General features: G+C 51.4%; 84 protein-coding genes and 3 tRNA genes. 28 read left to right on the forward strand and 59 right to left on the reverse strand.

The annotated features are described in order from the left end of the window. Positions 1 to 310: 310 nt before the first annotated feature. Positions 311 to 877 (reverse strand): D-glycero-beta-D-manno-heptose 1,7-bisphosphate 7-phosphatase, encoded by a 567-nt coding sequence (gene gmhB, locus ACM615_RS22535; RefSeq protein ID WP_129638942.1) that lies wholly within the window; start codon positions 875 to 877, stop codon positions 311 to 313. Between the two features lie 179 nt (positions 878 to 1,056). Between gmhB and metN the strand changes: the two genes are divergently transcribed. The 6 genes from metN (at position 1,057) to proS (ending at position 6,728) form a co-directional block, all read left to right on the forward strand. Continuing rightward, positions 1,057 to 2,088 (forward strand): methionine ABC transporter ATP-binding protein MetN, encoded by a 1,032-nt coding sequence (gene metN, locus ACM615_RS22540; protein WP_112288351.1) that lies wholly within the window; start codon positions 1,057 to 1,059, stop codon positions 2,086 to 2,088. Then, positions 2,081 to 2,734, forward strand: coding sequence for a methionine ABC transporter permease MetI (locus tag ACM615_RS22545; protein WP_015696115.1), 654 nt, complete (start codon positions 2,081 to 2,083; stop codon positions 2,732 to 2,734). The genes metN and ACM615_RS22545 overlap by 8 nt, the downstream gene beginning before the upstream one ends. A 61-nt stretch (positions 2,735 to 2,795) precedes the next feature. Further along, complete coding sequence (locus ACM615_RS22550) at positions 2,796 to 3,611, forward strand: MetQ/NlpA family lipoprotein (RefSeq protein WP_112288350.1); 816 nt, start codon at positions 2,796 to 2,798, stop codon at positions 3,609 to 3,611. Between the two features lie 168 nt (positions 3,612 to 3,779). Beyond that, complete coding sequence (gene rcsF, locus ACM615_RS22555) at positions 3,780 to 4,187, forward strand: Rcs stress response system protein RcsF (protein ID WP_112288349.1); 408 nt, start codon at positions 3,780 to 3,782, stop codon at positions 4,185 to 4,187. Continuing rightward, positions 4,184 to 4,891: a tRNA (N6-threonylcarbamoyladenosine(37)-N6)-methyltransferase TrmO gene (tsaA, locus tag ACM615_RS22560; RefSeq protein ID WP_431012565.1), complete on the forward strand. Its 708-nt coding sequence runs from the start codon at positions 4,184 to 4,186 to the stop codon at positions 4,889 to 4,891. Before rcsF ends, tsaA begins: the two co-directional genes overlap by 4 nt. A gap of 118 nt (positions 4,892 to 5,009) precedes the next feature. Then, the gene (gene proS, locus ACM615_RS22565; protein ID WP_129638940.1) at positions 5,010 to 6,728 is read left to right on the forward strand and encodes a proline--tRNA ligase; all 1,719 of its coding nucleotides are present in this window, start codon (positions 5,010 to 5,012) and stop codon (positions 6,726 to 6,728) included. A gap of 108 nt (positions 6,729 to 6,836) precedes the next feature. Here the strand turns inward: proS and nlpE are convergent, their stop codons facing one another. The 3 genes from nlpE to ACM615_RS22580 all read right to left on the reverse strand — a co-directional run bounded on the left by nlpE (position 6,837) and on the right by ACM615_RS22580 (position 8,556). Further along, positions 6,837 to 7,514, reverse strand: a complete 678-nt coding sequence (nlpE, locus tag ACM615_RS22570) for an envelope stress response activation lipoprotein NlpE (protein WP_431012566.1) — start codon at positions 7,512 to 7,514, stop codon at positions 6,837 to 6,839. Positions 7,515 to 7,579: 65 nt separating this feature from the next. Further along, positions 7,580 to 8,029: an alternative ribosome rescue aminoacyl-tRNA hydrolase ArfB gene (gene arfB / locus ACM615_RS22575; RefSeq protein ID WP_369921133.1), complete on the reverse strand. Its 450-nt coding sequence runs from the start codon at positions 8,027 to 8,029 to the stop codon at positions 7,580 to 7,582. Then, positions 7,996 to 8,556: a YaeQ family protein gene (locus tag ACM615_RS22580; RefSeq protein WP_431012567.1), complete on the reverse strand. Its 561-nt coding sequence runs from the start codon at positions 8,554 to 8,556 to the stop codon at positions 7,996 to 7,998. Before ACM615_RS22580 ends, arfB begins: the two co-directional genes overlap by 34 nt. Before the next feature lie 215 nt (positions 8,557 to 8,771). On the opposite strand from ACM615_RS22580, the gene ACM615_RS22585 reads away from it, so the two are divergent. Both ACM615_RS22585 and rof read left to right on the forward strand, forming a co-directional pair. Beyond that, complete coding sequence (locus tag ACM615_RS22585; protein WP_015696108.1) at positions 8,772 to 8,972, forward strand: YaeP family protein; 201 nt, start codon at positions 8,772 to 8,774, stop codon at positions 8,970 to 8,972. Beyond that, positions 8,959 to 9,219 (forward strand): Rho-binding antiterminator, encoded by a 261-nt coding sequence (gene rof, locus ACM615_RS22590; RefSeq protein WP_112288342.1) that lies wholly within the window; start codon positions 8,959 to 8,961, stop codon positions 9,217 to 9,219. The genes ACM615_RS22585 and rof overlap by 14 nt, the downstream gene beginning before the upstream one ends. Positions 9,220 to 9,287: 68 nt before the next feature. Here the strand turns inward: rof and ACM615_RS22595 are convergent, their stop codons facing one another. The 21 genes from ACM615_RS22595 to rpsB all read right to left on the reverse strand — a co-directional run bounded on the left by ACM615_RS22595 (position 9,288) and on the right by rpsB (position 33,622). After that, complete coding sequence (locus ACM615_RS22595) at positions 9,288 to 9,575, reverse strand: c-type cytochrome (RefSeq protein WP_431012568.1); 288 nt, start codon at positions 9,573 to 9,575, stop codon at positions 9,288 to 9,290. Between the two features lie 110 nt (positions 9,576 to 9,685). Then, entirely contained in the window at positions 9,686 to 11,032 is a 1,347-nt protein-coding gene (tilS, locus tag ACM615_RS22600; protein WP_431012569.1) for a tRNA lysidine(34) synthetase TilS, read from the reverse strand. A gap of 7 nt (positions 11,033 to 11,039) precedes the next feature. Then, positions 11,040 to 11,429, reverse strand: coding sequence for a VOC family protein (locus ACM615_RS22605; RefSeq protein WP_113878215.1), 390 nt, complete (start codon positions 11,427 to 11,429; stop codon positions 11,040 to 11,042). 86 nt (positions 11,430 to 11,515) lie between these two features. Further along, positions 11,516 to 13,663, reverse strand: a complete 2,148-nt coding sequence (locus ACM615_RS22610) for a lysine decarboxylase LdcC (RefSeq protein WP_129638938.1) — start codon at positions 13,661 to 13,663, stop codon at positions 11,516 to 11,518. Between the two features lie 211 nt (positions 13,664 to 13,874). Next, positions 13,875 to 14,834 carry an acetyl-CoA carboxylase carboxyl transferase subunit alpha gene (gene accA / locus ACM615_RS22615; RefSeq protein WP_101079205.1) on the reverse strand — a complete coding sequence of 320 codons (960 nt, stop codon included), beginning with the start codon at positions 14,832 to 14,834 and terminating at the stop codon, positions 13,875 to 13,877. Positions 14,835 to 14,846: 12 nt separating this feature from the next. Further along, positions 14,847 to 18,329, reverse strand: coding sequence for a DNA polymerase III subunit alpha (dnaE, locus tag ACM615_RS22620; protein ID WP_129638937.1), 3,483 nt, complete (start codon positions 18,327 to 18,329; stop codon positions 14,847 to 14,849). A 70-nt stretch (positions 18,330 to 18,399) separates the two neighbouring features. Next, the gene (gene rnhB, locus ACM615_RS22625) at positions 18,400 to 18,996 is read right to left on the reverse strand and encodes a ribonuclease HII (protein ID WP_113878217.1); all 597 of its coding nucleotides are present in this window, start codon (positions 18,994 to 18,996) and stop codon (positions 18,400 to 18,402) included. Then, a complete protein-coding gene (gene lpxB, locus ACM615_RS22630) occupies positions 18,993 to 20,141 on the reverse strand; it encodes a lipid-A-disaccharide synthase (protein WP_431012570.1) in 1,149 nt (382 codons plus the stop codon). The genes rnhB and lpxB overlap by 4 nt, the downstream gene beginning before the upstream one ends. Positions 20,142 to 20,159: 18 nt before the next feature. Further along, positions 20,160 to 20,948, reverse strand: a complete 789-nt coding sequence (lpxA, locus tag ACM615_RS22635; protein ID WP_113878219.1) for an acyl-ACP--UDP-N-acetylglucosamine O-acyltransferase — start codon at positions 20,946 to 20,948, stop codon at positions 20,160 to 20,162. A 3-nt stretch (positions 20,949 to 20,951) separates the two neighbouring features. After that, positions 20,952 to 21,407: a 3-hydroxyacyl-ACP dehydratase FabZ gene (fabZ, locus tag ACM615_RS22640; RefSeq protein ID WP_095923207.1), complete on the reverse strand. Its 456-nt coding sequence runs from the start codon at positions 21,405 to 21,407 to the stop codon at positions 20,952 to 20,954. Positions 21,408 to 21,554: 147 nt separating this feature from the next. Beyond that, entirely contained in the window at positions 21,555 to 22,577 is a 1,023-nt protein-coding gene (gene lpxD, locus ACM615_RS22645; protein ID WP_431012571.1) for a UDP-3-O-(3-hydroxymyristoyl)glucosamine N-acyltransferase, read from the reverse strand. Between the two features lie 2 nt (positions 22,578 to 22,579). Beyond that, complete coding sequence (skp, locus tag ACM615_RS22650; protein WP_112288332.1) at positions 22,580 to 23,077, reverse strand: molecular chaperone Skp; 498 nt, start codon at positions 23,075 to 23,077, stop codon at positions 22,580 to 22,582. 152 nt (positions 23,078 to 23,229) lie between these two features. Then, complete coding sequence (bamA, locus tag ACM615_RS22655) at positions 23,230 to 25,650, reverse strand: outer membrane protein assembly factor BamA (protein ID WP_112288331.1); 2,421 nt, start codon at positions 25,648 to 25,650, stop codon at positions 23,230 to 23,232. A gap of 36 nt (positions 25,651 to 25,686) precedes the next feature. After that, on the reverse strand, positions 25,687 to 27,042 hold the full coding sequence (rseP, locus tag ACM615_RS22660; protein ID WP_113878220.1) for a sigma E protease regulator RseP: 1,356 nt from the start codon (positions 27,040 to 27,042) through the stop codon (positions 25,687 to 25,689). 41 nt (positions 27,043 to 27,083) lie between these two features. Beyond that, complete coding sequence (cdsA, locus tag ACM615_RS22665; protein ID WP_112288329.1) at positions 27,084 to 27,932, reverse strand: phosphatidate cytidylyltransferase; 849 nt, start codon at positions 27,930 to 27,932, stop codon at positions 27,084 to 27,086. Between the two features lie 9 nt (positions 27,933 to 27,941). Further along, positions 27,942 to 28,700: a (2E,6E)-farnesyl-diphosphate-specific ditrans,polycis-undecaprenyl-diphosphate synthase gene (gene ispU, locus ACM615_RS22670; RefSeq protein WP_095923213.1), complete on the reverse strand. Its 759-nt coding sequence runs from the start codon at positions 28,698 to 28,700 to the stop codon at positions 27,942 to 27,944. A gap of 285 nt (positions 28,701 to 28,985) precedes the next feature. Next, positions 28,986 to 30,182, reverse strand: a complete 1,197-nt coding sequence (gene ispC / locus ACM615_RS22675; protein WP_129638934.1) for a 1-deoxy-D-xylulose-5-phosphate reductoisomerase — start codon at positions 30,180 to 30,182, stop codon at positions 28,986 to 28,988. A 158-nt stretch (positions 30,183 to 30,340) separates the two neighbouring features. Then, positions 30,341 to 30,898 (reverse strand): ribosome recycling factor, encoded by a 558-nt coding sequence (frr, locus tag ACM615_RS22680; protein WP_112288326.1) that lies wholly within the window; start codon positions 30,896 to 30,898, stop codon positions 30,341 to 30,343. 108 nt (positions 30,899 to 31,006) lie between these two features. After that, a complete protein-coding gene (pyrH, locus tag ACM615_RS22685; RefSeq protein ID WP_095923215.1) occupies positions 31,007 to 31,738 on the reverse strand; it encodes a UMP kinase in 732 nt (243 codons plus the stop codon). A gap of 159 nt (positions 31,739 to 31,897) precedes the next feature. Then, complete coding sequence (gene tsf, locus ACM615_RS22690) at positions 31,898 to 32,749, reverse strand: translation elongation factor Ts (protein WP_112288325.1); 852 nt, start codon at positions 32,747 to 32,749, stop codon at positions 31,898 to 31,900. Between the two features lie 147 nt (positions 32,750 to 32,896). After that, a complete protein-coding gene (gene rpsB, locus ACM615_RS22695; protein WP_095923217.1) occupies positions 32,897 to 33,622 on the reverse strand; it encodes a 30S ribosomal protein S2 in 726 nt (241 codons plus the stop codon). Positions 33,623 to 33,989: 367 nt separating this feature from the next. Between rpsB and map the strand changes: the two genes are divergently transcribed. From map to ACM615_RS22715, 4 genes are all read left to right on the forward strand, one after another. After that, on the forward strand, positions 33,990 to 34,781 hold the full coding sequence (gene map, locus ACM615_RS22700; protein WP_113878223.1) for a type I methionyl aminopeptidase: 792 nt from the start codon (positions 33,990 to 33,992) through the stop codon (positions 34,779 to 34,781). A gap of 108 nt (positions 34,782 to 34,889) precedes the next feature. After that, entirely contained in the window at positions 34,890 to 37,580 is a 2,691-nt protein-coding gene (glnD, locus tag ACM615_RS22705; protein WP_165353147.1) for a bifunctional uridylyltransferase/uridylyl-removing protein GlnD, read from the forward strand. Between the two features lie 46 nt (positions 37,581 to 37,626). After that, positions 37,627 to 38,451 carry a 2,3,4,5-tetrahydropyridine-2,6-dicarboxylate N-succinyltransferase gene (gene dapD / locus ACM615_RS22710; protein WP_101079222.1) on the forward strand — a complete coding sequence of 275 codons (825 nt, stop codon included), beginning with the start codon at positions 37,627 to 37,629 and terminating at the stop codon, positions 38,449 to 38,451. Between the two features lie 136 nt (positions 38,452 to 38,587). Continuing rightward, positions 38,588 to 38,977 (forward strand): DUF3461 family protein, encoded by a 390-nt coding sequence (locus tag ACM615_RS22715; protein ID WP_056781756.1) that lies wholly within the window; start codon positions 38,588 to 38,590, stop codon positions 38,975 to 38,977. An 87-nt stretch (positions 38,978 to 39,064) separates the two neighbouring features. Here the strand turns inward: ACM615_RS22715 and ACM615_RS22720 are convergent, their stop codons facing one another. Genes ACM615_RS22720 through ACM615_RS22730 form a run of 3 tightly spaced genes read right to left on the reverse strand, consistent with a single transcriptional unit; the run spans position 39,065 to position 40,652 of the window. Beyond that, positions 39,065 to 39,514: a flavodoxin gene (locus ACM615_RS22720; RefSeq protein ID WP_112288322.1), complete on the reverse strand. Its 450-nt coding sequence runs from the start codon at positions 39,512 to 39,514 to the stop codon at positions 39,065 to 39,067. Positions 39,515 to 39,556: 42 nt separating this feature from the next. Continuing rightward, a complete protein-coding gene (truC, locus tag ACM615_RS22725) occupies positions 39,557 to 40,336 on the reverse strand; it encodes a tRNA pseudouridine(65) synthase TruC (protein WP_112288321.1) in 780 nt (259 codons plus the stop codon). A 1-nt stretch (position 40,337) separates the two neighbouring features. Continuing rightward, positions 40,338 to 40,652, reverse strand: coding sequence for a YqcC family protein (locus tag ACM615_RS22730; protein WP_112288320.1), 315 nt, complete (start codon positions 40,650 to 40,652; stop codon positions 40,338 to 40,340). A 189-nt stretch (positions 40,653 to 40,841) separates the two neighbouring features. On the opposite strand from ACM615_RS22730, the gene ACM615_RS22735 reads away from it, so the two are divergent. Beyond that, positions 40,842 to 42,080 carry an MFS transporter gene (locus ACM615_RS22735; RefSeq protein ID WP_112288319.1) on the forward strand — a complete coding sequence of 413 codons (1,239 nt, stop codon included), beginning with the start codon at positions 40,842 to 40,844 and terminating at the stop codon, positions 42,078 to 42,080. A 675-nt stretch (positions 42,081 to 42,755) separates the two neighbouring features. Here the strand turns inward: ACM615_RS22735 and syd are convergent. Next, a complete protein-coding gene (syd, locus tag ACM615_RS22740) occupies positions 42,756 to 43,307 on the reverse strand; it encodes a SecY-interacting protein (RefSeq protein WP_113878226.1) in 552 nt (183 codons plus the stop codon). 79 nt (positions 43,308 to 43,386) lie between these two features. Here syd and queF point away from each other — a divergent pair, with 79 nt between their 5' ends. The 3 genes from queF to xni all read left to right on the forward strand — a co-directional run bounded on the left by queF (position 43,387) and on the right by xni (position 46,597). Beyond that, positions 43,387 to 44,232 (forward strand): NADPH-dependent 7-cyano-7-deazaguanine reductase QueF, encoded by an 846-nt coding sequence (queF, locus tag ACM615_RS22745; RefSeq protein WP_431012572.1) that lies wholly within the window; start codon positions 43,387 to 43,389, stop codon positions 44,230 to 44,232. Positions 44,233 to 44,402: 170 nt separating this feature from the next. After that, complete coding sequence (ppnN, locus tag ACM615_RS22750) at positions 44,403 to 45,767, forward strand: nucleotide 5'-monophosphate nucleosidase PpnN (RefSeq protein WP_132967277.1); 1,365 nt, start codon at positions 44,403 to 44,405, stop codon at positions 45,765 to 45,767. Positions 45,768 to 45,844: 77 nt separating this feature from the next. Beyond that, a complete protein-coding gene (gene xni / locus ACM615_RS22755; RefSeq protein ID WP_112288315.1) occupies positions 45,845 to 46,597 on the forward strand; it encodes a flap endonuclease Xni in 753 nt (250 codons plus the stop codon). Between the two features lie 158 nt (positions 46,598 to 46,755). Here xni and rlmM read toward each other — a convergent pair whose 3' ends face one another. The 4 genes from rlmM to ACM615_RS22775 form a co-directional block, all read right to left on the reverse strand. Further along, the gene (gene rlmM, locus ACM615_RS22760; RefSeq protein ID WP_113878228.1) at positions 46,756 to 47,862 is read right to left on the reverse strand and encodes a 23S rRNA (cytidine(2498)-2'-O)-methyltransferase RlmM; all 1,107 of its coding nucleotides are present in this window, start codon (positions 47,860 to 47,862) and stop codon (positions 46,756 to 46,758) included. Next, complete coding sequence (locus ACM615_RS22765; RefSeq protein ID WP_112288313.1) at positions 47,855 to 48,250, reverse strand: DUF423 domain-containing protein; 396 nt, start codon at positions 48,248 to 48,250, stop codon at positions 47,855 to 47,857. The genes rlmM and ACM615_RS22765 overlap by 8 nt, the downstream gene beginning before the upstream one ends. A gap of 94 nt (positions 48,251 to 48,344) precedes the next feature. Further along, entirely contained in the window at positions 48,345 to 49,265 is a 921-nt protein-coding gene (locus tag ACM615_RS22770; protein WP_112288312.1) for a transcriptional regulator GcvA, read from the reverse strand. Between the two features lie 493 nt (positions 49,266 to 49,758). Next, entirely contained in the window at positions 49,759 to 49,980 is a 222-nt protein-coding gene (locus ACM615_RS22775; RefSeq protein WP_112288311.1) for a YgdI/YgdR family lipoprotein, read from the reverse strand. A 188-nt stretch (positions 49,981 to 50,168) separates the two neighbouring features. Between ACM615_RS22775 and csdA the strand changes: the two genes are divergently transcribed. Further along, positions 50,169 to 51,374: a cysteine desulfurase CsdA gene (csdA, locus tag ACM615_RS22780; RefSeq protein WP_431012573.1), complete on the forward strand. Its 1,206-nt coding sequence runs from the start codon at positions 50,169 to 50,171 to the stop codon at positions 51,372 to 51,374. A 20-nt stretch (positions 51,375 to 51,394) separates the two neighbouring features. Continuing rightward, positions 51,395 to 51,829, forward strand: a complete 435-nt coding sequence (csdE, locus tag ACM615_RS22785; RefSeq protein ID WP_112288309.1) for a cysteine desulfurase sulfur acceptor subunit CsdE — start codon at positions 51,395 to 51,397, stop codon at positions 51,827 to 51,829. On the opposite strand, the gene tcdA is transcribed toward csdE, so the two are convergent. Together tcdA and mltA are read right to left on the reverse strand one after the other, a co-directional pair. Next, complete coding sequence (tcdA, locus tag ACM615_RS22790) at positions 51,817 to 52,632, reverse strand: tRNA cyclic N6-threonylcarbamoyladenosine(37) synthase TcdA (protein ID WP_431012574.1); 816 nt, start codon at positions 52,630 to 52,632, stop codon at positions 51,817 to 51,819. The two genes, csdE and tcdA, sit on opposite strands and share 13 nt — an antisense overlap. Before the next feature lie 33 nt (positions 52,633 to 52,665). After that, entirely contained in the window at positions 52,666 to 53,778 is a 1,113-nt protein-coding gene (gene mltA, locus ACM615_RS22795; RefSeq protein WP_112288307.1) for a murein transglycosylase A, read from the reverse strand. 220 nt (positions 53,779 to 53,998) lie between these two features. On the opposite strand from mltA, the gene ACM615_RS22800 reads away from it, so the two are divergent. The 3 genes from ACM615_RS22800 to ACM615_RS22810 all read left to right on the forward strand — a co-directional run bounded on the left by ACM615_RS22800 (position 53,999) and on the right by ACM615_RS22810 (position 54,364). Then, positions 53,999 to 54,075 (forward strand) — tRNA-Met (locus ACM615_RS22800). A 62-nt stretch (positions 54,076 to 54,137) separates the two neighbouring features. Then, positions 54,138 to 54,214 (forward strand) — tRNA-Met (locus ACM615_RS22805). Between the two features lie 73 nt (positions 54,215 to 54,287). Next, positions 54,288 to 54,364: transfer RNA gene (locus tag ACM615_RS22810), tRNA-Met, on the forward strand. 114 nt (positions 54,365 to 54,478) lie between these two features. Here ACM615_RS22810 and amiC read toward each other — a convergent pair. Further along, on the reverse strand, positions 54,479 to 55,729 hold the full coding sequence (amiC, locus tag ACM615_RS22815) for an N-acetylmuramoyl-L-alanine amidase AmiC (RefSeq protein ID WP_431012575.1): 1,251 nt from the start codon (positions 55,727 to 55,729) through the stop codon (positions 54,479 to 54,481). A gap of 228 nt (positions 55,730 to 55,957) precedes the next feature. On the opposite strand from amiC, the gene argA reads away from it, so the two are divergent. After that, positions 55,958 to 57,283, forward strand: coding sequence for an amino-acid N-acetyltransferase (gene argA / locus ACM615_RS22820; RefSeq protein ID WP_112288305.1), 1,326 nt, complete (start codon positions 55,958 to 55,960; stop codon positions 57,281 to 57,283). Between the two features lie 83 nt (positions 57,284 to 57,366). Here the strand turns inward: argA and ptrA are convergent, their stop codons facing one another. The 9 genes from ptrA to rppH all read right to left on the reverse strand — a co-directional run bounded on the left by ptrA (position 57,367) and on the right by rppH (position 67,334). Continuing rightward, positions 57,367 to 60,252 (reverse strand): pitrilysin, encoded by a 2,886-nt coding sequence (gene ptrA, locus ACM615_RS22825; protein ID WP_431012576.1) that lies wholly within the window; start codon positions 60,250 to 60,252, stop codon positions 57,367 to 57,369. Positions 60,253 to 60,553: 301 nt separating this feature from the next. Next, a complete protein-coding gene (locus tag ACM615_RS22830; RefSeq protein ID WP_112288304.1) occupies positions 60,554 to 60,898 on the reverse strand; it encodes a prepilin-type N-terminal cleavage/methylation domain-containing protein in 345 nt (114 codons plus the stop codon). Beyond that, complete coding sequence (locus tag ACM615_RS22835; RefSeq protein ID WP_259275056.1) at positions 60,891 to 61,376, reverse strand: YgdB family protein; 486 nt, start codon at positions 61,374 to 61,376, stop codon at positions 60,891 to 60,893. The genes ACM615_RS22830 and ACM615_RS22835 overlap by 8 nt, the downstream gene beginning before the upstream one ends. Continuing rightward, positions 61,373 to 61,960, reverse strand: a complete 588-nt coding sequence (locus tag ACM615_RS22840) for a prepilin peptidase-dependent protein (protein WP_431012577.1) — start codon at positions 61,958 to 61,960, stop codon at positions 61,373 to 61,375. Before ACM615_RS22840 ends, ACM615_RS22835 begins: the two co-directional genes overlap by 4 nt. Beyond that, positions 61,951 to 62,412, reverse strand: a complete 462-nt coding sequence (locus ACM615_RS22845) for a prepilin peptidase-dependent protein (protein ID WP_159282564.1) — start codon at positions 62,410 to 62,412, stop codon at positions 61,951 to 61,953. The genes ACM615_RS22840 and ACM615_RS22845 overlap by 10 nt, the downstream gene beginning before the upstream one ends. A gap of 283 nt (positions 62,413 to 62,695) precedes the next feature. Then, positions 62,696 to 63,490 (reverse strand): thymidylate synthase, encoded by a 795-nt coding sequence (gene thyA, locus ACM615_RS22850; RefSeq protein ID WP_113877596.1) that lies wholly within the window; start codon positions 63,488 to 63,490, stop codon positions 62,696 to 62,698. Positions 63,491 to 63,496: 6 nt separating this feature from the next. Then, positions 63,497 to 64,366, reverse strand: coding sequence for a prolipoprotein diacylglyceryl transferase (lgt, locus tag ACM615_RS22855; protein WP_112288300.1), 870 nt, complete (start codon positions 64,364 to 64,366; stop codon positions 63,497 to 63,499). Between the two features lie 182 nt (positions 64,367 to 64,548). Further along, positions 64,549 to 66,795: a phosphoenolpyruvate--protein phosphotransferase gene (gene ptsP, locus ACM615_RS22860; protein ID WP_112288299.1), complete on the reverse strand. Its 2,247-nt coding sequence runs from the start codon at positions 66,793 to 66,795 to the stop codon at positions 64,549 to 64,551. An 11-nt stretch (positions 66,796 to 66,806) separates the two neighbouring features. Further along, entirely contained in the window at positions 66,807 to 67,334 is a 528-nt protein-coding gene (gene rppH, locus ACM615_RS22865; RefSeq protein WP_013574162.1) for an RNA pyrophosphohydrolase, read from the reverse strand. Positions 67,335 to 68,029: 695 nt separating this feature from the next. Between rppH and mutH the strand changes: the two genes are divergently transcribed. The 3 genes from mutH (at position 68,030) to ACM615_RS22880 (ending at position 70,258) form a co-directional block, all read left to right on the forward strand. Continuing rightward, positions 68,030 to 68,716 carry a DNA mismatch repair endonuclease MutH gene (gene mutH / locus ACM615_RS22870; protein WP_129638924.1) on the forward strand — a complete coding sequence of 229 codons (687 nt, stop codon included), beginning with the start codon at positions 68,030 to 68,032 and terminating at the stop codon, positions 68,714 to 68,716. Between the two features lie 105 nt (positions 68,717 to 68,821). Beyond that, positions 68,822 to 69,040, forward strand: coding sequence for a YgdI/YgdR family lipoprotein (locus tag ACM615_RS22875; RefSeq protein ID WP_162940790.1), 219 nt, complete (start codon positions 68,822 to 68,824; stop codon positions 69,038 to 69,040). Positions 69,041 to 69,217: 177 nt separating this feature from the next. Beyond that, positions 69,218 to 70,258, forward strand: a complete 1,041-nt coding sequence (locus tag ACM615_RS22880) for an NADP(H)-dependent aldo-keto reductase (RefSeq protein WP_112288296.1) — start codon at positions 69,218 to 69,220, stop codon at positions 70,256 to 70,258. Between the two features lie 76 nt (positions 70,259 to 70,334). Here ACM615_RS22880 and lplT read toward each other — a convergent pair whose 3' ends face one another. The 9 genes from lplT to ACM615_RS22925 all read right to left on the reverse strand — a co-directional run bounded on the left by lplT (position 70,335) and on the right by ACM615_RS22925 (position 82,522). Then, the gene (lplT, locus tag ACM615_RS22885) at positions 70,335 to 71,543 is read right to left on the reverse strand and encodes a lysophospholipid transporter LplT (RefSeq protein WP_112288295.1); all 1,209 of its coding nucleotides are present in this window, start codon (positions 71,541 to 71,543) and stop codon (positions 70,335 to 70,337) included. Continuing rightward, a complete protein-coding gene (gene aas / locus ACM615_RS22890; protein WP_113877593.1) occupies positions 71,540 to 73,705 on the reverse strand; it encodes a bifunctional acyl-ACP--phospholipid O-acyltransferase/long-chain-fatty-acid--ACP ligase in 2,166 nt (721 codons plus the stop codon). Before aas ends, lplT begins: the two co-directional genes overlap by 4 nt. 356 nt (positions 73,706 to 74,061) lie before the next feature. Continuing rightward, positions 74,062 to 76,320 carry a molybdopterin guanine dinucleotide-containing S/N-oxide reductase gene (locus ACM615_RS22895; RefSeq protein WP_112288294.1) on the reverse strand — a complete coding sequence of 753 codons (2,259 nt, stop codon included), beginning with the start codon at positions 76,318 to 76,320 and terminating at the stop codon, positions 74,062 to 74,064. A gap of 136 nt (positions 76,321 to 76,456) precedes the next feature. Beyond that, entirely contained in the window at positions 76,457 to 77,695 is a 1,239-nt protein-coding gene (locus ACM615_RS22900; protein WP_129638920.1) for an MFS transporter, read from the reverse strand. Positions 77,696 to 77,754: 59 nt separating this feature from the next. Beyond that, positions 77,755 to 79,011, reverse strand: a complete 1,257-nt coding sequence (locus ACM615_RS22905) for an ATP-grasp domain-containing protein (protein ID WP_129638919.1) — start codon at positions 79,009 to 79,011, stop codon at positions 77,755 to 77,757. Between the two features lie 47 nt (positions 79,012 to 79,058). After that, positions 79,059 to 79,790 carry an SDR family NAD(P)-dependent oxidoreductase gene (locus tag ACM615_RS22910; protein ID WP_113877590.1) on the reverse strand — a complete coding sequence of 244 codons (732 nt, stop codon included), beginning with the start codon at positions 79,788 to 79,790 and terminating at the stop codon, positions 79,059 to 79,061. After that, positions 79,787 to 80,518, reverse strand: a complete 732-nt coding sequence (gene hilB, locus ACM615_RS22915; RefSeq protein ID WP_120163088.1) for a 3(1)-hydroxy-L-isoleucine 4-dioxygenase HilB — start codon at positions 80,516 to 80,518, stop codon at positions 79,787 to 79,789. The genes ACM615_RS22910 and hilB overlap by 4 nt, the downstream gene beginning before the upstream one ends. A 62-nt stretch (positions 80,519 to 80,580) precedes the next feature. Beyond that, a complete protein-coding gene (hilA, locus tag ACM615_RS22920; RefSeq protein ID WP_112288289.1) occupies positions 80,581 to 81,474 on the reverse strand; it encodes an L-isoleucine 3(1)-dioxygenase in 894 nt (297 codons plus the stop codon). Between the two features lie 76 nt (positions 81,475 to 81,550). Beyond that, positions 81,551 to 82,522 carry a transporter substrate-binding domain-containing protein gene (locus ACM615_RS22925; protein ID WP_113877588.1) on the reverse strand — a complete coding sequence of 324 codons (972 nt, stop codon included), beginning with the start codon at positions 82,520 to 82,522 and terminating at the stop codon, positions 81,551 to 81,553. A gap of 119 nt (positions 82,523 to 82,641) precedes the next feature. Here ACM615_RS22925 and ACM615_RS22930 point away from each other — a divergent pair, with 119 nt between their 5' ends. Then, positions 82,642 to 83,562, forward strand: a complete 921-nt coding sequence (locus tag ACM615_RS22930; protein ID WP_129638916.1) for a LysR family transcriptional regulator — start codon at positions 82,642 to 82,644, stop codon at positions 83,560 to 83,562. Positions 83,563 to 83,785: 223 nt separating this feature from the next. Next, positions 83,786 to 84,793, forward strand: a complete 1,008-nt coding sequence (gene galR / locus ACM615_RS22935) for an HTH-type transcriptional regulator GalR (RefSeq protein ID WP_112288286.1) — start codon at positions 83,786 to 83,788, stop codon at positions 84,791 to 84,793. On the opposite strand, the gene ACM615_RS22940 is transcribed toward galR, so the two are convergent. The 5 genes from ACM615_RS22940 to ACM615_RS22960 are packed head-to-tail and all read right to left on the reverse strand — an operon-like array spanning position 84,790 to position 89,193. Next, positions 84,790 to 85,239: a GNAT family N-acetyltransferase gene (locus ACM615_RS22940; RefSeq protein ID WP_129638915.1), complete on the reverse strand. Its 450-nt coding sequence runs from the start codon at positions 85,237 to 85,239 to the stop codon at positions 84,790 to 84,792. The genes galR and ACM615_RS22940 overlap by 4 nt on opposite strands. 5 nt (positions 85,240 to 85,244) lie before the next feature. Further along, on the reverse strand, positions 85,245 to 86,018 hold the full coding sequence (locus tag ACM615_RS22945) for an FCD domain-containing protein (RefSeq protein WP_095923259.1): 774 nt from the start codon (positions 86,016 to 86,018) through the stop codon (positions 85,245 to 85,247). A gap of 37 nt (positions 86,019 to 86,055) precedes the next feature. After that, entirely contained in the window at positions 86,056 to 86,373 is a 318-nt protein-coding gene (locus ACM615_RS22950; RefSeq protein WP_112288284.1) for a PTS sugar transporter subunit IIB, read from the reverse strand. Positions 86,374 to 86,388: 15 nt separating this feature from the next. Continuing rightward, positions 86,389 to 87,825, reverse strand: coding sequence for a glycoside hydrolase family 1 protein (locus ACM615_RS22955; RefSeq protein WP_129638914.1), 1,437 nt, complete (start codon positions 87,823 to 87,825; stop codon positions 86,389 to 86,391). Positions 87,826 to 87,849: 24 nt separating this feature from the next. Continuing rightward, positions 87,850 to 89,193, reverse strand: coding sequence for a PTS sugar transporter subunit IIC (locus ACM615_RS22960; RefSeq protein ID WP_113877584.1), 1,344 nt, complete (start codon positions 89,191 to 89,193; stop codon positions 87,850 to 87,852). A gap of 278 nt (positions 89,194 to 89,471) precedes the next feature. Here ACM615_RS22960 and ACM615_RS22965 point away from each other — a divergent pair, with 278 nt between their 5' ends. Continuing rightward, a complete protein-coding gene (locus ACM615_RS22965; RefSeq protein ID WP_013574149.1) occupies positions 89,472 to 89,789 on the forward strand; it encodes a PTS lactose/cellobiose transporter subunit IIA in 318 nt (105 codons plus the stop codon). Positions 89,790 to 89,915: the final 126 nt, after the last annotated feature.

The raw sequence follows: 89,915 nt of genomic DNA on the forward strand, positions 1-89,915 counted from the left end.
TTTTTGCCACCGAAGTGGCTGATATCGTCTTGTGAGTGCCCACACAGATTGTCTGATAAATTGTTAAAGAGCAGTGAGTTACGCGCTTTCGCTTGCTAACTCGAGGTGGCGTATATTACGCTTTCCTCATTCAGTGTCAACCGTTTATTTCATCCGGTTGCCGCTGTTTTTAATCTTTCCGACCCGGTTACTTCGTGATGTTGTTCACGTTGTTCCCTGTCGATGGAGCGGCATTATAGGGAGTTCGATTTTAATGGCAAGCGAATAAATACAGTTTTATTTCGTTTGCCGTTTTTTTATCCAAAGACGGTTATTTTTGCGCTTTTGCTATAAAGGAAGGCAAAGCAGCAAGGCTTTCCAGCACAGCGTCAGCTGCACTTTCACTTTGTTCTGTCACCGGCTTGCCGGTACGCACTAAAATCTTATGCCCGACGCCTGCGGCGGCAGCTGCCTGCATATCTTCCAGTTTATCGCCCACCATATAAGAAGAAGACATATCAATGTTCAGCTCTTCTTTAGCCGTTAAAAACATACCCGGCAGTGGCTTACGACAATCACAAACCTGGGTAAACTCTTTAACTGTGCCTTCAGGATGATGAGGACAGAAGTAGATGCCGTCGAGATCGACACCGCGATCAGCCAGTGACCAGTCCATCCACTCGGTCAGCGTCATAAACTGATCTTCAGTAAATTTACCGCGGGCAATGCCGGACTGATTGGTCACCAGCACCAGAAGAAAGCCCATTTCCTTTAATTTAAGACAGGCGTCAATGACGCCATCAATGAACTGGAATTCATCGATTTCATGTACATAGCCGTGATCGACATTCAAAGTACCATCACGGTCGAGAAAGATTGCTGAAACAGGTTGTGCCACGAATTTGCTCCTGATACCTGATTAATGGCGTGAGTATCGCATGTTTTCACTGCCTGTGAGAATGCTAACCTGGTTGACTTAGACGTCTAGACGCCTTAGCATCCACGACATGCTACGGGGGCGATCCCCGAAGAGTTAATTTCACCACGTCACGGCAAAAAGACAGAATAAAAAATAATATGATTAAACTTTCAAACATCACCAAGGTTTTCCAGCAGGGTGCGCGCCAGATAGTCGCGCTCTCTGACGTGAGTCTTCACGTCCCTGCCGGACAAATTTACGGCGTCATCGGTTCATCCGGCGCAGGTAAAAGTACTCTGATACGCTGCGTCAATTTGCTGGAACGCCCGACCGAAGGCCAGGTATTGGTTGATGGTCAGGATCTGATGTCCTTTTCTGAAAAAGCGCTGACCCGCGCACGTCGCCAGATTGGGATGATCTTCCAGCACTTTAATCTGCTTTCGTCGCGTACCGTATTCGGCAATGTTGCGTTGCCACTGGAGCTGGACAATCTGTCTTCAGCTGACATCAAAAAACGCGTTTCTGAACTGCTGAGTCTGGTCGGCCTGGAAGATAAGCATGATGCTTACCCGGCGAATCTTTCCGGCGGACAAAAACAACGTGTGGCGATCGCTCGTGCGCTGGCCAGTAATCCGAAGGTATTGCTTTGTGATGAAGCCACCAGCGCCCTGGACCCGGCCACTACACGCGCCATTCTGGAATTGCTGAAAGATATCAACCGTCGTCTGGGATTAACCATCCTGCTCATTACCCATGAGATGGACGTCGTAAAACGCATTTGCGATCAGGTTGCGGTCATCAGCGACGGTAAACTGATTGAGCAGGATAAAGTGAGCGAGATGTTTTCTCATCCGAAAACTCCGCTGGCTCAGCAGTTCATTCAGTCCACATTGCATCTGGATATCCCGGAAGATTACGCCGTACGCATGGTGCCGGAACCAGAAACAGGTCGAGTTCCCTTACTGCGTCTTGAATTTACGGGACAGTCGGTGGATGCTCCGCTGCTTTCAGAAGCTGTACGACGCTTTGACATTAACAACAATATTATCAGTGCGCAGATGGATTATGCCGGCGGCGTCAAGTTCGGGATTATGCTGACAGAATTGCACGGTTCAGAAGAAAACACTCAGGCGGCAATTCACTTCCTGCAAGAGAATCAGGTTAAAGTAGAGGTACTCGGGTATGTCTGAGGCAATGATGTGGTTAATGGGCCGGGGTATCTGGGAAACTGTCATTATGACACTGACCTCTGGCTTTTTTGGTTTTGTGCTGGGCTTGCCTTTTGGCGTTCTGTTGTATGTAACGCGTCCGGGTCAGATTGCAGAGAATAAAAACGTTTACCGCGTGATGTCCGCGCTGGTAAATATTTTCCGTTCTATTCCTTTTATTATCCTGCTGGTGTGGATGATCCCGTTCACCCGCATGATTGTCGGTACTTCTATCGGTTTGCAGGCCGCGATTGTTCCGCTCACCGTCGGTGCGGCACCGTTTATTGCCCGTATGGTTGAGAATGCGCTGCTGGAAATTCCCAGCGGTCTGGTGGAAGCCTCCCGCGCGATGGGCGCAACACCGATGCAAATCATCCGTAAAATCTTATTGCCGGAGGCTCTGCCGGGTCTGGTCAACGCAGCCACCATCACGCTGATCACTCTCGTAGGCTATTCTGCTATGGGTGGCGCGGTCGGCGCCGGTGGTTTGGGACAAATCGGTTATCAGTACGGTTATATCGGTTACGACGCAACTGTGATGAATACGGTATTAGTCCTGTTAGTGGTTTTGGTGTATTTAATTCAATTTTGTGGCGACCGCATCGTAAAAGCAGTCACACATAAATAAGAAATGGCCGTTGTAATAGCTACCCTGTGAATGATTTATATCCGCTTATTGAGGAAAGGACATGTCTAACAAATTCAAATCCATTGCCGTTGTTGGCGCGCTTCTGGGATCGCTGGCATTAGTCGGTTGCGGACCAAAAGAACAAGATCCAAACCACATCAAAGTGGGTGTGATTGTGGGTTCAGAACAACAAGTTGCTGAAGTTGCTCAGAAAGTAGCGAAAGAAAAATATGGCCTCGACGTTGAGCTGGTGACGTTCAACGATTACGTGTTACCTAACGAAGCGCTGAGCAAAGGCGATATTGACGTTAACGCCTTCCAGCACAAGCCTTACCTGGATCAGCAGATTAAAGATCGTGGTTACAAACTGGTTCCGGTCGGTAACACCTTCGTATACCCGATCGCAGGTTACTCTAAGAAAATCAAATCTGTTGATGAACTGAAAGAAGGCGATCAGGTTGCTCTGCCAAACGACCCGACTAATCTCGGCCGTTCACTGCTGCTGCTGCAAAAAGTCGGTCTGATTAAACTGAAAGATGGCGTTGGTCTGCTGCCAACCGTTCTGGATGTGACTGAGAATCCTAAAAATCTGAAACTGGTTGAGCTGGAAGCACCACAACTGCCACGTTCACTGGATGATGCGAAAATCGCTCTGGCTGTGATCAACACCACTTACGCGAGCCAGATCAACCTGACTCCGGAGAAAGATGGCATCTTCGTAGAAGATAAAGAATCTCCGTACGTTAACCTGATCGTTGCGCGTGAAGATAACAAAGACGCTGAAAACGTGAAGAAATTCGTTCAGGCTTACCAGTCTGATGAAGTTAACGCTGCAGCGAACAAAATCTTCAACGGCGGCGCAGTTAAAGGCTGGTAATCCGTTGCTGTCAGGGAAGCAGGTTTTGCTCTGCCCCTTACGCTGTAAATATTGCTTTCATAAATAAATTCAAGGCGGGCATATGCCCGCCTTGTTATTTCCTCAATACCTTGGTTCAATAACGCCACATTCTTTCCTGTAAACATATTAAAAAGCAGAGGATATACCATGCGTGCTTTACCTCTCTGTTTGTCGGCGCTTTTGCTGGCGGGTTGTTCTTTGACTCAACATCCACAGCCAACCCCTCCTGCACCCGTTGTAAAAGAAGAGCCAAAACCAGTCAAACCTAAACCGGCTCCGGTCCGCCCTGCCCCGGTAAAACTCTATAAAGATGCTGAAGGCCTGGTTGGTAGCCCTTTCCGTGATTTAGGCGAAGTCTCCGGTGAATCCTGCCAGGGTGATCAAAATGACGCGCCGCCGAGCCTTGCTACTGCGCGTAAAAGAATGCTAACCCGTGCCTCTTATATGAAGGCCAATGCGGTATTACTGCACCAGTGCCAGATCATCAGTGGTGTGCCGGGTTGCTTCCAGCAAGCGATTTGTCAGGGTTCAGCCCTGAACGTCACGTTTAAATGACCTCATTTTCATTTGAACAAATAGGGACGATTCACTCGCCCTATAAAGAGAAGTTTGCTGTTCCGCGCCAGCCGGGTTTGATAGAGGATGGTGGCGGCGAATTACATCTGCACGCGCCTTATAACCAGCCCGAAGCCGTTCGCGGGCTGGAAGATTTCAGCCATTTATGGGTGATGTTTATTTTTCATCAGACGATGGAGGGTGGCTGGCGTCCGACCGTTCGCCCGCCGCGTTTAGGCGGGAATACGCGCACCGGCGTGTTTGCCACCCGTTCGACCTTCCGCCCCAACCCGCTCGGAATGTCTCTGGTCGAGCTGAAAGGGATCCGCTGTCAGGGGCAGAATGTTATTTTGCAACTTGGCAGTCTGGATTTGGTAGATGGCACACCTGTTGTGGATATTAAGCCTTATCTTCCCTTTGCAGAAAGCCATCCTGACGCGCGCGCCGGATTTGCCCAGCACGCACCGGATGCCGATATGCCGGTCGAATTTTTACCACAGGCTGAACGGCAGCTGGCTGAACATGCGAGGCAATATCCGCATCTGCGCCGTTTTATCACGCAGGTTCTGGGACAAGACCCCCGCCCGGCTTACCGCAAAGGCGAAGCCACCGACCGGGATTACGCTGTTCGCCTGCTGGACTTTAATGTCCGCTGGCGGGTAACGGGCTCCCTGAATCAGGTATTGTCCCTGGACAAAAACTAATTTCCTCTGCGTCTCTTTTGACAACAGCAACTCGCTGGTAAACTAAGCCACTTTTCACGTTTTGGCTGCCACTGGCAGCCTGATTGCAATTTGCAGTGCTAACGGAACAAACAACATCATGCGTACTACTCAATATCTGCTCTCTACACTAAAAGAGACGCCAGCCGACGCGGAAGTGATCAGCCATCAGCTGATGCTGCGTGCGGGGATGATCCGTAAACTGGCCTCCGGCCTGTATGTCTGGCTGCCTACCGGCTTACGCGTTCTCAAGAAAGTTGAAAACATCGTACGCGAAGAAATGAACAACGCGAACGCCATTGAAGTGTCGATGCCGGTGGTTCAGCCCGCTGATTTATGGCAGGAGAGCGGACGTTGGGAACAATATGGTCCCGAGTTGCTGCGTTTCGTTGACCGTGGCGATCGTCCATTCGTTTTGGGTCCGACCCACGAAGAAGTCATTACCGATTTGATCCGTAATGAAGTCAGCTCGTACAAACAATTGCCGCTGAATTTCTTCCAGATCCAGACCAAGTTCCGTGACGAAGTTCGTCCACGCTTTGGCGTGATGCGTTCCCGTGAATTCCTGATGAAAGACGCCTACTCGTTCCACACGACGCAGGAATCTTTGCAGGAAACGTATGATGCAATGTATGCAGCCTATAGCCAGATCTTCAACCGCATGGGGCTGGATTTCCGTGCTGTTCTCGCAGATACCGGTTCTATTGGCGGCAGCGCATCGCATGAGTTCCAGGTTCTGGCACAAAGCGGCGAAGATGATGTGGTGTTCTCTGACTCCTCTGATTTCGCGGCTAATATTGAGTTTGCTGAAGCGTTAGCACCAACGACACCACGCGCTGCACCTGCTGAAGAGATGCGTGTTGTTGAAACCCCTGATGCCAAAACCATCGCTGAACTGACAGAACAGTTCCAGGTTCCGGTTGAGAAAACCGTTAAGACCCTGATGGTCCACGCTACCGCAGAAAGCGGCCATAAGCTGGTTGCGCTGTTGGTTCGTGGTGATCACGAACTGAATGAAATCAAAGCCGAGAAATTGCCACAAGTTGCAGCACCACTGACTTTCGCAACGGAAGCTGAGATTCGTGAAATCGTGGCTGCTGGTCCGGGTTCACTCGGTCCGGTCAATCTGCCAATGCCAGTTGTCGCTGACCGCACGGTTGCCGCCATGAGCGATTTCAGTGCAGGCGCCAACATCGACGGTAAACACTATTTCGGTATTAACTGGGATCGCGATGCTGCGCTGCCAGAAGTGGCGGATATCCGTAACGTCGTTGCCGGTGATCCAAGCCCGGATGGTCAGGGTACTCTGGTTATCAAACGCGGTATCGAAGTCGGTCATATCTTCCAGCTGGGTACCAAATACTCAGAAGCAATGAATGCCACTGTTCAGGGCGAAGATGGCAAAAACCAGGTGATGACCATGGGTTGTTACGGTATCGGCGTGACCCGTGTGGTTGCTGCAGCGATTGAACAGAATCACGATGATCGCGGCATTATCTGGCCGGATGCTATCGCACCATTCCAGGTCGCTATTCTGCCAATGAACATGCATAAATCTTTCCGCGTGAAAGATGCGGCAGAAGCGTTGTACAAAGAACTGCGCTCACACGGTATTGATGTGATCCTCGACGATCGTAAAGAACGCCCGGGCGTCATGTTTGCAGATATGGAACTGATCGGCGTTCCACATCACGTAGTGATTGGTGATCGTAATCTGGATGCTGAAGAGCTGGAATACAAAAACCGTCGCACCGGCGAAAAACAGATGATCAAACAAGGCGATATCGTTGAATATCTGCTGAGTCAGATCCCGCGTTAAGAGCGGACAACGATTTTTTGACGTAAAAAATGCCCGCTTTATGCGGGCATTTCTCTTTTTGTGCAATTCAGTTTGTACTGCACAGGCTGCTTTTGTTTTAAGGGTGTATTATGGGCAGGATTTCGTTGCGTCAAACTTAACATTTTTATCCGCCACGACAGCTTTCTGCATCCGTCCTTCTTCCATTGACGGTTCGGTCATAAAATGCCCCTCCATCGAAAGGAAAACTAGCTGGTTAGGTGCTTTGCGCGCCGCAAGATAGCCTTCTTCCAGTGATTTATTTGCCGATATAGGGAACACTTTACCGGTCGCACAATCTTTAAATGACGCAGCGTCCGCGCTGTATTGCATCATTCCGCTCAGTGTCATCGGCGTCTTAGGCAAACTTTGCTGCACCGGCTTCAGGGTATAGTTGAACTGAGAAGTGATAGGCTCGCCGCTCATATCCAGCATTTCCAGATTTTCATCTTTCGGATGGAAGTAGCGTTTCTCACCATCGTTTCCAGTCAGTACCAGTTTGTCGGCCGTCCGCGCCCAGCTTCCGTAACTGGCGAATGCCTGATCGCCGTCTTTACTTCCCTGATAAATTTCCTGCAGGATATAGGTTCCGTCCTGTTGCAGGAAAAGTGACGTCTTCAGGCCACTGCAATCGGCACAAGGCAACACACCGCTGTAACTTTGCTGCATCGCCTGCAAAGGTTTCTCATGGTTAAATGCGGCGGTATGACAGCCGAACAATGATAACGCCCCGAGCGCCAGCACAGCTCCTGTAATGATTTTTTTCACAGTTTCTCCCCTACTGCTATTCCACAGTGCTGCGATAAAAATTGTCCTGCAGCACGAATTTAGGGCTAACGTATTTTGCCCCGCAATGCTTTCGTCGCACCCTTGCGAACTTTACTTTCTACCCGACGAATTTTAGACCCCCGGGTGGGTTTTGTTGCACGGCGCGGTTTCTCTACCACCATCGCTTGTGAAATCAATGCCCCAAGCCGTGCCAGAGCGGCTTCACGGTTCATCTCCTGACTCCGGTATTCCTGGGCCTTGATAATTACCCAGCCGTCAGCGGTAACAGAATGATGATTGAACGCCAGTAACCGCTCTTTGTAATATTCTGGCAAACTCGACGCTTTAATATCAAAGCGTAAATGAATAGCCGTTGATGTTTTATTGACGTTCTGACCGCCGTTACCCTGAGCGCGTATCGCGGTCAATTCAACTTCGCTGTCGGGTATTTCCACTTTTCCGGAAAGTATTAGCACGCTGATTACCTGATTTCTTTTACAACAGACTCTTTCCATTCAGAAAAATGAATTTCTAAATTACTCTGAGCATCAGAAAGCCAGATAGTTCCGTCCTGCAACGTTGCCTGTAAATTCATAGTACGGCTGCCAAAAGCAGTCAGCTGAGTCAGTAACTCATCTTCTATATAACGGATGCGCAGGTTCTCAAAACCTCTGACTTTCCCTTCGATTTGCGACCACCAGACTTTCGCCGCACGCTCACCATACGCGTAAAGTACGACTTCGCGCGATTGGTTACAGGCCTTTTTCAGACGCTTCTCATCAGGCAATCCTAATTCAACCCACAATTCGATACCGTTGTGGTCATTCTTACGCCAGATTTCCGGTTCATCTTCCGCGCTTAATCCGCGGGTAAACGCCAGTCTTTCGTCGGCATGATAAATCCATGCCAGCAAACGCAGCATCATGCGTTGTTCTGTTTCGGAAGGATGCTGCGCCAGTGTCAGGCTGGCATCATGAAAGAAATTGCGATCCATATCGGCGATATTGACTGCTGCTTTATAAATAGTTGCTTTTAACGCCATGGTAAACCCCTTGATAATAGACGCACAGTGTACTTGAAAGCGTCCTGCCGCGACCAGTTTTCCCCCGATGGTCATCCTCAATAATGGCTTTACGCAAACGATTTACCTTTACAGGCCGGCTAATAACTCACACTCTCCTGTGCTATAGTCGTTAAATACTGAGAGTTTATCTTTCTGCGCTTTCCTCAGAGGGATACGCTTTTTAGGGAGAACTTATGCAACAATACTGTGAGTTGGTACGCCGTAAATATTCTGAAATCGCCAGTGGCGATCTCGGATATGTGCCCGATGCGTTGGGCTGTGTATTGAAAGCATTGGACGAAGTGGCAGCAAATGCTGAACTTCCGTCTTCCGTTAGGGACCAGGCGGCCTATGCCGCCGCTAACTTATTGGTGAGCGATTATGTCGATGAATGATGAGTACCAACCCATCAATTGCGATGACTACGATAATCTCGAGCTCGCCTGCCAGCATCACCTGGTTTTGACGCTGAAGATGCGTAGCGGAGAAATTGTTGAGGCAAAAGCCAACGATCTGTTAATGCGTAAAAAGGTGGAATATCTGGTGGTTGATGCGAACGGCGAGCAACGGGATCTTCGTTTAGATCACATTGAAAGCTTTAGCCATCCGGAAATTGGCACCGTTGTGGTCAGCGCTGAATAGCCTCAACTGTCGTCAGTTTACCTAACGGGCAATCTCAGGATTGCCTGTTTGCATTTCTGTGGGCAGACTTATTTCAGCGGCGTCAGACTGGCGTAATACGCCGACAAATCACTGATATCCTGATCGGATAATGACGAACTAAAAGCCTGCATCACGCCTGCCTGCCCGCCACTTCTCTCACCTTTCTTATAAGCATGCAGTGAAAGCGCCATATAATAGGCATTTTGGCCTGCCAGATTAGGGTAAATTGAATTAACGGCTTTACCCGTTGCGCCATGGCACGCCGCGCAACTAACGGATTTTGACTGCCCGTCAGCAATGTTACCGCCTGCCAATGCCGGTAAAGAGATTAGCATTAACGCCACGCTCCCTATTACTGCCCTTATCACTGTTTTTTCAACGACTGTCACCTGCATCAGCACTCCCCGGGCGAATATGGTTCACCCAAATAAACTGTTCTATTCTTTTATGGAAGAGCCGACCAGACGATCTGCCACTGCGCTTCATTATTTTCGGGCTGAGACTGGCGGGTGGTGAACAATCCCGGTGCAGCCATCAGTTGTTCATTGTAATAAATCAATGGAATACGATCCCGCTGCCACGGCGGAACGCCCAGTTCAGACCAAAGTTTTTTGGCCTGACGCGCCCGATCCCGTCCGACTTTTTCGATAACACCGTGCGCCTTAAAACGCACAGTGACCTTTTCATCAGTGCGGGGCTGGCGGATCACATATTCAGCCGCCTGCAACCCAGGATCTGGATCGACCTTCAGATATCCCAGACCGTCGGGTAACGTTAATTTCTCATCCGGCTCCCAGCGGATAACTACATCTTTCAGTGGCTGGAATTCTGGTAATAAATATAAACGCTGGCGAAAACGCCTGATGACCAAAGAGCCGAGCACTAACTGTGCCTGCGCATCTTCGCGGCTGAGTGCCACCTCGTCCCATATTCTTTGCAGTTGTTCCCGCGAAGGCATCTTTGCACCACACGATGCCAGCCAGCGACGCAATAACGCAGAGCGCCTTACTGCCGAAAACGCCTTCAAACCCTCGACTGACAAACTACCCTCATCGTCATTTAACGCTGTGAGCGACTCACTGAGCAATTCATCCAGTAACGTCTCCTGCTCTGCGCAGAGCAAAGCGCTACGGGCTGTAGCCGAGGCAAAATGCGGCCAGCGCTGATAAAGAGCAGGCAAAATGTCGAGTCGCAGAAAATTGCGATCAAAGCGGGCATCCCGGTTACTGTCGTCTTCAATCCAGCTGAGCTGAAGCCGTGCCGCACACTCTTCAAGCTGCTCACGGCTGAGATCCAGCAAAGGCCGCAACAAACGATAACCGTGAACCGAACTGTCCGCACTCATCGCGGAAAGACCGGCGGGGCCGCTGCCACGCTTAAGCGCCAGCATGAAGGTTTCACATTGATCGTTGAGATGCTGCGCGGTCAGTAAGATTTCATTCTCAGCCAGATTACCGGCAAAAACCTGATACCGCGCCGTTCTCGCGGCGGCTTCAATGCCGCCTTTATGCGCATCGACCTGAACTTTAACGGCGGAAAAAGGAATATTACGCTGATGACAAAACGTCTGGCAGTGCGCCATCCAGTCATCGGCAAACTGACTTAATCCGTGGTGAATATGCAGCGCACGCAGTTCGACCTGCGGTAGCGTGGTATCACGTAACTCTGCCAGCCCGGCCAGCAGGACAGAAGAATCCAGCCCGCCACTGAACGCCACGCAAAGTTTTCGTGCGTCACCGATTTTATGGCGCAGATGTTCAGTCAGAAATGTCGCGGCAATTTTTGAGTTCATAGAATATTCAGAGTTCGTACAGTTCCAGCGGCAAACCATCAGGATCGTTAAAGAAGGTGAATTTTTTACCGGTATACGGATCGATTCTTACCGGTTCACTGACAACACCCGCCGCAGTGAGCGCAGAAATGGACTGTTCGATATCCTCCACGCTGAAAGCAAGATGGCGCAATCCACAGGCTTCCGGACGACTTGGTCGTTCCGGTGGTCGTGGGAAGCTGAATAGCTCAATGGTGTACTGACCGTTTAGCGCCAGATCGGCCTTCCAGGAATCACGCTCTTCACGGTAAAACTCGCCCTGCAACGTGAACCCGAGAATGTCGCAGTAAAAGTGTTTACTGGCCTCATAATCGGAACCAATAATAGCAATGTGATGGATCTGGCGAAGGTTAAGCATAGTCATGTCCTGTTGATTTCTGAGGTGAACGTTACTCAGGCTGTCCGGAGTCGTCAATAAAAAGCCCTCACGAAGAGGGCTGTTTGTTACTCCGCTTCCGGAAGTTTTAAGACTTTCACCAGATAGCGTCCGTCTTCTGTGAGCCGCGTTCCATGAATATCGGTTTCAAAGCCAGGATAACGCTCGCCTATTGAGCACAGCATAATCAGGAAATCGAGCACCGCGCGGCTTTCCTCGGTGATCATCTCTCCCGGCATCACCACCGGCACGCCCGGCGGATAAGGCAGGATCATGTTGGCGGATACTTTGCCGATCAGCTCATCGATATCACATTCATCAATATGGCCGCGAACCTGATGCTGGAACATTTCGTACGGCGTCATTTTCATTTCCGGCAGCACATCAAAGGCTTCCAGCATTAACCGCGGCAAGTCGTGGCGGACGATCAGCTTGTGGATCCCCTGCGCCAGATCCTGAATACGCATGTTGCGGTAAAAATCAGGATCTTCCGCGTAGAGATCTGGCAGCATATTCTTGACCCGCAAATTGAGATCATAACTGCGTTTGAAATCGGTCAGCCCGCGCATCAGGCTCATAGATTTAGTTTTATCAATGCCGATACTGAACAGGAAAAGCAGATTGTAGGGGCCGGTTTTTTCCACCACCACGCCGCGCTCATCCAGGAATTTCGCCACTAACGCCGCCGGGATCCCCTCATCTTCCAGCTTACCCATTTCATTCATGCCGGGTGTCAGAATGGTCACTTTGATCGGATCCAGATACATATGATCGGTATCAGCGTTGGCAAAACCGTGCCAGTTTTGATCCGGATCCAGCGGCCAGCATTCAGCTTCATCAATATGTTCGGGCTGCCAGATATCGAAGAACCAGCCGTCAGTCTCTTCGCGCAGCCTTTGGATCTCTTTACGGAAATGCAGCGCACGTTCAACTGATCGGTTGATCAGACGTCGGCCGGGGTTCCCGCGCAACATCGCCGCTGCGGTTTCCGCCGAAGCGACAATACCGTAGTTTGGCGAGGTGGTGGTGTGCATCATGTAGGCTTCATTAAACGTGCTTTCGTTATAATCGCCCTTAATGTGGATCATCGAAGCCTGCGAGAAAGCCGCCAGCAATTTGTGCGTCGACTGCGTTTCATAGATGACTTTCCCCGGGATCCGTTCCCCGCTCATTCCGCTTTTGCCATCATAAATCGGATGGAAGTTGGTATACGGCACCCATGCGGAATCAAAATGAATCGACGGAACATCCAGCGTGTTCTTGATGTAATCGGTGTTGTACAACAAGCCATCGTAGGTGGAATTGGTGATGACGGCATGAACCGGCCAGGTAGCATTCGCGGTCTGGGCAATTTTCTCTTCGATGCTTTCGCGGGTGAATTCACGCTGCGGGATACCACCAAGAATACCGTAAGCATTGCGGTTCGGCCGCAAATAGACCGGCACGATATTAGTCATCATCATCAGATGCGCGAGTGATTTATGACAGTTACGGTCAATCAGCACCGTGCTCCCTGCCGGTGCCGCATACATGCCGACAATTTTGTTCGCCGTCGAGGTTCCATTGGTAACGATATAACTCTGTTCAGAGCCAAACGTCCGCGCGATATATTCTTCGGCCTCAAGATGCGGGCCGGTATGATCGAGCAAAGAACCCAGCTCAGTTACCGAAATCGACACATCCGCTTTCAGCGTTTTAGCGCCGAAAAAATCATAGAATAGCGTTCCAACCGGACTTTTCAAAAAAGCCGTACCGGCCATATGCCCGGGTGTACAGAAGGTGTATTTCCCTTCTTCCACATAGGTGAATAACGCTTTTGTCAGCGGCGGCGTGATCGTATCGATATATTCATCGGTGTACTGACGGACGCGTTTGGCAATGTCATCTGCGGCACTCAGCGCATATTCAAAGAAATACAGCACCATACGCATTTCATTGACGTCAACGTCCAGTGTCGAATGCGTATTGATGAAAGCATAAAGCGGCAGGTATTCATTAAGTTCGTTTATTTCGGTACACAACTCTTCGCTGTGCTGATCCCAGTCGAAAATCGCGCCGCAGATCCGCGCATTGTTTTCGATGAGTTTGAGTAAGTCAGCCCGGTCACGCGGATAAATTATCTGAAACCCAAGAAGCGTCAGTGCGCTATCCAGTTCGCGGATTGGCTCCTCTTTGTAGTAAGCCCCTTCCGGGCGCATGATAGCGATAATATTCATCTGACAAATCCTTCTGTTGTTTTTCTCTCAGATATTAATAGAAACACGGTTGCCCGCTGCTGTGTACCCTTTGTGGGTGAGTTTAGGGTAAAACGGGAAGACTTTAAGATTACAGGTAAGATTGCAGGAAAAATCGGGCGTGAAATGAACGGGGAAACAGGCAATAAAAAAGGCCATGCATAAGCATGGCCTTTTCAAAATCACTCGCAAATCAGCAATAACCGTAAGTCATCAGACGCTGATAACGACGGTTGCGCAGTTCTTCAGTGCTGAGAACATCCAGATCGCTGAGATCAGCTTCCAGTTGCGCACGAAGAGAAGCGGCCATGGCTTCCACGTTGCGGTGAGCGCCACCCAAAGGCTCCGGGATCACAGAGTCGATCAGTTTCAGCTCTTTCAGGCGCGGCGCAACAATACCCATTGCTTCCGCAGCCAGAGGCGCTTTATCCGCGCTCTTCCACAAGATAGACGCACATCCTTCCGGTGAAATGACCGAATAGGTGCTGTATTGCAGCATGTTAACTTTGTCGCCAACGCCGATCGCCAGTGCGCCACCGGAACCACCTTCACCGATAACGGTGCAGATAACCGGAACATTCAGGCGGGACATTTCGCGCAGGTTACGGGCGATAGCTTCAGACTGACCACGTTCTTCAGCGCCAACACCAGGATAAGCACCCGGAGTGTCGATAAAGGTGATGATTGGCAGTTTGAAACGTTCTGCCATTTCCATCAGGCGTAACGCTTTGCGATACCCTTCAGGTGCAGGCATACCGAAGTTACGACGAATCTTCTCTTTGGTTTCACGGCCTTTTTGATGACCAATGATCATCACGGCACGTTCACCTAAACGGGCGATACCGCCAACGATAGCTTTATCGTCTGCAAAGGCACGGTCACCTGCGAGTTCATCAAAATCGGTAAAGATATGTTTGATGTAATCCAGGGTGTAAGGGCGACGAGGATGGCGCGCCAGTTGGGCAATTTGCCAGGCACCCAGATCAGAGAAAATCTTACGGGTCAGTTCAACGCTCTTTTCGCGCAAGCGTGCAACTTCTTCGTCCAGATTAATATCTAATTTTTCGTCTTGACGGCTGACTGCAGTCAGCGAGTCAATTTTCGCTTCCAGTTCCGCAATCGGCTGTTCAAAATCAAGAAAATTCAGACTCATAGCATTCCTATTTTAGTCAAATTCCAGTTCCACCTGCTCACTACCGACCAGGCCTCGCAAATCCAGCAACAGTTTGTCCGTTGGCGTAACACGCCATGACGCCCCGAATCGTAGCCGGGCTCTTGCGTTTTCTCGTTGGTAATACAGATGCACTGGTATCGTCCCCGATCGATGTGGTTCCAACGATTGGCGGAGACGGTTCAAAAGCTGGTCATCAATTTGCCTGTCAGTCAGCGATATAGCAAGACCGCGAGCATATTTTTCCCGTGCTTCACTGATGTCCATTACATCGCGGGCCATCATTTTAAGCCCGCCACTGAAGTCATCAAAGCTGACCTGTCCTGTGGCGATAAGGATACGGTCTTTTTCCAATAAATGCTGAAATTTTTCCAATGCTTCGGTGAACAACATGACTTCCAGACGACCTGAGCGGTCATCCAATGTACAGATCCCAATGCGGTTGCCGCGCTTGGTGACCATAACGCGTGCAGCGAGCACCAGTCCCACTGCGACGGTCATTTTTCCCCGTTCCGTCGGGTGCATATCTTTCAAGCGCTGGCCACCGCCATAACGCTCGATTTCTTTCAGATACTGAGTGATCGGATGGCCGGTCAGATAGAGTCCGAGCGTCTCGCGCTCGCCATCCAGCACCGTTTGTTCCGGCCACGGCATCACGTTAGCGTAGGATTTCTCGACTTGTTCCGGCGCTTCGGCCAGAACACCAAACATATCCACCTGTCCAATTGCTTCAGCTTTCGCATGCTGATCCGCCGCTTTCAATGCGTCAGGCAGAGAACTCATCAGTGCGGCACGATGCGGCCCAAGGCGGTCAAAGGCACCGGACATGATCAGCTTTTCGAGAATGCGTTTATTCAGTTTTTTAACGTCAGCGCGGGCGCAGAGATCAAACAGCTCTTTGAAATAACCACCTTCGTTACGCGCTTCGATAATGGCTTCAATCGGGCCTTCGCCCACGCCTTTGATGGCGCCAATACCGTAGACAATTTCACCTTCGTCGTTCACGTGGAAATGGTACAAACCGCTGTTAATGTCCGGCGGCAGAATCTTCAATCCCATACGCCAGCATTCATCGACCAGCCCGACCACTTTTTCGGTGTTATCCATATCCGCGGTCATTACCGCCGCCATGAATTCTGCCGGATAGTGCGCTTTAAGCCACAGCGTCTGATACGACACTAATGCATAAGCGGCTGAGTGAGATTTGTTAAAACCATAACCGGCGAATTTCTCTACCAGGTCGAAGATTTTAATCGCCAGTTCGCCGTCAATTCCGCGAGATTTGGCACCATCTTCAAAGCCGCCGCGCTGCTTGGCCATTTCAACCGGGTTTTTCTTACCCATCGCACGACGAAGCATGTCTGCGCCACCCAGCGAATAACCCGCCAGAACCTGCGCAATCTGCATGACCTGTTCCTGGTAAAGGATAATGCCGTAAGTCGGCTCCAGTACAGGTTTCAGGGATTCATGCTGCCACTGAATATCCGGGTAGGAAATCTCTTCGCGCCCGTGTTTACGGTCGATAAAGTTATCTACCATGCCTGACTGCAAAGGCCCCGGACGGAACAGCGCCACCAGTGCGATCATATCTTCGAAACTGTCGGGCTTCAGACGTTTGATCAAATCTTTCATACCGCGCGATTCAAGCTGGAATACCGCTGTGGTTTCCGAGCGTTGCAGCATGTCGAAGCTTTTCTTGTCATCTAACGGGATGGCAGCAATGTCCAGCGGCGGCTCACCGGCTTTCTCGCGGCGGGCGTTAATCATTGCCAGCGCCCAGTCGATGATGGTCAGCGTACGCAGACCGAGGAAGTCAAACTTCACCAGCCCGGCATATTCCACGTCGTTTTTATCGAACTGGGTAACCGGGTGGTTACCTTCAGCATCGCAATATAGCGGCGCGAAGTCGGTAATTTTGGTTGGCGCGATGACCACCCCACCGGCGTGTTTACCGGCGTTACGGGTGACACCTTCAAGCTGACGAGCCATGTCGATCAGCGACTTAACTTCTTCGTCAGCCTCATAAATTTCTGGTAGCTGTGGTTCTGCTGCAAACGCTTTTTCAAGCGTCATACCTGGGTCAGGTGGCACCAGTTTTGAAATACGGTCAACGAAACCGTAAGGGTGACCGAGGACGCGCCCTACATCGCGGATAACCGCTTTGGCAGCCATCGTACCGAAAGTGATGATCTGCGAAACCGCTTCACGACCGTACATTTCGGAGACGTGATCGATAACCCGGTCGCGTTTCTCCATGCAGAAATCGACGTCGAAGTCGGGCATGGAAACACGTTCAGGGTTGAGGAAACGTTCGAACAGGAGGTCAAACTCGAGCGGATCCAGATCGGTAATTTTCAGCGCATATGCAACCAGCGAACCGGCACCGGAACCACGCCCGGGACCTACCGGCACGCTGTTATCCTTCGACCACTGGATGAATTCCATTACGATCAGGAAGTATCCCGGGAATCCCATCTGGTTGATAACTTTGAGTTCGATATCCAGACGCTCGTCATACTCAGGACGTCGTTGTGCGCGCACTTGCGGATCAGGGAATAAAAACTCGAGGCGCTCTTCCAGTCCGATTTTTGATTTCTCGACCAGGAAATCTTCCGTGGTCATATCGCCGGTCGGGAATTGCGGCAGAAAATATTCGCCCAGACGGATAGTCACGTTACAACGTTTGGCGATTTCCACGCTGTTTTGCAGCGCTTCGGGGACATCTTCAAACAGCTCGCACATTTCGTCTTCACTGCGCATATATTGCTGCGAAGTGTAATTACGCGGGCGTTTAGGATCGTCGAGAGTGAAACCGTCGTGGATAGCAACGCGGATTTCATGGGCATCAAAGTCAGTCGGCACCATAAAACGTACGTCGTTGGTGGCCACAACCGGCAAGCCACGCTCTGTCGCCAGCGCAACGGCAGCATGAAGATAGTTTTCTTCTTCTGCACGGCCGGTGCGAATTAATTCGAGGTAATAGCGGTCAGGGAAATATTGCCGGTAGAAATCCAGACACTGATTGACCTGCAAATCATTGCCGCGGGTCAGAAACTTACCTACGTCCCCCATTCTCGCGCCGGAAAGCAGTATCAGCCCTTCGTTCAGTTCAGCAAGCCATTCGAGGTCGACAATCGGACCGGCCGCGCCATAACCACGCTGGTAAGCTCTGGAGATGAGCAGGGTCAGATTTTGATAGCCCTGATTATTCATCGCCAGCACGGTCAGTTGAGCAAGCTCATCACCGAGGATTTCACTCTGAACATTCAGGTCTGCGCCGATAATCGGTTTAATACCGGCGCCGTGCGCCGCACCGTAAAATTTCACCAGTCCGCAAAGGTTGGTGAAATCGGTAATGGCCAGAGCGGGCATGCCGAGTGACGCTGCGCATTTCACCAGCGGGCCCACTTTCGCGAGCCCATCCACCATGGAGTAGTCGCTATGTACACGCAGATGAATAAAACGAGGTTCGGCCATATCCAGAGTCCAGAAATGAGTGAATTAAGGGTTGTATACCCCGCAAAACGGGGCAGGAACAAGTGATGCGTTATGCCAGCCCGAGCGCGCGTTTCACCGGAGAGAAACTGCGTCGGTGATGTGCTGTTGCTCCAAGGCGGGCAAGGCTTTCGAGATGCACCGGCGTCGGGTAACCTTTGTGCTTCGCAAAACCATATTCAGGGAACTGAAGATCCAGTTCAACCATTTCGCGATCGCGGGTGACTTTAGCCAGAATTGAAGCCGCGCTGATTTCAGCGACTTTGCTGTCCCCTTTCACGACCGCCTGTGACGCCATCGGAAGTTTAGGGCAGCGGTTGCCATCAATCAGCACCATATCAGGCGTGATACCCAAACCAGCAACCGCTCTTTGCATGGCCAGCATGGTGGCATGCAGAATATTCAGTTCATCAATTTCATGGGGTTCAGCGCGGCCGAGGCTCCAGGCCAGCGCTTTCTCTTTTATCTCGATGTACAACGCCTCACGGCGCTTTTCAGACAGTTTTTTAGAATCCGCCAGACCTTTAATCGGATTGGCCGGATCGAGGATCACAGCAGCTGTCACTACAGCGCCCACTAACGGGCCGCGTCCCACTTCATCCACACCCGCGATACAGACGGCCTGTGGATAGATAAATACATCGCTCATCGGTTTGCCAGCTCCATGACGGCCTGAGCAGCCTGTTCGTCTGCATCACGGCGGATACTTTCATGCAGTTCAAGGAACGTTTCACGCAGCGCGTGGCTTTTCTCTCCGCCAGCCAGTAAAGGCAGCAAGGCAGCAGAAAGCTTTTCAGGCACACATTCGGTTTGCAGTAATTCAGTGACGATTTCGCGTCTTGCCAGCAGGTTGGGCAATGAAACATATGGCGTTTTTACCAGACGCTCAGCCAGCCAGAACGTGAACGGTTTCATGCGATAACCCACCACCATCGGGCATTTTGCCAGCATACATTCGAGTGCAGCCGTCCCTGAAGCCAGCAATGCTGCATCACTGGCAATCATCGCTTCCCGGCCTTTGCCATCGAGCAAGTGAGCAGGCAAATCAGGTGCAATTTCAGCCTTGATACGCTCGAACTGCTCGCGTCGTTTCGCATTCACCAGCGGGACAACGATATGCAAATCAGGATAGGTTTGTCGCAGTTGCAACGCGGTTTTCAGGAAATCTGCGCTGAGCATTTCCACTTCCGCATGACGACTCCCCGGCAATAACGCCAGGCAATGAACATCTTCAGGGATCCCCAACGCCAGACGTGCCGCCTGTTTGTCAGGATGCAACGGCATCGCATCAGCCATGGTGTGACCAATGAAACGGCAGGGAACATTGAATTTGTCATAGAACGCTTTTTCGAAAGGCAGGAATGCCAGAACTAAATCTGTCGCTTTACCGATTTTGAAAACGCGCTTTTGTCGCCAGGCCCAGACAGACGGGCTGACATAATGAATCGTGCGGATACCACGCTGTTTTAAGCGGCCTTCCAGTGTGATGTTAAAGTCCGGGGCATCGATGCCTACGAACACATCAGGCCTGAGTTCGCTAAAACGTTGGGTAAGATCTTTGCGGATTTTCAACAGGCGTGGCAGCCGTTCAAGCACTTCCACCACGCCCATCACCGCCAGTTCTTCCATTTCGTACCAGGCTTCGCATCCTTCCGCCTGCATCAGCGGACCTGCGATACCCACAAAACGGGCATCAGGATGATGCTTTTTTAAGGCTCGAATTAGCCCGGCGCCAAGAATGTCACCGGACGTTTCACCGGCCACCAGGCCAATTGTCAGAACAGGCTTTTGCATTGTTTTCCGTAGCGCAGATCAGCGAATAATGCCGCGTGTTGAGCGGGCAAAAAAATCACTGAAGGGTTTAGCTTTCGGGAATTCAGCCGCAATTGCAGCGATTTCCGGCTGGGCTTCTTCCAACGTTTTACCGCTGCGATACAGTAATTTATAGGCATTGCGGATAGCATGCAGATCAGCTTTTTCGAAACCACGACGCTTAAGCCCTTCGATATTGATACCGAAAGGTGTAGCGTGGTTACCCTGCGCAATCACAAACGGAGGAACGTCCTGAGCAACGCCCGAACATCCACCCACCATGACATGCGCGCCGATAATACAGAACTGATGCACCGCCGTCATACCGCCAATGATCGCAAAATCATCAACTTCAACGTGACCACCGAGGGTCGCGTTGTTCGCCAGAATACAGCGATTACCAATGACGCAATCGTGAGCAATATGCGCGTTAACCATTAACAGATTATCGCTGCCCACTTTTGTCAGGCCACCGCCCTGAACGGTACCACGATGAATGGTAACGCTCTCACGAATATTGTTGCGATCGCCGACCTCAACGCGTGTGGGTTCACCGGCATATTTCAGATCCTGGTTAATTTCACCAATGGAAACGAACTGGAATATGCGGTTATCGCAACCAATTTTGGTCACGCCATTAATCACTACGTGTGATTTAAGCTCAGTACCTTCACCAATTTCTACCTGGGATCCCACGTAGCAGAAAGGACCGATATGGACTCCGGCGCCGATCACGGCACCGTCTTCAACAATAGCGCTTGGATGAATAAAGGCGGTTTTATCAATCATGTATTAAGACTCCCGGCGACGGGCGCACATCATTGATGCCTCGCAAGCTATCTCACCATCAACTTTCGCGACACCTTTGAAACGAGCAACGCCACGACGCTCTTTAATGAATTCAACTTCCAGAACCATCTGGTCACCCGGCAAGACCGGACGTTTAAAGCGTGCATCGTCGATTGCTGCAAAGTAATACAATTCGCCCGGTTCCAGTTTTCCTACGCTTTTAAACGCCAGAATACCGGTGGCCTGAGCCATCGCTTCCAGAATCAAAACGCCTGGAAAAATAGGTTTACCCGGGAAATGCCCCTGGAAGAACGGTTCGTTAAAAGAAACGTTTTTCACGGCGCGCAAAAATTTCCCTTTTTCAAAGTCCAGCACGCGATCAACCAGCAAGAACGGGTAACGGTGCGGCAATAAATCCAGTATCTCTTCAATACGCAGAGTATGAGTGTCAGTAGTCAAAATACTCTTCCTGTCTATAAAAACTGATGGCATCAATAACACGGCCTGCCAGACCCCAAAACAAGGTCATCAGGCAGGCCGCAAATAGGAACGTATGTCGCAGGTTCACTCAACAAAGGGAACACAAAGCAGCATCGTAGGTGGTAATTAGTCTTTTTCGATTTTACGCTCGACAGCTTTCAAGCGCTTATTCATCTCGTCAATATTCATTACCAATGCAGCCGTCTTACGCCAAACTTTATTCGGTTGTAACGGGATACCGGAGGAGTATACCCCAGGTTCAGTGATTGGTCGCATCACCATTCCCATTCCCGTCACGACAGCCTGGTCACAAATCTCCATGTGACCGTTGATAACACTGGCTCCGCCGATTTGACAGTAGCGTCCGATTTTCAGACTACCGGCCATGATAACACCACCGGCAACCGCCGTATTGTCTCCAATCACGACGTTGTGTGCAATCTGGCATTGGTTATCAATAATAACGCCGTTGCTGATAATGGTGTCATCCAGCGCACCACGGTCGATTGTGGTACACGCGCCAATTTCAACGCGGTCGCCGATAATCACCGTGCCAAGCTGAGGAATTTTGATCCAGTTACCGCGATCGTTAGCGTAACCAAAGCCATCAGCGCCAACCACTGTTCCGGACTGGATCAGACATTGTTCGCCAATCTCAACGCGATGGTAAATAGAAACGTTAGCCCAAAGGCGGGTTCCGGCCCCTATTTTTGCGTCTTTACCGATAAAGCAGCCTGCACCGATGATGACGTTATCACCCAGTACAACGCCGGATTCGATAACTGCATTTGCGCCAACCGAGACATTCTTACCCAAAGTAGCACTGTCAGAAATCACCGCACTCGCAGCAATATCCTGTGCCGGTGCCGGAGTGGTATCCAGCAACTGCGCCATACGCGCATAGGTCAGGTAAGGGTTTTTAACCACTAATGCCGCTGTAGGGCAAAATGGCAGATCCGCTTCCGTCAACACTACGGCACCTGCATTGCAGGAAGCCAACTGTTCACGGTAACGGCTGTTTGATAAAAACGTGATTTGCTCAGAGTGTGCGGAATGCATTGAAGCAACGCCGGTGATGGCAATTTCGCCATCACCGTGCAATTGTGCATCCAACTGCTGTGCGAGATCAGCCAGTCGAATTGAAGACATGTTTATTTAACCTGTTTCAGCACATCAGCAGTAATATCTTTGTCATTGTTTGCATACGCGATGGCGTTTGCATCGATAACAACATCATAACCTTCTTTGCTCGCTACAGATTTCACAGCATCCTGAATACGGCTCAGGATTTTGTTACGTTCTTCAGCCTGACGACGACGGTTGTCTTGCTCGAACTGCTGCGCTTTAGAAGAGAAAGCTTCACGCTGAGCCATAACGTCTTTTTCAAGTTTAGAACGATCGCTGGCTTTCATAGTAGAGCCATCACGTTGCAGACGTTGCATTTTGGTTTGCAGATCACGTTCCTGAGACTGCAAATCTGTCGCACGGCTTTTGAACTCGTTTTCCAGCTGTTTTGCTACTGCTTCACGAGCAGGCATTTGTTGGAAAATGCTTGCTACGTTAACGATAGCAATTTTATCAGCAGCCTGAACGCTAGCTGAAGAAGCCATAACTAAACCGAGGCCTGCGGCATATAACCACTTTTTCACTATAAACTCCTTCCATCACCCGTTTGTGCCAGATGGCACAGTAAATTACACAAAACACCCGATATGAAAACAATACACGGGCCGAAACCCGTGTATCAAATCAGCATCTGGCCTTTGCGATTCTGCTGAACAAATTCTGCCCAGGCACGACGTTACCAGGTTTTACCAATGTTAAACTGGAACTGTTCTGCCTTATCGCCTTCATATTTCTTAACTGGCTGTGCATAGGAGAAGACCAAGGGTCCCAGTGGAGACATCCACTGCAATGCAAGACCTGAAGAAACACGAATGTTGCCTGGTTTACTGTAGTCAGGAACGCCCGCGGCCTGAGACTCAGGGGTATTTTCCCAACCGGTATCCCAGACTGTACCACTGTCCACAAACAGGGAAGTACGCAGTGAGTTCGCGTATTTCTCGCTGACAAACGGAGTAGGAACAATCAGTTCCGCACTCAGCACTGCCATTGCGTTACCACCTACTGCATCGTTCGAGTTATCGATCGGACAGCCGCTGTAAGAGGTATTAGCAGTAGTACATTTGTAATACGCTGCTTTAGGACCGATGGTGTTCGACTGGAAACCACGAACACTGCTTGAACCGCCGGCATAGAAGTTATCGTAGAACGGCACTTCTTTACCGCCCAGACCATCTGCGTAACCTGCACGCGCACGGCCCATCAGCACCCAATCACGATCCTGATTCAGTGGCAAGTAACTGGTTGAATCGAATGTGATTTTGTAATATTCGTTATCAGAACCCGGAACAGTCACTTTACCGTTCAAGCTGGCTTTAGTCCCTGACGTCGGGAAGTAGCCACGGTCAAGGTTGTTATAACCCCAGCCGAGGTTGGCGAAGAAATCATTCGCACTGAAGTCAGCATCAGCATTATCACTGGTGGTCACCGGTGGTTTCAGGCCAACAGAGTTCAGATAACGGAACATAGCAATCTGTGGTTCCATATTGGACAGATCGTTATGGACATAATCCAGACCCAGACGTAATGAGTTGTTCTCATTAATCGGGAAGCCCAGGTTCCCGCCAATACCATAACTTCTGTTGGTATAGCTGGAGAGATCCGCATCATCAGCTTTAAAGTCGTTGTAGAAGATACGACCACCCAAACTTACGCCGTCAACGGTGAAGTATGGGTCAGTGATGGTGAATTCCGCGTACGTCTGGTAATCGTTTTTGGTACCGCTGATGCCGACAGAGTTACCCGTCCCCAGCCAGTTGTCCTGCTGAACACCGACCTGGAAGCTGACACCGCTTTCTGTACCGTAACCCACACCAAAGTTGAAGCTACCGGTGTTACGTTCTTTCACCTTGTAGACCACATCAACCTGATCCGGTGAACCCGGAACACGTTGCGTATCCACATCCACCGTTTCGAAGTAACCCAGACGGTTCAGACGCTCTTTGCCTTTATCGACCAGATCGTTGCCTAACCAGGCACCTTCCATCTGACGCATTTCACGGCGCAGTACGCTGTCTTTGCTGGTGTCATTGCCTTCAAAGCGGATGTGACGCACGTAGAAACGGTTACCCGCATCAACGTTGATGTGCAGCTTAACGGTTTTGTCTGCATCATTAATTTCTGGCTGTGTGGTCACACGTGGATAAGCGTAGCCATAACGCCCCAACATCTGTTTGATGTCGTTTTCCATTTTGGTGACTTTGGCGCCGTTATACAGCTCGCCTTTATCAATTTTAGTCAGGCTTTGAACTTCTGCTGAGTGACCCGCCATGCTGCCAGTCACTTCCACGCCAGAAAGTTTGTATTGCTCACCTTCTGTAATGTTCAGCGTGATGTAAATGCCTTTTTTGTCCGGCGTCAGGCTAACCTGAGTCGAATCAATATTGAAACGGGCATAACCGCGATCCAGGTAGAAACTGCGCAGGGTTTCAAGGTCACCCGCGAGTTTTTGTTTCTGGTATTTACGATCACCGACGACGTTCCACCATGGCACTTCATCACGCAGCTGGAAGCGTGAGATCAGCTCATCAGTCGTAAAGGCGTGGTTACCCACGATGTTAATCTGCTGAATTTTGGCAGAAACACCTTCGGTAAAGACCAGTTTCAGGTCAACACGGTTACGCGGTAAAGGGGTCACAACCGCTTTCACCGACGCACTGTATTTACCCACGCTGTAATAGAAGTCTTCGAGACCTTTCTCGATACTGCCGATGGTGGTGCGGTCAAGCGCTTCGCCAACACGGACGCCAGAGGCTTCCAGGTTTTGCTTGAGCATGTCATCTTTTACCGATTTGTTACCGGAGAAAGTGATGCTGGCAATAGTTGGGCGTTCTTTGACCTGAACAATCAGAGAATCACCATCGCGCAGGACGCGGACGTCCTCAAAGTTGCCAGTGGCAAACAATGCACGAATGGTGTTACTGATATCATCGTCAGTAACCGTATCACCGACGCGAACCGGCATATTGAGTAACGCCGCACCGACGGCAACTCGCTGCAGGCCTTCGAAATGAATATCTTTCACTACGAAACCGTCTGCACCGTATACGGTGGCGCTGCCAAACAGCAGCGACGCTATGAGCAACTTTTTGATCGCCATCGTTGTTATGCGTTCTTCCTAACCTAATCTCCGGCCTTAAAGACGGGAGAAATCATTGAAAAGTGCAAGCCCCATCAACAACACCAGCAAAACTGAACCAATGCGGTAACTGAAGTCCTGAACTCGCTCGGAAACTGGCCCACCTTTTAGCTTTTCTATTGCGAGAAAAAGCAGGTGTCCACCATCTAATACCGGTAATGGGAAGAGGTTGATGATCCCCAGATTGACACTAATGAGTGCCAAAAACGTGAGGTAAGACACCAAACCATACTCTGCTGACATTCCTGCGCCCTGCGCGATGGATATTGGGCCACTCAGATTGTTCAGCTTCACATCTCCGGTAATTAACTTACCCAGCATGCTCACAGTGAGTTTCATCAGTTGCCAGGTTTTATCCCCGGCCTCATAAAACGCCACAAACGGACCATACTGACGGATTGTTTTAAATTCGTCAGGCAGCGGTATCACCTTCGGTACCACGCCAGCAAAACCCTGTATTTTGCCTTTACCTGCGGACTTCGTGTCCGGCGTTAATGTTAAAGCAACCGAATCCCCACCCCGCTCGACTTCCAGCGCAATAGGTTTACCCGGATTGTCACGAACCTGTATGACAAACGACTGCCAACTATCCAGAATCTGACCATCGACTTTAACGATCCTGTCCCCGGCTTGCAAACCCGCCTTTTGGGCGGCTGAATCAGGCTGCACTTCCTGCAGTACAGATTCTATCTGCGGACCTCTGGGAATCATACCCAGAGAAACCACCGGATCCTCCTTTTCAGGATCAAAATGCCATTGGCGCAAATCCAGAGTTTTCTCAACGACCTGAGATGAGCCAAACTGCGCAACCCCGACGGTCGTTTGATCATCACCAATTTCGCCCATTAACGCCATACGAACTGATTCCCAATCAGGCGTTTCGATACCCGCAACAGACTTAAGTTCCATACCTGAGGAAATATTCGATTGCGCAGCGATTGAATTAGCAGTGATATTCGCGATGACCGGACGCACGCTGGGCACGCCGATAACGAAGACCAGCCAGTACGCAAAAATGGCAAAAATGAAATTGGCAATCGGTCCGGCACTGATGATAGCTGCACGTTGCCAGACCTTTTTGTTATTGAAAGATTGATGACGAAATTCAGGGGCAACGGCTTCGACTCGCTCGTCGAGCATTTTGACGTAGCCGCCAAGAGGAATAATGGCCAGTACATACTCAGTTCCCTGACGGTCGGTTCTGCGCCAGAGCGCACGGCCAAAACCGACAGAGAAACGTTCTACACGGACACCACAACGACGAGCAACCCAGAAATGGCCGAACTCGTGCACGGTGATAAGCACCCCCAATGCGACGATAAAGGCGGCCAGGCTCCAGAGTATGTTCATCATATGTCTAACTATTCCTTAGAAACATCACCGTCTGCGACGGATTAATACACTAACAGCATCAGACAGGCGAATACAGGCACCGCAGCCGTCAGGCTGTCGATACGATCGAGTATTCCGCCGTGACCAGGGATCATATGACCACTGTCTTTGATTCCTGCCTCGCGTTTAAACATACTTTCCGTCAGGTCGCCCAGCACAGAAGCCAGCGCTGCGACAACGGAACAAATCAGCAGGATCGAAGGCTGCACAGTTAACGGTGCATAACGGCCAAACAACCAGGCTATCAGAGCTGACATCAGAAGCCCGCCGGCAAACCCTTCCCAGGTTTTTCCTGGCGAAACTTTGGGTGCCAGTTTGTGCTTACCAAATAATTTACCAAACAGGTAAGCGCCGGAGTCTGCTCCCCAGACGAGTAGCATCACATATAACAACCACCATGCGCCAGTGTGATGATTCTCAGCATAACCATATTGACGCAATGCGATCATGCCCCAGAAGAATGGCACAATCGTCAGCACACCAAATATTACCCGCAACACACGGGAATGGCGCCAGAATCCTGCCGACGCGGGATACCCCACGACTAACACAAGCGCCACACACCACCATGCAAGTCCGGCCCATAAAGAACCCCCAACCTGCATCAGATGCACACTTTGCTGATAAGCCGGTATGCTCAGCAACATGGCGGCCAGCAGAAAACCGCAGAGTATGGCAAGCCAGATACGCTGATTACGTGTTGCAAAACCGGCCAGTTGCCCCCACTCCCACGCCGCCAGCATGCACACCACTAAGGTGACGATGGCGAAACCTACCGGTGGTAGCAGAAAGAGTGCTGCAATAACTATCGGTATTAAAATCAAAGCTGTGATAATGCGATACTTCAGCAAATGTTCTCCCTAGGACGCGTCAGCGCCGATAGGTGTAGTCCCTCCGAAACGGCGCTCGCGTTGTGCAAAAGCAGTCAGCGCACCTTCGAAGGTATTTTCATCAAAATCAGGCCAGAGGACATCGGTAAAATACAGCTCTGCATAGGCAATTTGCCACAACAGGAAATTACTGATCCTATGTTCCCCACCGGTTCTGATCACCAAATCGACGGGTGCCAGTTCGCTCATACAGACCGCTGAATTCAGCAATTCTTCTGTAATTTGCTCTGCCCGCAGTGTACCGGCTTCAACCTGACCAGCCAGTGTCTTAACGCCTTGAATAATATCCCATCGGCCACCGTAATTCGCAGCGATGTTGAGCGTCAAACCGTCATTATTTTGAGTAAGTGTTTCTGAACGACGAATGCGTTCCTGCAGACGAGCACTAAAGCGACTGACATCGCCGATGATTCGCAGCCTGACATTATGTTTGTGCAGACTTTTCACTTCACTGTCCAGAGCACGAACGAACAGTTCCATGAGTGCGGAAACTTCCTGAGCAGGGCGATTCCAGTTTTCACTACTAAAGGCATAAAGCGTGAGCGCATCGAGGTGATGACTGGCAGCAAAACTCACAGCTTTGCGCACTGACTTCACTCCCGCTTTATGACCAAATACCCTCATTTTACCCTGACGTTTTGCCCAGCGTCCGTTACCGTCCATGATAATGGCAACATGGCGAGGTTGAGAGCAACACATATCAGACATCTGTTGATTTTCGAGGGACATAACGCGTACTCACTTCCTTTTATCAGAACACAACGGCTTTCAGGCTGGCATAACGCTCTTCAGGCTTACTCCAGAACAACCGGCTGGCGCTGCACCTGTTTGTCGCTAATGCGACTACACGCGCAAAAAAGCCGTGTCTCCCTTTCAGGCACGGCTTAACTGACAGCTCACCGATTCCACCTGTAACATTCAGTCTCTGAAAAGCCAAATCTACTGCCAGTGTGGCGCAGACTATACCATCTCAGTGTGATGCTAACAAACTGCTGCATAAGTACTAAAGCAGGCCTAGACCGCAAAAGTACGAAGTTTATCTTTCGCACGCGCCCTCGCCAATGCGTCTATATGCAACACTTCCTCAACAGAATCGGGTTCGGCACTGACAAGTTGCTCCATAACCTCGCGGTTAAGAGAAGCAATATCAGTAAAGCGGAGTTCACCATTGAGGAAAGCGGCGACGGAAATTTCATTGGCGGCATTCAGCGCCGTGGTAGCAGCCTGCCCGGTATTGCTGGCTTCAATCGCCAGTTGCAGGCACGGATAACGCGCATAATCAGGCGCACCGAAGGTCATGGCGCCCATTTTGCAGAAATCCAGCGCTTCGACTTCAGTCTTCACACGTTGCGGATAAGCCATTGCGTGTGCAATGGGTGTACGCATATCCGGTGAGCCCAGCTGAGCCAGCACACTTCCGTCGCAATACCGGACCATCGAGTGGATAACTGATTGCGGATGAATGATAACTTCCATTTCTGCGGCGGAGGCATTAAACAACCAGCGCGCTTCAATGTACTCAAGGCCTTTATTCATCATGGTGGCCGAATCCACTGAAATCTTGCGCCCCATTGACCAGTTTGGATGAGCACAGGCCTGGTCAGGCGTCACATCGCTAAACTGATTCAAAGGGAGTTCGCGGAACGGGCCGCCGGAGCCGGTCAGGATAATGCGGGAAATGCCATGTTCTTTGAGAGAAGCAAACCCCAGCTGTTTTTGAACAGCCTCAGGCAGGCTCTGGAAAATCGCATTGTGTTCACTATCGATAGGCAGAAGCTGAGACTGACTTTGACGAACGGCATCCATAAAGATACGTCCGCAGGTGACCAGCGACTCTTTGTTGGCCAGAAGCACCTGTTTACCGGCACGGACCGCAGCGAGTGTCGGTAACAAGCCCGCAGCACCCACGATAGCCGACATCACCTGATCCACATCATCAAGGGCCGCAAGTTCTATGGCAGCATCTTGACCAGAAAGCACTTCTGTACGGCATCCCTGTTCAGCCAGGATAGCTCTCAGCGCGCGGGCAGAGGCTTCATCCGCCATGGAAGCGTAAGCCGGTTGAAATTCAAGACACTGCTGCGCCATAACGTCAACATTGCGCCCTGCAACCAGTGCTTTAACGGTGAAGTCGTCAGGATTAGACCGGACAACGGAAAGCGTGCTGGTGCCGACAGACCCTGTCGAACCAAGAATAGTCATTTGTTTCATGAAAATGCCCGGGATAGCGCTCGTAAATTCGGAAAGTGCACAGTCTGAAACCTCTTATCCGGCTTGTCTATGAGATTGTGCGAACCGGTAAAAGAATTAAAGCCCGTTAAAAACAAAGCGCCGCAATTGCGGCGCTTGGGAGGAAGCAGAAAGTTGGATCAGAACTCCATTAACTCAGCTTCTTTCTCAGTCAGAGCAACGTCGATTTTCTTGATGAAAATATCAGTCAGTTTCTGAATGTCGTCCTGAGAACGACGATCTTCATCTTCGCTGATTTCTTTATCTTTCAACAGTGCTTTGGTTTTATCGTTCGCATCGCGACGCACGTTACGCACAGACACACGGCCCTGCTCTGCTTCGCCACGAACAACCTTGATCAGGTCTTTACGACGTTCTTCGGTCAGTGCTGGCAGTGGAACGCGGATAGTCGCGCCTGCTGAAGAAGGGTTCAGACCCAGATCAGAGGTCATGATCGCTTTTTCTACCGCTGCGCTGATTGAACGATCAAATACGGAGATTGCCAGAGTACGGGAATCTTCAACAGTCACCTGGGCCAGTTGGCGTAAAGGTGTCGCTGAACCGTAGTATTCCACCATGATGCCATCCAGGATGCCTGGTGAAGCACGGCCGGTGCGGATTTTGCTGATATGCGTTTTGAATGATTCGACGCATTTTTCCATACGAATTTCAGCGTCTTTTTTGATTTCGTTAATCACGTTGTTAACCTTTGAAAGCGGGTTACCTGGCAGACCATAACATCAGTATAGTCCGTGAATACTCATGCCAGCAGAGGCTGGCTGAACGCAATGTTCAATTGTGAAGGATCACTCCGCTTTAGAAATCAGCGTCCCTTCATTTTCACCCATCACCACGCGACGCAGTGCGCCAGGCTTATTCATGTTGAAAACACGAATTGGCAGATTGTGATCGCGAGCCAGCGTAAAGGCCGCCAGATCCATCACTTTCAATTCCTGTTCCAGCACTTCCTGATAGGTCAGTCTTTCATACAGCGTAGCTTCCGGGTTTTTCACCGGATCCGCGGAATACACGCCGTCAACTTTGGTGGCTTTTAATACCACATCAGCTTCGATTTCGATACCACGCAGACAGGCTGCTGAGTCAGTGGTAAAGAAAGGATTGCCGGTACCGGCGGAGAAAATCACCACACGGTTATGACGCAGCAAGCTGATAGCTTCAGCCCAGCTGTAATTATCACAAACACCGTTCAAAGGGATTGCAGACATCAGGCGCGCGTTTACATAGGCACGGTGTAATGCATCGCGCATTGCCAGGCCGTTCATGACAGTCGCCAGCATACCCATATGGTCGCCTACAACACGATTCATGCCCGCCTGTGCGAGGCCCGCGCCACGGAACAGGTTACCGCCGCCGATCACAACACCTACCTGAATGCCGAGTTCGACCAGCTCTTTTACTTCCTGAGCCATACGATCTAATACACTCGCGTCGATACCAAAACCTTCACTGCCCTGCAGGGCTTCGCCACTGAGTTTGAGCAGGATACGTTGATAAACGGGTTTCGCATTGGTAGCCATGGTGTCTGTCCTAGAAGCAATGTGTCTTAATGGATAGTCGGTCTTTACATCATAGCGCCGCCAGAATGACTTTACGCACAATGTAATAGGAATTTGGGGCTGGATAAAACGGAACCGCCCTTTCGCAGCGGTTCCATTTTAGGGTGTATCAGATACTGATTAAGACTGTTTAGTCATTGCTGCAACTTCAGCAGCAAAGTCAGTCTCAACTTTCTCGATACCTTCGCCCACTTCAAAGCGGATGAAGTTAGTCACATCAGCGTTGTGTTCTTTCAGAACCTGACCAACAGTTTTGCTTGGGTCGATAACGAAAGGCTGACCAGTCAGAGAAACTTCGCCGGTGAATTTCTTCATGCGGCCTTCAACCATTTTCTCTGCAATTTCTTTCGGCTTGCCAGACTGCATCGCGATGTCCAGCTGAACCTGATACTCTTTTTCTACTACTTCGGCAGACACATCTTCAGGCTTAACGAATTCTGGTTTGCTTGCTGCAACGTGCATTGCAATTTGCTTAACCAGTTCTTCATCAGCGCCAGTAGCTGCGATCAGAACACCGATACGTGCGCCGTGCAGGTAGCTGCCCAGCACATCGCCTTCAAGGATCTGAACGCGACGGATGTTGATGTTCTCACCGATTTTAGCAACCAGCTGAATACGCTCTTCTTCGAACTGAGCTTTCAGAACGTCAACGTCAGTCACTTTGCCTGCAACAGCAGCGTCCAGCACTTTGTCAGCGAAAGCCTGGAAACCAGCATCTTTAGCGACGAAGTCAGTCTGGCAGTTAACTTCCAGAATCACGCCGAAGTTGCCTTCGATTTTGGTTTTGATCACGCCGTCAGCAGCTACGTTGCCTGCTTTTTTCGCAGCTTTGATCGCGCCAGATTTACGCATGTTTTCGATTGCCAGCTCGATGTCGCCATTCGCTTCAACCAGAGCTTTCTTACAATCCATCATGCCAGCGCCAGTACGTTCGCGCAGTTCTTTTACCAGGGCAGCGGTAATATCAGCCATTGTATTTTCCTCGATTATCTCAGTGCAAAAAGGGTTTTTGCGGTGAGATATTTCTCGCATTTAAGATAAGCAAAGGGGGCCAATAAAGGCCCCCTAACCAACATATTTCAATACCTGGTTAATAAGGGCTCTGCTGAGCTTGCCTTATTATTCAGCTTCTACGAAGCTTTCTTCTGCCTGAACAGCCAGATCTTGCGAACGGCCTTCACGAACAGTGGCAGCAACAGCGCTCAGGTACAGATTTACTGCACGGATTGCGTCATCGTTACCAGGGATAACAAAGTCAACGCCATCCGGATCGGAGTTGGTATCAACAATGGAGAATACCGGGATACCCAGGTTGTTAGCTTCTTTGATTGCAATGTGTTCGTGATCAGCGTCGATTACGAACAGAGCATCAGGAAGACCACCCATATCCTTGATACCACCCAGGCTGTTTTCCAGCTTAGCCAGTTCACGAGTACGCATCAGCGCCTCTTTCTTGGTCAGCTTCTCGAAAGTACCGTCCTGAGACTGAACTTCCAGATCTTTCAAACGTTTGATGGACTGACGAACAGTTTTCCAGTTAGTCAGCATGCCGCCCAACCAGCGATGGTTCACGAAGAACTGGTCGCAGTTGTGTGCAGCTTCTTTTACCGCTTCGCTTGCTGCGCGTTTAGTACCAACGAACAGGATCTTACCTTTACGGGAGGAGATCTTCTGCAACTCAGCCAGAGCTTCGTTGAACATTGGAACAGTTTTCTCAAGGTTGATGATGTGAACCTTGTTACGAGCGCCGAAGATGAATGGCTTCATTTTCGGGTTCCAGTAACGGGTTTGGTGACCGAAGTGAACACCGGCCTTGAGCATGTCGCGCATGGAAACAGTTGCCATGATAAAACCTCTATTAAGTAGTTGGGGTTATGCCTCCACGTATCCCATACAACCGACCCCGAAGAACGAATTCCCAAGGCACCCCGGCGTATGTGTCGATACGTGTGTGTTATTACTTACGTGAATAAGTACACAATGAGTGATTTTGGCTTTAATCCCTCAGCGTCGTAAGACCCAGAGCGGATTGCCGGCGCGCTTTATATCATAAATAACGGCCGGACAGCAACTTTTGTTCACCGAATTGCTTAGCGGGAAATGATAGTTTGGCAGCAAATATCAGGGCTGATACCATAAGCCACAGCTAATTATTGACGACATCGGTGTAGAAATAAAGCACACCTGATGCACAGAACCTGCAGGACAACACATGGCTATTTCAATCAAAACCCCTGAAGACATCGAAAAAATGCGCGTTGCTGGCCGTCTGGCCGCCGAAGTGCTGGAAATCATTGAGCCTTTCGTCAAACCTGGCGTGAGCACCGGTGAGCTTGATCGCATTTGTGCCGATCACATCGTGAACAAACAAAAAGCGGTTTCTGCTTGTCTGGATTACCACGGTTTCCCGAAATCTGTCTGCATTTCCATTAACGAAGTGGTATGTCACGGTATTCCGAGCGACGACAAAATCCTTAAAGATGGCGATATCGTCAATATCGATGTCACCGTGATTAAAGACGGTTTCCACGGCGACACCTCCAAGATGTTCATTGCGGGCAAACCGACGATTCTGGGTGAGCGTCTTTGCCGCATCACGCAGGAAAGCCTGTATATCGCGCTGCGCATGATCAAACCGGGTATCCGTCTGCGTACACTGGGTAAAGAGATCCAGAAATTCGTCGAAGCTGAGAAATTCTCTGTGGTTCGCGAATACTGCGGTCACGGCATCGGTGAAGGTTTCCACGAAGAACCTCAGGTTCTGCATTACGATGCAGATGACGGCGGCGTGGTATTACAGGCTGGTATGGCTTTCACGGTTGAACCGATGGTCAATGCCGGTGATTTCCGTATCCGCACCATGAAAGATGGCTGGACCGTAAAAACTAAAGATCGCAGCTTGTCGGCTCAGTACGAGCATACTATTGTGGTGACAGATAACGGTTGTGAAATTATGACGCTGCGTAAGGATGACACCATCCCGGCTATTCTGACGCACGACTAACAGTCGCCCGCTCTGCGGAGAGGGTATAAATCTGTGAATCAAACCGGCGAAAGCCGGTTTTTTTATCTTTCACGTTTATTGGTCTCTCACGTGTAGGGCTGCGCACCCATGATTGAAAATTTTCCGGCTGAAAAGAGCCTGCAACCACAAACCACGCAGGATCTTACCCACACTTTCCCGCCACAACCTGCCTCCCCTTCTGTCTATCCGGATGACGATTTAAACCGTCAGAGTCTGAAACAGCATATGGAACAGTTTCAGGTATGGCTGGCGGATGCCTTCAATGCCGGGCAACGGGCGGAAGAGCTGGTGGATGCGCGAACGCATTACATCGACCAGCTACTGCAACGTCTGTGGACGTTCTACGGGTTCGACAATATCCCTGAAACCGCGATGGTGGCCGTCGGCGGTTACGGCCGCGGCGAGCTGCATCCTTTATCCGATATTGATGTGCTGGTACTGAGCCAGAAACGCCTCAACGACGAACAGGCGCTGCGGATTGGCGAGCTGATCACTTTGCTGTGGGATCTCAAACTGGAAGTCGGCCACAGTGTCCGCACTCTGGAGGAGTGCCTGTTAGAAGGTCTGGCCGATTTAACCGTCGCGACTAACCTTATCGAATCACGCCTGATTTGCGGCGACGTGGCGCTGTTTCTCAGTATGCAGAAACACATTTTCAGCGACGGGTTCTGGCCTTCGCCGAATTTTTTCCGCGCTAAAATAGCAGAGCAGAATGAGCGCCATCAGCGTTATCACGGCACCAGCTATAACCTTGAGCCGGACATCAAGAGCAGTCCGGGCGGCCTGCGTGATATTCACACTATTCTGTGGGTGGCCCGCCGCCATTTTGGCGCCACATCGCTCGATGAAATGGTGGCCTTTGGCTTCCTGACCAAAGCTGAGCGCAACGAGCTGCTGGAGTGTCAGAGCTTCCTGTGGCGTATCCGTTTCGCCCTGCATCTGGTGTTGCCAAGATACGATAACCGCCTGCTGTTCGACCGTCAGCAAAGCGTGGCGCAGCTGTTGCAGTATCAGGGCGAAGGCAATCAGCCTGTCGAACGCATGATGAAAGATTTCTATCGCATGACCCGCCGGGTCGGCGAGCTGAATCAGATGTTATTGCAGTTGTTCGATGAAGCGATTCTGGCGATTGGCCCGAATGAAAAACCACGCCCGCTGGATGAACATTTTCAGTTACGCGGCGACCTTATCGATCTGCGCGACGAATCCCTGTTCGATACCCACCCGGAAACCATCATCGGCATGTTCCACCTGATGGTGCGTCACCGTGAAATCAAAGGGATTTACTCGACGACCGTGCGTTTACTGCGCCATGCGCGCCGCCATCTGAAAGAGCCGCTGTGCATGATCCCGCAGGCACGCGAAATGTTTATGGCGATTCTGCGTCATCCGGGTGCCGTGTCGCGTGCGCTGGTGCCGATGCACCGCCACAGCGTGTTGTGGGCGTATATGCCGCAATGGGGACAAATCGTCGGGCAGATGCAGTTCGACCTGTTCCACGCCTATACGGTCGATGAACACACCATCCGCGTGCTGCAAAAACTGGAAAGTTTTGCCCATGAAGAGACGCGACCAAAGCATCCTTTGTGCGTGGAATTGTACCCGCGCCTGCCGCAGCCTGAACTGCTGCTGATGGCCGCGCTGTTCCACGATATCGCCAAAGGCCGCGGTGGCGATCACTCGATTCTTGGCGCGCAGGATGTGCTGGAGTTTGCCGAACTGCACGGGCTGAATTCCCGTGAAACTCAGCTGGTCGCCTGGCTGGTTCGTTGTCACTTACTGATGTCAGTAACAGCGCAACGCCGCGATATTCAGGATCCTAATGAAATTCAGCAATTCGCTGCGGAAATGCAGACCGAAGTCCGTCTGCGCTATCTGGTCAGCCTGACCGTAGCCGATATTTGTGCCACCAACGAAACTCTGTGGAACAGCTGGAAGCAGAGCCTGATACGTGAGCTGTATTTCGCCACCGAGAAACAGCTGCGCCGCGGTATGCAAAATACGCCGGATCTGCGCGAGCGCGTACGTCATCACCGCCTGCAGGCGCTGGCCTTGCTGCGCATGGATAATATTGATGAGGAAGCGTTGCACCGCATCTGGAGCCGCTGCCGGGCGGATTACTTCCTGCGTCACTCACCGAATCAGCTGGCGTGGCACGCAAGACATCTGCTGGAGCACGACTCCACCAAACCGCTGGTGCTGGTCAGCCGTCAGGCAACGCGCGGCGGTACAGAGATATTTATCTGGAGTCCTGACCGTCCGTATCTGTTTGCCACCGTTGCCGGTGAGCTGGACAGGCGTAACCTGAGCATTCACGACGCGCAGATTTTCACCAATCGCGACGGCATGGCGATGGATACCTTTATCGTGCTCGAACCGGACGGCAGCCCGCTGGCACAGGATCGACATGAAGCGATCCGTTATGCGCTGGAACAGTCGATGACGCAGGCTTATCAGCCGCCGCGCGCCCGACGTCCTTCGCCGAAACTGCGTCATTTCAGCGTACAGACCGAAGTCAGTTTCCTGCCAACACATACCGACCGCCGCACGTACATGGAACTGGTGGCGCTGGATCAGCCCGGTCTGCTGGCACGCGTCGGGGAAGTGTTCTCTGACCTGGGACTGTCGCTGCACGGTGCGCGCATCTCAACCATCGGAGAACGCGTAGAAGACTTATTTATTCTTGCTAACAGTGAGCGCCGTGCGCTGGATAAGCAAACTCGTCAGGAAATCACACGCCGATTAACTGAGGCACTCAACCCTGGCGATAAAATGTGATACAAGTACCACTATCTTTTAAAACCAATTCAGGAAAGAGAACAGGATGCAGCAACTACAAACCGTTATTGAACAAGCCTTCGAGCGCCGTGCAGACATTACTCCGGCTAACGTTGACAGCGTAACGCGCGACGCCATCACTCAGGTTATCAACAAAATCGACAGCGGCGAATTGCGCGTGGCTGAGAAGATTGATGGCGAATGGGTGACGCATCAGTGGCTGAAGAAAGCGGTACTGCTCTCGTTCAGAATCAATGACAATCAGGTGATGGAAGGCGGAGAAAGCCGTTACTTCGATAAAGTGCCAATGAAATTCGCGGACTACGATGAAGCGCGTTTCCAGCGTGAAGGTTTCCGCGTGGTACCACCTGCTGCCGTGCGTAAAGGCGCATTCATTGCACGCAACACCGTACTGATGCCTTCTTACGTCAACATCGGCGCATACGTTGATGAAGGCACCATGGTTGATACCTGGGCGACGGTAGGTTCTTGCGCGCAGATCGGTAAAAACGTACACCTGTCCGGCGGCGTAGGCATCGGCGGCGTTCTGGAGCCTTTGCAGGCTAACCCGACCATCATCGAAGACAACTGCTTCATCGGCGCGCGTTCTGAAATCGTTGAAGGCGTGATTGTCGAAGAAGGCTCTGTGATTTCCATGGGCGTTTACATCGGCCAGAGCACCAAAATTTATGACCGCGAAACGGGCGAAGTACATTATGGTCGCGTCCCTGCGGGCTCCGTTGTCGTTTCCGGCAACCTGCCTTCTAAAGACGGTAAATACAGCCTGTATTGTGCTGTGATCGTCAAGAAAGTAGATGCGAAAACTCTGGGCAAAACCGGCCTGAATGAGTTATTGCGAACCATCGACTAAGATTAAAAATAGCGGGTCATCAGTTACCCGCTATTTTTTTATCTTGTTGATAGCAAATTGTGTCATTAATCAACGATTCGAATTCTTCTTCGGTTCATCATGACCGTTAAATATTCTCCTAAACGAAGGTAGCGCTATGTATGACAATCTGAAAAGCCTGGGCATTAATAATCCCGACGATATTGATCGTTACAGCCTGCGTCAGGAGGCCAATAACGACATTCTGAAGATCTACTTCCGCAGAGATAAAGGTGAGTTTTTTGCTAAAAGCGTAAAATTTAAATATCCACGCCAGCGCAAAACCATCGTTGCCGATAACGCAGGGCAAGGTTATAAAGAAATTCATGAAATCAGCCCTAACCTGCGCTATGTAATTGATGAACTGGACCAAATCTGCCAGCGCGATCAGGTTGAAGTGGATCTGAAGCGTAAAATTCTTGATGACCTGCGTCACCTGGAATCCGTTGTAGCGAATAAGATTACTGAAATTGAATCCGATCTGGAAAAACTGACCAGCGGTCGCTGATTATTCGCAGCCAGAAGATTGAGAAAGTAAAAAGGTCAGGCATTTGCCTGACCTTTTTTATTGTGCGCAGAAAAGACTGCTGCGAAATTATTTAAGCAACTGGCCCCATTTTTCCACCCAGGGAACAGCGACCGTTTCCGGCTCGGCGGTTTCCATCGCATCAATTTCCAGCAATTCGCCGATACGCGACGCGCCCTGCTCCTGCAATAAATCATCCAGCTTATGGCCGCCGCCACAGAAATGATCGTAGCTGATATCACCTAGCGCAATCATACCGTAGCGCAGTTCCGGCTGATAACCGACAGTGTCACGGATCGCGGCATACAAAGGCGCGATGCTGTCCGGCAAATCGCCCTGACCGGTGGTTGAAGTCACAATGAGGACAAAATGATGACGGTAATACTGCCAGGCTTCCAGCGTGCCTTCTTCGAACAATTTGACGTCATGGCCCTGGCCTTTCAGCACGGTTTCCGCTTCTTCTGCTACCAGTAACGCATTGCCGTACACCGTACCGACGAAAATTCCGACTTCTGCCATGAGTTTCACTCCTGTGTGATGCCAATATTTCAATCAAAGGACTTAAATTTGTGGACTATCCTGACCGCAAGTTTCTGCAAACTCAACCCTTTCAAGCTCAGGGATTTTTCCCTGCCAGCCAAACTGTGTCACTACATTCTGCCAGCGAGGATCCCAGCGAGCATTCAAGGAAAGAGGTTCACCGGTTACCGGATGTGGCAATTGCATATGACTGGCATGGAGCATCAGCCCAGAACAGCCAAAATGCTGCGTCATGCCACGGTTTTGCTTTAAATCGCCGTGCGCGCTGTCACCGATAATCGGGTGACGCAAATGCGACATATGACGGCGCAACTGATGCTTACGGCCAGTTTCCGGTTTCAGTTCCATCAGACTGTAGCGCGCGGTGTCGTAACGTCCTACAGCCACTGGCATTTCGACCTGTGCGACGACGCGATAATGCGTCACTGCAGGCTGTGGCGCTTTATCCGGATCCGCAAACTTATCAGCGATTTTATCCAGCTCTTCGGTCAGCGCGTAATCCAGGGTGCCGTCTTGTGGCACATACCCGCGAACTACGGCGTGATAGGTTTTGCTCATCTGATTATTTTCGAACTGCTGCGACAGCAAACGAGCCACTTCGCTGGACAGCGCCAGCAGCAAAACGCCCGACGTCGGCTTATCCAGCCGGTGAACCGTAAACACATGCTGACCAATCTGATCACGCAATGTTTGCATCACAAACACCGTTTCATGGCGGTCCAGCCAGCTGCGGTGAACCAGCATGCCCGCAGGTTTATTCACTGCGACCAGATGTTCGTCCTGATACAAAATTTCCAGCATGTCAGTCTTCTATATTCAGCAAATCGTCGAGGCGTTGCAGCTGTGTCAGCAAACGGAGTGCTTCCGGCATCGCCACTTCAAAATAGGGGGTGATTGCAAAACGGGTTGGCAGTGGCGCCTGAGCCTCCAGCAATGCGTACATACGGGGAACCAGCACCCATTGCAGCCATTGCTCAGCAGACATGGTATCCACAGAGAACGGCTCTTTGCTTTCAAAGGCTTCCGCTTCCGGCGGCGTAGCGTGCCATAACTTGTCATCACGCATGACCTGCTCGATATCTTCTAAAATCTGGCGAACCTGGTTTTCTGTATTCATCAATGACTCTCTTCGTTCATGGCCCCGGGCAGCCTCCGCCGGGGGCGCAAAGCATAACATTGAAGGACTGATGCCCCAACTTTCTGCATCGTATCCAATTAATCAATCCAGCCATAAGTTTTTCGTGGTGGCGATAAACGCCCGTTACGGGCAAACTACCGCCACTTTTTTCTTCACAGATGTGTAAAAATGTCCGCACAACATACTCAAAAAGCACACGCAACACCGGCAAAAGCTATGCTGGCCTCCGTCACCGGCTACGCCATGGACGGCTTTGATTTACTGATCCTCGGCTTTATGCTTCCCGCTATCACCAGCGAATTTGGTTTGTCATCCTCACAAAGTGGCTCTCTGGTCACCTGGACTCTGATTGGTGCCGTCCTGGGCGGCGTGATTTTCGGGCCCATCAGCGATCGCTTCGGCCGCATCCGCGTACTGACCTTCACCATTCTGATGTTCTCTCTGTTCACTGGTTTATGCGCTTTCGCACAAGGTTACTGGGATTTACTGATTTACCGCACGCTGGCAGGCGTCGGGCTCGGTGGTGAGTTCGGTATCGGCATGGCGCTGATTGCAGAAGCGTGGCCGGCGGAAAAACGTAACCGCGCCTCAGCGTATGTCGGCATGGGCTGGCAGCTCGGCGTGTTAATGGCAGCCTTCCTGACGCCAATGCTGCTCGGCATTATCGGCTGGCGCGGCATGTTCCTGGTCGGCCTGTTACCGGCGCTGGCTTCTTTCCTGATCCGCCGCACCATGGGCGAACCGGAAGCTTTCGTTAAACACACTGCCAGCAATAACGATGGCTCACTGTTCAGTCGCATTAAGTTACTGTTTCGCGATAAAGTCACGACGAAAGCCAGTATCGGCATTCTGATCCTGTGCTCTGTGCAGAACTTTGGCTATTACGGTCTGATGATCTGGATGCCAAGCTACCTGTCGAAAAACTTCGGCTTCTCGCTGACTAAATCCGGCCTGTGGACGGCGGTCACGGTTGTAGGGATGACGTTTGGGATCTGGCTGTTCGGCATGCTTTCTGACCGTTTCCCGCGCTGGAAAATCTTCCTGATTTATCAGGTCGGTGCGGTCATTATGGTGGTGTGCTATGCGCAGCTTACCGATCCGACGCTGATGTTGTTCGCGGGTGCACTGATGGGCATGTTTGTGAATGGCATGATTGGCGGTTACGGCGGACTGATATCCGATCTCTATCCGGTACACGTCAGGGCGACGGCGCAGAATCTGTTATTTAATCTCGGACGTGGTGTGGGCGGTTTTGGTCCGCTGGTGATCGGGATACTGGTAGCGCAGGTGTCGTTTACCGCAGCGATTACGTTACTGGCTGCGATTTACCTGCTGGATATCTTCGCTACGTTATTTCTGCTGCCTAAAAAACAGGGGCAGGATGATGTCTTAGGGGCAATTGGCTAATAACTGAGGGGCGCTTCGGATATCGCGGAACGCCTTCTGTTATCAGAATGTTCAGGCGTGCGATAAAAGATTCAGACAAAAGTTGGGGGCACTGTTTACACAGTGCCCCCGGTTCGTTTTATAGCAATCCAGCTACCTAAGTGCTCCCTGCTCAATCCCTGAAAACTTTTCCTGCGGTTATCCTAACCGGCTGTCCTTCGCATCGTCCAACTTTCATCCTGACGGTCTGTCCTAAGTCATCCTGACTGATATCCCTTGGTCATCTGTGACCCGCTCAGCTTCCTTTGTGAGCTCTCTTCTCCGTCCTGGAGGTGTCCCTGGTTTCGTCCTGAAACATCCTGGCATAATCCGATGCCGTCCTGACTCTTCCTGAGCCGTCCCCTTCTTTAATGATTCAGCCATCATCCTGATGTTCTGTCTCATGCTTCCTTGGTGCACGACTAGAATCGTTGATTTTGCCCTTCCGGACAAGACAGGCTGTAAGCCAAAAACAGGGAAGGTAAGCCTTCTTACAAACAATAAGTGAGTTAACTTATTGATATTGATTGTTATATGGATTTTTGTCGTGAGGTAGTTAAGTCAAATTAGCGAGATCTCTTACAGTCTTTGTGAGAGATCTCTCACACGCTTGTGAGCCATTTGTGCTCTGCGGGATGGGGTACATCGACAATAAAATCAGGCGGGGTAAACAGCGGTCAGCATTGTAAGGAATTCTGACAACGATGGCGAGAGTATAGTTCTTTTTTTACTGCCGAATTGCTCCAGCACAACATTCCCGGTCACATTACACAGCGAAACCAGATCCAGCTCGGAATCTGTGGTCGCCAGAAAAATCGTTGGCGACAGCTTCAGACGCTTTTGCGTCACCAGATGACCAATCAGATTCTCCTGCAAACGGGTGAAATCTTCCGGGCTCCAGACCTGCAACAGTGTCAGTGCATTGCCCTGCCAGCTGGCGGTCATGTCTCCGGCAAACTGCGTGGTATAAAACGCATGCGCCTCCGGGCGCAGTTGTAATTCCATCGCGCGTTCGACATTTTCCAGGGTCGCCTGCGGGCTGAACGTCTGAGTCAGCCAGTAGACTTTGTCTTCTTCCGTCTTCACCACGCACGGCGAAGCTACTCCAAACAGGGCTTCACTGGCAGGCGGCATGCCGGTTTCCTGTTGCCAGAGATCGACAAAACGCTGAGTAAATTCACGCAATGCTACTGAAACTTCAGACTCCATAATTCTCTCATCTTCCGCTAAGGCTGGGTTAAACTGGTGACTATTCTCTATTGTACCGATCTCTAAGCAAGGTGACAGCATGTCCTCATATCAGGATAACCCCGCTCTGGCGCAACTGACGCTGGGCAAAAGTACGGCTTACGTTGACCATTACGATGCGTCTTTATTACAGGCCGTTCCGCGCAGCATGAACCGTGAGCCGCTGGGCTTGTATCCGGATAACTTACCGTTTCATGGCGCAGATATCTGGACGCTATATGAACTGTCCTGGCTCAACGCGAAGGGATTGCCACAGGTTGCTGTGGGCGAAATCAGCCTGAATGCTAATAGTCAGAACCTGATTGAATCCAAAAGTTTCAAACTCTATCTGAACAGTTTTAATCAGACCGTCTTCCCCGACTGGGAAACAGTGCAGGAAACCTTAACCCGTGACCTGAGCGCCTGTGCGCAAGGTGACGTGACCGTAACAGTCAGCCGCCTGTCTGAAATTGAAGGCACGCCGGTAGGACGCTTCGACGGTATCTGTATTGATGAGCAGGATATTGAAATCTACAGCTACGAATTCAGCACTGATTATCTGGCCAGTGCCAAAGGTGAAGAAATCGTTGAAGAATCTCTGGTGAGTCATCTGCTGAAATCAAACTGTCTGATTACCCATCAGCCTGACTGGGGTTCCGTGCAAATCCAATACCGTGGCCCGAAAATCGACCGCGAAGCCCTGTTGCGCTATCTGGTATCTTTCCGTCATCACAACGAATTCCACGAACAATGCGTCGAACGGATCTTCAACGATCTGCTGCGTTTCTGCCAGCCGGAAAAACTCGCCGTGTACGCCCGCTACACTCGTCGCGGCGGGCTGGATATCAATCCGTGGAGATCCAACTTCCCGTTTGAACCTGCAACAGCGAGACTTGTCAGACAATAATGCGAGACGTTGCTCAAGAACTGAGCTAACGCTCTGTGAGCATTGGTAAAAGCCTGATGACAGGGTTACTGTTAAATTGCATACGGCGCAAAAAACATGATCCGAAAAATCATGCGCCGCAATCAGGTAGCAGAAAGAATCACTGCACCCGTTGGTGTCAAGGAGCAACTTTGATTACACATATCAGCCCGTTAGGCTCAATGGATTTGTTGTCGCAGCTGGAAGTCGACATGCTCAAACGCACGGCGAGCAGCGACCTCTATCGCCTTTTCCGAAATTGTTCACTGGCCGTCCTTAACAGCGGCAGTCAGACTGACAGCAGTAAAGAACTTCTCGATCGTTACGAAAGCTTTGATATCAATGTATTGCGCAGAGAGCGTGGCGTGAAACTTGAACTGGTAAACCCGCCGGAAGATGCCTTTGTGGACGGGCGGATTATCCGTTCATTACAGGCAAACCTGTTTGCCGTGCTGCGCGATATTCTCTTCGTCAGCGGGCAAATTGATAACGCTGGTCGTTTTCAGCACCTGAATACCGAAAATTCAGCGCACCTGACCAATCTGGTGTTTTCTATCTTACGCAACGCCCGCGCCCTGCATCTGGATGAAGATCCAAACATGGTCGTGTGCTGGGGCGGCCACTCTATTAATGAAATCGAATACCAGTACGCCCGCAACGTCGGCAGCCAGCTGGGTTTGCGCGAACTGAACATTTGCACCGGCTGTGGCCCGGGTGCGATGGAAGCGCCAATGAAAGGTGCCGCCGTCGGTCACGCACAACAGCGTTACAAATCAGGCCGCTTTATCGGCATGACAGAACCTTCAATTATTGCCGCTGAGCCGCCTAATCCGCTGGTCAACGAACTGATCATCATGCCTGATATTGAAAAACGGCTTGAGGCATTTGTTCGCATTGCCCACGGGATCATTATTTTCCCTGGCGGCGTCGGCACCGCAGAAGAATTGCTGTATCTGCTGGGGATCCTGATGGATCCGGAAAACAACGATCAGGTTCTCCCGCTGATCCTGACCGGTCCGAAAGAAAGCGCCGATTACTTCCACGTTCTCGATGCTTTCATTAAAGAAACTCTGGGCGAAGAAGCCTGTAAGTTCTACACCATCATTATCGACGATCCGACAGAAGTGGCCCGTCAGATGAAACGCGCGATGCCGCTGGTGAAAGAAAACCGCCGGAACAGCGGCGATGCTTACAGCTTTAACTGGTCGATTCGTATTGCGCCTGATTTACAGCATCCGTTCGAACCAAACCATGAAAACATGGCGAACCTGAACCTTTATCCAAACCAGCCACCACAGGAACTGGCCGCCGCATTGCGCCGCGCCTTCTCCGGTATTGTGGCCGGTAACGTGAAAGAGTTTGGGATCCACGCCATCGAGCAACATGGTCGCTTCAAACTGCATGGTGATCCGGCATTAATGAAAAAAATGGACAGTCTGCTGCAAGGGTTCGTCGCACAGCACCGCATGAAATTGCCGGGCAGCGCTTACATTCCTTGTTATGAGATTTGTGCCTGACCGACCGATCACACGGCAAGCACACTTCTAAAGCAGATCTAAGGGCGACGTAAGTCGCCTTTATTATGGAGATTATCATGGCAATACATCTGCTTATTATCGACGCCCTGAACCTGATCCGCCGAATTCACGCAGTTCAGGGCTCGCCTTGTCTTGTTACCTGCCAGAATGCCATCGGCCAGCTGATTCAGCATACTCAGCCCACGCACGCCGTTGCCGTATTTGACGAAGATGACCGCGCCGACAGCTGGCGTCATCAGAGCCTGCCTGATTACAAAGCCGGACGCACACCGATGCCGGACAATCTGTTTGCAGAAATGCCCAGCCTGAAAGCCGGTTTCGAGGCACAAGGCATCGCCTGCTGGCATTCTGCGGGCAATGAAGCGGATGACCTGGCTGCCACGCTGGCGGCAAAAGTATCGTCTGGCGGTCATCAGGTCACTATCGTTTCAACCGATAAAGGATACTGCCAGCTGCTGGCACCAAATGTTCAGATCCGCGATTATTTCCAAAAACGCTGGCTGGATATGCCTTTTGTGCAGGAAACCTTTGGCGTTCTGCCGCAGCAACTCACCGATTACTGGGGTCTGGCGGGGATCAGCAGCAGTAAAATTCCAGGTGTTCCGGGCATTGGTCCGAAGACAGCGGTGACATTATTGACGCAAACCGGCTCGCTGGATGAACTTTACGATAATCTGGAAGGTGTGCCGGAAAAGTGGCGTAAGAAGCTGGAGGAACACCGTGAACAGGCTTATATCTGCAAACGGGTTTCAACGCTGCAAACCGACGTCGCGCTGGACGGCAACTTACAGCAACTGCGCCTGCCATAAAAAAGCGCTTCTCAAAGAGAAGCGCTCAGGAAGGATACTCTAAATAATTTGAATTGCAGGCAGGCGGCAAGTAAGAGAGACCCGATGAGCTTACTCAGGTAAGTGATTCGGGCGAACGCACGCAGCCAACGCCCCTGCAGTTCAAAGTATGACGAGTATCAGCGATCACGCTCATCGCGACGCCCGCCAATAGCCGACCAGAAACGGCGAATATGCACGGTAACTTCTTCGCGGTCATGATAAAGCTGTTTCGCGAAGATTTCCGCGTTCACGCCATTTTCTTTCAGACGTTCATCGATGCGCTCAAGAATATTAGACACTTCTTCGTAACGCTTTTTCATCGGTAACTTCAGGTTGAAAATCGCCTCGCGACACCAGCCGTTGACCAGCCAGTCACACATCAGTGCAGCCACTTTCGCCGGTTTCTCTACCATGTCACAGACCAGCCAGTAGTTTTTGGTACTGGTGGATTTATAGCGGAAGCCGTCTTCGCGCAGATGAATAACCTGGCCAGTTTCCATCAGGCTCGGCGCCATCGGACCGTTGTCGATAGCCGTGACCATCATGCTGCGTTGTGTCAGCTGATACGTCCAGCCGCCCGGACACGCGCCTAAATCGACCGCGTACATGCCGCTCGCCAGACGTTCATCCCACTCATCAGCCGGAATAAAGACGTGGAAGGCTTCTTCCAGTTTCAGCGTTGAACGGCTTGGCGCTTCGGACGGGAACTTGAGGCGCGGAATACCCATATAGAAGGGTGAATTGTTGTTGCTGTAGGAATACCCGACGTAGCAGCAGCCCGGCGCAATAAAGAACACATGTACCACAGGGCGCAGCGCATTCTCTTTCTTACCCAGCACTTTGCGTTCACGCATCGCTGAACGCAGCGGCACCGTCAGTTTGCGACAGAACTTAGTCAGCTCTTTGCTTTCATTGGTGTCCGGCACTTCGACGCGAAGCTCACCGCCGTTGGTGATCACATTCTGAACCATGCCGACGATCGGAGAAACACGGTCTTCCGGCGGCAAATCTTTCAGCAATTCGCCGACCACGATTAACTGACGGGCAAAAATCAGTTCGCGGAAAGGCAAATTCTTCGCAATCTTGTCAGCATCATCTGGCTGATAGCATTCAAACAACACATATCCGCTGTTTTCTTTAACGCGGGCAAAACCGAAGATTTCCATCTTTGCGGCTTTGTCGGTAATTTCTGCTGCGCATTCTTTTTCAAAACCCTGACGGCAGTAGAGAGCAACTTTATTCATGGCGTTCGGCCTTTTTCTTCAGGCGCAGTGCGCCGATCAACATCAAAATCCAACCGACCAGGAATAAGGTACCGCCAATCGGAGTTACAAAAACGAATAAACGGAGATGCGACAGCGCCAGACAATAAAGGCTGCCGCTGAACAACACGGTTCCCAGCGCTAAAAAGGCGCTGCTCCAGTAGAACCACACATTACGCTGGCGCTGCATCGCAACACCTAAAATCATCACCGCCAGCGTATGAATACTTTGATACGTTAATCCGGTGTGAACCCACGCCATTTCTGCTTCGCCGAGCGACTGACTCAACACGTGTGCGCCAAAGGCACCGAAAGCGACGTAGATAAAGCCGCTGATTGCGGCGAAGATCAACATTGAACGACTGGTCATTGTGCGTTACCTGTTATCGTTATTAGCCGATGAAAATCCCAAGTAATCAGTCTGATAAGCAGACCCTGGACTTTCTCTCCCAGGCGATCCGGCTTCATGCCTGATCGAAACGAAAGCGCAGTTTTTCCTGCTCGCTGGCTGCACGCGCGAGGATCCACTGACGAAAGGCGGCTATTTTACCCAGTTCTGCCTGACTGTCATGACAAACCAGATAAAAAGCATTTTTACTGATCAAAACTTCGCTGAACGGGCAGACCAGACGTCCGGCCTCAATTTCAGTCTGCGCCATGACATTATTCACCAGCGCAATACCTTGCCCGTGGACGGCGGCCTGAACCACCATCGCGCTATGGCTGAAAATGGGCCCCTGCTGGACATTGATTTGCTGTAACCCGAGCTGTTTGGTGTAGGCCAGCCAGTCGCGGCGGGAAGCATCATGCAGCAAAGTGTGGTGGCTTAAATCTGCCGGTTCCTTCAGCGGATTATCGCTCATCAGTAAAGAAGGAGAACAAACCGGAAGTAAATACTCAGCATATAAACGCTCGGCCCGCAGCCCCGGCCAGTTGCCCCGGCCGTGGAAAATCGCCACGTCGACATCGTCGGATAATTTGTCTTCTTCGCGATCCACAGCCTGAATGCGCACATCGATGCCCGGATAAGCTGAGTTAAAGCCAGACAATCTTGGCACCAGCCACTGAATCGCAAAGCTCGGCGGCAAACTTACCGTCAGAGCGCCTTTCGCGCTGCGTGCCTGGAGTTTTCTCGTCGCCTCATTCAGGGATGAGAATATCTCCTTAATATCCAGATAATAGCTCTGCCCTTCTTCGGTCAGTAACAATGAGCGATTACGCCTGCGAAACAGTTTTAACCCTAAAAAGTCCTCAAGTGACTTAATCTGGTGGCTAACAGCGGCCTGCGTGACGAACAATTCCTCGGCAGCCTTAGTAAAACTAAGGTGGCGCGCTGCGGCATCAAATACCCGCAGAGAATTCAAAGGCGGTAAACGTTTTGACATAGAATGGATACTTCTTATTCGCCGGTAAGCGGAGCGCCTGTCCGCGGATTTAGATATTAGTTTTTTTAATCCGAGACATTATAATTTGTCCGTTGAGGATGTACAGGCAAAAACCTATAGTGGCGCCACTTCCTGAGCCGGAACGAAAAGTAGATTGGTATGAGGATGCTGAAATACTTTTGGCTTGTGGTTGTGATGTTGTGTTTGCAATTGTCTGGCAATCCAGACACGTAGCTTGAATGCTACAAACTTTTCACTTCCTGTACATTACCCTGTCTGTCCAAAGTGATTTTTCAGCACCGCTATTTGCGGTGCTTTTTTTTTGCCTGTATCTGGGGCAAACAGTATGGGGCTAAGAGTTTAGGGCAAAGAGACAGGAATGCGGGCGCATAATGTGACAAAACCGGCCTCATCGCAATAAGAGCCGGTTTTGTCATAGAGCAGAACGTGAGGTTACCCCGGATTCATACAATCGGGGAGGTCACCTGAGGGATTAATTCCCTTCTGCCATTTCTTTGATTTCAGATTTATTGATCTGCTGCTTGTTGCCATACGCATCGGTATAACTGATCATACCGGTATCATTGTCCGTGCTAGGTTTGCCATCAGCAACAATGGTACGGCCATCGTTGGTATGCATCACGTAGTTGCTTGAACAGGCGGCAAGTGTTGTGGTCAGCAGTGCAGCTGAAATTACGGCGGCGATCTTCTTCATCATAGACTCCTTGCAGATTAAAATGCTTAAAACTCCTGGTTAAACTTCCAGGCTAATGTATTTAGTTAACGTAATTCAGCATAACAAACTTCTGATAAATTTCCAGGTAACCATTCCTAAAATGAATAAGCGGCTTGTGTTACAAAAAACCTGCAATTTTTAACTCAGGCTGAAGGATCTGAATTGGTATGAAAGACTTTAACCCCGCCGTTTTCCGCCAGCACTTTCCTGCACTGTCTCAGGGACAATGCTATCTCGACAGTGCAGCCACCGCACTGAAGCCGCAGGCAGTGATCGACGCCACCGTGAATTTCTACTCTCAGGAAGGCGCTACTGTTCACCGCAGCCAGCATCGTGCGGCGCAAACCCTGACAGAACAATACGAGCAGACCAGAGCGCAGATCGCACAATGGATTAATGCGCCACGTAGCGAAAATATCGTCTGGACGCGGGGAACCACGGAATCTATCAATCTGGTGGCACAAAGCTGGCTGCGCCCACGACTGCAACCGGGTGATGAGATTATTGTCAGTCAGGCAGAACATCACGCGAACCTTATTCCGTGGCTGATGGTGGCACAGCAATGTCAGGCGCACGTCGTCACGCTGCCGGTGGATAAACAAGGCATACCCGATATCGACGCCCTTCCCCGCCTGCTGAGCAACAAGACACGCCTGCTGGCGCTGACGCAAATGTCGAACGTGACGGGCGCAATGCCTGATATTGCCCGCGCCGTTGAACTGGCACACGCAAACGCTACGCCCGTGCTTATCGATGGCGCACAAGGTGTGGTGCATTGTCCGCCAGATGTACAACGCCTCGATATCGACTTTTATGCTTTCTCGGGTCATAAGCTTTACGGCCCGACCGGCATCGGCGTGTTGTATGGCAAAATGGAATTACTCGAAAGTATGTCGCCATGGCAGGGCGGCGGGAAAATGCTGACGCAGGCTTCCATGACAGATTTCGCACCGCAGGCTGTTCCGCACCGCTTCGAAGCGGGAACGCCAAATATTGCCGGTGTTATCGGGATGTCTGCTGCGCTGGAATGGTTAAAAACTGTCGATCTGCCCGCAGCGGAAAAACATGCACAACAGCTGGCGGCACTGGCCGAAGAACAACTTGCGAAGATTGAAGGATTCCGCAGTTTCCGCTGTCACCATTCGTCCGTTCTGGCATTCGATATTGCCGGTGTACATCACAGTGATTTGGTAGCATTGCTGGCCGAACAGGCGATCGCCTTGCGCGCCGGACAGCATTGCGCTCAGCCACTAATGAACGCTCTGGGCATCAGCGGAACATTACGGGCCTCATTTGCGCCGTATAATAATGAACAGGACGTTACGCGGCTGGTCGAGGCGGTAAAATACGCCCTCGACCTGTTAGCCGATTAATTCATTGTTTGGGGAATACCATGTCAGCGCCACATCCTTTCGGCCATGAGATCACTGAAGCCTCACTGACCGAAAAATTCGCGTCATTTCGTCAGTGGGAAGATCGCTATCGCCAGTTAATCCTTCTTGCAAAATCCTTACCACCGCTGGATACGGCGCTGAAAACACCTGAGAATGAGCTATCTGGATGTGAAAACCGGGTCTGGCTTGGCGCGGAAAAATCAGAGAACGGGACGATGCATTTTTATGGCGACAGTGAAGGTCGGATCGTGAAAGGTTTGCTGGCCGTATTACTGACTGCCGTAGAAGGCAAAACGCCAGACGAGATCTTAAAGCGTGATCCGCTGGCGTTGTTTGATGTATTAGGATTGCGTGAGCAGCTCAGCACCAGCCGCGCAAGCGGACTTAACGCGCTGGCAGCAGGCGTAATCGCTCTTGCCCGTCAGGCGGCCTGAGCCTGACGCTGTGCTTTCGCCATCATCTTCTTCAGCACATGAGATACCGCGACAAAGCCAAACGTCGCGGTAACCATCGTCGCCGCCCCAAAACCGGAAGCGCAGTCCATCCGTTTCGGCCCTTCTGCCGTTGCCCTTGAGGCACACACAGAACCATCTGCCTGCGGATACATCAGCGGTTCGCTGGAGAATACACAGTCAATTCCGAGCTTACCTTTGCTGTTTTTCACCACGTTGAAATCACTTTTCAGACGCTCACGCAGTTTTGCCGCCAGCGGATCCTGAATAGTTTTCGCCAGATCCACGACCGCGATCTGTGTCGGATCGATCTGCCCACCCGCACCGCCTGTCGTTACCACCGGGATCTTATAACGACGGCAATAAGCCAGCAGAGCAGCTTTAGGTCGCACGCTGTCAATAGCATCAATCACGTAGCTGAAACCCTGGTCGAGCATCTCAGCGACGTTATCCGGCGTAATAAAATCATCTATACAGGTCACCTTGCACTCGGGATTAATCGCCAGAATACGCTGCGCCATGATTTCTGTTTTCGCCTGCCCGACATTTTCACGCAAGGCATGAATCTGACGGTTGGTGTTAGTCACGCAGACGTCATCCATGTCAATCAGCGTTATCGCGCTAATGCCGGTTCGCGCCAGCGCTTCCGCCGCCCATGAGCCCACTCCGCCGATACCAATAACGCAGACATGCGCCTGCGAGAACAACTCCAGCGATTGCTGACCATAAAGCCGGGCAGTTCCGCCAAAACGTTGCTGATAAGCGTCGGAATAAGTAGCTGTCATGAAAAGATAAACCTCAGTGCGTTATGTCGAAATCTAGTTAGAAGGCGCGTAGGCCGTGAACAGCGGTTTGCCGTTCTGCGCTGATTTTAACACCCAGACGCGTCCGTAGTGATTATAAAATCCGGCAGAATGTCCGGCGTCAGGGCCAATTCCCTGATACATATCGAAATGTTGTCCTTTAATCGCCCCGCCGACATCCAGTGCTACCATCAGGCGCATATGATATTTACCGGTAAACTTGCCTTTATCATTCAGCTCAGGCACTTCTGCCAGCAATGTTGTCCCCGCCGGGATCAGCGAGCGGTCAGACGCTACCGACGCTTTGGCAATCAGCGGAACGCCGCTGGCACCGCGAACTGGCGCGAAAGGCTCAGGCTTGAAGAACACGAATGACGGGTTTTGCTCCAGCAGTTCACGAACTTCTGCCGCGCTGTGTGTATCGGCCCACTGACGGATAGCCTGCATCGACATGTTTTCGCGCGCTACTTCACCACGGTCGATCAGCACTTTGCCGATACTGCGGTAAGCATGGCCATTCTTGCCGGCATAACCAAAGAACATGAACGGGCGACCATCGCCGTAATCGACATACCCGCTGCCCTGCACTTCCATCATGAAGTTATCCATCAGGGAATTGGTCCAGGCGACGACGTAATTATCGCTCAGGGCTCCGGAATAAATCGAGGCACGGTCTGGCAGACGACCGCGTTTTGGCGGCATACGGTACAGCGGATACTGGAATTCACCCTGACGCGTATAACGCGCCTGTACCACTGGCGTGTAATAGCCGGTCAGCTGAACGTTACCGAAATTGTCAGCACCTTCCATCTGATAAGCGCTGATGCCGTACTGGCTCAGATTGCGGGTATCCGCGCCAGACCGTAACCATTGCTCGACAGCCTGAAATGTCGTGTTGTTACGACCGTATAAAGAAGAAGAGGCAATCTGAACTGCGGCAACCTGATTGGAGTAATCCAGCGCATTCACCGGTTTGCCTGTCGCATTCGGCTCATTCACGTATTCAAGCGCATTATCCAGGCGACCATCTTTATACTGCTGACCACGGTCGGTTGGTCGCGAGGAACATCCCGCCAGTACCGCTATCACCAGACCACCCAGCAGATATTTACTCCAACGTCCTTTCATTATTGCCGCGCTCTCTTACATTCAGGGAAATGACTGGCGAAACGATAACAAACGGCCTGTCAGAAAGGAATTGTCACAGTCGAAAAAAGTGTACTGACCCAAATTGTGCCTCAAACGGCCATTTTGTGGATAAAAAGCCAGCAACTAAGTGCTTTATTTGAATAAATTCAAAAAAGGGTTGCACGAAATCTCATGGGGAGTATAGTTCGCCTCCATCGGACGCGGGGTGGAGCAGCCTGGTAGCTCGTCGGGCTCATAACCCGAAGGTCGTCGGTTCAAATCCGGCCCCCGCAACCAATTCGATTTCGATGTATGAAATGCTCAGTTGAATTGTACGATGAAGTAAAGCAGTATACGGACGCGGGGTGGAGCAGCCTGGTAGCTCGTCGGGCTCATAACCCGAAGGTCGTCGGTTCAAATCCGGCCCCCGCAACCAATTCGAGACTGAAGTATGAAGATGCTCAGTTCGGATAATGTGATGAAGTAAAGCAGTACCAAGTAGTGACGGACGCGGGGTGGAGCAGCCTGGTAGCTCGTCGGGCTCATAACCCGAAGGTCGTCGGTTCAAATCCGGCCCCCGCAACCAACTACTTAAAAATCAGTATTATTAAGCAGTAAAACATCAGGCACCTTAACGGGTGTTTTTTTGTATCTGAATTCCGGTAAACAGCGGGAACGCACTTCCCGCCTCACAACAGAATCATCCTCTCGCCGACATCCCGCCCTGAGCAAAGTACGCTTTGATCCCTGCCAGAATGGACTCCGCCACCTGCTGCTGAAAATGCGCAGTCCGAAGTTTTTTCTCTTCATTGATATTACTGATAAACGCCGTCTCGACCAGAATCGAAGGAATATCCGGCGCTTTCAGCACAGCGAATCCAGCCTGATCGACTTTGTTTTTGTGCAGATGATTAATCTTACCCATCCGCGTCAGCACTTCTTTACCGAATTTCAGGCTATCACTGATGGTCGCAGTCTGAACCAGATCAAACATCGTATGATCGAGATAGCGGTCACCGCTTTTGCTGACGCCGCCTATCAGGTCGGATTCATTCTGCGTTTGTGCCAGAAAACGTGCCGCTGAACTGGTTGCGCCTTTCGTTGATAACGCAAACACCGACGATCCTTTGGCAGCCCGGCTGGTAAACGCATCCGCATGAATTGAGATAAACAGATCTGCCCGCAGCTTTCGCGCCTTTGCCACGCGGACTTTCAGCGGAATAAATACGTCTTCATTGCGGGTCATATACGCTTTCATATTCGGCTCGCGCGTAATGAGCTTCTGTAACCGGCGTCCAATCTGCAACACCACGTCTTTCTCACGCGTTTTATATTTGCCGATAGCACCCGGATCTTCGCCGCCATGTCCGGGATCGAGCATGATCACCAGCGGCCGACTGCGCCCAGCCTTACCGTCTTTCCTGGTTTCCGGCGGCAGCGTTCTTGCGACATCCCCGCGGTTATAGTCTTCCAGTAATGCCAGCAGAGGATCGTCCTGAACACTGACTTCCCCTTCTTGCGGATAAAGGTCGACAACCAGACGGTTATGAAACTCCGCCACTGGTTTAAGCGTAAAGACATGCGGACTGATGGCCCGCTTGAGTTCCAGCACCATACGGACCGTTTTGGTATCGAACTGCCCCACCCGCGCCTGGCGGATATAGGGATCACTTTGCTGAACTTTCTCGCCCAGACCTTTAAGCACGCTGTTCAGGTGGACGCCCTCAATATCAATGACCACTCGCGGCGGATCATTAAGCAGAAACTGCTTATATTTTAAGGGAGTGCTGGATTCAAGAGTAATGCGGGTATACGTCGAGGAAGGCCAGATGCGTACCGCGATAACCTGTGAGCTGGAGGCAAAACCTACTTTACTGACACTAAGCATCCAGGAGGCAGCTACGGTTTGAAGAAGGCGTCGTCGTCCGGGATTGTGATTATCGTCAGTCATGCAGTCTCAAAAGTATCTAAAAGTAAAAAACAGGTGATAAAAAAATCAGTTTGCGAATTCTAGCGAATCGAATCCCGCATGTCATTCCCTAACATTTATTCGATTTATCAATTTGTTGCCTGTTTGTAATCAGTGTTAATTCAAAAACAGAGATTTCTTACTTGCCACACGGCCCCAAAAGAATAAAAATACAAAAATTACGAATAAAAATTCAAACGAGGTTTTGCCGTGAAGGAACGTAGTACTGAACTGGTTCAGGGATTTCGCCACTCAGTTCCCTATATCAATGCTCACCGTGGCAAAACATTCGTTGTCATGCTCGGTGGTGAAGCCATTGAACATGAGAACTTCAGTAATATTGTCAATGATATCGGCCTGTTACACAGTCTGGGTATTCGTCTGGTGGTCGTTTATGGTGCCCGTCCGCAGATTGATGCGAACCTTTCTGAGCACAATTACGAACCGATTTACCATAAAAATATCCGCGTCACTGACGCCCGTTCACTGGAACTGGTTAAGCAGGCAGCCGGCCTTTTACAGCTTGATATCACCGCCCGGCTTTCAATGAGCCTGAATAATACGCCACTGCAGGGCGCTCACATCAACGTGGTCAGCGGCAACTTTATTATCGCGCAGCCGCTGGGAGTGGATGACGGTATCGATTACTGCCACAGCGGCCGTATCCGCCGTATTGATGAAGAAGCCATTCATCGTCAGCTCGACAGCAATGCCATTGTATTGCTAGGTCCGGTTGCGGTTTCCGTTACGGGTGAAAGCTTCAACCTGACATCAGAAGAAGTGGCAACGCAGCTGGCGATTAAGCTTAAAGCCGAGAAAATGATCGGCTTCTGTTCTTCACAGGGGGTCATTAATGAGGAAGGTAATATCATTTCCGAATTGTTCCCGAATGACGCGCAGGAACGGATTGATCAGATGGAATCCAGTGGCGATTATCTTTCCGGCACAGTGCGCTTCCTGCGTGGTGCGGTGAAAGCCTGCCGCAGCGGCGTTCGTCGCAGCCACCTGATCAGTTATCAGGAAGATGGTGCGCTGGTTCAGGAATTGTTCTCCCGCGATGGCATCGGTACGCAAATCGTCATGGAGAGCGCTGAACAGGTTCGCCGCGCCACCATTAACGACATCGGCGGTATCCTTGAACTGATCCGCCCTCTGGAGCAACAGGGCATTCTGGTGCGTCGTTCCCGCGAACAGCTGGAAATGGAAATCGATAAATTCACGATTATCGAACGGGATAATCTGACCATCGCCTGCGCCGCGCTCTATCCGTTCCATGACGAAGGCATTGGCGAAATGGCCTGCGTTGCCGTTCATCCGGATTACCGCAGTTCTTCACGAGGTGAGATGCTGCTGCAGCGTGTTGCCAGCCAGGCAAAAATGATGGGACTAAACCGTTTATTTGTCCTGACGACGCGCAGCATTCACTGGTTCCAGGAACGCGGTTTTAAACCGGCAGAGGTAGATGTATTGCCGATCCAGAAACAGGAAATGTACAACTATCAGCGTCGTTCAAAAATCCTGATATCTGAGCTGTAACTCTCCGTACTGAACGGTGACTTATAGAAAACAAAAAGGACGCAAAAGCGTCCTTTTTTAGTTTTCTGCTGGTTCCTGCAAAATTATTCAGCAGATTTGGGTTCCAGCGTTTTCTGCAATGTCGACGTATCTGGCCAGGTTTTAAAACCTGCCGGTGCGGCATATTGCGGTGCTTTGCTGTCATTGCCAGAAACCTGAGACAACATCGCCAGCCCTTCTTGCTTAATCACCGCTTTCTGGAAGTAATCCGCCAGCTGGGTTTGTGTCAGACCGGCAATCACGCGGATGACATTCGCTCTGGTATCAAATTGCGCATTTCCGCGACTGAAATCATTACCGAATCTGTCGGCTTCCTCGTCCAGGGTTTGCGGATTCTGCTGCATTTCGTTGACCAGCCCCTGCTTGTACTGCAGGAACTCAGTATCTTTCATTTCACGCAGGCGTTTTTCGGCTTGTGGATAAAATGCCAGATAACGCTGATACAGATAGTCAGGTTGTTTGCTGTTACTTTGCAGCAGGAAACCAATCCCCCACTGTTTTCCGACAGGAATAGGGAAAGCAAAGACAGCGTATCCCAGTTGCTCCTGAGTACGCAGCTGGCTGTAGAACCAGGGCTGAATAATCTGCCCGAGCAGTGCGCTGTATCCCATACTCTGGACTTCATCATAGCCTGTTGGCACATAAACGGCAGCTAGCGCGGAGTCGGAACTGGTCCCGACACGCTGAATATTGGCTTTAACCGGCTCAGTCACCTGCGCCTGCTCGCCACGCCACCATTTGTCTCCGTGTGCGCCAAGCTTTTGCATGATCTGTTGCGACATGGCTTTAACCTGAGCGGCAGTCATATTACCGACAACCATCACTTCTACGGCGGCATGATGTACCAGTTGTTCACGGTAAGCGTTCACGTCTTCAAGGGTGATGGCGGAAACCAGTTTTTCTCGTTCGCTGCGCTCGGTATAAGGCACACGGGAAAGCAGCTGAACAGGTTGCAGCGCAAGTTCAAACGCTTTTCCTTTATCTGCTGAAGCCAGTCGTTCGAGATACCAGGATTTCGCCTGATCCAGCTGTTCCTGTGTCGGTTTGAAGTCAGGATAATTGTCTACCAGCGCTGCCAGCAAATCAGGCAGGCACTCGGTAAAACCTGTGGCTGTAAATTGCAGGCCATTGTCCGGCGATGTGCCGAAAGTAATCCCACCGATGGAGGCCTGATAGCTCAGTTGATCGAACGCTACGCCGGTCAGATAATCCGTAAGACCGTACAGCACCTGATTTTTAGCCGTGCTGAGCGCCTGATCGTTGCGGAAAGAGACGGTCACATTGGCTTTTGGCTCGTCAGCAAAGTATCTGCTTGGCATATAAAACACCCGTAAACCTTTTTCGTCCACCAGCAGTTCAGGTTTTGTCGCTTTAGAGTCTTTGGTCACCAGCGCGAGTGACTCAGGGATATAGGGATTCAGTGCCGGCAGTGATAACGCGATAGTTTGCCCGATGGTTTTCCATTGCTCATAGGTCTGAGGCGGCACTTTATCGACCTGATAAGGCGCATTCACGAAGTAAGCTATTTTATTGTGCGGCTCATTTGGGCTGATTATCCAATAGCGCGCATTTTGCGGCGTCACTTCATCCAGACGGGATCCAATGGCCTTGGGGTCGTATTGATCTGTCAGATAAGGCGAATCGAGAACGTGCTCAACCGGTACGCGCAGCATGGTATCCACCAGCCATTCGACGTAATCCATATCCCGCGTTAATGCCGGATACCGGAAATCGAGCGCCATCACGTGCGCAATTTCATCAAAATAGGGCTTCTCAATACCCCTGGCACGCATCTCGTTGAGATAACTGAATACAGCGGCAATCACGGTGTTACGCTGTGCGAGCCCCTTATCCGTCAGAGAAACCGAGATATTGAAGACGCCCATATTACGGTTCACCATCGGATCAGCACCGGCGCTTATCCCGTCAGCATAACCCTGTTTCTGTAACCAGTCAGAGAGTGTATTCGGGCTGCGGTTGCCAATCAGATAGCTGATATAGGTATCAGTTTTACTGCGAAAATCTGCGCTGTTGTTATCGATGGCAAATTCAATGCGTAATTCTTTGCGGGGTTGTGCGGGAACAAAATGGATGAACTCCCCTTTCTGTTCAGCGGTTAACGTGGGCACCGTGATTGGCGGAACCACCGCGTGATGATTGGCTATCTGACCAAAGGTCGTTGAGGCCAGTTCTGCCAGTTCCGGCAAAGACTTATTACTGTAAATCACGCCGACCATCAGGTTAGCGGAATAATAGCGGTGATAAAAAGCCGTCAGTTCATCATGCAGCTTGCTGCCGGGTTTGTCTTTCAGGGTATCCAGATTCCCCCCGGCGAAACGGGCTGCCGGATGCTCAGGGTTCAATGTCTCTGCGCGAACCTGCGCCATGCGCATTCCGTCTCGGGAGCGTGCCATCGTCAGCTCAGCGTTGACAGCGTTACGCTCGCGGTCGCCATTAGCGGGATCCAGTAAAGGCTCGCCAATGGCATCGGAAAGGCGATCAACGGCCTCCGGCAGAGCGTCATTTTCTACTTCCAGATAAAAGGCCGTGCGGTAAGAAGCCGTGCTGCCGTTATGACTACCGCCGTGTTTCTTAAGGAATTCAGAAAGGCTTTCAGGCTGAGGATATTTCTTAGAACCCATCAGCAACATGTGTTCGGTATAGTGAGCCAGGCCTAATTGGGAACCGGGATCTTCCAGTGATCCGACAGGAATAGCCAGTGCAGCGAGAGACTTGGGGGCTTGAGGATCAGATACCAGCAAAACGGTCATATCATTCGCCAGTTTGATGGCCTGATACTGACGCGGGTCGTTCTGACTTTTATTGATAGCTTGTGGATAAGGCTGCCAGTCGGCGGCACTTGAAACAACAGGGGCCCAAAAGGTCAATAACAACAGTAACCCGGAAATACGGGTAACCTGTTTTAACATTGCCACACTCCCTAAATCGAATAAACGTGCCACACGGGCAATAAATACAGGGTTCAACAACAGATGAACCTCAACAAGCTGTTTTGAGCAGATGAGTCTGTTCAGACCCCGCAGAAACAGGATAGTTGTGAAAAAAATCGCATTGGGATTTTCTTCCTGTGTTCCGTCACGTTTTAGCCATAAAGCCAAATGTTCCAATAGGGAAAAATCACCCTGTTAAACCACTCTAAGCTGTTAGCTCACCATTGCAAGTGGCTTGAGCGTATTTTTGTCCTTGGTTATGCCGCTGACGGACACCGTTTCAGGGACTGGAATTGCATATAAGGCGCTGCAATATTGCCTGATATTTTGCCGGCGTTTGAATCTTAGCACTGACTAACTTGCAGGATTGTGCATCTGAAATGCCAGTAAGCAGAAATTCCCAACCTTCGGTAAAAGGCTCAGTGCCTTTTCCTGTCACTGAATAGGCCTCAAGCTGAGAATGCGCTTCTGCCCACGCCTGCTGAACCTGCCACTGACGCATAAACCCGTATGTCAGCGACTGGTAGTAGTTCAGGAGTCCAAGTATCGACACTGACAGCAACAACATTGCAATCAGAGCCTCTGTCAGACTAAAACCTTGTTGTTCTGCCCGGCTTTCATTCATTGCAGACCTGCTCATCAGCCTCAGGGCAAAAATCCAACCATCCCTGTTTCAGGGGTGAAAAAATTACCTCTCCGCTGGCCTGTTTTTTCACACTGACCTGCTGATATTGCATAACATATTCATTGCCTTCTGCCATTCTTCCTTCGCCACGAAACAGGAAAATATCCTGGCGCAATGAAGGCCGGACACACACTCTGCCTGTGCCTGAAGCGATGATGCCTGCTGCCACATTCCGGCACTGCCAGAAAGGTTCGCTGCTGTCTTTCCATGACTGGCGTATACCCCACGCTAACGCTGATGCTGCATTTTCCCAGGCAATGACATAACGATGCTGATTCGATGTCAGCGCCAGTCCCGCGGAAAGTTGCTGTTGCAGTGAGTTTAGGGCAAACAACCCCAACCCCATCATCACCATAATACTCAGGATCATTGCACTCCCCTGCTGTTTGGCCGAATCGCGCATTTCAGCTGCTGTCATAAAACGTGGCCTGCAATCATTTCGGTCACCTGCCGTTGGATAAAAGGATTTTTGCTCCAGCTGGCGTCAAGTTGCAGTGAATACAGGCGGCCGGAGCCACTTGTTGCTACCTCGGTTACCACAAACCGGGTCACGTTGACTTCAGCAGGGTCGAGAAATTTTTCCCACCCTGAACTGCTGCAATCACCTGCCCCGCGCTGAACCTCAATACCGCCCTGACGTAAACGATAACCAAAGTATTCAGACTCCGCCGTCCCGGGCTTATCCCATTTTCCGTTACGGTTCAGGTCATAGATAACAAGGATGCAGGAACTCGCCGCTTCACCCGCAGCATTGCCGATGATGACAGATTTGCCCTCACAGGTTCCGTTACAGAAACCGGCCCGACGAATATCTTTGCCAATAGCAAAAGTAGTCTGGCGTAAAAGTTGCTCGAGCTGATAATGCCGGCTCAGGCTCTGGCTTCTCTGACGCATCAGCGGATAGATTTGTGCGGCACTGAGCATCAGCATGCTGCCAATCCCCATCGCTATCATGACTTCTGGTAACGTGAACCCCTGACAGCGGGGTATGCTCACTGGCATAAGCCGATGCCCAACAATGGCTGCGCTTCACTGCACGTACGCAACCGTCCTCTGACAGAAAGTACGATCCGCAAACTTCCCGCTGAATTTTTCAGTGTGATATGCCCGGCCAGCGCCGCATTACGCAGCCCGTAAAAGCCCATGCTTTTTTCGCTGACAGCAAGTAACTCCACACCGGATCCACGGGTGGCGAATATTTTTCCCACAGCATTATGACAACCTGAAGGAGGGGTTCCGGTTCCCACGCATCCATCAGTGCCGGCAATGCTCCATAAGACAGCAGAGCGATTGTAATTATTGGCTTCTGCCTGCACCCCGAACAGATACAAACGCAGCTGCTGAGCAGATTGCTCAAGCTTTAATGCCTGCTGGTAATTGCGCCAGCTGTGGATCCCCCACAACGTACACATGGCGACCAGAGCCACGACAACCATCATTTCAATCAGCGACATTCCCTCTTCCCCTGCCCGCTCAAATGTTTTCATGCGGCCAAAATAGGCATTTAGATTTTTTCTGCCACTGGCAGAGTCATTTTTTCCAGGATGTCGTGAGGACTTTCGATGCAACGAAATCCACGCGACAAAAAAGTTGCGTGATGTCTCGCAGGGATAGCACCGGGATATAAATCGGGATAGCAATTGTCAGGAAAAGGCGTAAAAAGTGGGGCAACTGGAAAGCAGGAGAAGGGGGGGAATGACCGCCTGACGCAAGCGTCAGGCGGCATACAACGAAGGATCAGATAGCGACAGGTGCCTTGATTGCAGGGTGCGGATCGTACCCTTCAATCTCGAAATCTTCGAAGTTGTAATCAAACAAGGAGGCCGGTTTGCGTTTAATAACAAGTTTTGGCAACGCACGAGGTTCACGGCTCAGTTGCAGATGCGTCTGTTCCATGTGGTTGCTGTACAGGTGCGTATCGCCACCCGTCCAGACAAAATCACCCACTTCGAGGTCGCATTGTTGCGCCATCATATGCACCAGCAGTGCGTAGCTGGCGATATTGAACGGCAAGCCGAGGAAGATATCGCATGAGCGTTGGTACAGCTGGCAGGACAATTTACCGTCGGCCACATAGAACTGGAAGAAAGCGTGGCAAGGTGCCAGCGCCATCTTATCCAGTTCGCCCACGTTCCATGCAGACACGATAATACGACGCGAGTCAGGGTCTTTCTTCAGCTGTTCAACCACATTTGCCAGCTGGTCGATTTGCTTGCCGTCAGCCGCACCCCAGGCACGCCATTGCTTGCCGTAAACCGGTCCGAGGTCGCCGTTTTCGTCAGCCCACTCGTCCCAGATGCTGACATTGTTTTCACGCAGATAAGCAATGTTAGTTTCGCCTTTCAGGAACCACAGGAGTTCATGAATAATGGAGCGTAAATGGCAGCGTTTGGTCGTGACCAGCGGGAAACCTTCCTGCAAGTTGAAACGCATCTGATGACCAAAAATCGACAACGTGCCCGTACCGGTACGGTCGGCTTTAGGGGTGCCCTCATCGAGCACTTTCTGCATTAAATCCAGATACTGTTTCATGTTACCTCACGACAATTGTTTCTGCGGACGGCGATATGCCCAGACCATCATAATCAGGCCAATGACAACCATTGGGATGGACAGCACCTGTCCCATACTGATGATCCCGTCGAACAAACCAAGCTGTGCATCTGGCTGGCGGAAGTGTTCAACGATGATGCGGAATAAGCCATAACCGATCAGGAACAAGCCTGATACCGCGCCCATCGGGCGGGATTTACGGATAAATACGTTCAGGATGATGAACAGTACGATACCTTCGAGCAGCAGTTCATACAGCTGAGAAGGATGGCGCGGCAACACGCCGTACTGGTTCAGCAGCGGCTGCCATTTCGGGTCAGCGGCGGCAATCGCAATATCTTCCTGACGGGAACCCGGGAACAGCATTGCCCATGGCACATCCGTGGTCACGCGGCCCCAGAGCTCGCCATTGATAAAGTTACCAAGACGACCCGCGCCCAGACCAAACGGGATCAGCGGAGCGATAAAATCGGCAACCTGGAAGAAGTTGCGCTTAGTGCGACGGGCAAAAATCAGCATGACCACGATTACGCCAATCAGGCCGCCGTGGAAGGACATGCCGCCGTCCCACACTTTGAAAAGATACAGTGGGTTTTCGAGGAACAAAGGCAGATTGTAGAAGAATACGTAACCGATACGACCACCGAGGAAGACACCAAGGAAACCCGCGTACAACAGGTTTTCAACTTCGTCTTTGGTCCAGCCGCTGCCTGGCTTGTTAGCACGGCGTACCGCCAGCCACATTGCGAAGACAAAACCGACCAGATACATCAGTCCGTACCAGTGAAGAGATACCGGTCCGATTGAGAAAATCACCGGATCAAACTGGGGAAACGCCAGATAGCTGTTGCTCATCTATCACCACAAATTGTTTATCATTATTGCCCGGTCAGGGGCCAGCAGGGAGCGAATAGTAGCATAGCCGGAAGGTTTTCCGGGGCTAAGCCGCTGGAAAAGTTCTGTAAAAAATCATCTCATCCCGCGCCAGAGTGCGATCAGGATGAGAATACTGCAGCGCAAAACCTGGCGTCCGGCGCTTATTTACCGCCGCGGATAAGGCCGCCCAGTCCGCGTCTTTCCATAAATGCGGCGGTCATTTGACGCACGTCCGTGGTGAAATGCGCCTGTAACACCCGTCCGGCCAGCTCTTCTGCATCGGCTAAATCAATGCGTCGCAGCAGGTATTTTACACGGGCGACGCTGCGTCCATTCATGCTGAGGTTACGGAACCCCATGCCGGTAAGCAGCAATGCGCCCATCGGATCACCCGCCATTTCGCCACACAAACTGACGTCCAGTCCGGCGACTTCTGCACTGGTGATAATCTGCCTGAGCACGCGCAGCATCGCCGGATGCAGACTGTCATAGAGCCCGGCCACGCGGGTGTTGTTGCGATCCACCGCCAGCAGATACTGCGTTAAATCGTTGGTACCGACGGAGATAAACTCGACCCTTCCGACCAGCGCTGGCAGCATAAAGACCATGGAAGGGACTTCGATCATCACGCCAAGACGTGTCCGCGGAAGCTCGTAACCGAGTTGTTCCTCTACTTCACGTCCGGCACGATCGATTAAACGACGCGCCTCGTCAATCTCTTCAAGACTGGTCACCATGGGCAGAAGAATGCCGAGATTACCGGTCGCCGCATTAGCACGCAGCATCGCGCGTACCTGAATGAGGAAAATTTCAGGCTGATCGAGAGTAATACGGATACCACGCCAGCCCAGACAAGGGTTCTCCTCGCTGATCGGCATATACGGTAGTTGTTTATCAGAACCGATATCCAGCGTGCGCAGGGTGACCGGTTTTTGCGGAAACAGCTGCAACATGCCCTGATACTGCGCGACCTGTTCTTCTTCAGAAGGGAAGCCGCTTTGCAGCATGAACGGTATTTCCGTGCGATACAGCCCGACACCGTCAACGCGGCTGCCGAACAGTTTTTCGTGATCGGCACTCAGACCGGCATTGAGCATCACTTTCACCCGTTCGCCACTTTTCAGCGCGGCGGGTTGCTCAACGTCGTCTTCAGCTTTCTGACTCAGCTCCATTTCTTCGCTGATCAGACGCTTATATTCCGTGACCAGCACGGGTTCGGGGTCAATCAGTAACTCGCCACGATAGCCATCAACAATCAGTTGTCGCTGGCTCAGCAGTGCAGGCTGAATATCAGCGCCCATAATGGTCGGCACGCCCATTGCGCGCACCAGAATCGCCGCATGGGAGTTGGCGGCGCCGTCGCGAACCACGACACCGGCCAGCCGGTCTTGCGGCACTTCGGCCAGCAAAGTAGCCGTCAGCTCATCGGCAACCAGAATAAAACGCTCAGGCCACTGGGTATTGCCCTGGATCGTGTCATCGAGATGGAAAACCAGTCGCTGACCCAGCGCACGTAAATCGCTGCCGCGCTCACGCAGGTAAGTATCCTGCAAACTGGCAAACTGAGCGGCAAACTCCTCAACCACCTTTTTGACCGCCCACTCCGCCACCGCGCCCTGATCAATCTGAGCGAACAACTCGCGCTTGAGGCGTGCATCGTTAAGCAGGTGGGAATAGAGATCGAAAATCGCGGCGCTTTCTTTCTGCGCACTGGCAGTAAAACGCTTACTGAAACGACGGAATTCAGCACCAGCATCTTCCAGTGCGCGGGTCAGACGTTCGCGTTCACGCACCGTATCAAGCGTGGACGCCATATAAACATGCTCGAGCGAAGGCTGCGAGCTGTCCTGCCAGCCGATACCGATAGCCACACCCGGCGATGCCGCAAGCGCGCGGACACGGGTCTGACGAAAGCGTCCGTAAAGCACATTAAGCTGTGCCTGAGAAAGGATCGCGGCCAGCTGCGTCGCCAGCGTGACCAAAAATGACTCTTCACTTTCATCGAACTGGCGGTGTTCGCGTTGCTGGATAACCAGCACGCCAAGCAACTGACGACGGTGAATGATCGGTACGCCTAAAAAGGATCGGAACAGATCTTCTTTTACGGCAGGAATATATTTGAAGCTGGGATGGCTCTGCGCATCAGCAAGGTTAATAGGCTCGGCAAGACGCCCTACCAGACCGACAATCCCCTGATCAAACGCCAGAGTAATAGTCCGCCCGCGAGGTTTTTTCAAACCTCGCGTCGCCATCAGGTAATAACAACGGCGGTCATTGTCAGCGAGATAGACGGAACACACTTCTGTGTCCATCGCCAGGCAGGTTTCATTGACCAGTACATCCAGCGCATCATTGAGGCTGGACGCCATTGCTACCTTTTCAACAATTTCTCGCAAACGCGTGAGCATCTCTTCGTGACTTAGCCTCTTTTACGACGATAAGCGGGCGATGTCCTGGGAAGGGAGACTTCCTGCATCGGCATAATCGTGGTGGAAAACTCTTTCATCACCCGACGGTAAACATCGCGTTTAAAAGAAACCACCTGACGAACCGGATACCAGAAACTCACCCAACGCCAGCCATCAAATTCAGGCGTACTGCTGCGCTGCATATTGATATCAGCATCGTTACACATCAGTTGCAGCAAGAACCATTTTTGCTTTTGGCCGATACAAACCGGCTTTGTGTCCCAACGCACCAAACGTTTTGGTAATTTATAACGTAACCAGTTACGGGTTGAAGCCAGAATACGTACATCTTTACGGCCAAGCCCCACTTCCTCAAACAGCTCGCGGTACATGGCCTGCTCAGCGGTTTCACCGGGGTTTATGCCCCCCTGCGGAAACTGCCAGGAGTGCTGACCATATCGTCTGGCCCACAATACCTGACCCTGCTTGTCACAGATTACGATACCAACATTCGGGCGGTAGCCATCATCATCGATCACCGGACTACCTCAATAGCTTAAAATCATAGATGTTCTGATTGTTTCATACTACCAACAGGCGGTAAACCACTGGTTAATGCCGATGAGCATGAATAAAAATGGGATAACTCTCCGTTAATCTCGAAGTTATAAACAGATTTTGGAAATCACCCGCGATTTTATTCACTTTTTCTGTGGATAGATATGTGAAGAACTTAAGAGTAAGCGGGGTAAAACTCTGCTGAACTTATTTTTGCCAGCAAAATGGATTTCCATAAAATCACTATAAAACATAACATTACTCACAATAACTGAAGTTATCCCACGGTCAAAAATGAGAGTTATCTCACACTGCACAGTGACCTGGTGAAAGATCCACCAATGTCGTTTTTATCCACAGCGATCGTTTAAAAGTTGACGTCATCAGGGCAAAAATTGCATAAAACCCCTTCCGTCAAGCCTGTAAATCGAACCAGTGATCGGTAAAAGGCAGGGTTATCCAAGAAATCTGTGGATAAGTAGGTGTAAGATCCTGTTTATTGTCGCCTTCAACAGGTGATCAACCTAATCAAATGTGAATAAAAGAGACCAGAAAGCGGAAAAAAACCTAAGGTAAATCATGCTATTATTTCATTACTCCACAGGGATAACTTTTTATTCATTGTGCCTGCACAAAGCAGTACAAAAATTAATCATTTAATTGAGCGTTGTTTTTTATGTCTATTCCTTTACCCGCGACCTCACCGCCCCGTCACGAACATGAACTGCTGCAACGCGCGCAGTCGCTGGCGGGTCACACGTTGGGCGAACTGGCGGCACATGCGGGACTCCCTATTCCGGAAAATCTTAAACGGGAGAAAGGCTGGGTCGGCATGTTGCTGGAAGTTTATCTTGGTGCGATAGCCGGCAGTAAACCTGAGCAGGATTTTGCTGACATTGGCATTGAGCTGAAAACCATTCCGGTGGATTCCCGTGGCAAGCCGCTGGAAACTACCTTTGTGTGTGTCGCACCTTTAACCGGCAACAGCGGTGTGACGTGGGAAAGCAGCCATGTGCGCCACAAACTGGCGCGGGTGCTGTGGATACCGGTTGAAGGCGAACGTCAGATCCCGCTGTCAGACCGTCATATTGGTGCGCCTTTGCTGTGGCAGCCTTCTCCAGAAGAAGATGAACAACTGCGTCAGGACTGGGAAGAACTGATGGATTTGATTGTGCTGGGCAAAGTAGAAAGCATCACTGCCCGTCATGGCGAGTTTTTACAAATCAGGCCAAAGGCCGCGAACAGTAAGGCGCTGACCGAAGCCATCGGCGAATTCGGGCAACCGATCCTGACGTTGCCTCGCGGTTTCTATCTTAAGAAGCGTTTTACCTCGGCGCTGCTGGCCCGGCATTTTTTGCTTTGATCGCCGCATTTAGAAAATTTTAATCACCTTTTCTGCCACTTTTAAAACGTTTTGCTACGCTAGAATCTGACTCTCTTGTTGTACATAAAAGGAATGATAATAATGATGAAAAAAACATTGATGATGGCCGGTGCCGCAATGCTGGTTTTTACCCTGGCAGGTTGCGCCAGCGATTACGTCATCTCGACCAAAGACGGCAGCATGATCCTGACCGATGGCAAACCAAAGCTGGATAAATCCACCGGTCTGCTGAGCTACACCGATGAACAAGGCAATGAACGCCAGATCAACAATGATAACGTCAGTCAGGTCATGAAGCGTTAAGTTAAGTATCAGTCCTGTCCGATAAGAGCCGGTTTTTACCGGCTCTTTTGCTCATTCCCCGCCCTGCTCAGATGACCGGCACTCTCTGCCACTTCCCCCTGATGATTCCCTTGTATATAGTCAGTTGAGGCGCTTTTTCATTAGCCTGACATTCTCAGATATAAAGGAAGACCGGCAATGCAATATCACCGTATACCCCACAGTTCTTTAGAAGTGAGCTTACTGGGACTTGGCACCATGACTTTTGGTGAACAAAACAGCGAAGCCGACGCCCATCAGCAGCTCGATTACGCCGTTTCAGCAGGCATCAATCTGATTGATACCGCCGAAATGTATCCCGTTCCTCCGCGTCCAGAGACGCAGGGACTGACAGAAAGTTATATTGGCAGCTGGCTCAAAGCCCGCGGCAACCGTGAGAAGATTGTTCTGGCGAGCAAAGTCTCGGGACCTTCCCGTGGTAGTGACAACGCAATCCGCCCGGCTCAGATGCTGGATCGCAAAAATATCCGCGCCGCGCTGGATGCCAGCCTCAAGCGTCTGAATACAGATTATCTGGATTTGTATCAGCTGCACTGGCCGCAGCGTCAGACCAACTTCTTTGGCAAACTGAGTTATCAGTACACCGAAGAACAGTCTCCGGTGACCTTGCTGGAAACGCTGGAAGCACTGAATGAACAGGTACGTGCCGGTAAAATCCGCTACATCGGCGTTTCTAACGAAACCCCGTGGGGCGTGATGCGTTATCTGCAACTGGCGGAGAAACACGATCTGCCACGCATCGTGTCGATTCAAAACCCGTACAGCCTGCTGAACCGCAGCTTTGAAATCGGTTTGTCAGAAATCAGCCAGCACGAAGGCGTTGAACTGCTGGCGTATTCCAGCCTGGCGTTCGGCACCTTAAGCGGCAAATACCTGAACGGTGCGAAACCGGCGGGTGCGCGTAATACGCTGTTCAGCCGCTTCACCCGTTATTCTTCACCGCAGGCAGAAGCGGCGATTGCCGAATATGTGGCTCTGGCGAAGAAACGCAATCTGGATCCTTCACAAATGGCGCTGGCCTTTGTGCGTCAGCAGCCGTTCGTGGCCAGCACGCTGCTCGGCGCGACGACCATGGAACAGCTGAAGATCAACATCGACAGTCAGAACCTGACACTTGACGAAGAAATCCTCGCTGACCTGGAAAATATCCACAAACGCTTCACTATTCCTGCACCGTAATTCCTGCATAGTTAATGCGGATCGCAGGCAACAAAAAAGGGCGCTCAGCGCCCTTTCCTTTTGTGCTAAAACCACATTACGCCAGACGGCGTTTCTGCATGTTTTTCCAGATCCACAGCCCGGCAATCGCCAGCGCGAATACCACACCAAATCCGATACCAATCGCCACGACCGGCGCACCCGCCATGACCACCAGCGAATAGAGACCCAGCATCAAAAGCATGGCGGTGTTTTCACCCAGATTCTGTACGGCAATCGCATTACCGGCACCGACAGAAATTTTACCGCGATGCTGCAACAGGGCGTTCAGCGGCACCACGAAGAAACCGCCCAAAATCCCCACAACAACCAGAACGATGTAAGAACTCAGCATGCTGGTTTGCAGCGCAAATACCACGACAGCGATACCAATGGCGACACCGGCGGGCAGACAACGTTTAACGGTGTCCAGACGGATTAATTTAGCCGCGGCTCCCGCACCAAACACAATCCCGATCGCCACCATCGCGTTCAGCAGCGTCGGCGTTTTGTTATCGGTGATACCCAGCGCCACCGGCACCCAAAGAACCAGCAGGAAACGCAGCGTCACGCCCGCACCCCAGAACAAGCTGGTGCCGACCAGCGAGAAGCGCGTTTCGCCATCCTGCCACAAGGTTTTACAGGCAGAGAAAAACGTCCGGCTCATTTTTGCCGGATTCCACGACTGCCCCGGACGCGCCGGATCCAGCTTTGGAATAAACCAGTTTGCCGCCACTGCCGCGCCGTACGCCAGCACGCAGATCCCGAGCGCCGCCAGAATGCTCCAGTCAGCCAGTGCGCCACCGGCAACAGAACCCAGCAGGATCGCAGCAATGGTGGACGCCTCCATCAGCCCGTTGGCTTTCACTAACTGCTCACCGCTGGCGATTTCACCGAGAATGCCATATTTCGCCGGTGAATACGCCGCAGCGCCAATACCAACCAGCGTATAGCCGAGGAACGGATTCATACCGGCGCAAATCACCGCTGCGCCCGCCAGTTTCAGCAGGTTAGCCACCATCATCACGCGGCCCTTCGAGAAGCTGTCCGCGAACTGCCCGACAAACGGTGCGAGGATAATGTATGTCGCCACAAACGCCATTTGTAAAACGGGCTGGCTCCAGTCGGGATAAAGCTGCTGTTTGATCAGCGCCAGCGCGGCAAATAACAGTGCGTTGTCACCGAAAGCGGACAGGAACTGCGCCACAATCACCGCACTCATACTTTTTGACATCAGCGGCGATGCCGCCTTGACTGGCTGGATCATGCCTCAGTCTCCGGGTTTTCTGCCATCTGGCGCAGGGTGACAAAATCGGGTTTACCGCTGCCGAGCAACGGTAACGCTTTAACGACACGAATATCACGCGGTACCGCCAGTTCCGGCAGCCCGAGTTCACGGGCAGCTTTGCTCAGCGCATCACGACGCAATTCAGTATCAGTGGTAAACAACACCAATGCCTCGCCTTTGCTGGCGTCACTGCGCGACGTCGCCGCATGCTGTTTATCCGGTGAAGCCTTGATCGCCAGTTGCTCGACGCTTTCCAGCGATACCATTTCTCCCGCCAGTTTGGCAAAACGCTTCACGCGACCACGGATGGCGCAGAAACCTTTTTCATCCAGCGTGACGATATCACCGGTGTCATACCAGCCAGCCTGCATTTCACCTGCGGCATTCTCAGCCTGCGGAGTTTCCAGCACGCCCGGATTTTCCACGCGCAGATAGCCTTTCATGATGTTCGGGCCACGCAGTTGCAGACGACCGCCTTCTTCAATCCCCGGCACGGTAATCAGACGCGATTCCATCCCCGGCAGAATTTTGCCGACGGTATTCACTTTGGTCGCCATCGGTACGTTGATGGCCACCACCGGCGCACATTCGGTCACGCCGTAGCCTTCGAGAATGCGGATACCGAATTTGTTCTGCCAGATTTCCTTGGTGCTTTCAGCCAGTTTCTCAGCACCAGCCACCACATAACGCAAACGGGCAAAATCATACGGATGGGCAAAGCGGGCGTAATTTCCCAGGAAGGTGGAAGTCCCAAACAGCACGGTACAGTTCTGGTCATACACCAGTTCCGGCACGATGCGATAATGCAGCGGGCTTGGGTATAAAAATACGCGTGCGCCGGTGATCAGCGGCGTCAGTAATCCGACGGTCAGGCCAAAAGCGTGGAACAGCGGCAGCGACGACATAAATCGGTCACGCGGCGTAAAGTCTGCAACAGTCCGGATTTGCTCAACGTTCGCCAGCAGGCTGGCATGGGAATGCACCACACCTTTCGGATTGCCTTCCGAACCGGAAGTAAACAGCACCAGCGCCGCATCGTCAGGCTTTTGCGGCAGCATCGCACGACGCGGGAAAATCAGATGGAACAGGATCCACAGCTTATCCTGCGTGGTCACCGTGTCTTTCAAATCTTCCAGATAGACCCAGTTCGCTTCTGGGACATTCTCCGGCAGATGCGTCAGTTTGCCTTTCTCAAGGAACTGGCGGGAGGTAATGATGGTTTTGATCTGCGCGGCTTTCATCGCGCTTTGCAGCCCTTTTGCCCCGGCGGTGTAGTTGAGCAGCGCCGGAATACGGTTGCGCATCGATGCGCCAAACAGCGCCGCCGCCATGATGGTGGCGTTCGGCAACAGCATGCCGACGTGTTCACCTTCACGGGTGAAACGTTGCAGGATACGGCTCACACCGAGGCATTTTTTCAGCAGGCCCTGATAGGAATCTTCTTTGAACGCGATATCGGCGATGCAAGGTTTGCGGCGGCCATAACGGGTTTGCGCGGATAACAACGCCTGATACAGCGTTTCCGGCTCGCGGGTATCCATGCGCGCCTGCATCATGATTTTATGCAGTTGCTCACCGGCCAGCACACGGCGGTCACGGGAACGCGGCGCATCCGGCATCGGGATGGTGGTCGGCGGCAAAAGATTGATAGTGACTTTCGGGAACCAGCGGATTTTAAAGCTGCCGAACAAACGGCCAAAAGGTGTGTATTCCGGCCCGTCGATACGCACCGGGATCACCGTCGCCTGTGACTTCGCCGCCACAAAGGCCGCGCCGTCATAAATCTTCATCAGTGAACCGGTCACCGTGATACGGCCTTCCGGGAAGACAATCACCGGACGTCCTTTTTCCACTTCGCGGATCAGATGCTTGATCGCCATCGGTTTGGTCGGATCCAGCGGCATGAAGTCCACATACGGTTTCAGCCAGCGCATAAACCAACTGTCCGTGATGTTGGAATACACTGCAAATACCGGTTTGATCGGCAGGAAAAGCACCAGCAGCATGCCGTCAATAAACGAGACATGGTTCGGCGTGAGAATTAATCGCGGGTAATTAAAGTCGTTTTTCACCGGGGTCACAGTGACCCGGAACATCAGACGGAAAAGCCACCTGAATGCGGCGAAAAGAAAGTTATACATGTTTGCCATCTCCTTATGTGTCATCCCTGATCTTGAAAGAAAAAGGTTGGGGAAACAGCATACTATAAGCCGTTGTAAAAGACGCCAGTCAGAGAGAGTTTAGGAGGTTGCTTAGCGACGTGCCGGAATTGAGGCAAAAAAAAACCTACGCATCCGCGTAGGTTGGTGCAAATTTAATCGGTATCAACATGCAGAGCACGTTGATGATTCACCAATCAATACCTCTGGGACGTTCAATTTAGCTGTTTTGTACGAACCACAGCCAGCAGGCAATCGAAACATAATTCCGCAAAGTGTAACGAGTGGTGAAAATGAGTCCGATTTCTCTTAAATCGGGCTAACCATCGAAAACTACTTTAAATAATTTCAACTTCAACCAGGCAACTCATGGCATTTGGCCCCTGCGTCAGACGCGATGTGCCGATATCCAGCGTCAGCACATTCGGGTTGCCCGCCTGCTCGGTTTCCTGCCATTTGCCACCAAAGCCCGGATCAAACCAGGCGCCGGTGGACATCAGTACTACGCCACGCGTGATCCCGTCGTTAAGCGAAACACCCGCCAGACAACTGCCGCGCGCATTATGCACTTTCACCCGGTCGCCATTTTTCAGCTGACGGCTGCCCGCATCTTCCGGATGCATAAACAGCGTTTCCTTCCCGGCGGTTTTGTTCGACTGCGCCAGTGGCGACTGATCGAGCTGACTGTGCAGGCGATCTTTCGGCTGAATGGAAATCAGGTGCAAAGGCCATTCTTTGGCGCTTTCAGCACCCAGCCATTCGACCGGCGGCTGCCATTCGGGATGCGGCGCGAAATCTTTATAGCCGTAACCGGCGATGGTTTCAGAGAACAATTCGATTTTGCCGCTGTGCGTGCCGAGCGGATTAGCGCGCGGGCTTTTGCGGAATTCCTCGAAGAACACGTAATCTTTTTCCGGCATCGGCAGTTCAACAAAACCGCGCTCCCAGAACGTTTCGAAGTCCGGCCATTCCACGCCGGTGCCTTTCTGCGCTTCACCGCACTGACGGTAAATATGGCGCAGCCACTGATCTTCATTGCGCCCTTGCGTGAACTGCTCGCGATAACCGAGACGATCCGCAATATCCGCGAAAATATCAAAATCGTTACGCGCCTGATGCTGAGGCGCTATCGCCTGATGCATCGCAAGCACGAAGCGGTCACGCGATGAACCGCCGATATCGTTACGTTCCAGCGAGGTCGTCGCGGGCAGCACGATATCCGCCATCTGCGCCGCTGGCGTCCAGACGTTATCCTGCACAATCACGGTGTCCGGCTTCTGCCAGCCTTCCACCAGACGGTTAAGCTGCTGATGATGATGGAACGGATTGCCGCCCGCCCAGTGGACCAGGTGAATATCCGGATAAGTCAGCGTCTCGCCCTGGAATTCATACGGCTGACCGGGATTGAGCAGCATGTCGCTGATGCGCGCCACCGGAATCGACAGTCCTGACGGATTCGGTCCGGCGCTGACCGCCGGGCCCGGCGTGTCATAACGCGGATTGCCGACGCTGTTCATCGAGCCATGACCAAACGAGAAGCCGCCGCCCGGCAAACCGACCTGCCCGAGCATGGCGGAAATGGCGATCATCATCCAGTAAGGCTGCTCGCCGCGATGGGCGCGCTGCACCGAATAAGAACAGGTAATAAAGCTGCGCACGCCGATCAGATCGTCTGCCAGACGCGCAATACGTTCTGCCGGAACGCCGGTAATATGGGCCGCCCAGTCAGGCGTTTTGGGGATGCCGTCGGTTTCGCCGCGCAGATAGGCGGCAAGTTGCGGATAACCGACGCAATGGGTGGCAAGAAACGCGTCGTCCTGCGCTTCCTGGCGCTGAATCTCATACGCTACCGCCATCATCAGCGCCGCGTCCGTGTTCGGGCGGATCGGGATCCACTCCGCATTCACAAACTCCGGGCAGTCGTCACGCATCGGGCTGATATTTATGACACGCGTGCCTTTCTTCGCCAGCTGCTCCAGCGCCGGTTTCAGGGTATGTTCCACTGCACCGCCGGAAGCGACCTGCGCGTTTTTCAGCGCCAGACCACCGAACGCCACCAGAATGTCAGCATGTTCGACCACGCTCGGCCACGACGTCACACGTCCGGTCAGCGGGGTAAACGTGCCGATAACATAAGGCAGAAAGAACTGCGCCGAACCCCAGCTGTAGTTGCCCTGCTGATCCACACCACCGCCGCCGGTGAAATAAAAACGACGCACCAGAGAACGGGCATGATGCAGGCGACCGGCCGATGACCAGCCGTAAGAACCATTAAAAATGCCGGAAGCGCCGTAACGGTCACGCACGCGTTTGTTCTCTTCCGCCACCAGATCCAGCGCCAGATCCCAGTCCACTTCGACAAAATCTTCACGTCCGCGTAGCGAGCGATCGCTGTTCTCACGGTTTTTCAGCCACGACCGGCGCACGGCAGGTTTACGGATACGTTTGTCGGAATAGACCAGCGGCGCAATGGAATCGAGCAGAGGGGAAGGATCGGCATCCGCTTTATAAGGTTCGCAGCGGATTAACCGGCCATCTTCCACCACGGCGGTGTACGCGCCCCAGTGGGCCAGTTGCGGATAGCGTTTAATAGACATTATTTCTGTTTTTCTCAGCGCAGATAAATGACTTTAAAAATACCATTCACTGCGCTGATAACTCAAAGCACAAATGTGGATAAACAGAAAAGGTGACCAGTTCCCCCTTCGTCCTCATTTACTAAGACATGCTCATTCAGGCCTGTGGCTGAGCGATGACCGGCGGTAACCAGCTGTTATAGCCAAAAGCACGACGGCCAATGACGATCAACATCAATCCTAATATCAGCGCAAAAACCAGAATGATGGCGATGATTTGCAACGGCATAAAGCTGCCTGCCAGCGCTGTCACCGCCAGGCCGCTGACGGGTACCGAACACATATTCATCAGGCCAATAAGCCCCATGGTTTTTCCCAAATGTTTCTGCGGAATAATCTGGCTGCGTAAGGTGCGCAGGTAGACGCTGAATGCACCGTCAAACGCCATCAGTAATGCGTAACCTGCCAGATACATCGCATAATCGAGCGAAAGCGACATCAGGGCACCTGACAATATCATGCCGCAAAATGACAGGGTTCCCAGCGTGGAAAGCCCAAAGCGTTTGGCAATGCGCGGCACAAAGAAAAACGTAATGATGGTGACCAGCGCCGCCGAGGTCTGTAACACACCAAAGTAACTCTCAGGCAGATGAAACTCTTTAAGGATCACCGCCGCACTCACCACCAGCGCCGCACCGTAGACCAGATTGACGACCCAGGTCAGCGCACACAGATGCAGCAGGATTTTATTCTGCTTAAGTACCTGAATCGCCGTAATATTGGATTGCACAATGGAACGCAGACTCATCTTCTCTGCCACTTCCAGGTCATGCGTTTCGAGGAACAGATAGTTGATGGCCGAGACAGCAAACAGCACGGCGGCACAGGCTAAAATCGCCCCGACCCCACCATAAACAGAAATTGCCACGGCCAGCGCCGGGCCGAGAACCTGCGTGGTCTGGTCGACACCCTGCAACATTGAATGCGCTTTCGGCAGAGTCTCTGCCGGGATATGGCGCGGTAACAGCGCCTCAGTGGCGACAAAGTTCAGGACATAGGCCACCGACAGCAGCGCCATCATGACCGCCAGCACCGGGAATGTGGCGCCGGGATGAAAGGTCAGTGTCAGGAAAGCGATCACCATTAACACGCAGCGTCCGGCTTCCACGTTAAAGAAGATAAAACGGGGCTTGATACGGTCAGCCAGAAAACCTGACAGCGGGAAAAACAGAATGCGCGGCAGCCATTCAATCACGAATGCCAGCGACGAAAAGGTGAGAGAACCGGTGGCTTTTAAAATCGCCAGCGGCACGGCAAACAGCAGAAACTGATCGCACAGTGACCCGGCAAAGCGGGAAAAGACGAAACGTTTTAATCCAAAACGATCACTGTTCATATCATTGCTTTCCTTAAAGGAGTTCGGGAGCCACCACAAATGAGGTGGCTCGGGTGATATCAGATCTGACGGAGGGTAAACAGCGAGCGGGCGTATTGATCGGCAATCGTTAAGTGCTCATCAAAACCCTGTTCTGCGGAACGCTGTGGCCAGAAATACTCCACGGAACCTTCACGGGTTTTCCACGACACCAGCTTTTTCGACAGATCCAGCGGCTTAGCGGTCACCTGCATATTCACCACATGATCCGGCAGGCTGGCGGGCAAGGTGATTTTCTCAATCACGCCCACGTCGGCTTTAATAAAAGCAACGGCGCTCAGGCCGCGAGGTTCGAGCGTATCAGGCAGCGGTTTAAGTTTGTTCAGATGACTGAGTACGTGCAGTTCATACGGGTTGATACCGTAGGTTCTTTCCACCAAATCCATAATGGTGTCGCCGCCGGTGCGTGCGCCCACTTCGATAATTTTGATTTCACCGGCAGGCGTAATACGGGCTTCAAAGTGCGCCACCCCGTAACGGATCCCCAGTGCATGACAGGCCCGTTCAGCAATGTCACGCAGTTGCTGATTGTCACTGTGCAGCGACGGCATGCTGTGGCCGACTTCAACAAAATTCGGCTCTTCACCCAGGTATTTGTCGGTAACTGCCATGGCCCGGTGATAGTCGCCCTGATTGATCACCTCTACGCTGACTTCCTGCCACGCCGGAATATATTCCTCGACCTGGAACAAGTCTTCTGGCGCAAAGGATTCACCATTGAGTGAAATCACATCGGTAACGCAACGGGCAAACACTTCTTCGATTTCCTGTTCGTGAGTGATTTTCAACACGCCCAGGCTACCCGCCAGTTCACGCGGTTTGATCACCACCGGCAGACCGAACTCTGCGATCAGGTTTTTCAGTTCGTTGAGCGTACGGAACGCCGCGAAGCGAGGCACCGGCAGGCCAGCGGCTTGCAGGATTTGCTTCATCACAAATTTGTCACGGCAGTTGGTGATCGTCTGGCAATCATTTCCGTGAAGCTGGTAATGCTCAGTCAGAAGGCTGGCGGCGCGCACGGTGAAATCGTTCATCGGGATAACCGCCGCAGGGGTTTCACCGGTTTCCTGTTGATAAGCCTGTACAGCACTCAGTACAGCCTCTGCATCGGCCACATCCCCCGGAATAAAGCCGTCGAAAAATTTGATGGTCGGCGTGGTGCGATTTTTTGCCATCGTCAGTACCCGCATTCCGCCTGAGGCACGTAAAGCCCCGGCCAGCACACGCTCACGTAAAGCAAACTCACCGCCAAGGATCAAAATATAGGTGTTGTTCATAATAAAACTCCTGCAAGTCAGTAGTGGCCGTTATGCCGGCCATCGGATTAAAGGTCTTTACCAATCGTCCAGCCGCCATCAATAACCAGCGTGGAACCGGTCACAAATCGCGCATCGGAAGAGGTGAGATACATGGCCGCTTTTGCCACATCCTGCGTTTCGCCGAGCACAGGCAGGAACTGACCACGCTGGATCTTCTCCATCTGTGCCGGGTTGTCGTAGTAAGGTTCGGTCAGCGGTGTGCGGATTACACCGGGCGCAATGGCATTCACCCGGATGTGATGCTTGCCGTATTCCAGCGCCAGCTGTTTTGTCAGGCCGATCACGGCGTGCTTTGATGAAACATAAGCGGTGCGGTCAGGCTCGCCCATCAGACCGGAGACCGAGGCGATATTGACGGCATTGCCCGGCAGGTTATGGCGAACCAGTTGCTGGCAGAATGCACGTCCGGCAACAAAACTGGCGGTCACGTTGACGGCAAAAACACGTTCCCACAGCGACAGTGATAATTCATCGATGCGGCAGATTTCACGCGTACCGGCGCAGTTTATTAAGACATTGTTATCGCTGGCGTATTCTGCTGCTTCAAATACGCCATTCAGACGCACTGAATCGGTGATATCCAGCTGGTGGTGAACATATTCAGGTTCATTGGCGAAAACGGACGGGGAACAGTCGATGCCCTCTACCGCATAGCCCGCAGCCAGATAGGCCGCCACCATCGACTGACCGATACCACTGGAGGCGCCCGTGATAAATGCTTTATGTTTCAAGCTCATGCTGCTTCCTTCATCGTGCGCTGGAACGTCACCAGAATGATGTCACGCAGTGCCGTCTCTCCCGGCTGACGGCAGCCAATGGGCGTCACCGCATGGTATTTGTCGTGATTGACCACCAGCGTGTCGAATAACGCCTCCAGACGCAGTACCCGCTCAATATTTTTAGGGTTCGGGGCAATCAGATTGTCGCCACCCAGCATGTTGTCGGAGGCATGGATCAGGTGAACAAACACCACATCCTCATCATCTTTATGCAGCCAGACGGGCGAGCTGTACGCCGGCGCATCGCACTGCGCCTCATAGCGGAATAAATGAATGCCGACGGACAGCTCTTCCAGCGGCCCGATACGCTCATAGGCTTCAACAAAAGCGATGTCGTCCTGCAAAATCGCCTGCATCAGGCGGTTAGCAGTAATGTTTTCGGGCAGCAAAGGATAATGGCGAACAATACCGCCGGTATCCGGATTGTATTTTTTGGTTTGCTTATATTCCGTAAAATGGCCAAAACTGAGTTCACCCTGCTCATTACGCCGGCATTGCGCATAACCGCGCCAGCGATTTCCTGCAGAATAAGGATCCAGCGTCAGTTGTTCATACGCCAGTTTCAACTGTTCAAGTTCAGAAAGAAAAATATCTTTATTATCGTAATTCACATCAGACAATGTCTGATAATAGCCACCGGGAATAAATGCATACCCCCCGGCGGCAAGATGATTAACATATTCCATATAAGACTCGTTATTAATTCAGGACAAAGAGAGAAGAGAACACCAGGATTAATTCACTCCGGTTATGTCCAATACACCACTTTGCTGTTATTGAGTCTGCCAATAAAGCGCCCGGCCGTAAGACGACTTCCCTGACTGACGCTGCTGACACCGTGCAGATGACAGGCGTTCATGAAATAAATATCCCCGGCATTCAGTCGCACTGACAGTGATTCCACTCCCTGCAACAGGTGCGGGGGATACGGATAACCGGTGTCCGTCACACCAAAGCGGGCGCGGCAAGGCTCATCCGGATCGAGGTTCCACATCTTCAATTCGCCTCCGCCCTGCGCCGCTTCCAGGCACACATTAAACGCGGTAACCGTCATTGCATCGGCAATTTCAAAATCATCCTGTTGTGCAAACTTAAGCTGGGCGCGGTCTTCATGAGGCATCAGCGACATAACACCGTTATCCAGCCAGCGACGGAACGTAGCAAAACAGGCGTAAGAATTCTTATAACGCGCCGGACCAAAATGGATGCCTTCATCCAGGAATAAATCTTCCAGAGTACGGTTAAGGAACAGGGACTCGGTGGCATAGCTGTCCGCGACGGACATCAGCTCTGCCACACTGCCGTTGACCCGGTTAACTTCCGCCATATATTGCTCGCCGTTACGGGAAAACTGTGTGGCGCCAATCTGATTGGTCAGAACAAAACCGTCATCGGCGCGATTTCCGCCACCGTTGCGATCCACCATCTGATTAAACTTTTCTGCTACATCCTGGCAGATTTCTTTATTCGCAAAATTACGGATAATATACAGAACATTACCCTGATGATGACCGTGCAGAATAATATTCTTGATAACACTAAAATCGACATTATCAGGCTCAGTTTCTAAATAACTGAAGCCCTTTTTTACTGAACCGGACAATACCATCTCTTGCTGTTTTTCAGCCAATAATTCACTCATTATGTTCCTGCCAAAGAATATTAAAATGATAATCGCACAAAAATTTTGTTATTAATTAATCTGGGTAAGTAAGATGTCAGATAAATAAAGGCGAATACAGCATTCCCCCCTGGGACCATAAATTATTATCCCGACGTTCCTGATTAAGCTCTGAGTATTTACCTAAATTACGCTGGAATATTTCACCGTAATTTCCGACCTGATGAATGATCGCGCGGATAAAATCCGGACGCAGCCCCAGATTTTTACAATGCTGTTCTGACGGATAAAGGAAAGTGCGCAGGTATCCCGTCGCCTCCTGACTCATTTCCAGAATGTTTTTGCTGGTGATCTGTAAGTTTTCCGCTTCTATCAGCGTACGCATGATCCAGGTCACCGCTTTCAGCCACTGCGTATCATGAGAGGACACTGCCGGTGACATGGCTTCCAGCGAGATGCGGTCCTGCAAGATAATGTGCGCTTCTTTATCTTTCAGCTGAGCACGTTCGCCGGCCAGCAGATAGGAATCGAGACAGTAAATATTGCATTCGCCCAGCTGATAAGCCTGACGAGCCTGCGTCGGCGAATCAAAAAGTCGGATCTCGCAAGAGAGATTTAAATTTCCAAAGTAACGCTTCAGGTTTTCTTCGGTAGTTGATCCCCGCATGGCTGCTATCCGGCGCTCGCGGGTATACTTTGCCTGTTCAACGGGTTCGAGCAAATTACTCGCCGGCGTCATCAGCACTTCACCATCAAACAGCATCGGATGAACAAAACTGACTTCTGACTCTGATTCACGCTGGAAGGTGATGCTGGAATTAAATGACCCCAGGTCAATCACTCCGTCACGCAGCGCCCGAAACCGGTCGCCGGACTGCAACGGCATATAATGAATTTTTCCGACATCACCTAACACCGCCACCGCAACCGCCCGGGCTAGATCAATGTCGAACCCTTCCCAGCAATTGTGTAATGCATTGCGAAACGACAATCCTTTAAAACCCAGACTAACGCCAACATTCAGCACATCGTGCTGGCGTATCCGTTCAATAACCGTTTGGTTCAACATAGCTAACCTATTAATTAAATTGACTATTGTGACTGGTTCTCACCAGAGATTGCCTCTGTTGAACATCATACGGCTTGATGATAATTTGGATAGATATTCCAGAAACAAAAGAGCTATGCGTGAAAAGCACAAATGAGTTAGCCGAACTCCTTCCCAGTTTGTCCGTTTTTATTCAGGTGGTTGAAAAAGGTAGTTTTTCTTCAGCAGGACGGGAAGCTTCGCTGGCTCCCTCATCGGTGAGCCGGATGATTGACCGGCTGGAGAAACGCCTCAATGTGGTGTTATTTACCCGCTCGACCCGCTCTGTCGCCATCACCGAGATCGGACTGGAAATTTACCAGCAGGCGCTGACGGTACTGTCCGCCACGCAGACACTTTTCTCCCGGGCGGATAGCTTCAGCGATACCCCTCAGGGTGTTTTGCGTATCACCGCGCCAAACACACTGGGTAAGATCCTGCTCACCCCATTTCTGCCCGCCTTTTTACGCCGCTATCCAGAAATAAACGTCGAACTGTCGCTGACCGATCGCGTCACTAATTTGACGCAGGACGCCTACGATCTGGCACTTCGCGTCACCGAAAGTCCGCCGGAAAATATGGTTGCCCGTGCCCTGATGCCTATCGATTACGTACTGGTTTGTGCTGCGGATTACGACGAAGTGCTGCCCGATTTCCCGGCTGCGCTCACCAAACACAACATTTTTTTCCCCGATGAACGGCAATTTCGCGGTGCCTGGCGTTTTTGGCACAATGATATAATGGAGACTGTGACGCTGATTCCACGGCTGATGATCAATAACAGTGACGCCATGATTGATGCCATCCTGCAAGGTGTCGGCATTGCGCTGATCCCCACTTTCATCGCCAACAAATACATCGCGAATGGTAAATTGCATCGCGTGTTGCCTGAATGGCGAGTGGAGAACCCTCTGCCGCGCAACACCTACGCAATCACCCTGCCCAATAAACTGCTGCCGCTTAAAACCAGAGTATTTATCGATGATTTTATGCAGTGGATTAAGGAGGAAGGCAGAGTTTAGCCAGAATGAAACGGGACTGACGTGTACGCTGGAAATCCTTTCCCTGCGAAATCTCTGTCCCTGCCCCGCCTCCTCCTTCGCAGAGGAGGCCAAAAGGTTCCGATATTTTTCCCGTTACATTCCGCTTACATCCCAAAGTTGCGATCAGCATCCTTGCAGCCAGCGGTCTTTTCCGCAAAACTGGTCAGTGTAAACGATTACCCTCACGGAAAACGGAAGTGTTATGGCGACGATTAAGGATGTAGCAAAACTGGCAGGCGTATCGGTTGCGACCGTTTCACGCGTAATAAACCATTCCCCGAAAGCCAGCGACAGCTCGCGGGAAGCCGTACAGAACGCCATGCAACATCTGCAATATCACCCGAATGCCAACGCCCGCGCCCTGGCTCAGCAGGCGACCGAAACGCTGGGGCTGATCGTGGCCGATGTTTCCGATCCGTTTTTCGGTGCGATGGTCAAAGCCGTCGAACAGGTCGCCTATGCCACCGGCAATTTTCTGCTGATTGGTAACGGTTACCATAACGTGGAAAAAGAGCGTCAGGCCATTGAGCAGCTGATCCGCCACCGCTGTGCGGCGTTAGTGGTTCACGCCAAAATGCTGCCGGAAGATGAACTGACCAGTCTGATGCAGCAAATCCCCGGCATGGTGCTGATTAACCGCACATTGCCGGGCTTCGAACAACGCTGTATCGCCCTCGATGACCGTTACGGGTCCTGGCTGGCGACCCGCCATCTGATTCAGGCCGGACATCAGCGCATCGCAATTTTATGTTCCAACCACGGTATTTCCGATGCCAGCGACCGTTTGCAGGGGTATATCGACGCGCTGACGGAACACAATATTCCGGTCGATGACAAGCTGATTGCTTACGCGGAACCGGATGAAATTGGCGGCGAAAAAGCCATGGCGGATTTACTCGGACTGGGCAAAGGATTCACGGCGGTGACCTGCTATAACGACCCGATGGCCGCCGGTGCATTATCGGTATTAAGCGATAACAGCATTGATGTGCCAGGTGAGATTTCGCTGATTGGCTTTGATGATGTGCTGATTTCGCGCTACCTGCGCCCGCGCCTGACCACGGTTCGTTATCCGGTGGTGGCGATGGCGAATCAGGCTGCGCAACTGGCATTAGCCCTGGCAAACGGCCAGCCGCTGCCGGAAACGACCCATATGTTCAGCCCGACGCTGGTGCGCCGTCACTCGGTAAGCAGCCCGTCGAATACCTAAAGCGACTGGTGATAGACGCGCACCGGTTTGTCCGGATAATCCAGCGCGTCGCCGATATATTTCCAGCCAAAACGTTCGTAATAGCCGGTAAATTCGGCGTAGAGATACAACTCATGAAAGCCGCTGCGGCGGCTCTGCTCCAGCACAAATTCCTGTAACTGCTGCCCCAGCCCGCACGAACGATACGCTTCATCCACGTATAACGCGGCCAGCCACGGCGTCAGATCCTGACGGCTGATCAAATCGCAGCGCCACAACCCCACCGTTCCCGCTAATGTCTCTCCGTCGAGCGCAATAAAGGTTTGCGGCAAATCTGCGCCGGTCAGACAGCTTTTCACCACGCTGGCAAAAAACGCCCGGCTGTTTTCGCTGCCAAACGCCTGCCACAGCCAGTCTGTTACCGTATCGGCAAATTCCGGGCTTTCCGTGAGATTAATGATTTTCACCGAGCTCAGACCAGCTTGCCCTGGAAAATCGGCACTGACTCAAACAGATAACCGTCAAACTCCGGTGCATCGACATCCGACAGTTCCATCAGCGTATTTTTGACGTTTTCCATGTGCTGCCACATCGCCTGATACGAGCCCATCACGTCGCGGCGGCGCAGTGCGGCCAAAATATTCTGATGATCAGCCAGCCATTTCAGGCGGTAACCGCGGGTAGCGATATGGCTGTGTAACTGTTTCCACAGCGGGCTGGAATCGCGGTGCATCCAGATATTTTTCACCGAATCGAGCAGCATCTGGTTTTGCGTCGCACCGGCAATCAGCAGGTGGAACAACCGGTCGTTGTCGCCGCTTTCATCATTGGCGACGATGGCGATTTGTTCCTGCTCCAGCGTGCGGCGCAGGTTTTCGATATCCGCTTTGGTGGCCATTTTGGCGGCAAACGCGGCAATATTGCTTTCGAGCAACTGCCGCGCCTGCAGGATTTCAAAGGGGCCAATCTGCCCCTGATACATCAGTTCGTCTTCGCCTTCTTCCTGAGAAGGAATGCGGATCACGTACACGCCGGAACCCTGACGGATATCCACCGTGCCTTCCAGTTCCAGCATCAGTAAGGCTTCGCGCACGATCGTCCGGCTGACACCGTAGGTTTCCGCCATATTGCGTTCGGGCGGCAGGCGGGATCCTACGGCGAAATGCCCTTGCTTGATTTGCTCACGCAGGTCGTGCCCGATTTCCTGATACTGCTTTCTGTCCTGCGAAACCACACCTTTTTCCACACAATCACCCTGATGCAAAAACAATAAAGACCGGATGTTACTGTATCAGAGATAGCGCCTGATCCAGCACTTTTGCACCGTTTAACGTGCCGTAAGCCACCATGTCGATCACTGCAATCGGGATACCGTGCTCATCAGTCAGCTTTTTATTCTCCGCCAGCTTAAAGCGCACCTGCGGTCCGAGCAGGACGGCGACAATATCACGGCCATAAGCGTCCAGTTCATCGCGCAGGTTATTTTCCGGGATGGCGTAAATCTTAAATTCCAGACCGCGCGCGGCGGCTTCTTTTTCCATTTTGGTGACCACCAGTGACGTGGACATCCCTGCCGAACAGGCTAAAACGAGTCGTTTCATAGTGTTTTCCTTAGGTTATTTTTCCTGGTCATCGAGCGTTAATGACAACACACCACTTTCACTGAGCGATTTAAACCAGTGAGATGATTTCTTCTGACGGCGATCACGGTTGTTATCAAGATCAATCTCAATAAGACCGTAACGGTTTTTAAACGCGTTCATTGGCGAGACATTATCGGTAAACGCCCAGAGCATATATCCCTGACAATTCGCACCGTCTTCCCGCGCTTTTAATGTCCAGTAAAGATGCTCGGCAACAAATTCAATACGATAGTCGTCCTGAATTTCCCCGCTTTTTGCATCGCGGAACTGACCTTCATTTTCAATACCCATACCGTTTTCAGCAACAAACCACGAAATATTTCCATATTCCGTTTTAATGCGCATCGCCATGTCATAAACAATTTTTGGATAGATTTCCCACCCGCGCGATTTATTCATCCGCCGACCGGGTAATTCGAAATGTTCGTAGTAATACGCCGGATGGAACGGCGTGTCTTTATTCCACTCGCGGGACGGGGCTTTTACGCGGTGCGGATAATAAAGATTAATACCCACTTCATCCACGGTGTTATTACGGATAACCGCCAGTTCTGCTTCAGAATACTCGAAATGCACGCCGTGCTTTTCGAGTAATTCCAGCAACTCCTGCGGATATTCCCCTTTAATCATCGGATCCAGAAATACGCGGTTGTAGAATAAATCGTATAAATGCGCCGCCTTTTGGTCATGCGCCGCCGGTGAGCGGGCGTACGTCACTTCCGGATTTAAAATCACCCCGATGGTGCCTGCGACGTTATATTTTTTGCGATGGAACAGCTCGACCACTTTGGCGGTTGCCAGCACTTTGTGATGATTCCACTGCATCCATTTGGCGGTGTTTTGTTCGAACGGCCAGCGGATCGCATCCAGATACACGCGGGTCTGCACCACCACCGGTTCGTTGAAGGTAAACCAGCGGCTGACTTTTCCGGCATAACGTTCAAAGACTTTTTCTGCGTAGAGCACAAACAGTTCGACGACTTTTTTTGAGCTCCAGCCATCGTATTTTTCAATCAGAAACGCCGGTAACTCGTAGTGCTCCAGACACAGCATCGGTTCGATGCCGTTGCGTTTCATCTCATCCAGATAGTCGTCAATGTAGGCGGCGTATTCTTCATCAACGGTGCCCCGTTCGTAGTCGGTGAAAAAGCGCGACCAGTTAACCGACGTGCGGTAATGCGTCAGTCCGCTGGCTTTCATCAGCGCCACATCTTCTTTGTAGCGGTTGATGAAATCGGTGGCTTTCGCCGGGCCGTAGCCGTTGTGCCAGACATGGCGGTTGTTTTTGTACCAGAGATCCAGATACGAATCCTGCCCGTCTTTTTTGCCGCTCCAGCCTTCGGTCTGCCACGCAGAAGCCGCAGCACCGAGAATAAATCCGTCAGGAATGGCGATTGAAACCTTACTCATAACGTCCCTCTTTTTCCGAATAGTTTACGCCGTAGCGGCCTGTTTCTGGCTCTGTTGCAGGGCTTCCAGCTGCGCCTGTTCGGCACGGCGTGCAGCCACTTTCACGAACGGCAGATAAATCAGTACCGCCACCACGATGCAGCCAATTTGCGTGACTACCGCGCCCATCGACCCCGCAGTAGAAAGCCAGGCGTTGATAATCGGCGGTGTGGTCCATGGCACCATGACGACGGCGCGTCCGGCGAAACCAAGGCTCGTCGCAAAATAGCCGATGGTGCCGGTGATCAGCGGCGTAATAATGAACGGGATCGCCAGAATCGGGTTGAGCATGATCGGCATACCGAAAATTACCGGTTCATTGATGTTGAAGAAGCCTGGCCCGAGAGAAAGCTTGGCGATTTCGCGCATCTCTTTACGCCGTGTGGCGAGCATCACCGCCAGCAGCAAACCGATGGTGCAGCCGGAACCGCCGATGCTCATATACACATCCCAGAACGGCATGGTGATGATGTTCGGCACTTCATGGCCCTGCTCAAACGCCGTCATGTTGACCATGATCGCGCCAAGCAGCAGCGGTTCGCGGATCGGTTTAATCATCTGGTTGCCGTGAATACCGATCACCCAGAACAGCTGCGCGACAAACATCAGCAGCAGGATGCCCGGCAGGCTTTGCATCACCGATTCCAGCGGACGCTGAATCACCTGATACACCGCGTCGTACAAATACATGCCGGTGACGCGATGGAAAACAAAGCCAAACGTCGCGACGATAACCACGGTAATAATGGCGGGAATTAACGCCGAGAAAGATGCCGACACGTTTGGCGGCACGCTCTCCGGCATTTTTATACGCAGGCCGTTTATCCGCTCGAGACGGGAATAAATTTCAACCGACAGAATGGCAATAAACATGCCGAGGAACAGGCTTTTGGTATCGGAGAACTGTTTGGCCAGTACATCTTTGACTTCCTGCATCTGGCCATTGACCATCATATCGACGGTGGTCGGCGTCACGGCAATAAAACAAATTACCGCCAGCAGGCCGGGAAATAACGAACGTGAGCCGTTAATTTTGCCGAGTTCAATACCAATTAAAAATACGGCACCGATGGTCAGAAAACTCAGCGTGGCGTAGTTAATACTGCTCATGATCGGCTTAAGCGTTGCCAGCCAGGAGAACATTTCAAAATGGGCTAATCCGTTTTTCGGATCCATAACCATATTAGAAATTAAAACTGAGAATGCCCCCACAATAATAACGGGCATTAACGTGATAAAAGACGCCTTAATAGCCATGATATATCTGAGGCTATTAAAGGTATTGGCGAATCCCCCGAGAGAATCGATAAAACGGTCTTTCAGTGACATGACAGCACCTCATTTTCTTTTTTCTATACTTCACAGGTGTTGGTTTCGTCTTCACCTTTTTATATTGAATGAGGATTAAAGGTGTCGTCCGAAGCTGAGTCAGAATCCGGTTCTGTTAATTATCCTGTCGGCCACTTTCCGGCGAACTTTCCGTAATGTGGCATGCCAAAAAATAGCGGAATACGAATTAATTTCTGTGACAGCGTTCTCACATGTGAATATTGGAATTCCAATATGATGAATTCACACTTTTCTGGTATACCAATTTGGAGTTTTCGATGGAATTCGATCTGGAACAAACGGTGATGGAGTTATTGATCAACGCCGGAGAAGCACGATCTAACGCAATGATGGCGATTCAGCACGCACGTAAAAAAGAGTGGGAACAGGCTGATGCGATGCTGAAAGCCTCGGACGACGCGGCGCGGGTCGCACACAAAGTCCAGACGCAACTGATTGGTCTGGATGAAGGCGTGGGCAAAATCCCGGTGAATCTGATCATGGTGCACTCGCAGGATCATCTGATGACCGCCATGCTGTGCCGTGATCTGGCCGAAGAGATCGTGTTACTGAGAAAAGAGATGTTTGATAAGTAAGCTCCCTCCCCTGCGAAGGGGAGGGCTGGGGTGGGGTATTAAGGTCCAAAACAAAATTCAAAGTGTGCTTTAACTCATTGCTTTGTATTTAAAACCCCCTCCCGACCTTGTATGTTCATTTCAATG

Origin of the sequence: Rahnella sp. PAMC25617 (assembly GCF_050606005.1) — a bacterium.
Taxonomy (GTDB): domain Bacteria; phylum Pseudomonadota; class Gammaproteobacteria; order Enterobacterales; family Enterobacteriaceae; genus Rahnella; species Rahnella variigena.

What these genes read in the sequence shown, in the direction of transcription:
- metN (WP_112288351.1), top strand. Translation starts at nt 1,057, where the DNA reads ATGATTAAACTTTCAAACATCACCAAGGTTTTCCAGCAGGGTGCGCGC.
- ACM615_RS22545 (WP_015696115.1), top strand. Translation starts at nt 2,081, where the DNA reads ATGTCTGAGGCAATGATGTGGTTAATGGGCCGGGGTATCTGGGAAACT.
- ACM615_RS22550 (WP_112288350.1), top strand. Translation starts at nt 2,796, where the DNA reads ATGTCTAACAAATTCAAATCCATTGCCGTTGTTGGCGCGCTTCTGGGA.
- rcsF (WP_112288349.1), top strand. Translation starts at nt 3,780, where the DNA reads ATGCGTGCTTTACCTCTCTGTTTGTCGGCGCTTTTGCTGGCGGGTTGT.
- tsaA (WP_431012565.1), top strand. Translation starts at nt 4,184, where the DNA reads ATGACCTCATTTTCATTTGAACAAATAGGGACGATTCACTCGCCCTAT.
- proS (WP_129638940.1), top strand. Translation starts at nt 5,010, where the DNA reads ATGCGTACTACTCAATATCTGCTCTCTACACTAAAAGAGACGCCAGCC.
- arfB (WP_369921133.1), bottom strand. Translation starts at nt 8,029, where the DNA reads ATGGAAAGAGTCTGTTGTAAAAGAAATCAGGTAATCAGCGTGCTAATA.
- ACM615_RS22580 (WP_431012567.1), bottom strand. Translation starts at nt 8,556, where the DNA reads ATGGCGTTAAAAGCAACTATTTATAAAGCAGCAGTCAATATCGCCGAT.
- ACM615_RS22585 (WP_015696108.1), top strand. Translation starts at nt 8,772, where the DNA reads ATGCAACAATACTGTGAGTTGGTACGCCGTAAATATTCTGAAATCGCC.
- rof (WP_112288342.1), top strand. Translation starts at nt 8,959, where the DNA reads ATGTCGATGAATGATGAGTACCAACCCATCAATTGCGATGACTACGAT.
- ACM615_RS22595 (WP_431012568.1), bottom strand. Translation starts at nt 9,575, where the DNA reads ATGCTAATCTCTTTACCGGCATTGGCAGGCGGTAACATTGCTGACGGG.
- tilS (WP_431012569.1), bottom strand. Translation starts at nt 11,032, where the DNA reads ATGAACTCAAAAATTGCCGCGACATTTCTGACTGAACATCTGCGCCAT.
- ACM615_RS22605 (WP_113878215.1), bottom strand. Translation starts at nt 11,429, where the DNA reads ATGCTTAACCTTCGCCAGATCCATCACATTGCTATTATTGGTTCCGAT.
- ACM615_RS22610 (WP_129638938.1), bottom strand. Translation starts at nt 13,663, where the DNA reads ATGAATATTATCGCTATCATGCGCCCGGAAGGGGCTTACTACAAAGAG.
- accA (WP_101079205.1), bottom strand. Translation starts at nt 14,834, where the DNA reads ATGAGTCTGAATTTTCTTGATTTTGAACAGCCGATTGCGGAACTGGAA.
- dnaE (WP_129638937.1), bottom strand. Translation starts at nt 18,329, where the DNA reads ATGGCCGAACCTCGTTTTATTCATCTGCGTGTACATAGCGACTACTCC.
- rnhB (WP_113878217.1), bottom strand. Translation starts at nt 18,996, where the DNA reads ATGAGCGATGTATTTATCTATCCACAGGCCGTCTGTATCGCGGGTGTG.
- lpxB (WP_431012570.1), bottom strand. Translation starts at nt 20,141, where the DNA reads ATGCAAAAGCCTGTTCTGACAATTGGCCTGGTGGCCGGTGAAACGTCC.
- lpxA (WP_113878219.1), bottom strand. Translation starts at nt 20,948, where the DNA reads ATGATTGATAAAACCGCCTTTATTCATCCAAGCGCTATTGTTGAAGAC.
- lpxD (WP_431012571.1), bottom strand. Translation starts at nt 22,577, where the DNA reads ATGTCTTCAATTCGACTGGCTGATCTCGCACAGCAGTTGGATGCACAA.
- bamA (WP_112288331.1), bottom strand. Translation starts at nt 25,650, where the DNA reads ATGGCGATCAAAAAGTTGCTCATAGCGTCGCTGCTGTTTGGCAGCGCC.
- rseP (WP_113878220.1), bottom strand. Translation starts at nt 27,042, where the DNA reads ATGATGAACATACTCTGGAGCCTGGCCGCCTTTATCGTCGCATTGGGG.
- ispU (WP_095923213.1), bottom strand. Translation starts at nt 28,700, where the DNA reads ATGTCCCTCGAAAATCAACAGATGTCTGATATGTGTTGCTCTCAACCT.
- ispC (WP_129638934.1), bottom strand. Translation starts at nt 30,182, where the DNA reads ATGAAACAAATGACTATTCTTGGTTCGACAGGGTCTGTCGGCACCAGC.
- pyrH (WP_095923215.1), bottom strand. Translation starts at nt 31,738, where the DNA reads ATGGCTACCAATGCGAAACCCGTTTATCAACGTATCCTGCTCAAACTC.
- tsf (WP_112288325.1), bottom strand. Translation starts at nt 32,749, where the DNA reads ATGGCTGATATTACCGCTGCCCTGGTAAAAGAACTGCGCGAACGTACT.
- rpsB (WP_095923217.1), bottom strand. Translation starts at nt 33,622, where the DNA reads ATGGCAACTGTTTCCATGCGCGACATGCTCAAGGCCGGTGTTCACTTC.
- map (WP_113878223.1), top strand. Translation starts at nt 33,990, where the DNA reads ATGGCTATTTCAATCAAAACCCCTGAAGACATCGAAAAAATGCGCGTT.
- glnD (WP_165353147.1), top strand. Translation starts at nt 34,890, where the DNA reads ATGATTGAAAATTTTCCGGCTGAAAAGAGCCTGCAACCACAAACCACG.
- dapD (WP_101079222.1), top strand. Translation starts at nt 37,627, where the DNA reads ATGCAGCAACTACAAACCGTTATTGAACAAGCCTTCGAGCGCCGTGCA.
- ACM615_RS22715 (WP_056781756.1), top strand. Translation starts at nt 38,588, where the DNA reads ATGTATGACAATCTGAAAAGCCTGGGCATTAATAATCCCGACGATATT.
- ACM615_RS22720 (WP_112288322.1), bottom strand. Translation starts at nt 39,514, where the DNA reads ATGGCAGAAGTCGGAATTTTCGTCGGTACGGTGTACGGCAATGCGTTA.
- truC (WP_112288321.1), bottom strand. Translation starts at nt 40,336, where the DNA reads ATGCTGGAAATTTTGTATCAGGACGAACATCTGGTCGCAGTGAATAAA.
- ACM615_RS22730 (WP_112288320.1), bottom strand. Translation starts at nt 40,652, where the DNA reads ATGAATACAGAAAACCAGGTTCGCCAGATTTTAGAAGATATCGAGCAG.
- ACM615_RS22735 (WP_112288319.1), top strand. Translation starts at nt 40,842, where the DNA reads ATGTCCGCACAACATACTCAAAAAGCACACGCAACACCGGCAAAAGCT.
- syd (WP_113878226.1), bottom strand. Translation starts at nt 43,307, where the DNA reads ATGGAGTCTGAAGTTTCAGTAGCATTGCGTGAATTTACTCAGCGTTTT.
- queF (WP_431012572.1), top strand. Translation starts at nt 43,387, where the DNA reads ATGTCCTCATATCAGGATAACCCCGCTCTGGCGCAACTGACGCTGGGC.
- xni (WP_112288315.1), top strand. Translation starts at nt 45,845, where the DNA reads ATGGCAATACATCTGCTTATTATCGACGCCCTGAACCTGATCCGCCGA.
- rlmM (WP_113878228.1), bottom strand. Translation starts at nt 47,862, where the DNA reads ATGAATAAAGTTGCTCTCTACTGCCGTCAGGGTTTTGAAAAAGAATGC.
- ACM615_RS22765 (WP_112288313.1), bottom strand. Translation starts at nt 48,250, where the DNA reads ATGACCAGTCGTTCAATGTTGATCTTCGCCGCAATCAGCGGCTTTATC.
- ACM615_RS22770 (WP_112288312.1), bottom strand. Translation starts at nt 49,265, where the DNA reads ATGTCAAAACGTTTACCGCCTTTGAATTCTCTGCGGGTATTTGATGCC.
- ACM615_RS22775 (WP_112288311.1), bottom strand. Translation starts at nt 49,980, where the DNA reads ATGAAGAAGATCGCCGCCGTAATTTCAGCTGCACTGCTGACCACAACA.
- csdA (WP_431012573.1), top strand. Translation starts at nt 50,169, where the DNA reads ATGAAAGACTTTAACCCCGCCGTTTTCCGCCAGCACTTTCCTGCACTG.
- csdE (WP_112288309.1), top strand. Translation starts at nt 51,395, where the DNA reads ATGTCAGCGCCACATCCTTTCGGCCATGAGATCACTGAAGCCTCACTG.
- tcdA (WP_431012574.1), bottom strand. Translation starts at nt 52,632, where the DNA reads ATGACAGCTACTTATTCCGACGCTTATCAGCAACGTTTTGGCGGAACT.
- mltA (WP_112288307.1), bottom strand. Translation starts at nt 53,778, where the DNA reads ATGAAAGGACGTTGGAGTAAATATCTGCTGGGTGGTCTGGTGATAGCG.
- amiC (WP_431012575.1), bottom strand. Translation starts at nt 55,729, where the DNA reads ATGACTGACGATAATCACAATCCCGGACGACGACGCCTTCTTCAAACC.
- ptrA (WP_431012576.1), bottom strand. Translation starts at nt 60,252, where the DNA reads ATGTTAAAACAGGTTACCCGTATTTCCGGGTTACTGTTGTTATTGACC.
- ACM615_RS22830 (WP_112288304.1), bottom strand. Translation starts at nt 60,898, where the DNA reads ATGAATGAAAGCCGGGCAGAACAACAAGGTTTTAGTCTGACAGAGGCT.
- ACM615_RS22835 (WP_259275056.1), bottom strand. Translation starts at nt 61,376, where the DNA reads ATGACAGCAGCTGAAATGCGCGATTCGGCCAAACAGCAGGGGAGTGCA.
- ACM615_RS22840 (WP_431012577.1), bottom strand. Translation starts at nt 61,960, where the DNA reads ATGCCAGTGAGCATACCCCGCTGTCAGGGGTTCACGTTACCAGAAGTC.
- ACM615_RS22845 (WP_159282564.1), bottom strand. Translation starts at nt 62,412, where the DNA reads ATGTCGCTGATTGAAATGATGGTTGTCGTGGCTCTGGTCGCCATGTGT.
- thyA (WP_113877596.1), bottom strand. Translation starts at nt 63,490, where the DNA reads ATGAAACAGTATCTGGATTTAATGCAGAAAGTGCTCGATGAGGGCACC.
- lgt (WP_112288300.1), bottom strand. Translation starts at nt 64,366, where the DNA reads ATGAGCAACAGCTATCTGGCGTTTCCCCAGTTTGATCCGGTGATTTTC.
- ptsP (WP_112288299.1), bottom strand. Translation starts at nt 66,795, where the DNA reads ATGCTCACGCGTTTGCGAGAAATTGTTGAAAAGGTAGCAATGGCGTCC.
- mutH (WP_129638924.1), top strand. Translation starts at nt 68,030, where the DNA reads ATGTCTATTCCTTTACCCGCGACCTCACCGCCCCGTCACGAACATGAA.
- ACM615_RS22875 (WP_162940790.1), top strand. Translation starts at nt 68,822, where the DNA reads ATGAAAAAAACATTGATGATGGCCGGTGCCGCAATGCTGGTTTTTACC.
- ACM615_RS22880 (WP_112288296.1), top strand. Translation starts at nt 69,218, where the DNA reads ATGCAATATCACCGTATACCCCACAGTTCTTTAGAAGTGAGCTTACTG.
- lplT (WP_112288295.1), bottom strand. Translation starts at nt 71,543, where the DNA reads ATGATCCAGCCAGTCAAGGCGGCATCGCCGCTGATGTCAAAAAGTATG.
- aas (WP_113877593.1), bottom strand. Translation starts at nt 73,705, where the DNA reads ATGTATAACTTTCTTTTCGCCGCATTCAGGTGGCTTTTCCGTCTGATG.
- ACM615_RS22895 (WP_112288294.1), bottom strand. Translation starts at nt 76,320, where the DNA reads ATGTCTATTAAACGCTATCCGCAACTGGCCCACTGGGGCGCGTACACC.
- ACM615_RS22900 (WP_129638920.1), bottom strand. Translation starts at nt 77,695, where the DNA reads ATGAACAGTGATCGTTTTGGATTAAAACGTTTCGTCTTTTCCCGCTTT.
- ACM615_RS22905 (WP_129638919.1), bottom strand. Translation starts at nt 79,011, where the DNA reads ATGAACAACACCTATATTTTGATCCTTGGCGGTGAGTTTGCTTTACGT.
- ACM615_RS22910 (WP_113877590.1), bottom strand. Translation starts at nt 79,790, where the DNA reads ATGAGCTTGAAACATAAAGCATTTATCACGGGCGCCTCCAGTGGTATC.
- hilB (WP_120163088.1), bottom strand. Translation starts at nt 80,518, where the DNA reads ATGGAATATGTTAATCATCTTGCCGCCGGGGGGTATGCATTTATTCCC.
- hilA (WP_112288289.1), bottom strand. Translation starts at nt 81,474, where the DNA reads ATGAGTGAATTATTGGCTGAAAAACAGCAAGAGATGGTATTGTCCGGT.
- ACM615_RS22925 (WP_113877588.1), bottom strand. Translation starts at nt 82,522, where the DNA reads ATGTTGAACCAAACGGTTATTGAACGGATACGCCAGCACGATGTGCTG.
- galR (WP_112288286.1), top strand. Translation starts at nt 83,786, where the DNA reads ATGGCGACGATTAAGGATGTAGCAAAACTGGCAGGCGTATCGGTTGCG.
- ACM615_RS22950 (WP_112288284.1), bottom strand. Translation starts at nt 86,373, where the DNA reads ATGAAACGACTCGTTTTAGCCTGTTCGGCAGGGATGTCCACGTCACTG.
- ACM615_RS22955 (WP_129638914.1), bottom strand. Translation starts at nt 87,825, where the DNA reads ATGAGTAAGGTTTCAATCGCCATTCCTGACGGATTTATTCTCGGTGCT.
- ACM615_RS22960 (WP_113877584.1), bottom strand. Translation starts at nt 89,193, where the DNA reads ATGTCACTGAAAGACCGTTTTATCGATTCTCTCGGGGGATTCGCCAAT.
- ACM615_RS22965 (WP_013574149.1), top strand. Translation starts at nt 89,472, where the DNA reads ATGGAATTCGATCTGGAACAAACGGTGATGGAGTTATTGATCAACGCC.